The sequence below is a fragment of the Brevibacterium sp. H602 genome, assembly GCF_051172395.1.
GTDB lineage: Bacteria > Actinomycetota > Actinomycetes > Actinomycetales > Brevibacteriaceae > Brevibacterium.
This window is the reverse complement of the sequence record NZ_JBPIZD010000004.1, coordinates 1-115343: the sequence shown is the minus strand read 5'-3', so window position 1 is coordinate 115343 and position 115343 is coordinate 1. Positions and strand designations below refer to the sequence as shown.

Below are 115343 nucleotides of genomic sequence, written 5' to 3'. Positions count from 1 at the left end.
GGCCACGGCCGCGACCGCCCACGTCAGGACCGCCGAGCACCGCAGGCCGAACGAGCGGGTAAGAACCTGCCGCGGCGCATCGCCTGGGAAGTCCTCCTCGACGTGGCGACGAAAGACGCCTACGCGAACCTGCTGCTGCCGGCCAAACTCGCCCGCACACATATGGGCGCTCAGGACGCTGCCTTCACCACCGAACTCACATACGGAACCCTGCGTCGGCAGAAGTTCTACGACGCGGTCATCGAAATCGCCTCGTCCCGAGCCGTCGACAGAATCGATCCCGAACCCCTGGCCGCGATGCGCCTCGGCGCCCACCAGCTGCTGTCGATGCGGGTGCCCAACCATGCTGCACTGTCCGAAACAGTGGCCGTGGTCAAACGATCGGCGGCGAAGACCGCCGGATTCGTCAATGCCGTGCTCCGCCGCATCTCGGAAGCCGAACCCGTCGAGTGGCTCGACCGCGTCACCGCCGAGGCCGACGAGACCACCCGACTGGCAATCGAACACTCCCATCCCGAATGGGTCGTCCGTGCACTGAACCAGGCGCTCAAGGGACACGGCCGCGATGCCGCCGAGCTCGAAGCCCTCCTCGAAGCCGACAACGCTCCGGCAAAGGTCGGCGTGACCGCCCTGCCCGGACTCATCGACCGCACCGAACTGCCGGGGGAACCCACCCCGCTGTCGCCGATCGGCGTCACCCTGGAGACCGCAGTGCCTCGAGACGTGGCAGCCGTGGCCGACGGACGCGCCCGCGTCCAGGACGAAGGATCCGCGCTCGTCGCCCTCGCTTTGGCCGATGTCGACGCACCCGCCGGAACCTGGGCCGATCTGTGCGCCGGACCCGGAGGCAAGGCAGCCGTCCTCGGTGCCGCGGCCGCGGGCGAATCGACGACATTGGAGGCCTTCGACTCCAGCGAGCACCGTGTCGACCTCGTCCGCGACTCCACCAAGGCGCTGACCAATGTCACCGCCGCCGTCCGCGATGGCCGCGACGCTCGCGGACCCTACTCGAAGATCCTCGTCGACGTGCCCTGCTCCGGACTCGGCGCCCTGCGCCGCCGCCCCGAAGCCCGCTACCGCAGGTCACCCGAAGACATCACGGCACTGACCGGACTCCAGCGCGAACTGCTCTCTGCGGCCCTCGAGGCCTGCGCACCAGGGGGAGTGGTCGCCTACTCGACGTGCTCACCGCACTACGCCGAGACCGTGCTCATCGTCGACGAGGTTCTGCGCCTGCGAGCCAAGTCCGTGAGCGCTGACGTGGAGATCCTCGACACCCCGGCCGTGCTGTCGGCGATCACCGGCAGCGAGGCGGAGTCGTTCGCCTCGGTGACCCGTGAAGACGGGCGATACGCCCAGCTCTGGCCCCATGTCCACAACAGCGACGGAATGTTCCTGGCTCTCCTGCGAAAGGCGAAATGACCCATGTCGATCGACATCAACCCCTCCATCCTGTCCTCGGACTTCTCCGATCTGCGCGGTGAGCTTACGAAGATCAGCACCGCCGATATGGCCCATATCGACGTCATGGACAACCATTTCGTGCCGAACCTCACCTTCGGCCCGCCCGTCGTCGAACGCATCCAGGCGATCTCACCGATCCCGCTCGACGCCCACCTCATGATCGCCGATGCCGACCGCAATGCTCCCGTGTACGCGGAGATCGGCTGCGCCTCGGTGACCTTCCACGCCGAGGCGGCCGCCGCCCCCGTCCGTCTCGCTCGGGAACTGCGCCGCCTCGGGGCCAAGGCCAGCCTCGCGCTCAAACCGGCCACCCCGATCGAACCCTTCATCGACCTCCTCGGCGAATTCGATCAGATCCTCATCATGACCGTCGAACCCGGATTCGGCGGTCAGAAGTTCCTCGACGTGTGCCTGCCGAAGATCACGCGGACCCGCGAAGCGATCTCTGCCTCCGGACTCGAGATCAAGCTGCAGGTCGACGGGGGAGTCTCCGCGGCGACGATCGACCGTGTCGTCGATGCCGGCGCCGACGTCCTCGTCGCCGGCTCCGCCGTCTACGGTGCCGACGATGTCGCAGCCGCGATCAGCGAACTGCGCACGCTCGCCGCCGCACACACCCACTGACCGAACCGGGCCGGACCATACTCACGGCCCACACCTGAAGAGAGCCTGCGATGGACCTGTTCGACTGGTTGAACACCCCGGCATTCGAACTGCTGGGCAAGCCTGTGCCGTACTCCGACCTGTTCGGCAACATCTGTGCGCTGGCCACGGTCGTCCTGGCGCTGCGCCGGAACATCCTGTCCTGGCCGGTGCAGATCCTCGGCTCCATCCTGCTCTTCTCGGCCAGCCTCTCCGCCGGTCTCGGCGGCAATGCCTCTCGGCAGGTCGTCATCATCGTCGCCGCGGTCTGGGGATGGACGCAATGGAAGAAGTCCAAGGCCGCCGCCGGTGAAGTCCTCGTCCGCTGGGCGAGCTGGAAGGAACGGGCGATCCTGCTCGCGGCTCTCGTCATCGGCACCGGAGTCTTCGGCTGGGTCCTCGCCGCGGGCGGATGGTCCTGGAACCCCTACCCCGACGCCTATATCTTCATCGGTTCGATCGTGGCCATGTACGCCCAGGGCCGGGCCATCGTCGAATTCTGGTTCGTCTGGCTCGCCGTCGACCTCGTCGGCATCCCGCTGGCGATCTCCGGCGGACTCGTCTTCTCCGGTGCCGTGTACCTGTTCTTCCTCGTCATGGTCATCCTCGGACTCATCGACTGGTCGAAGCGGTCACGCCAGACGATCTCTGCGCCTCACCGTCCGGCCACCGACATCGGCCGCGACCCCGAGGACTGAGGTCAGCCGCCGGCAGCACCGGTGAGACCCGGGTCCGCCGCGTTTTAGAACATGAGACCCCGAATGCTGCGGCCGATGCGGATGCATTAGGCTGGAGAAGTGAAGACCTTTGAGACTCTCTACGCCGAACTCCAGCAGAAATCCCTCGATCGCCCCACCGGTTCGAAGACCGTGGCCGAACTCGACGCCGGAGTCCATGCGATCGGCAAGAAGGTCGTGGAAGAGGCCGCCGAAGTGTGGATGGCCGCCGAATACGAAACCAAGGAAGATCTCGCCGAGGAGATCTCGCAGCTGCTCTACCACGTGCAGGTGATGATGATCGCCAAGGGACTGACCCTCGACGACGTCAACACCCACCTGTAAGACCCTCCCACGAACCTGACCGACCCGACCCCATCGAACTCCAAAGGGACCCTATGCTGCGTGTAGCCGTGCCCAACAAGGGCGCACTGTCCGAAGCCGCCTCCGACATGCTCAGCGAGGCCGGATACTCCACTCGACGCGGAACCAAGACCCTGGTCCATCAGGACGAGGTCAACGGAGTCGAATTCTTCTACCTGCGTCCCCGCGACATCGCCATCTACGTCGGCTCGGGCATCCTCGACGCCGGAATCACCGGCCGTGATCTGCTGCTCGAGTCACAGGCCGAAGCCGATGAGGTGCTCGGACTCGGATTCGGCGCCTCGCGGTTCTTCTACGCCGGCACCGTCGGCTCCTTCACTTCGGCCGACCAGCTGGCCGGTGCCCGCATCGCCACGAGCTTCCCGAACCTCGTGGAAGCAGACCTGCAGCGACGCGGAATCGATGCGACGACTGTGCAGCTCGACGGAGCGATCGAGGTCTCCATCCAGCTCGGAGTCGCCGACGCCATCGCCGATGTCGTCGAGACCGGCTCCACGCTGCGCGCCGCGGGACTCGAAACCTTCGGCGAGCCGCTGCTCGAATCAGAAGGTGTGCTCATCCAGCGCGACGGAGCCGAATCCCGCATCGACGTGCTCAAACGACGCCTCGAATCGGTCATGGTCGCCCGCCAGTACGTTCTCGTCGACTACAACATCGAACAGCGCCTGGTTCCCGAGGCGATCTCGCTGACTCCGGGACTCGAATCCCCGACCGTGTCCCCGCTGCAGGAGACCGGGTGGGTCGCCGTGCGCGTCATGGTCGAAGCGAAGGAAGTCAACAACGTCATGGACCGTCTCTACGGAGTCGGGGCGCGTGCGATTCTGGTGACGAACATTGGCGCCTGCCGAATCTGATCTGGCCGTGTTCCGGCCCCGACAGGTGCGCGTCGTCAGCATCGTCGGTGCCGTTGCCGTGACCGCTGGGTTCGCGGTCCTGTCCGTGGCGCTGTTCGTCGTGGACTGGGAACCGTGGACAGTCCTCGACATGATATGGATGAACCTGCTGGGCATTCTCTTCGGAGCCGCCCTGCTGCGCATCTCCGATATCCAGGCCCGCCCGACCGAGGAGGGCCTGGTGGTCAAGAACATGGTGCGCACCCGTCGGCTCGACTGGGGACAGATCCTCGGTGTGACGTTCTCACCCGAGGGCGATGACCCGTGGCCCCTGTTGGACCTCACGGACGGCACCACCTGCGCGGTGATGGCGATCCAGCATGCAGACGGTCGCCGCGCCCATGCGGAGGTCGCACGATTGCGTATGCTCATCAAGAGACGCACCCACTTCAAGGAGGATTAGGAATGGCGAACGAGACACCCGAGGCTGGACCCCTGACCGGATATACCGTCGTCGATCTCTCTCGTGCCCTGGCCGGCCCTCATGCAGGAATGATGTTCGGCGATCTCGGTGCGCGGGTGATCAAGGTCGAGAACCCCGGCAAGGGCGATGACTCCCGGTCCTGGGGACCTCCCTTCGTCGGCCCCGAGGACAACCCTCAGGCCACCTACTTCTTCTCGTGCAACCGCAACAAGGAATCCATCGCCCTCGACCTCAAATCCGACACGGGCAAGGACACCCTGACCGGACTCATCGCACGCGCCGATGTGCTCATCGAGAACTTCCGCTCCGGAGTCCTCGACCGCCTCGGCTTCTCCACCGCCCGCTGCATGGAGATCAATCCGCGCCTGGTCATCCTCTCCATCACCGGATTCGGCCATGACGGTCCGGAAGCCTCCCGCGCCGGCTATGACCAGATCGCTCAGGGCGAAGCCGGGCTGATGTCGCTGACCGGTTCGGGACCCGATGATATGCAGCGCGTGGGAGTGCCGATCGCCGACCTGCTCGCCGGAATCTACGGCTCATACGGTGTGCTGGCGGCCCTGCTCGAACGCGAACGCACCGGCAAGGGCAAGGTCGTGCGCACCTCGCTCATCGCGGGAATGGTCGGCGTCCACGCTTTCCAGGGAACCCGTGCCACGGTCGCCGGTCAGGAACCGCAGCCCGGCGGCAACCACCACCCCTCGCTGTCGCCCTACGGCCTCTTCACCTGCCGCGACGGCGCCGTGCAGATCTCCGTGGGCAACGAGAACCTGTGGCAGAAGTTCTGCGCTGCCTTCGACATCGATCCCGCCACCGAGGGCATGGCCGTCAACTCCGAGCGGGTGGAGAACCGCCCGGCGGTCATCGAACTCATCGAAGACCGCTTCTCCGCCTACGATGCAGCCGATCTGCTGAACAGACTCACCGAGGCGGGAATCCCGTCCGGCACGGTGCGCACCCTGCCCGAGGTCTACGAGTGGGAGCAGGCGCTCAGCCAGGGACTCAAGGTCTCCGTCGACCACCCCGTGCTCGGCGACATCGACCTGCCCGGACCGCCGCTGCGCTTCTTCGACGCCGATTCCTCCGGCGAGGTCGAAACCACCCGCACCGCTCACGATGCCCCGCCGCTGCTCGACGAAGACGCGGAATCCATCGTGGCGTGGCTCGCCGACGGAAACTGAACGGAACCGCCATGACGCGTCTCAACGCACTCGAGCTCGTCGACATCGTCCTCGACGAGGGATCGTATCTGTCCTGGGACACCACCCCCGTCCAGCCCGCCGGCGGGATCTCTGATGCCTACGCCGCTGAACTCGACGCAGCGGCGCAGAAGTCCGGAGTCGACGAATCCATCATCACCGGCGAAGGCACCATCGCCGGCCGTCGCGTGGCCGTGATCGCCGGCGAATTCCGCTTCCTCGCCGGGTCGATCGGCGTGGCCGCGGCCGAACGTCTCGTCGACGCCATCGAACGTGCGACGCTCGAAGGTCTGCCCCTGCTGGCCGGTCCCGCCTCGGGCGGCACCCGCATGCAGGAGGGCACCATCGCCTTCCTGTCGATGGTGAAGATCACGAACGCCGTCATCGCCCATCGCAAGGCCGGACTGCCCTACCTCGTCTACCTGCGCCATCCCACCACCGGAGGAGTCTTCGCCTCCTGGGGATCGCTGGGGCACGTCACCGTGGCCGAACCCGGATCCCTCATCGGATTCCTCGGCCCCCGAGTCTTCGAGGCTATCTACGGAGAGAAGTTCCCGGAGAACGTGCAGACCGGGGAGAACCTGCACAAGATGGGCATCGTCGACGCCGTCATCGGACCCGAACGCATCGCCGGCACGGTCTCCCGCGTCCTCGACGTGCTCATGGGCGCCAAGGAAGTTCCCAGCCCGGTGCCGGACCCGGACACGGCCCCGGACAGCGTCGACCCGAACTCCGATGCCTGGGCCGCGATCACCAGCTCGCGTCGCCCCGAACGCCCCGGAGTCCGTGATCTGCTGCGCACCGCAGCGAACACCGTGCTGCCGCTCAACGGCACCGGCGAAGGGGAGAAGGACCCCGGACTGCTGCTGGCCCTGGCGAAGTTCGGTTCCGCACCGTGCATCGTCCTCGGCCAGGACCGATTCCGGCAGGACTCCCGCGCACCCATGGGCCCGGCGGCCCTGCGTGAGGCCAGACGCGGAATGCGATTGGCCGCGGAGCTGCACCTGCCGCTCGTGACCGTCATCGACACCCCCGGCGCTGCCCTGTCGAAGGAAGCCGAAGAAGGCGGCATCGCCGGCGAGATCGCCCGCAGCCTCGCCGACCTCGCCAACCTCGACGCTCCGTCCGTCTCGCTCATCCTCGGTGAGGGATCCGGGGGCGGAGCACTGGCCCTCATCCCGACCGATCGGGTGCTCAGCGCCGAACACGGCTGGCTTTCGCCCCTGCCGCCCGAAGGCGCTTCGGCGATTGTGCACCGCACGACGGAGAGAGCCGCCGAGATGGCTCAGAGCCAGGGCGTGCACGCTCCCATGCTGCAGGCCAACGGAGTCGTCGACCGGATCATCGCCGAGCATCCCGACGCCAGCGACGAACCGCTCGACTTCGTCGCCCGGGTCGGTGAGACACTCGAATACGAACTCATCTCGCTCATGCGCGAACCTTCGGCCAGGCGCCTGGCCCGCCGGATGGATCGCTACCGGGGCCTGGGAATCTAGGAGGACTGCGTGGTAGCTGTCAGAGTCATCCCCTGTCTGGACGTGGACGGCGGACGCGTCGTCAAGGGAGTGAAGTTCGCCGACCTCAGGGACGCCGGCGACCCCGTCGAGCTCGCCCGCCGCTACGGCGAGTCCGGTGCCGACGAACTCACTTTCCTCGACGTCACGGCCAGCAGCGGTGATCGGGAGACCGTCCACGACGTCGTCCGCGCCTGCGCGGAAGAGGTATTCATCCCACTCACCGTCGGCGGAGGGATCCGCAGCGTCGCCGACGTCGACCGGCTGCTGCGCGACGGAGCCGACAAGGTCTCGGTCAACACCTCGGCGGTGAAGAACCCGGAACTCATCAGCGAGATCTCCCGACACTTCGGCAACCAGGTCCTCGTCCTCTCTCTCGACGCCCGCCGCGCTCAGGGCGCGAGTACGGAATCCGGCTTCGAGGTCACCACTCGCGGCGGCCGCGAAGGCACGGGCCGCTGCGCCATCGACTGGATCCGGGAAGCCGCCGACCGCGGGGTCGGCGAGATCCTGCTCAACTCCATCGACGCCGATGGCACACGTGAGGGATTCGACCTCGAACTCATCCGTGCCGCCCGCGCCGCCGTCGATGTGCCGCTCATCGCCTCGGGCGGTGCCGGAGCGGTCGAACACTTCGTTCCGGCGGTGGAAGCCGGAGCCGATGCCCTGCTGGCCGCCAGCGTCTTCCACTTCGGCACACTGAGCATCGCCGAGGTCAAGGACGCCCTGCGCGGCCAGGGAATCGACGTCCGATGAGCAGCGACATCGACGCGACTCCGGAGAACTGGCGGGAGATCATCCGAACGAACGCCGACGGGCTCATCCCCGTCATCGTCCAAGAGGCCACGAGCGCAGAGGTGCTCATGCTCGCGTGGATGGACGTCGAAGCCGTCTCCCGCACACTGGAGACGAAGCGGGCCACCTACTGGTCCCGCTCCCGGCAGGAGTACTGGGTGAAGGGGGAGACCTCGGGCCACGTCCAGCACCTTCGCTCGCTCAGCCTCGACTGTGATGCCGACGCCCTGCTCATGCTCGTCGACCAGACCGGACCCGCCTGCCATACGAACACCCCGACCTGCTTCACCGGAAGGACCATCAGTGTCGACTGACCCAGCGGCGAACCCCACGAACCTGCCGATCCGACCCAGCCTCGACCAGTTCCGCGCCCTCGGCGCCGATCATCGGCTGGTGCCGGTCCACACCCAGGTGCTTGCGGACTCGGAGACACCGCTGAGCCTCTACCGCAAACTCACCGACGGCGGACCGGGCAGCTTCCTCTTCGAATCCGCCGTCGCCGGATCCTGGGCCAGGTACTCCTTCATCGGCTCGGCGCCCGTGGCCACCCTCATCTCGACCGAAGACGGATTCCACTGGACCGGCACCCCTCCGGTCGGCATCCCCACCGAGGGCGACGTCCTCGACGCGGTCACCGCCACCCTCGATCTCCTCGCCGTGGCCGAAGCGGAATCGGCGCTGCCGCCCATGGTCTCGAGCTTCGTCGGCTACTTCGGATGGGACATCGTCCGTCGCTTCGAGAGGCTCGGGCCGCCGCGGCCCAATGAACACCACCTGCCGACCGTGCAGCTGATGATCCCCGGCGATATCGCCGTCTTCGACCACTATTCGGGAATGGTCACCCTCGTGGCCAACGTGTTCAACGTCAACGGCGCCGATACCGGCATCGACGACGCCCATGCTTCAGGAGTCGCCCGCATCGCCGCGATGTGTGAGCGTCTGCAGCAGCCCAACCCGGCAGATGTCCTGCGCCCCCGGAAAGCCGACCCCGAGGTGGCCACCCGCACTCAGCCGCAGGTGTACCTCGACGGTGTGGAGACGGCGAAGCAGAAGATCGTCGACGGGGAGATCTTCCAGGTCGTCGTCGGCCAACGATTCGACACCCCGTGCGATGCCGATGCGCTGAGCGTGTACCGGATGCTGCGACATGCGAACCCGAGCCCCTTCATGTACCTGCTCAACCTCCATGACGACGGAGGGGAACCGGTGAGCATCATCGGCTCCTCACCCGAAGCGCTCGTGACCGTCCGGTCAGGAGAGGTGGTCACCCACCCGATCGCCGGTTCCCGCCCCCGCGGGACCACACCTGAAGCCGATGACTCCCTGGCCCGAGAACTCCTGGCCGATGAGAAGGAACGAGCCGAGCACCTCATGCTCGTCGACCTTGCCCGCAATGACCTGGCGAAGGTCTGCGCAGCCGGAACCATCGACGTCAGCGAGTTCATGGACATCGTCCGCTACAGCCACATCATGCACATCAGCTCGACCGTGCGCGGCGAACTCGAACCCGGAACCACGGCCATCGATGTGCTGCGGGCGACGTTCCCCGCCGGCACTCTGTCGGGCGCGCCCAAACCCCGGGCGCTGCAGATCATCGACGAGCTCGAACCCGTCGGACGCGGAATCTACGGGGGAGTGGTCGGCTATATGTCCTTCACCGGCGACCTCGACCTCGCCATCGCCATCCGCACCGGGGTGCTCCGGGACGGCACGATGAGCGTCTATGCCGGAGGCGGACTCGTCGCCGACTCCGTGCCCGAGACCGAGTACCAGGAATCCGAGAACAAGGCCGCAGCGGTGCTGCGTGCCGCCGCCGCGGCCGACGCATTGGATGCGGCAGAAGGAAGTCAGAGGTGAGGCCATGACGAAATCACGCGGAGTCCTCATCATCCTCGTCATCGCCGCTGCACTGTGGGCGCTGACGATCTCCGCCTGGCAGGCCGGCGCCGGAGGCGACACGCTCGGACCCAGCGGAGTGGCGAAGGTCACCGAGGATGCGAGCTCCCAGACCTCACCCGTGGCCACCGCGTGTGTGGCGATCATCGCGGTTTCGGGACTGCTCGCCGCGATGCTCGGACGGATCGGCCGCTTCGTCGTCCTGGGACTGGCCGGCATCGCCGGAATCGGCTACGGGATCACCGCACTGAGCGCCGCCTCGGCGCCGGGAGCCACCTCCTGGGCGATCATCGCCGCAGTGGCCGCAGGCATCGGCGTCATCGGCATCGTCTGGGTCGCCGTCGCCTCGAACGGGTGGACGAACTCCAACCGCTACGCCCGCACCGCCGAATCCGCCTCCGGGGAATTCGATTCTGCCGCGACCTGGGACGCACTGTCCCGCGGAGAAGACGTCGAAGACGCACCCGACGACGAAACGTCGTCCGACCCGGATGCCGACCCGGATTCGAAATGACCTTGTGACCGGGTCGGTGTCCGGTCAGCCGAAGAAGCGTGACACAATGGAGGAAAGATTCCACACGCGTGTCACGCACTCACACAAAGGAGCGCCATGTCGCAGTCCCTCGCCCGCAACGGAGCCGCAGATCTCGACAAATCCACGATCGACTATGCAGCGATCGCCGATCCCGGTCACGGCAACTCGGTGGCGGGATGGACCGGAGTCATCATCATGCTCATCGGCGTCACGGTCGGCTGTGTGGGCTTCACGATCCACAACCCCACGATCACCTACATCTCCATCGGCATCGTCGCCCTCGGCGTCGTCGTCGGCCTGATCCTGCGCGCCGTCGGACTGGGCAACAAGCCGAAGAAGAAATGACAGTCCTCCTCGACATCATCTCCGGCGTGCGGGAAGATCTGCAGGCACGCCGGAACGAGGTTCCGCTGAGCGAGATCACGGCGCGTGCCGCGGCGGCCGAACCGGTCCGCCCCTTCGACCTGTCCGCCGACTTCGGCGTCATCGCCGAGGTCAAGCGGAAGTCGCCCTCCCGTGGTGACCTCGCCGAAATCCCCGACCCCGGCACTCTCGCCGGTCTGTACGCCGCCGGGGGAGCCCGGGCCATCAGCGTGCTCACGGAATCCCGCCGCTTCAACGGCAGCCTCGCGGACCTCGACTCGGTGCGCGCTGCCGTGGACATCCCGGTCCTGCGCAAGGACTTCATGGTCGACGAATACCAGTTCCATGAGGCCCGTGCCCACGGTGCCGATATCGTTCTGCTCATCGTCGCGGCCCTCGATCCCGTGCAGCTGGCCGAATTCCACGCCCTGGCCACGGAACTGGGGATGACGGCGCTCGTCGAGACCCACAACCGCGAAGAGCTGGAGATCGCGACGGAGCTCGGTGCCGAACTCATCGGCGTCAACACCCGCAACCTCAAGGATCTCAGCGTCGACACCGACCGGTTCGCGCCCCTGGCTGAACTCGCTCCCGCCGGATGCACCCTCGTGGCCGAGTCCGGCGTCGCCGGAGCGGCCGAGGTGTCGAAGTACGCTGACGCCGGAGCCGACCTCGTGCTCGTCGGCGAAGCCCTCGTCACCGGCGGCCGTCCGCAGGCCGCAGTCGAGGAGTACACCGCACTCGGCCGGGAACGCCGCTCCCTGTCCGCATCCTGAACCCCGCCCGCGTCGGCCGCTGCACGTGACCGACGATGGGCTGACACTGCACCCATTCCGGCGTCCGGTGAGGCGGAGTCCCTCCGTCCCACAGGTCGGCGCCACGAGGAGATCGAGAAGGACCGCAATGACCGATTTGAGCGAGGAGACCGGACCGTACTTCGGCGAGTTCGGAGGCAGGTTCATCCCCGAGGCGCTGATCCCGGCACTCGACGAGATCGAAGAGACCTGGCGCAAATCCCAGGTGGATCCGGCCTTCACCGACGAACTCCTCACCTTGCAGCGCAGCTACATCGGTCGGCCCTCTCTGCTCACCGAGGCGACACGCTTCGCCGAGCACTGCGGCGGTGCGCGCGTGTTCCTCAAACGCGAAGATCTCAACCACACGGGCAGCCACAAGATCAACAACGCGCTGGCTCAGGCTCTGCTGGCCAAGCGGATGGGCAAGACCCGTCTCATCGCCGAGACCGGAGCCGGTCAGCACGGCGTCGCCACGGCGACCGCCGCAGCGCTGCTCGACATGTCCTGCGTGGTCTACATGGGCGAAGAGGACACTCAGCGTCAGGCCCTCAATGTCGCGCGCATGCGTCTGCTCGGAGCCACGGTCAACGCCGTGACCAACGGCACCCGCACCCTCAAGGACGCGATGAACGAGGCCATGCGCGATTGGGTGGCCAACGTCGACGACACCCACTATGTCATCGGCACGGTCGCCGGTCCTCACCCGTTCCCGGCGATGGTCCGCTCCTTCCAGAACGTCATCGGGGTCGAAGCCCGCGAACAGATCCAAGACATGGTCGGTCGCCTGCCCGACGCCGTCTGCGCCTGCGTCGGCGGCGGATCGAACGCGATGGGACTCTTCGCCGCATTTCTCGGCGATGCGGACGTGAAGATCTTCGGCTTCGAGGCCGGCGGCGAAGGCGTCGACTCCGGCCATCACGCCGCCCGGTTCTCCGGCGGACGCCCTGGTGTCCTCCACGGCTCCGCCACCTACATCCTCCAGGACGCCGACGGACAGACCCAGGCCTCCCACTCGGTCTCCGCCGGGCTCGACTACCCATCGGTCGGCCCCGAGCACTCCCACCTCCACGACACCGGACGTGTGACGTACGAACCCGTCGTCGACGAGGAGGCGATGGAGGCCATGCGACTGCTCTCCCGCACGGAGGGCATCATCCCCGCCATCGAATCCGCTCACGCTCTGGCCGGAGCCATGCGCGTCGGTCGTGAGCTCGGACCCGATGCGGTCCTGCTGGTCAATCTCTCCGGCCGCGGCGACAAGGATATGACGACCGCCGCGAAATGGTTCGACTACATCGACGAAGGAGCGGTGCAGGTATGACGCACTCAGGTCCACGCACAGGAACCACCCTCGACGCCGTCGCCGAGGCGGGCCGCAAGGCCGCACTCATCGCCTACCTGCCCGTCGGCTTCCCGACCGTGACGGGTTCGACCGAGGCGATGGTCGAACTCGTCCGCAACGGCGTCGACATCATCGAGGTCGGTCTGCCGTACTCCGACCCCGGAATGGACGGACCCGTCATCCAGCGCGCCGGTGAGGCTGCATTGGACAACGGTGTGCGCACCTCCGATGTCTTCACCGCAGTCGAGGCCATCGCCGAAGCCGGCGGCACCGCCGTCGTCATGAGCTACTGGAACCTCGTGCTCCAGTACGGCGTCGACAGCTTCGCCCGTGATCTCGCCTCGGCCGGAGGCGGCGGAATCGTCACCCCCGATCTCATCCCCGATGAGGCGGGCCCGTGGCTGGCAGCGTCTGAGAAGCACGACCTCGACCGCATCTTCCTCGCCGCCCCCTCGTCGACGCCCGAGCGACTCGCCCGCATCGTCGAGCACAGCTCCGGGTTCGTCTATGCCGCCTCGACCATGGGTGTCACCGGCGTCCGCTCCGAAGTCGACAACCATGCCCGCGATCTCGTCGCCCGGCTGAAGGAAGCCGGCGCCGAACGCGCCTGCGTCGGCCTCGGCGTGTCGAACCGGGAACAGGCAGCCGAGGTCGCCGAATACGCCGACGGCGTCATCGTCGGCTCCGCGCTCGTTCGGGCGCTGGACTCCGAGGGAGTGGCCGGAGTCGGTCGACTCGCCGCCGAGCTCGCAGAAGGGTGTGCATGAGCTTCAGCCCGGCATGGGTCGTCTTCACCGTCCTCGGCATCGGACTCGCGCTGTGGATGACAGGCATCCAATGGCGCGCCCGCGGCGGCCATAAGGGAGACCTGTGGGCCATCACGGTCGTCGGTCTGCCTGCAGCGATCATCGGCGGACGCCTCGGACATCTGCTCTCGGCGCCGGAGACCTACTTCGGCCCCGACGGCAGCCCTGTCCGGGCGCTGGCCGTCTGGGACGGCGGATTCAGCTTCTGGGGAGCCACCATCTTAGGCTTCCTCTCCGTCTGGGTGCTCACCCGCATCCAAGGCATCAGGTTCCGACCGCTGCTCGACTCGGTCGCACCGGGGCTCATCCTCGGCCACGTCGCCGGAGCCTTCAGCGACTGGTTCGACGGTCGCCTCGAACTGGTCACGGTGCTCACCGAATCGGCGTGGAACCTCATCGCCTGTGTTGTGCTCATCATCGTGTCCAAACGCCTCCGGCTCGGCTACGGACAGGTATTCGCCCTGTATCTGTGCCTGTTCGGCCTCGGCCGCATTCTGCTCGAGGCCCTGCGGATCGGCACCCCCGCCGCCGAGGACGCGCGCCTGCTCCTCGGACTGCCGTTCAACGTGTGGACGGCCATCCTCGCCCTGCTCATCGGCCTCGGCTGGCTCATCGTCTCCCGCCTGCGTCACCGCACCTACGAGACCGGCGTCTACATGCAAGGGTCCCGGACCCTGCTGCGCCGCCATCGCCGCGGAAAGCACACCTTCGAGATCAATGCACCCAATATCGCCGAGGCGGCCGAGACCTCCGGAGCTCCGCTGCCATCCGTGGCGCGGGTGGCCGACCCCGATGACCGCGCGATCGCGGACGTGCCCGTCGCCGCGGCTGATACCGAGGCTGACGATAGGGAGATCGAGCGCGAATCAGACATCGATCTCAGTGGCCGCCACAGCTTCGGTTTCTTCGGAGCCGTGACCTCGGCGATCTCGATCGTGCCCGATGTGCGCGGAAATTCGGCGCCTGCCAACCACGAAGTGAACCCGCGAACGTCCGACAAATGAGACGAATTGGTTCGCGGTTCGTTCCTTTGTCTGCTTTTTCTGAAATTGCACATGGTGTAAATTAGGACTCCGGCTGTGAGAGTGATCTCACAGCCGGGTTCGGAAACGCTGTTTTTCGGACTCGTCCACACCGCAAGGGACAGCGCCGTCTTTTCGGGAAGCACTCAACACCGAGAAGGCAGCATATGAACCACAGCGCTCAGTCGATCCCCAAGACCACGGCCCCACCTGGCCGTATCGGGCTCTACGATCCGGCGCTCGAACACGATAACTGCGGCCTCGCACTCATCGTCCGCTACCGCGGATCTGCCGACCACGAGGTCGTCGAACAGGCCCTGACCGCTCTGCGCAAGCTCGAGCACCGAGGCGGCATCGGCTCGGACGAGGGCACCGGCGACGGTGCGGGCATCACTCTCCAGGTGCCCCATGACTACTTCGCCGAGGTGCTCGCCGCCGACGGCATCGACCTGCCCGAGCCCGGCGCCTACGCCGTGGGCGTGGGATTCTTCGCCCAGGACTACGGCCGCGATCTCAAGGCTGCAACCCCGCCGCTGTCGGAGAACGTGTCCCCGGACTTAGGTGCCGGCGCCGCGGCCGGCGACGAAACCCAGGACGACCTCGTCGCCCGCATCGCCGCCGAGGAGGGCCTGCGCGTCCTCGCGGTGCGGGATGTGCCCCACGATGACAGTGTGCTCGGCGAAATCGCCCGATCGACCATGCCGCGGATGCGCCAGGTCTTCCTCGCTTGCGACGAGCGCTACCCGGCCCGTGACGACGCGGACCTCACCCGTCGCGCATACATCGTGCGCAAGCGACTCGACCACGCGGGCATCTACTTTCCCTCGCTGTCCCCGGCGACCATCACCTATAAGGGGATGCTCTCGACCGGTCAGCTCGCCTCGTTCTACACAGAACTCCACGACGAGCGGCTGACGTCGCGGATCGCACTGGTCCACTCGCGCTTCTCGACGAACACCTTCCCGTCGTGGCAGCTGGCCCAGCCATTCGGCACGATCGCTCACAACGGCGAGATCAACACCGTGCGCGGCAACCGCAACTGGATGCAGGCCAGGGAATCGAAGCTCGCTTCCGAACTCCTCGTCTCTCCCGTGCCCGAGACCTCGCGCAGCCTCGACCGGCTGTGCCCGATCGTGCCGCCCGGTGCCTCCGACTCGGCGTCGTTCAATGCCGTCGTCGAGCTCATGGTCGCCTCCGGAAGATCGCTGCCGCAGGCGATGCTGATGATGATCCCCGAGGCCTGGGAGAACAATCCGGGCATGGGTGAGGAGCGTCGGGCCTTCTACGAATATCATTCGCTGCTCATGGAGCCCTGGGACGGTCCCGCCTGTGTGGCCTTCACCGACGGCCGGCTCGCCGGCGCCGTCCTCGACCGCAACGGCCTGCGCCCGGCCCGGTACGTGATGACCGAGGACACGGTGGTGCTCGCCAGCGAGGTCGGAGTCGTCGATCTGCCCGAGTCCGAGGTCGTCGCACGCGGCCGTCTCACCCCGGGCCGCATGTTCCTCGTCGACACCGAGTCCGAGCGCATCATCTCCGACACGGAGATCAAGAACCAGCTCGCCACCGACCACCCCTATTCCGACTGGGTAGACAGCTGCTCGAAGCGATTGAAGGATCTGCCCACCCGCGTCCACGTCACTCACCCGCAGTCCTCAGTCAGGCGCCGTCAGCGCACTTTCGGCTACACCGAGGAGGAGCTGCGAATCCTCATCTCGCCGATGGCCGAGACCGGGGCCGAACCGCTGGGTGCGATGGGCACGGACACCGCGATCGCCGCGTTGAGTCAGCGACCTCGTCTGCTCTTCGACTACTTCCACCAGAACTTCGCTCAGGTGACGAATCCGCCGCTCGACTCGATCCGCGAGGACATCGTGACGAGCATGGCTGCCGGGATCGGCCGAGAGGGCAATCTGCTCGAGTTCTCGAAGCCCGACTCCGCGCACATCCTGCTCGACCAGCCGGTCATCGACAACGACGAGCTCACGGCGATCGCGCACGTCAAGGGCAGCCACCTCGGCGTGGAGAACGCACACCCCTCCGTGATCCTCTCCGGCCTCTACTCGGTCAACGGGGGAGATGACGCGATGGCCGATCGTCTCGAGGCGCTGTGCGCCGAGGCGAGCGCGGCGATCGAGGCCGGCGCCGTGTTCATCATCCTCTCCGACCGGGACTCGACGGCCGATCTCGCTCCGATCCCGTCGTTGCTGCTCACCTCGGCGCTGCACCACCACCTTGTGCGCGAACGCTCGCGGACGAGGGTGAGCATCATCGTCGAGGCCGGTGACGTCCGCGAGGTCCACCATGTCGCGACCCTCGTGTCCTTCGGTGCATCCGCGGTCAATCCGTACCTCGTCATGGAGTCCGCCGAGGCGCTCGTCCGTTCGGACCGGATCCGGGGCATCAGCGAAGAGGCCGCAGTTGCCAACGTGCTCACCGCGCTCAACAAGGGACTGCTCAAGATCATGTCCAAGATGGGCATCTCGACCGTGCAGTCCTACCACGGGGCCCAGACCTTCGAGGCTCTGGGTCTGTCCGAGGCATTCATCGACAAGTACTTCACATCGACTCCGCACCAGCTCGGCGGCAGGGGCATCAGGGAGATCACAGCGGAGACGAATGCCCGCCACGGGGACTCCTACCGCGATGATCACCCCCGCCCCTCGCACCGCAACCTCAACGTCGGCGGGGAGTACCAGTGGCGTCGCGAAGGGCCGGAGCATCTGTTCAACCCGGAGACGATCTTCAAGCTCCAGCACTCCACCGCCACTGGACGCTTCGACATCTTCGGCCAGTACACGGCACAGATCAACGAACAGTCGCGCGAACTCATGACGCTGCGCGGTCTCTTCGACCTCGTTCCACGCGAATCGGGCCCGATCGACATCTCCGAGGTCGAACCCGCCGAGGAGATCATGAAGCGGTTCTCGACCGGAGCGATGAGCTACGGTTCGTTGTCCCAAGAGGCCCATGAGACCCTGGCGATCGCGATGAACCGGATCGGCGGCAAGTCGAACACGGGCGAAGGCGGCGAGGACACCGAGCGGCTCATCGACCCCGAGCGCCGTTCGGCGATCAAGCAGATCGCCTCGGGACGCTTCGGCGTCACGAGCCACTACCTCACCGAAGCCGACGATCTGCAGATCAAGATGGCGCAGGGAGCCAAGCCCGGCGAGGGCGGGCAGCTGCCAGGGACGAAGGTCTACCCGTGGATAGCGAAGACTCGCCACGCGACTCCGGGCGTCGGGTTGATCTCGCCGCCGCCGCACCATGACATCTACTCGATCGAGGACTTGGCCCAGCTCATCCACGATCTCGGTCGCGCCAACGCCAAGGCCCGGGTCCACGTCAAACTCGTGTCCGCGATCGGCGTGGGCACGGTGGCTGCCGGAGTGGCGAAAGCCGGTGCCGACGTCGTCCTCATCTCCGGGCACGACGGCGGAACCGGAGCGAGTCCGCTCAATTCGCTCAAGCACGCGGGCACTCCCTGGGAGCTCGGCCTCGCCGAGGCCCAGCAGACCCTCGTGCTCAACGGTCTGCGCGAGAAGGTCAGCGTACAGGTCGACGGTCAGCTCAAGACCGGCCGGGATGTCATCATCGCAGCCCTGCTCGGCGCGGAGGAGTTCGGGTTCGCGACCACGGCCCTCGTCGTCTCCGGCTGCATCATGATGCGCGTGTGCCACAAGGACACATGCCCGGTGGGTGTGGCGACCCAGAACCCGAAGCTGCGCGAGCGCTTCCACGGTCAGGCCGATCACGTCGTCAACTTCTTCACCTTCATCGCCGAGGAGGTCCGCGCCTACCTGGCGGCGCTCGGCCTGCGCAGCCTCGATGAGGCCATAGGCGCGGTCGAGCGGCTGAGCATCGACGAGGAGCGGGCAGCCGCAACGGGGCTCGACCTCGATCTCGCATCGATCCTCAAGGTCCCCGTCGACCTCCACGGCAGCTCCGACGTCGCACGCAAATGCGGCGAACGCGTCGACCGCGGCTTCGCCGACGAGCTCGACCTCCAACTGCTCGAGCAGGCCCGAGACGCCATCTCGGAGGGCACGGAGACGACGATCACCTCGGCGATCGAGAACACCGACCGCTCGGCGGGCACCTTGCTCGGCCATCACGTCACTCTCGCCCACGGGCAGGCGGGCCTGCCGGAGCACACGATCCGGCTCGAGCTGCGCGGAACTGCAGGGCAGTCCCTCGGTGCCTACCTGCCGAAGGGTGTCAGCATCGAACTCCACGGTGATGCAAACGACTATGTCGGCAAGGGCCTGTCCGGAGGAATCGTCAGCGTTCGGCCGCATGCGGAGAACCCCACCCGACCCGAACACAACGTCATCGCCGGCAATGTGCTCGGCTACGGGGCGACGGCTGGCAAGCTGTTCGTCTCCGGACAGGTGGGGGAGCGGTTCCTCGTCCGCAACTCCGGCGCCGAGGCGGTCGTCGAGGGCATCGGCGACCACGGCCTCGAGTACATGACTGGAGGTGTGGCCGTCATTCTCGGCGGCACCGGCCGGAACTTCGCCGCAGGCATGTCCGGCGGCACCGCCTATGTGCTCGACTTCAATCCCGCCCGACTCAATCCGAAGGAGCGGGCGGCCGGCGTCTTCCGTTTCACCGGTGTCGGCGTGGACGATATGGAGATTCTCGAGCGGCTGCTGCGTGAGCATGTCGAATGGACTGCCTCACCGCTGGCCGGCGAGCTCCTCGACGGACTGCGCCGAGGGCAGGACGTCCTCTCCCGCTTCACGAAGATCATCCCCGTCGCCTACGCGACGGTCAAAGACATCCAGGACGAGTTCGCCGCGGCCGGCAAGGCCGTCGACTCGGACGAGGCCTGGCACACAATTCTGGAGGCCACCAATGGCTGATCCGCACGGATTCCTCACAGTCGAACACCGGGAGCTGCCGAAGCGGCGCCCCGTCCCGATCCGTCTCATGGACTACAAGGAGGTCTACGAGGCGGGTGATCCCGAGCAGCTGCGACGGCAGGCATCACGCTGCATGGACTGCGGCATCCCCTTCTGCCATCAGGGCTGTCCGCTGGGCAACCTCATCCCGGAATTCAACGACGCGATGTACCGCGGCGAGCTCCCCCGCGCCGTCGAACTGCTTCACGCGACGAACAACTTCCCGGAGTTCACCGGGCGTGCCTGTCCGGCCCCGTGCGAGAACGCCTGCGTTCTCGGCATCAACCAGCCGGCAGTGACTATCAAACAGGTTGAGGTCACCATCGTCGATCAGGGCTTCGACGCCGGTCTCATCCAGCCGATCATCCCCGAGCGGATCACAGGCCACACGGTCGCCGTGATCGGATCCGGTCCCACCGGGCTGGCCGCAGCCCAGCAGCTGACCCGAGCCGGGCATACGGTCGTCGTCTACGAACGCGCCGACCGCCTCGGGGGGCTCCTGCGCTACGGCATCCCGGACTTCAAGCTGGAGAAGCACCACATCGATCGTCGACTCGATCAGATGCGTGCGGAGGGCACCCGCTTCAAGACTTCGGTCGAAGTAGGACGCGATGTGACGCTCGAGTCCCTGCGTTCGAGCTTCGATGCCGTCATCGTGTGCACGGGTGCGACGGTTCCGCGCGACATGCCGATCCCCGGCCGCGATCTCGACGGGGTCGAATTCGCCATGGACTACCTCGTGCCCTCGAATCGGGATCAGGCGGGCGACCATCGCGGGCCCGAGGCCGACTCGTCGGCGTTCATCGACGCCGCGGGCAAACACGTCATCATCATCGGCGGCGGGGACACGGGCGCCGACTGCCTGGGCACGGCCCTGCGCCAGAAGGCGGCCTCTGTGACGACCCTGGCGATCGGCGCCCAGCCGCCCGCCGAACGCAGTGAGAGCGATCCGTGGCCGACCGTTCCTCGCATCTTCGAAGTCCAGTCCTCGCACGAGGAGGGCGGAACGCGGAAGTACCTCGCCTCGACCACGCGCTTCGTCGGCGACGACACCGGCCGCGTGAGCGGGATCGAGGTCGCCGAGACCCAGTTCGTCGACGGCCGCCGGATTCCGACACCGGGCACCGAACACGTCCTTGAGGCCGATCTCGTGCTGCTGGCACTGGGATTCTCCGGACCGGAGTCGGAATCGTTCGGTCTCGACGTCGCCGAGACCGGAGCCTTCACCCGTGATGACTCCTACGCTTCGGCGACCCCCGGAATCTTCGTCGCAGGCGATGCCGGACGCGGACAGTCGCTCATCGTGTGGGGCATCGCCGAGGGGCGCGCCGCGGCCGCCGAAGTCGACCGGTTCCTCACCGGGTCGACGAGGCTGCCGGCGCCCGTTCAGCCCACCGACACGGGGTTCAAATGCTAAGATAGTTCATGTCAGACACTGAGAACGGGTGGTGGGGGCGGTACAGCGAAGTGCCGCACCCGCACAGCCCGTGACCAGCGGAGAGCGGTGGCGACCGCCCGCTGAGACTTTAGGTAGGGTGGAGCGTATGAGGCGTGCAAAGATAGTCGCAACTTTAGGTCCGAACCAGAACTCCTATGAAGAGATCCGCGAGCTCGTCGATGAAGGCGTCGATGTCGCCCGATTCAATCTGAGCCACGGAAAACGAGAAGAGCACGAAGAGAAGTTCGCCTGGGTCCGCCAGGCCGCCCTCGACACCGGACGGCCCGTCGCCGTCCTGTTGGACCTGCAGGGTCCGAAGATCCGCGTCGGCACCTTCGCCAACGGGAAGGAAGAGCTCGTCGAAGGGGCCTCCTTCACCATCACCAGCCGTGACGTCCCCGGCACCGCAGAGCTCGTGTCCACGACCCTGCCTACCCTGGCCGAAGACGTCTCCGTGGGCGATCCGCTGCTCATCGACGACGGGCGCCTGCGCCTGCGCGCCACCGAGGTGACCGACACCGATGTGATCACCGAGGTCGAGATCGGCGGAACCATCTCCAACCACAAGGGCATCAACCTCCCCGGCGTCCCGGTCTCCGTCCCCGCCCTGTCGGAGAAGGACGTCGACGATCTCAAATGGGGGCTGCAACTCGGCTTCGACTGGGTGGCCCTGTCCTTCGTCCGCAGCCCCGAGGACATGAACGATGTGCGCGCGGTCATGGACGAGGTCGGCATCACGGCTCCTGTCATCGCCAAGCTCGAGAAGCCGCAGGCGGTCGACCAGCTCGATGAGATCATCGACGCCTTCGACGGAATCATGGTCGCCCGCGGCGACCTCGGCGTCGAGCTGCCGCTCGAGCAGGTGCCGATCGTGCAGAAGCGGGCCGTCGAGATCGCCCGCCAGCAGGCCAAGCCCGTCATCGTGGCCACGCAGATGCTCGAGACGATGATCGATGCTCCGCGACCTACCCGTGCCGAGGCCAGCGACTGCGCGAACGCTGTCCTCGACGGCGCCGATGCGCTCATGCTCTCCGGCGAGACCTCGGTGGGCGCTCACTGGGTCGAGGCGATCCGGACGATGAGCCGGATCATCGGCTCCACCGAAGAGCACGGTCTCGAACGGATTCCGGAACTGGGCACCGTCCCGCACACGAAGGGCGGAGCCGTCACTGCCGCGGCCGTGCAGATTGCTGAGCAGCTCGATATCGATCTCCTGTGCACCTTCTCACAGACCGGCGACTCCGTGCGGCGCATGTCGCGGCTGCGTCCGGCTTGGCCGATCCTCGGCTTCACCCCCGATCCGCAGGTCCGCCACCAGCTGGCGCTGACCTGGGGAGTCCGTCCGTACCTCGTGAAGACCGTGCGCCACACTGACCAGATGGCGCGCCAGGTCGATGCCGTTCTGCTGGCTGACGGCACGGCCCGCGAAGGCGATCAGAGCATCCTCGTGGCCGGGTCGCCTCCCGGGATCCCCGGTTCGACGAACGCTCTGCGCATCCACACCATCGGTGATGCCGCCAAGGGTGTGGCTGCCGCCTACCAGGACGCCTCGGACTCCGAGGAGGACCCGCTGGCCGGATACGGAGTCGTGGCCGAAGCGCCTATCACCCGTGAGGTGCCGATCGTGCGCGAGGGCCACTCACCCCGACACTGACCGCCATCAGGCTCAAACGCCGGCGGCGTCCGCCCCCCCCATGATCACGGGGGCGGACGCCGCCGGTGTCTCTGTGTTCGGAGCCGGATGCGGACCGATTCCGAACTGCGAGACAGATCACAGGAAAGCGGGGAATTTTGCAGATTGCTCAACAGTTGTGCTCTCTGTTGCCTAATCCTCCCTGCGGATCTGCCAGGGGAGGACCCGCTAGGAGAGGAATTCAATGAGACTGCCCGCGTGGAGCAAGTCCTTCGGAGTGCAGGTGACCATCGCACTCATCGCCGGTGTCATCCTCGGGCTCATCGCCCGCTCATGGGGACCGGTCAGCGACACCGCTGACAACTGGCTCGGCCAGACCCTCGACACCATCGGCTCGTCGTATGTCACGCTGCTCAAGGCCGCTGTCGTCCCACTGGTCATCACCGCGATCATCGCGAGCATCGGCAACCTGCGCAAGGTCACCAACGCCGCCAGACTGGCGATGTCGACCCTGCTGTGGTTCGCCCTCACCGCCCTCATCGCCGTCGTCCTCGGACTCATCATCGGCATCGTCATGCAGCCCGGCGCCCACGCCGATGCCGCTTCGCTCAACGCCGGTGCACCCGACTCCCAGGGCAGCTGGCTGGGCTTCCTCACCGGACTGATCCCGGTGAACTTCCTCGGTCTCGAGGTGGCCACCGCGCCCGATGACGCCGGAGTCATGACCTCCGAGGTCAACTTCAACATCCTCCAGCTCATCATCGTCTCCGGTGCCATCGGCATCGCCGCGGTCAAGGTCGGCAAGGCCGCAGAGCCGTTCCTCCAGTTCACCGAGGCGGCCCTGGCCGTGGTCCAGAAGGTCGTCTGGTGGATCGTGCGCATCGCCCCGATCGGCACGCTCGGCCTCATCGGCAACGCCGTGAACTCCTACGGCTGGTCGACGATGGGCTCGCTGCTGTGGTTCGTCGTTGCCGTCTACATCGGCCTCGCGATCGTGTTCTTCATCGTCTACCCCGCCCTGGCCCGCGCCAACGGACTCTCGGTGCGCCAGTACTTCTCCGGTGTCTGGCCGGCCACTCAGATGGGCTTCGTCTCCCGGTCCTCGATCGGCACCATGCCCGTGACGCAGAAGGTCGCCACCGACAACTTCGGAGTGCCCCACTCCTACGCCGCCTTCGCCGTGCCCTTCGGCGCGACGACGAAGATGGACGGCTGCGCCGCGATCTATCCGGCCATCGCCGCGGTGTTCGTCGCACAGTTCTTCGGAATCGATCTCTCACTCATCCAGTACCTGCTCATCATCTTCGTCGCCGTCATCGGCTCGGCCGCCACGGCCGGCACGACGGGTGCGACCGTGATGCTCACTCTGACCCTGTCGACCCTGGGCCTGCCCCTCGAGGGCGTCGGCCTGCTGCTGGCCATCGAGCCGATCGTGGACATGGGCCGCACCGCGCTCAACGTCTCCGGTCAGGCACTCGTCCCGGCCATCGTGGCCAAGCGGCATGAGATCCTGGATGTCGAACGCTACGATGCTTCGCGCATCAACGGCTACGTTCCGACCGAGGAGGATGCAGATGTCGACGAGGCCCGCACCGAGGATGCCCGCAGCCAGAGTTGATCTCCTCCCGGCCGAGGGGCTGGCCGAGCATGATGTCGGGCAAGTGACCTCACTTCTCGGCCGCCTCGTCGAGGCAGGTGCCGCGCTCGGCTGGGTCTCAGCTCCGCCTGTCGTGGAGATTGCGGATCTCGTCGGCAGCCTGGCCGCGGGCACTGACACCGGGGATTCCGCTGCGGCAATCGCTCGCACCGGAACCGAGGTCACCGGCTTCGCGTACTGGAATCGGTACACTCGCCCGACGTTCCGCCCACATGTCGACATCGAAAAGGTGGCTGTCGCCCCGGATGCTCAAGGGCAGGGGGTGGGCAGGAAGCTGATGGAGGCGCTCATTCGGGCGGCTCGTCTCCACGGGACTGAGGTCGTCACTCTCGATCTGCGCGGAGACAATGTGGCCGCCATCGGGCTCTACGAATCCCTCGGCTTCACCCGATACGGACGACTTCCGGACTTCGTGGCGGTGGGGGAGAAGCGGTACGACACGCTGCTGTACTCTCTCGACCTGCGCACGGGGCGCTGATACTCGGTCGCCAATCGGCTCCCGGGAAACACAGAAGGCACTGTCGACATCACGTTCGACAGTGCCTTCGTCCGTACCGGATGCGGGACTCGAACCCGCACGTCTTTCGACAATGCATTTTGAGTGCACCGCGTCTACCGATTCCGCCAATCCGGCTCGTCACGAGCAGTCCCTTGCGGACCGCCTGTGCAACGGGGACGATTCTACTGCGCGCGCGGACCGATTGCACAATCGCCACCCGCCGAGGATGCCCTCCGGTGGCCACCATCACCGCCCGTGGCCACCCTCACAGAATAAACTTCCGGGTCCGCTGGCCATGACGCTGAGCGCCTGGTCTAGACTGGTGCCGTGCTTTCAAACAGGGAAGAATCAACTTCAGATGAGTCCGTGCCGGTCCGCCGCGTAGTCGTGGCCGAAGACGAGGCCGTGATTCGTCTTGATATCGTAGAAATGCTCCGCGAGGTCGGCTACGACGTCGTCGGTGAGGCTGCGGACGGCGAATCCGCCATCCGCCTGGCTGAGGAGCTGCGCCCGGACCTCGTCGTCATGGACATCAAGATGCCCATCCTCGACGGAATCTCCGCCGCCGAGCGCATCGCCCGCGCCCGCATCGCCCCCGTGGTGCTGCTCACCGCCTTCTCGCAGAAGGAGCTCGTCGAGCGGGCCCGCGATGCCGGTGCCATGGCCTATGTCGTCAAGCCGTTCACCTCGGCCGACCTCATCCCGGCCCTGGAGATCGCGCTCTCTCGCCATGCCGAGATCAGCTCGCTCGAGTCCGAGATCTCCGATCTCACCGAACGCTTCGAGACCCGCAAACTCGTCGAGCGCGCCAAGAGCCTGCTGCAGACTTCTATGGGGCTCAGCGAGCCCGAAGCCTTCCGCTGGATCCAGAAGACGTCGATGGACCGCCGCCTGACGATGCGCGAGGTCGCGGAGACCGTGCTCAAACAGATCGGCACGAAGAAGTAATCACCTCCCGGACCGGTGAAGGTCCGGACCCGGAACCCGAGAGGGCCGGCGGATCCCGCGATGGATTCGTCGGCCCTCTGCTTTCGCCGCGGACTTTCGCCGAGGAGGCGCTGTGCCTCAGCCCTTCGGCTCGGTCTTCAGGATCATATTCGTGATCCGCACGATCGAGAGCAGGCGCCCCGCCTCGTCGGTCATCTTCACCTCATGGGAGACGATCGTGCGTCCCTGGTGGAGCACCTCGGCGCGGCCGGTCACCACGCCCTCACGCGCGGCGCGCAGGTGAGTGGCGTTGAGATCGACTCCGACGACGTTCCTGCCGCCGGAGAGCAGATACGAATGCATCGACGCCAGGGATTCGGCGAGAACGACATGGCCGCCTCCGTGGAAGAGACCCATCGGCTGCCGATTGCCGACGACTGGAGCGGTGGCCACGACATGATCGTGGGCGAGTTCGACGAACTCGATTCCCATCCTCTCGGCCAGCTCACCCCCTGACCCCTGCGTGCGCAGCTGCCCGAGCAGCGTGTCGATCTCCTCCGGGGTGGTGTGAGCGGTCAGGGACACGTCGGGACGCAGCATCGGTTCTCCTTCAAGTCAGCTTCGAACGCTAGGCTATGCCATGTGAGTCACTCAAACGAATCCCTCCTGCTCATCGACGGACACTCCCTGGCCTACCGGGCATTCCACGCCCTGCCGGTCGAGAACTTCTCCACCAGCACCGGCCAGACGACGAACGCCATCTACGGCTTCATCTCCATGCTCATCAACGTCCTCCGTGATGAAGAGCCCAGTCACGTGGCCGTGGCCTTCGACCTCGGACGCCAGACGTTCCGCCTCGAGGAGTACCCCGCGTACAAGGCCGGCCGAGCGAAGACTCCGCCCGAGTTCCACCCGCAGATCGACCTCATCAAGGACATCGTCACGGCGATGGGCATCCGGGTCGTGACGAAGGAGGGGTTCGAAGCCGATGACGCTCTGGCGACGATGGCGAAGATGGGCACGGACGCCGGCTCGTTCGTCGAGGTGATGAGCGGAGACAAGGATTCGTTCCAACTCGCCTCCGACCGGGTGACGATCCTCTACCCGAAACGCGGAGTCAGCGATCTCAGCCGGATGACGCCGGCCGCGGTCGAGGAGAAGTACGGGGTGAGCCCCGCGAACTACCGGGGTCTGGCCGCACTCGTCGGTGAGAAGGCCGACAATCTGCCCGGCGTGCCCGGAGTCGGCGACAAGACCGCCGCGAAATGGCTCACTGCCCACGGCGACCTGCCAGGCGTGCTGGACAACGCCGACAAGATCGGCGGCAAGGTCGGGGAGAAGCTGCGCGACCATATCACCGAGGTGGAGCGGAACTACCGACTCAACCGCCTCCTCGACGACGTCGACCTGGGATTGAAGTTCGACGACCTGATCTGGGGCGAAGGGGATCCGGCCGAGCTGTCGAGCCTGTTCGACCAACTCGAGTTCCAGGCCCTCGGCAAGCGTCTGGCCGCGATCTTCCCCGAAGCCGGAGCCGAATCCGAGCCGGCACCGGCACGCGAGACGAACATCGAAACCGTCGACATCGACGCTCTGCTGACGAAGATCGCCGACCACGATGTGCTGGCGCTCGATTCCGACGCCTCCTTCGAACTCGGCCACGGTCAGGCACGGACCCTGGCGGTCTCCGCCGAACCCGGCCAGGCCTGGGTCGTCGACCTCGCCGAGGCGGGGCAGAAAGCCGTCGGTGCGCTCGGTTCCGCCCTGGGTGGGCATTCGCTCATCCTCCACAGCTCGAAGCTGCAGATCAAAGCCTGGGCGTCGATGGGACTGTCCGTGACGGACGTCGCCGGGGACACGGCCCTGGCTGCCTACCTCCTCGTTCCCGATGCCCGGTCCTACGAACTCGGTCAGATCGCCGCCGACCGTGCCGGTATCGATCTCAGCGAACCCGAGTCCGATTCGGGACAGCTCGCCCTCGACCTCGACTCCGATGCGGCCGTGACCACGCACGGCCAACGCGCCGCGGCCCTGCTCGAGGTCCACGAGGTGCTCGCGAAAGCCGTCGACGACGCGAACATGACGCAGGTGTACCGCGAGATCGAGCTGCCGCTCGTGCCCGTGCTCGCGCGCATGGAAGCGACGGGAATCGCTGTCGACGAGGCCGGACTGTCGAACCTCATCGACGAATTCACCAAGCAGGCCGAAGCCAGCGCTCAGGGGGCCTACGACGCAATCGGCCACGAGGTGAACCTCGGATCTCCCAAGCAGCTGCAGACCGTGCTCTTCGACGAGCTCGATATGCCCAAGACCAAGCGGACGAAGACCGGCTATACGACGGATGCCGAAGCGCTGGCCGAACTGTTCGTCAAGACCGAACACCCCTTCCTCCAGCACCTGCTGGCCTACCGGGATTCGACGAAGCTCAAGCAGACGGTCGTCGGACTGCTCAAGACCGTCGCCGACGACGGCCGCATCCACACCACGTACCAGCAGACCGTGGCCGCCACCGGTCGGCTCTCGTCATTGGACCCGAACCTGCAGAACATTCCGGTGCGGACCGAATCGGGTCGCCGCATCCGGGAGATCTTCATCGCCGACCCCGAGGTGTCGGGCGGGACTCTGCTCACAGCCGACTACTCGCAGATCGAAATGCGCATCATGGCTCACCTGTCCGGAGACGCCGCGCTCATCCAGGCGTTCAAGGACGGCGAGGACCTCCACTCCTATGTCGGCTCGAAGGTCTTCGGCGTCGGCATCGACGACGTGGACTCGGAGATGCGTTCGAAGGTCAAGGCCATGTCCTACGGGCTGGTCTACGGGCTCTCCGCCTACGGGCTCTCTCGTCAGCTGGCGATCGGCGTCGACGAAGCCAAGGGGCTGATGGACCAGTACTTCGAACGCTTCGGAGCGGTCAAGGCCTACCTCGACGACATCGTCGAACAGGCCCGGGCGAAGGGGTTCACGGAGACCATCATGGGCCGCCGCCGCTATCTGCCGGCTCTCCACAGCGACCGCCGGCAGCTGCGCGACATGGCCGAACGCGCCGCACTCAACGCACCGATCCAGGGCTCGGCCGCCGACATCATGAAGATCGCCATGCTCAAGGTCGCCGAGCGGCTGAAAGACCTGCAGTCGCCGATGCTGCTGCAGGTCCATGACGAGATCATCGTCGACGTCCGTCCCGACGAGATCGATGAGGTGAGGACCATCGTCACCGAGGAGATGGGTTCGGCATTCGAACTCGATGTGCCCCTGGACGTCAACGTCGGCACCGGTCGCTCCTGGCACGCCGCCGCCCACTGACCGGCTGAGCGCTATAGCGTTCCTCGTTCAAGGGCCAGCGCAGAAATCGATGCTGCCCGTGCTCGATCAGGGCCGCGCCCACTTAACGCGGCGTGTACCTGTCAAAATGCGAGCTGGCGCTTGAACGAGGTTGCTGCGCGCGGCGCTGCTTGACCGAGCTTTCGCCTCAGTGCTCGGCTGGGCGGCGCCTCAGTCCTTGGTCAGCGTTGTGGAGAAGATCGCCGTACCGGGCATGAGAGCACCGCGCAGCGGCGACCAGCCGCCCCAAGCGGTCCGATTCTCTTCCGGCCATTCGGGTTCGGTCACCGAATCGATCGTGAAGCCGGCGTCGACGAGGAGGCTGACCCAGTCGCTCATCGTCCGGTGATGCTCGGCGTAGACCGGCTGACCGTCCGAGGACAGCTCGACGTACGGAGTGCGATCGAAATACGAATACTCGACGGTCAGCCCGGCCTCACCGGGGACGTCGGGGAACATCCACCGCATCGGGTGGGTCGTCGAGAAGACCCACTGCCCGCCGCTGCGCAGCACTCTGGCCACCTCGGCGAAGACGACTTCGGCGTCCTTGACGAAGGGCAGGGCCCCATAGGAGGAGAACGCGCGATCGAAGCTGTTCGACGCAAACGGCAGCTGCCGGGCATCGGCGAGGAGGAATGTCGGGGGAGTCGCCTCGGTGCTCAGGGGATGTTCCCGCTGCAGACGTGAGGCCTGTTCGAGCATTCCGGCGGAGACGTCGACGCCCGTGGTGATCGCCCCCTGTTCGGCCAGCCACCGGGAGCACTGACCGGCACCGCAGCCGACCTCGAGCACCTGCTTCCGGTCGACGTCGCCGAGGAGGCGGACATCGGATTCGTGAATTCCCTCCGGACACCAGATGAAATCCGAAGCGCCGAGGAACGTGCCGTGTTCGGCCAGGTACTCCTCGGCAGAGTTGTCCCAATAGCTGCGATTGGCCCGGACTGAAGCCTCTTCGTCGATGGGGAGATAGCCACCGCTGATGACCTCGGCTCCGTCAGTTCCTTCGCTCATGGTTCCTCCGTGGCCCCAGGTGGTGATAATTCGACTCTTCGGCGTGCATTCACGCCTGAAAAGGTGCTAGCATTGACAACCGTATGCGCCTGTGCATACAAGTCCAAATTCGCAATCGAGACCGGATTCGGTTCTTGCGGCAACTTACACGACCTGCCGCCAGGGTACCGGATCTGGACCAATATTCCATCGGAGTCCCTACCTATATGACCACCACCACGCCGGAATCGGTGCAGCCGAAGCAGGTCGCTGTCAACGACATCGGAACCGCTGAGGATTTCCTCGCCGCCGTCGATGAGACCATCAAGTACTTCAACGATGGCGACATCGTTGAGGGCGAAGTCGTCAAGGTCGACCGTGACGAAGTCCTCGTCGACATCGGATACAAGACGGAAGGCGTCATCCTCGCACGTGAGCTTTCCATCAAGCACGATGTCGATCCCGGCGAAGTCGTCGAGGTCGGGGACGACATCGAAGCCCTCGTCCTTCAGAAGGAAGACAAAGAGGGTCGTCTCATGCTGTCCAAGAAGCGTGCTCAGTACGAGCGCGCCTGGGGCGACATCGAGAAGATCAAGGAAGACGACGGCGTTGTCACCGGCACCGTCATCGAGGTTGTCAAGGGCGGCCTGATCGTCGACATCGGACTGCGCGGCTTCCTGCCCGCATCGCTGGTCGAGATGCGCCGCGTCCGCGACCTCGCTCCCTACATCGGCCAGCAGGTCGAAGCCAAGATCATCGAGCTCGACAAGAACCGCAACAACGTGGTCCTGTCGCGCCGCGCCTGGCTCGAGCAGACCCAGTCGGCCGTCCGCCACGACTTCCTGCAGACCCTGCAGAAGGGCCAGGTCCGTCCTGGTGTCGTGTCCTCCATCGTCAACTTCGGTGCGTTCGTCGACCTCGGTGGTGTCGACGGACTCGTCCACGTCTCCGAACTGTCCTGGAAGCACATCGATCACCCGGGTGAGGTCGTCACCGTGGGTGACGAGGTCACCGTCGAGGTCCTCGACGTCGACATGGACCGTGAGCGCGTTTCGCTGTCGCTCAAGGCCACCCAGGAAGATCCTTGGCAGCACTTCGCTCGCACGCACGTCATCGGTCAGATCGTGCCGGGCAAGGTCACCAAGCTCGTTCCCTTCGGTGCGTTCGTGCGCGTCGAAGACGGCATCGAAGGCCTCGTCCACATCTCCGAGCTGGCCGTGCGCCACGTGGATCTGCCGGAGCAGGTCGTCTCGGTCGACGAGACCATCTACGTCAAGGTCATCGACATCGACCTCGAACGCCGCCGCATCTCACTGTCGCTGAAGCAGGCGAACGAAGGCGTCGACCCCGAGGCCGAAGAGTTCCTCGACCCCGCTCTCTACGGCATGCCGCAGGAGTACGACGAGGACGGCAACTACAAGTACCCCGAGGGCTTCGACCCCGAGACCAACGAATGGGTCGAGGGCTACGAGGCTCAGCGCGAGACCTGGGAGCAGCAGTACGCCGCCGCTCAGGAACGCTGGGAAGAGCACAAGAAGCAGGTCGCCAAGGCCATCGCAGCGGACGCCGAGGCTTCCGCAGCCGATGCCGTCGGCTCTGCCGAAGCCGCTCCGGCCACCGGATCGTTCTCCTCCGAAGAGGCGAACGACGAGGGCACCCTGGCCAGCGACGAAGCTCTCGCAGCTCTGCGTGAGAAGCTTGCAGGCAGCTGATAACAGCTCCCACAAGGGCTCCTGGTCGGAAGGCCGGGAGCCCTTTGTGTATGCCCCCACAATCAGGGCGCGCCTGCGCCCTTGGCTGTGGTACACCCTCATCCTCTGCGTCGGCAGCCTGACCGTCTTCGGCTCCGTCGCCGCCGATCCCGGCGGCAGCGTCGTCGCCTCCAACGATGACACTTCCCTGTTCATCTGGTGGCTCGGACACGGTGCACAGGTGCTCGCCGACGCCCTCGGTTTCGGACCGGGGGAGACCGGGAGGCTGCTGTACACAGAATCGATGAACGCCCTCGGCGGGGGAGTCAACGGGGCGTGGAACACCTCCCTGGCCGGCTTCGCGATCCTGCTCGCTCCCGTGACGTGGGTGGCCGGCCCCATCGTGAGCTACAACCTGCTCATCCTCGCCTCCCCGGTGCTGGGCAGCCTGGCCACAGCGGTGCTCTTCCGCCGCTTCCTCGATCGCCTGCCCGCCTTCATCGCCGCTGCCGGAGTCGGCTTCTCCAGCTATGTCATCGCCCAACTCGGCGGCCACCCGAACCTCGCCTATATCGTCACTCCGCCGTTGACCGCCTGGGCGATCCTCGCCCTCCTCGACCTCGGCCGCGCGACACTGGCGGATCCCTGCCCCGCCCTGCTGCGCAGCCGTCGCCTGTGGCTGCTCGGCGGAGGCTTCGGGCTCCTCCTCGGCTTCCAGTTCTACGTCTCCACCGAAGTCCTGGCCGGAACCTTCCTCGCCGCACTCTGCTTCCTGGCCGGCCTCGCCGTCTTCGGACGCCGCCTCTACCGCGCCCGGTCATGGCTGGCCCTCGGACTTGGGTCCGCCGTCGCCGGCTGCATCGCCGTGCTGTGTGCGATCCCCCTGTTGGTGACCATGTCCGGCCCGAACTCCCCACAAGGCGCGATCCGCCCGCACGGAGTATGGAACACCGACCTGCTCGACCCGATCCTGCCCGCCGCCCCGGCCTGGCTGAGCTCCGGAGTGTCCCCTCTGCCCCGGATCATGGACATCGACCCCGCCGAACTCGGCGCCTACGTCGGCGCACCAGCACTGGCGGCGGCAGTCCTCATCGTCATCGGCCTCGCCCGCAGATCCGCGCACACGGTGCCGGTGCGCATCGCAGCGAGTACCGGCATCCTCGTCGGCCTGCTGGCACTCGGCTCTCCGATCCTCCTCGGCGGCCGAATCGCCCTCGAGACGGGGCCGTTCGCCCTCATCGAGGCCATCCCCGTGCTCAACAACATCCTGCCCATGCGGCTCGTCCTCCACTCGACGATCGCGCTCTTCGCCGTGCTCGGAATCGGCCTCCAGTGGGCGCTGGACCACCGGAAGCTGCGTCGCGCCCGCGCCCTCCTCACCCTGCTCGTCCTCGCCGCGGTGGCCGTCCTCCCCGCTCCGCAGACCGCCCATGAGGTGACCGTTCCCGATTTCTACGAGGACTCCATCGCCGAGGTGGTCCTCGCCGGATCCGTCGTCAAGACCTTCCCCCGCCCCCTGGCATGGGCTGAGCCCCACGCCGACGAAGCCATGGTCTGGCAGTCGGTCAGCGGATTCCGCTACCGCGAGACCGGCGGATACTTCATCGGTTCGAGCCCGGAATCGCCGGTGACCTATTCCGCCCCCGAGGATGCCCTCGACGAACTCCTGCACGGCTCCGTCTTCGACGGGGAACCCATGCCGGATGTGAACAGTCCGGAAGTCGCCTCGGCGATCGCCGAACTGAGGGAGACAGGGGTCGACTTCATCGTCCTCGCCCCCGAAGCTCCGCTGCTGCCGGGAGGCGACGGAGACTATGCGGAATTCCTCGATGCCGCCGTCGGAGATCCGATCTACGCCGACGAGGGAGTGCGGGTGTACCGACTGGATCAGTAGGATGATCCCATGCTGAGAATCGGTCTCACCGGCGGAATCGGCGCCGGAAAGTCAACGGTGTCCGCAATGCTCGTCGAACACGGGGCAGTGCTCGTCGACGCCGACAGGATCGCGCGCGAAGTCGTCGAACCCGGACAGCCGCTGCTCGAGAAGCTGGCCGAGGCCTTCGGACCGCAGGTGCTGCACTCCGACGGTTCGCTCAACCGACCGGCCCTGGCTTCGGCGGCCTTCGTCGATTCCGACCGCACGGCACGGCTCAACGGACTCATGCATCCGGCGATCCGCGACCGCACGGCCGAACACTTCGCGAGTCACGCCGATGCCGAGATCGTCGTCCACGACGTGCCGCTGCTCGTCGAGAACGACATGACACCGGCCTACCACCTCAACCTCCTCGTCGACGTGCCCGCCGAGGTGCGCCTGCAGCGGCTCATGGACTCCCGCGGCATGGATCGCGACGACGCGGCCGCACGGATCTCCCGCCAAGCCGATGACGACACCCGCCGCGCAGCCTGTGACGTCATCATCGACAACTCCGGTCCGGTCGAGGAGACGAAAGCCGCGGTCGGCCGGCTCATCGAGTCGCGGATCCGCCCCTTCGCAGCCAATCTCGCGTCCGGCCGGCGGGCCCCGCGAACTGTTCTGGACCTCGTCGACCCCGCGGACGCGGACTGGGCCGGTGACGCACAGCGAGTGGTCGCAAAGCTGAGGCACGGCACCAGCGACGAATTCACCGTCGAGCACATCGGCTCCACCTCGGTGCCGGGACTGCCCGCCAAGGACGTCATCGATCTGCAGCTCCTCGTCCCCGATCTCACCGCCGCCGGAGAGCTGGCACCTCGCCTGGCCGAACTCGGCTATCCGGGAACCGAGATGAGCGACCACCTCGGCGAACAGTCGGACGAAGGGAAATGGTTCCACGCGAACACGGATCCCGGCCGGGCCGTCAATCTGCATGTGCGCACCGCGGATTCGGTCGGGGTGCGCTTCGCCCGCGCGTTCCGGGACCTGCTCATTGCGGACGCGGGGGAGCGGAACCGTTACCTCGAGCTGAAGAGAGCCCGCTTGGCCGAAGCGAAGGCTGCGGGCAAAACGAGCGGGCAGATGATCCGAACATATGCGGAGTCGAAGGAACCGTACTTCCTGCAGATGCGCCGTCGACTGGTGCCAGACAGCTTCGACTGACGCGGCGTCGCACGTCGGCGGGCACTTCGCCGAGGCTGTCGTTCCGGCTCCGGCCTGCCCAATGTCAGGGGCGGGGGCTAGGGTTGGACTATGAGCTCAGAACGCCCCCTGCCAGCGATCGGCCACCGCCCCGACGTCACCCGCGAGGTGGCGCCCTTCGAAGTCGTCTCCGAGTACTCGCCCTCCGGTGATCAGCCGACGGCGATCCGAGAGATCTCCGACCGGCTCGACGCGGGAGAGCGGGACATCGTCCTCCTCGGTGCCACCGGCACAGGCAAGTCGGCGACGACGGCTTGGCTCATCGAGCAGGTGCAGAGACCGACCCTGATCATGGCGCCGAACAAGACTCTTGCCGCGCAGCTGGCGAACGAGTTCCGACAGCTGCTGCCCAACAATGCTGTCGAGTACTTCGTCTCCTACTACGACTACTACCAGCCGGAAGCCTATGTGCCGCAGACGGACACGTTCATCGAGAAGGACTCCTCGATCAACGACGAAGTCGAACGGCTGCGCCACTCGGCCACGAACTCGCTGCTGACCAGGCGTGATGTCGTCGTCGTCTCGACGGTGTCGTGCATCTACGGTCTCGGCACTCCGGAGGAGTATGTCGACCGGATGGTCACCCTCCACAAGGGCGACGAATGCGACCGGGACGAACTGCTCAAACGCTTCGTGTCCATGCAGTACGCCCGCAATGATATGGCCTTCACCCGCGGCACCTTCCGGGTCCGCGGAGACACCGTCGAGATCATCCCGCAGTACGAGGAACTCGCTCTGCGGATCGAATTCTTCGGCGATGAGATCGAATCGCTGCAGACCCTCCACCCGCTGACGGGTGAGATCGTCCGCGACGAGGACACCATCCACGTGTTCCCGGCCAGCCACTATGTCGCCGGTGAGAACCGGATGGCGACGGCCATCAGCGGGATCGAGGAGGAGCTGCAGAAGCGCCTGAGCGAGTTCGAGTCGCAGAACAAGCTGCTCGAAGCGCAGCGGCTGAAGATGCGCACGACCTATGACCTCGAGATGATGGAGTCGATGGGCTTCACGTCCGGGATCGAGAACTACTCCCGGCACATCGACGGTCGCGATCCCGGTTCGGCACCGAACTGTCTGCTCGACTACTTCCCCGAGGACTTCCTGCTCGTCATCGACGAATCCCATGTCACGGTGCCGCAGATCGGCGGCATGTACGAAGGCGATATGTCGCGCAAGCGCACCCTCGTCGAACATGGATTCCGCCTGCCCAGTGCCATGGACAACCGGCCGCTGAAGTTCGACGAGTTCCGGGAGCGGGTGGGACAGAGCGTGTACCTGTCCGCCACCCCCGGCAACTTCGAACTCGGCAATTCCAACGGCTACGTCCAGCAGATCATCCGTCCCACCGGCCTCGTCGACCCCGAGATCAAGGTCAAACCGACGAAGGGCCAGATCGACGATCTGCTCGATGAGATCAAGACGCGCGTCGACGCGAACGAGCGTGTGCTCGTGACGACGCTGACGAAGAAGATGGCCGAAGATCTCACCGACTATCTGCTCGAACACGACATCCGCGTCCAGTACCTCCACTCCGACGTCGACACTCTGCGCCGTGTGGAACTGCTCACAGAGCTGCGGGCCGGTGAGTTCGATGTGCTGGTCGGCATCAACCTGCTGCGTGAGGGCCTCGACCTTCCCGAAGTCTCCCTCGTGGCGATCCTCGACGCCGACAAGGAAGGCTTCCTCCGGTCATCGACCTCGCTCATCCAGACGATCGGTCGTGCCGCACGTAACCTCAACGGCCAGGTGCACATGTACGCCGATACGATCACGGATTCGATGCGCACCGCCATCGACGAGACCGACCGCAGGCGGGCCATTCAGATCGCCTACAACGAAGAGCACGGAATCGACCCGGCACCGCTGGTCAAGCGGATCGCAGACATCACCGAGCGTCTGCAGCGCGAAGACGAGGACACGCGCGAGCTGCTCACCGAATTCGACTACGGCAAGGGCAAGCGCGGTTACAACTCGACGCTGACCGACGAACAGAGGGAAGCCGCCGGCAAGCCCGGTTCGCTGCGTCCGCCGGCGGCCGACCTCACCGAGCTCATCGAATCGCTGACCTCGCAGATGCATTCGGCGGCCGCGGAGCTGCAGTTCGAGCTCGCCGCGCGACTGCGTGATGAGCTCTCCGATCTCAAGCAGGAGCTGCGTCAGATGAAGGAGGCCGGGCACGCCTGAGCCGCACCGGTGACGCGCGCGTGTTTATACTGGTGTGCTGGCGAAAGGGAGTATCCCGTCCATCCGCGGTCGTCACCACGACCCCTCACGGGGTCCGGCCGCGGAGCGCACGCAGCTTCACCGCGTGGGAGAGACTTTCGACCTGGATACATCCTGTTCACCACGAAAGGCATCCATGGATATTCTGTCCTCCACGCTCGCGGCCGGCGGCAACGCCGCTGCAGCGAGCGAATCTCCGATTCCCGTCTGGTTCATGATCACCTCGGGAATCATCGTCGTTGCGATCCTCGTCTTCGACCTCCTGCTGGTCGTCAAACGACCACACACCCCGTCGATGCGCGAAGCGAGCATCTGGGTCGCCTTCTATGTGGCCCTGGCTCTGATCTTTGCCGGCGCACTCTTCGCCATCGGCGATGCGCAGCACGGCAGCGAATTCCTCACCGGTTGGCTGCTCGAGTACTCATTGAGCATCGATAACCTGTTCGTCTTCATCATCATCATGGGCAGCTTCTCGGTACCGCGGAAGTACCAGCAGGAAGTGCTCATGGTCGGTATCATCATCGCCATCATTTTCCGCGGCATCTTTATTCTCGCGGGTGCGGCGATCATCAGCGCCTTCGTCGAAGTCTTCTTCATCTTCGGCATCTTCCTCCTCATCGTCGCCTACCGTCAGGCCTTCAGCTCCGAAGACGAGGGCGACGGCGAGAACGGCCTCATCCGGTTCCTGCGGAAGCGGATCAACGTCGTCGACGAATACCACGGCAACAAGCTGCGGGTGACCCTCGACGACAACAAGAAGTACTGGACCCCGATGTTCATCGTGTTCATCGCCATCGGCTCGACCGATGTGATGTTCGCACTCGACTCGATCCCCGCGATCTTCGGCGTCACGCAGAATGCGTTCCTCGTGTTCACCGCGAACGTGTTCGCCCTCATGGGGCTGCGTCAGCTGTACTTCCTACTCGGAGGGCTCGTCGACAAGCTCGTGTACCTCCACTACGGAATCGCTGCGATCCTCGGGTTCATCGGCATCAAGCTCATCATCCACGCTCTGCACTCGAGCGATTGGGAGTTCCTGGCGTGGGGACATTCGATCCCCGAGGTGCCGACGTGGCTGTCCCTGACCGTCATCGTCCTCGCCATGGCGGTCGCCACGATCGCCTCGCTGATGAAGATGAAGAAGGACGGAATCTCCTTCAAGGATGTCAGCGCCGACCAGTCGGACGAGTCCGAAGAGGCCTGAGCCGATCGGATTCGGTCGTGCCGACACCGCCTCGGTGTCGGCACAGAACGAGTGGGGTCCGTCTCGATCTCTCGAGACGGACCCCGCTCGTGTCTGCTCCGTCCGGGCAGACCCGAACCGGAAGGAGGCCGCTCAGCCCTGGGCGAAGGGCCCGAACACGGGAGTCCACTCGCGGATGTCCGTCGACTCGATGACACCGAGCGAGGCATAGGGATCGGCGGACAGGTGCCCTTCGACCTCTGCACGGTCGGCGGCGCGGAGGATCAGCAGACCTCCCGGCTGCGGATCGTTGTCCAGGGGACCGGAGGCGAGGATCGTTCCGGCCTCATTCATCTCCGCCTGCCATTGACGGTGCGCGGGGCGGTGCTCCATCCGCGTATCGGTATCGGGACCGTAGTGATAGGTGACGGCGAAGACCGGCATATGTGACTCCTCGGTGTCGAGCAATAGGATGGAACCAGTCTAATCGGAAAGGTCTGTGCATCAGCGTGGCCAGATTGCAGGAGATCCCAGCGGAATTCGCGGACGACGACACGATCTATGAGTCCTTCGGCGAATACTGCCAAGCGATCGGAGTGGAGCCGTATCCGGCTCAGGACGAGGCGTTCCTCACGATCCTCGCCGGCGACAATACGATCATGGCGACCCCGACCGGTTCGGGGAAGTCACTCGTCGCTCTCTTCGCGCTCTACCAGTCCTTCACCCGGGGGATCCGGTCCTACTACACGGCCCCGCTCAAGGCCCTTGTGAGCGAGAAGTTCTTCTCCCTCATCAACGCCTTCGGTGCCGAGAACGTCGGCATGATCACCGGCGACTCCACGGTCAACCCCGACGCTCCCGTCATCTGCGCCACGGCAGAGATCCTGGCCAACCAGGCTCTGCGTGAGGGCGGAATGCTCGACGCCGGAATGGTCGTCATGGACGAGTTCCACTATGTCGCCGATCCCTCCCGGGGCTGGGCCTGGCAGGTGCCCCTCCTCGAGATGCCGCAGACCCAGTTCGTTCTCATGTCCGCCACTTTGGGCGACACGACCGACATCCGGTCGACCATGACGGAGACGACCGGACGCGGATCCTCCGTGGTGACCTCCGCGACCAGGCCCGTCCCACTCGACTACGAATACTCGACGGAGACGCTCTCTGACACTCTGCGCGGACTCGTCCGCAACGACAAAGCCCCGGTCTACGTCGTCTCCTACTCCCAGAACGGAGCCATCGACCTCGCCACCAACCTGCTTTCGGTCGACCTCGCCTCCAAGGAGCAGAAAGCCGCGATCGCCGCAGCCATCAAGGGCTTCACCTTCGGCAAGGGATTCGGGCAGAGCCTGCGCAAACTGCTGCTGCACGGCGTCGGCGTCCATCACGCCGGAATGCTGCCGAAGTACCGCCGACTCATCGAACAGCTTGCGCTCAAGGGCCTGCTCCTCGTCATCTCCGGCACGGACACCCTCGGCGTGGGCATCAACGTGCCCATCCGCTCCGTGCTCCTGACCGGACTGACGAAGTTCGACGGACGGAAGATGCGCAGACTCAGCGTCCGCGAATTCCAACAGCTCGCCGGACGTGCCGGCCGCGCCGGATTCGACACCCGCGGCTATGTGATCGCCCAAGCCCCCGACCACGTCATCGACAACCTCAAGGCCGAAGCCAAGGCTGCGAACGATGACAAGAAGAAAAAGAAGAAGGTCAAGAAGAAAGCCGCCCCGGTGGGCTTCGTCGGTTGGTCCGAAGAGACCTTCACCAAACTCATCGAAGGCGAGTCCGAGACCCTGCGGCCCCGGATGAAGATCGACCATTCGACGATCCTCAACCTCGTCGCCCGCCCCGGCTCCGATGTGTCGACCATCAGCGACTTCATCGACAAGACGCATGAGACAAGGGACCGCCGGCTCGACCTCAAACTCACCGCGATCAGCATCGGACGCTCCCTCATCGATGCCGGACTCATCGAGGTCCGCGGCAGCGAACTCATCGCCACCCAGGACCTCGGACCCCAGTTCGCGCTCAACCAGCCTCTGGCTCCCTTCGTGCTCGCCGCACTGGAGCTTCTCGATGAGAACGACGACACCTACGCCCTCGACGTCGTGTCCATCGTCGAGGCGACCACCTCGGTGCCGTTCCAGATCCTGAAGGGCCAACTCGACCGGATCAAGGGAGAGACCCTGGCCGAGCTCAAGGCCGAAGGCGTCGAATACGCCGAACGCATGGCGATCCTCGACGAGATCGAAAGCCCCGCACCCCTGGCTGAGATGCTCGATCCGGCCTTCGATCATTTCGTCGAAACTCATCCCTGGCTGCACCGAGGCGGCTTCGAACCCAAATCCGTCGTCCGCGACATGATCGAGCAGGCGATGGGCTTCACCCAGTTCGTCGGCTACTACAGCCTCGCCCGGGCCGAAGGCAGCCTGTTGCGCTACCTCACCGACGTCTACCGTGCACTGCTCCACAACGTCCCCGCAGAGAACCGGACCGAGGAACTCGAGACCATCATCGAATGGCTCGGGGAGACCATCGCCCGGACGGATTCGTCGCTGCTCGACGAATGGCGGACCCTGCAGGGACTCGACCCCACCGAACACGACGATGATCTGCCGGCACTCGATCGCCGGTTCTCCGAGAACACGAAGGTCTTCACCGCAGAGATTCGCAACGCCCTGTTCCACCGCGTGCTGCTGGCCGAACGCGCGAACTACACCGAGCTCGGCCGCCTCGACGCCGAATCGGGATTCGACTCACGGGCCTGGGAAGACGCGATCGAGGACTTCTATGACGAATACGGGGAGCTCATCGTCGACCAGAAGGCCCGCGGTCGGGAATATATCGACATCACACCCGGTTCAGACACATGGAGCGTCCGACAGATCCTCGCTGATCCCGACGACAACAGGGACTGGGCCATCGACGCCGAGGTGGACGTGGCCGCCAGCGACGAATCCGGCGATATCGTGCTCCGCATCCTCTCCGTCGGAGAGATCGGCAGATGAGCCGGAAACCGCTGCGAATACAGCAATGTCAGTGCCGAGTAATACAGTGGTCAGGTGATGAAAACCAATAACGGTGAGCAAGTGACAGGCGTCTCCCATCTCGACACCCTGTGGGTCAAGGGAGCGCGAGCACACAATCTCAAGAACGTCGAGATCGCGCTGCCGCGTGACTCGATGGTCGTGTTCACCGGCTTGTCCGGTTCCGGCAAATCCTCGCTGGCCTTCGACACGATCTTCGCCGAGGGGCAGCGACGCTATGTCGAATCCCTGTCCTCCTATGCCCGGATGTTCCTCGGGCAGATGGACAAACCCGACGTCGACTTCATCGAAGGGCTGTCTCCGGCGGTGTCGATCGACCAGAAGTCGACATCGCGCAACCCGCGTTCGACCGTCGGCACGATCACCGAGGTCTATGACTTCCTCCGCCTGCTGTGGGCGCGGATCGGCATCCCGCACTGCCCCGTCTGCGGTGAGGTCATCACGAAGCAGACCCCGCAGCAGATCGTCGACCAGCTGCTCGAACTCGAGGAGCGGACGAAGTTCCTCGTCCTCGCTCCCGTCGTCCGGTCCCGCAAGGGCGAATTCGTCGACCTCTTCACCGACCTGCAGTCCAAGGGCTTCTCCAGGGCCATCGTCGACGGCGAGCAGATCAGCCTGAGCGAACCGCCGACCTTGGAGAAGCAGTACAAGCACACGATCTCCGTGGTCGTCGACCGTCTCGTCGCCAAATCGGGAATGCGCCCGCGGCTGACCGACTCCGTCGAGACCGCCCTGGGGCTCGCCGACGGACGCATCGACATCGACCTCGTCGACGAAGGCACGACCCGCACATTCTCCGAGCACATGTCGTGCCCGAACGAGCATCCGCTGACGATCGACGAGATCGAACCCCGCTCGTTCTCCTTCAACTCGCCCTTCGGAGCCTGCCCCACCTGCGACGGCATCGGCACGCGTCTGCAGGTTGACGAAGATCTCGTCGTCCCCGACGAAGACCTCAGCCTCGGTTCCGGAGCCATCGCCCCCTGGTCGGGAGGCAAGCAGGTCTCGAAGTACTTCAACCGTCTGCTCAAGGGGCTCGGCGACGAGCTCGGCTTCGATATGAAGACGCCGTGGAAGAAGCTGCCGAAGTCCGCGAAGACCGCGATTCTCACGGGCAAGGACTACAAAGTCCACGTCAAGTACAAGAACCGCTTCGGTCGTGAACGCACATACTCGACGGGCTTCGAAGGCGTCTACCAGTACATTCAGCGCAAACACGAAGAAACAGAATCCGAGTGGTCGCGGGAACGCTACGAGTCCTATATGCGTGAGATCCCGTGTGCCAGCTGTGACGGTACGCGCCTCAAACCGGAGATCCTCGCCGTCAAGGTCGGCGACAGGTCCATCGCCGAAGTCTCCGAACTCGCCCTCGACGAAGCTGCCTCCTTCCTCGGCTCCCTCGAGCTGAGCTCCCGCGATGCCGCCGTGGCGGCACAGGTGATGAAGGAGATCAACGCCCGACTCGGATTCCTCCTCGACGTCGGCCTCGACTACCTCAGCCTCAACCGGGCCGCCGGTACGCTCTCCGGCGGCGAGGCCCAGCGCATCCGCCTGGCCACGCAGATCGGCTCCGGCCTCGTCGGCGTCCTCTACGTCCTCGACGAGCCCTCCATCGGACTGCATCAGCGCGACAACCGCCGACTCATCGAAACGCTCAACAAGCTCAAGGATCTCGGGAACACACTCATCGTCGTCGAACACGACGAGGACACCATCGAATCCGCCGACTGGATCGTCGATATCGGGCCCGGCGCCGGCGAACACGGGGGAGAGGTCGTCTACTCCGGACCCGTCACCGGCCTCAAGGACGCCGAGGGATCGATCACCGGCGACTACCTCTCCGGCCGGCGGGCGATCCAGATCCCGCCGACGCGCCGCCCCGTCGACACGGACCGGATGGTCACCGTCGAGAAGGCCGTGGAGAACAACCTGCGCGACGTCACCGTGTCCTTCCCCCTCGGTGTGCTCACCGCCGTCACCGGCGTGTCCGGTTCGGGCAAATCGACGCTCGTCAACGAGATCCTCTACACACAGATGGCCAACGTCCTCAACGGCGCCTCCCGGGTGCCGGGACGGCACAAGCGCGTGACCGGCCTGGACAATCTCGACAAGGTCGTCCACGTCGACCAGTCGCCGATCGGTCGCACCCCGCGGTCGAATCCCGCGACCTACACCGGCGTCTTCGACCATGTGCGCCGACTGTTCGCCGAAACCGAATCGGCGAAGGTCCGCGGTTATCTGCCCGGTCGGTTCTCCTTCAACGTCAAGGGCGGACGCTGCGAGAACTGCAGCGGCGACGGCACGATCAAGATCGAGATGAACTTCCTGCCCGATGTCTACGTCCCCTGTGAGGTCTGCCAGGGCGCCCGGTACAACCGGGAGACCCTGGAGGTCACGTTCAAGGGCAAGAACATCGCCGAGGTCCTCGACATGCCCATCGAGGAGGCCAACGACTTCTTCGCCGCGATTCCCGCGATCTCGCGACACCTCAAGACCCTCGTCGAGGTGGGGCTCGGCTATGTCCGACTCGGCCAACCAGCCACGACGCTCTCCGGCGGTGAGGCACAGCGTGTCAAGCTCGCCGCCGAACTGCAGAAGCGCTCCCGCGGCCGCACCGTCTACGTGCTCGACGAACCGACGACCGGTCTGCACTTCGAGGACATCTCGAAGCTGCTCATGGTCCTCCAGGGACTCGTCGACAAAGGCAATACGGTCATCGTCATCGAGCACAACCTCGATGTCATCGGCAATGCCGATCACATCATCGATCTCGGACCCGAGGGCGGTCGCGGCGGCGGGCAGATCATCGCCCAGGGCACTCCCGAAGAGGTCGCCGAGGTGGCCGAATCGCACACCGGACGGTTCCTCAAGCCGATGCTCAAGTCCTGATCCGAATGCCTGATCCATCCACCTACCGTCCGGCCACGGGGTCGATCCCCACATCGGCCGGGGTCTACAAGTTCCGCGACCCCGACCGGCGGGTGATCTATGTCGGAAAGGCGAAGAACCTCCGCAACCGACTCAACTCGTACTTCGCCAACCCCGCCCAGCTGCACCCGCGCACCTCGACGATGGTCCACACCGCGAACTCGGTGGAATGGACCGTCGTCGACACCGAGGTCGAAGCTCTGCAGCTCGAATGGACGTGGATCAACGAGTTCAACCCGCGGTTCAACGTCATGTTCCGCGACGACAAGTCCTACCCCTACCTCGCGATCACGATGAATGACGAAGTGCCTCGGGCCTTCATCACTCGCGGAAAACGACGCAAGGGAGTGAAGTACTTCGGTCCCTTCGCGCAGGTGTGGGCGATCAAGGACACCCTCGACCTGCTGCTCAAGGCCTTCCCGATGCGCACCTGCACAGCTGGGGTCTACCGGCGAGCCGAACGCAGCGGCAGGCCCTGCCTGCTCGGCTATATCGACAAATGCGCAGCTCCCTGCGTCGGCCAGATCAGCAAGGACGATCACAAAGACCTGGCCCGCAGCATCTCCGACTTCATGTCCGGAAACACCGGTCGGTTCATCAGCTACCGGCAGAAGGAGATGGCCGATGCCGCGGCCGAACTCGACTACGAACGCGCGGCCGGTCTGCGCGACGAGATCTCCGCCCTGCAGAAGGTCCTCGACAAATCCGCAGTCGTCCTGTCGGTGAGCGCCGACTGCGATATCTTCGCCCTCGTCACCGAGGAGCTCGAAGCCTCCGTCCAGGTATTCCACGTGCGCCAGGGTCGTATCCGCGGCCAACGCGGCTGGATCATCGAACGCTCCGACGATCACACTCCCGCAGAACTGACCACCGATTACCTGCGACAGGCCTACTCCGGACTCGATGCCGATGCCATCCCGAAGGAGATCCTCGTCGACACCCTGCCGGCGGATCTGGAGTCCCTGGAAGCCTGGCTGAGCGAGCAGCGCGGTTCGCGCGTGACCGTGCGGGTGCCCGAACGCGGCGAGAAGAAGGCGGCCCTGGAGACCGTGGGGAAGAACGCGAAGGAAGCGCTCATCCAGCACAAACTCAAACGCTCCTCCGACCTGACGACCCGCAGCCAGGCTCTCAAGGAGATCCAGGAGCACCTCGACCTGCCGGAAGCACCGCTGCGCATCGAATGCATCGACATCTCCCATACCCAGGGATCGAACGTCGTCGCCTCACTCGTCGTGTTCGAAGACGGAATGGCGAAGAAGCGCGACTACCGACACTTCGCCATCCACGGTGAAGCCGCGGCCGACGACACGGCTTCGATGTACGACGTCGTCTCCCGTCGCTTCAGCCGCTACCTCGAACAGATGACCTCCGAAGAGCCCGACGAGCGCTTCGGCTACCGACCCAGCCTGCTCGTCGTCGACGGTGCCGGACCGCAGGTTGCCGCAGCAACGCGGGCACTGACCGACCTCGGCATCGTCGACATCTCCGTCGTCGGTCTGGCCAAACGGCTCGAAGAGATCTGGGTACCCGACGATCCGTTCCCGGTCATCCTCCCACGCAACTCCGAAGGGCTCTTCCTCATGCAGCGCCTGCGTGATGAGGCCCACCGCTTCGCCATCACCTATCACCGGTCGAAACGTGCGAAGGCGATGACGAGTTCGGTGCTCGACGACATTCCGGGCCTCGGAGAGTCGAAGCGCACCGCTCTGCTGCGCCATTTCGGATCCGTGAAGAAGGTCCGTGCTGCCACCGCCGAAGAAATCTGCGAGGTCAAGGGAATCGGTCCCTCCCTCGCCGCGAAGATCGTCACGGCTCTGGCCGACTGAGCTCTGCGATTCTGCCCTAGAGTAGTGCCGAGAGGTACAGTGCCCACCGACCTATCGGGCACGAGCAGAGGAGGACGAGTGAGCGTGCAGGCCGAATCGAACGGAGCCGACCACCCCATCGAGGTTGTGCTCGTCACCGGCATGTCCGGAGCGGGCCGCACCACCGTGGCCAATGTGCTCGAAGACATGGACTGGTACGTCGTCGACAACCTGCCGCCGCAGATGATGCGTCCGCTCGTCGAACTCGTCGCCCGTGCCGACGGCGCCCTGCCGAAGATCGCCATCGTCATCGACGCCAAAGGGCGGACCAAATACACCGAACTGCAGGAGACGATCAGCGACTTCGTCGATCAGGGTCTGTCCCTGCGCATCGTCTTCCTCGACGCCTCCGACGAAGTCCTCGTCCGACGCTTCGAATCGACCAGGCGACCCCACCCACTGCAGGGGGAGGGGACCCTGCTCGAGGGCATCGAAGCCGAACGCGTCGAACTCGAGTCGCTGAGACACCGTGCCGACATCATCGTCGACACATCCGACCTCAACGTGCACCAGCTCTCCGCGGAGGTGCGCAAACGCTTCAGCGACGACGACACCCCGCCGCTGCGGCTGACGGTGATGAGCTTCGGCTTCAAATACGGCCTGCCCAAGGACGCCGACCACGTCGCCGACGTCCGCTTCCTGCCGAATCCGTACTGGATTCCCCACCTGCGCGGACACAACGGACTCGACTCCGATGTCGCAGCCTACGTCCTCGAGCAGAACGGCGCCGAGGAATTCATCGAACGCTATGCCGCCACTCTGTCCACGGTCGCCGAGGGCTATCTGCACGAGGGCCGCGGCTACGCGATGATCGGCATCGGCTGCACGGGCGGCAAACACCGTTCCGTGGCGATCAGCGAACGCGTCGGACGACTGCTGTCGGCCCAGACCGGGATCCCGGTGGCCGTGCGTCATCGCGATCTGGGAAGAGAATGACATGGAGACCGAAGACCTGCCCGTCATCTCCACGGGCGCACAGAAGGACGGTCCGAACATCGTCTCCTTCGGCGGCGGCCACGGACTCTACGCGGCGCTGAGGGCGTTCCGCCTGCTCACCGAAGACCTCACCGCGGTCGTCACAGTCGCCGACGACGGCGGCTCATCGGGACGACTGCGCGATGAGCTCGGCGGACTGCCTCCCGGCGATCTGCGAATGGCGCTGGCCGCACTCTGCGATGACGGCACGTGGGGCCAGACCTGGCGTGATGTCATCCAGCACCGCTTCGAATCGACAGGTGAGCTGCACGGTCACGCGGTGGGCAATCTGCTCATCGCAGCACTGTGGCAGATCCACGGCGACCATGTGGCCGGTCTGGACTGGATGGCCCGCCTGCTGCGCGCTCACGGTCGCGTGCTCCCGATGTCCTCGGTGCCGCTGACGATCGAAGCCGATGTGAAGTTCCCCGGCTCCTTCCAGGTCGTGCGCGGTCAGTCCGTGCTCGCCTCCACGATCGGCCACGTCGAGACCGTGCGCCTCGACCCGGCAGCCCCGCCGGCTCGCTACGAGACGATCGAAGCCGTGGAGGAGGCCGATGTCCTCAACCTCGGCCCCGGCTCCTGGTACACCTCGGTGATGCCGCACCTGCTCGTGCCGTCGCTGGCCGAGGCGATCGTGGCCTCGAAAGCGGTGAAATCCCTCACGCTCAACCTCAGCTCCACCGACGGTGAGACGAAGGACCTGAGCCTCGGCGAACACCTCGTCTCCCTCCACCGTCATGCCCGCTCACTGACCTTGGACTATGTCCTCGTCGACGAGGCGGCCACCGAACTCGAACCCGACCTGCCGCAGCGGGCCGAGGACATGTTCGGAGCGCAACTCTGGGAACGTCCCCTGCGCTCACGGAGGCAGGGACAGCATGACAGCCTCAAGCTGGCGGCATGCTACCGTGACATGTTGTTGGACGCCGGGATCGGCGTCGCCGAGCAGTGGTAGAACTTCAGGTGCAGGAGGACGAGCTATGGCACTGACCGCTCAGGTCAAGGACGAGTTGGCGCGAGTGAAGATCACTCGCACCTCCGCCCGCAAGGCCGAGGTGTCCTCGATCTTCCGCTTCTCCTCCGCCCTCCACCTCGTCAACGGCTCGATCGTTCTCGAAGCCGAACTCGACACCGCCCAGGCCGCCAAACGGCTGCGCGCGGAGATCAAGGATCTCTACGGTCAGCATGCCGACATCGTCGTCATCAACGCCGCCGGAATCCGCCGCTCCAACCGCTACCTGCTGCGCGTCACCCGTGACGGGGGAGCCCTGGCCCGCCAGACCGGACTCGTCGACAACCGCGGCCGTCCCGTGCGCGGACTGCCCTCGGCCATCGTCAACGGCTCCGTCGCCGATGCCGAAGCCGCCTGGCGCGGAGCCTTCCTCGCTCACGGCTCACTGACCGAGCCGGGGCGCTCCTCGGCGCTGGAAGTCACCTGCCCCGGCCCCGAGGCGGCTCTTGCCCTCGTCGGCGCAGCCCGCCGGCTCGGACTGAGCGCGAAAGCCCGCGAAGTCCGCGGAGTCGACCGCGTCGTCATCCGCGACGGAGACGATATCGCCGCGTTGCTCACCCGCATGGGCTCCCACAGCGCCGTGCTGGTCTGGGAGGAACGGCGGATGCGGCGGGAGGTCCGTGCGACCGCGAACCGCCTGGCGAACTTCGACGATGCGAACCTGCGCCGCTCGGCCCGCGCCGCCGTGGCCGCCGGCGCCCGGGTCGAACGCGCCCTGGAGATCCTCGGCGACGAAGTCCCCGAACACCTCCGCTACGCTGGTCAGCTTCGAGTGACCCATAAACAGGCGTCCCTCGAGGAGCTCGGTCAGCTCGCCGACCCGCCGATGACGAAGGATGCGGTGGCCGGCCGGATCCGCAGGCTGCTGTCCACAGCGGACAAGCATGCGGAAGAACTGGGAATTCCCGACACCGAAGCCAGCCTGACCCCCGAAATGCTCGAGGATCGCTAAGATCGAGGCATGAGACGAATCGCCATCAACGGCTTCGGCCGAATCGGCCGTGCCCTGTTCCGTCTGTCCCTCGAACCCGATGCTGATTTCGAGGTCGTGGCCATCAACGATCTCACCGATACGACGACCCTGGCTCATCTGCTCTCCCACGACTCCGTGTGGCCGCGCTTCGACCATGACGTCGACGCCGCCGACGAGGCGATCATCGTCGACGGACGAGAGATCGCGGTGACCAGCCAAGCCGACCCGTCCGTCATCGACTGGAGTTCGCACAAGGTCGAACTCGTCGTCGAATCCACCGGACGCTTCACCCGGCAGGATCAGGCCGAGGCCCACCTCGGCGGCACGGTGCAGACCGTCGTGCTCTCCGCCCCCGGAAAGGACGTCGACGCGACCCTCGTCATGGGGGTGAACGAGGATACGTTCGACCCGTCCGCGCACTCCGTCGTCTCGAATGCCTCGTGCACGACGAACTGCATGGCCACCGTCGTCAAGGCGCTCGACGATGCCCTCGGCGTCGAATCCGGGCTGCTCAACACCGTTCACGCCTACACCGGCGACCAGATGCTCGTCGACGGACCCCACCGGGATCTGCGTCGCGCTCGCGCCGCCGCCGTCAACATCGTGCCGACCACGACCGGAGCCGCACGCACCGTCGGTCGTGTCATGCCCCACCTCGAGGGCAAGCTCGACGGACTGGCCGTTCGCGTGCCGGTGCCCGCCGGATCGATCATCGACTTCACCTTCACCACCTCCAAGAGCGCCGACCGCGACGAGGTCAAGGCGATCCTCGCCTCCGCCGCGGACGGATCGCCCTACCTCGACTACTCCACCGACGAACTCGTCTCCAGCGACATCGTCGGCACCACCGCCTCGGCGATCGTCGATTCCAAGCTCACGATGGTGCTGGGCGACCAGATCAAGGTCGTGGCCTGGTACGACAACGAGTGGGGATACACGAACCGACTCAAAGACATGGTCAGCTACATTCTCAGCGAAAGGGACTCATGAGGACATTCGACGATGCGGGCATCTTCGCCGGACACACGGTGCTCGTCCGCAGCGATCTCAACGTGCCGATGGACGACGGCACCATCACCGACCGCGGTCGCATCCTGGCCTCGGCCGGAACCATCAGGTCCCTCGCCGAGGCGGGAGCCAAGGTCATCGTGATGTCGCATCTGGGCCGGCCGAAGGGAGAACCGGACCCGCAGTTCTCGCTGGCCCCGATCGTCCCCGAACTCGCCGAAGCCATCGGCCGTCCGGTCGCCTTCGCCGCCGACACCGTCGGTGACGATGCGCAGACGAAGGCTGCAGCCCTGACCGACGGCGACGTGCTGCTGCTGGAGAACCTGCGCTTCAACCCCGGCGAGACGGCGAAGGACGATGCCGAGCGCCAGGAGTTCGCCACCCAGCTGGCAGCACTGGCCGATGACTTCGTCTCCGACGGATTCGGCGTCGTCCACCGCAAGCAGGCCTCGGTCTACGACATCGCAGGCCTCCTTCCGCACTATGCCGGCTCACTCGTGCGTGCCGAAGTAGAAGTCAGCGACAGGCTGCTGAACAACCCCGAATCGCCATTCACCGTCGTTCTCGGCGGTTCCAAGGTCTCGGACAAACTCGGCGTCATCGACAACCTCATCGACCGTGCCGACAATCTGCTCATCGGCGGCGGAATGGTCTTCACTTTCCTTGCCGCACTCGGCCACGACATCGGCTCGAGCCTCGTCGAGAAAGACCGCATCGACGACGTCAAGGGCTACCTCGAACGCTCCCGATCCGGTGGCGCACGCATCGTCCTGCCCACGGACATCGTCATGGCCGCCTCCTTCGCCGCCGACGCAGAGCACTGGGTCCGGCCCGTCGCCGAACTCGAAGACACCCCGGCCGGAGGCAACGGACTCGGCCTCGACATCGGACCCGAATCGGCTCGTGCCTATGCCGAGATCATCGCGGACTCGACCACCGTGTTCTGGAACGGGCCGATGGGAGTCTTCGAGTTCCCCGCCTTCGCCGCCGGCACCAAAGCCGTAGCCCAAGCCCTGACCGGTGACGCCGGCGGTCAGGGGCGTAGACTGACCGTGGTCGGCGGCGGAGATTCCGCTGCCGCCGTGAGCAGCCTCGGCTTCGCCGATGACGCCTTCGGACACATCTCCACCGGCGGCGGTGCCAGCCTCGAATATCTCGAAGGCAAGACGCTGCCCGGACTCGACGCACTCGGATGAGGAAGACAGACACCATGAGCGACCGCACCCTGCTGCTGGCAGGCAACTGGAAGATGAACCACGATCATCTGGAGGCGATCTCCGCTGTCCAGAAGCTCGCCTGGGCACTCGAGGACGCCAAACTCGACGACAGCCGCTGCGAAGTCGTCGTCATTCCGCCGTTCACCGACATCCGTTCGGTGCAGACACTCGTCCAGGGCGACAAGCTGTGGTTGAAGTACGGTGCCCAGGACGTCTCCCAGCACACTCCCGGAGCGCATACCGGAGAGATCGCCGCATCGTTCCTCTCCCGGCTCGGCTGCAGCTACGTGGTCATCGGCCACAGCGAACGCCGTGCCGACAATCATGAGACCAACGAGGTCGTGGCCGCGAAGATCAAGGCCGCGCTGTCGGCTGAACTCACTCCGATCCTCTGCGTGGGGGAGTCGCTGGAGCAGCGACAGGAGAAGAGCCACGTCGAGTTCACCCTCGGACAGCTCGAGGAGTCGCTGGCCGGATTCGACGCCGCCGACCTCTCCGGCCTCGTCATCGCCTACGAACCCGTGTGGGCGATCGGCACCGGCGAGACAGCCACGGCCGCCGATGCCGCCGAGATGGCATCGGCCATCCGCGCACGCATCGGTGAGAAGTACGGCGACGCTCTTGCCCAGACCACCCGCATTCTCTACGGCGGGTCGGTCAAGGCCGACAACGTCGCCGAGATCGTCGCCTCCGCGGACGTCGACGGCGCACTGGTCGGAGGTGCGAGCCTCAGCGGCCCGGACTTCGCCGCTTTGTGCAAGGCCGCGGTCGCGAAGTAGACTGACAGACGCATCATTCGACGAAACACTCGACGAAACATAGGTTGAATCCGACGTGGAAATCCTCAACATCATTCTCATCGCGCTGCTCGTGCTCACGAGCATCTTCCTCACCCTGCTGATCCTCATGCACAAGGGCAAGGGCGGTGGCATGTCCGACATGTTCGGCGGCGGAATGTCCTCGTCGCTGGGATCCTCGGGCGTCGCCGAGCGCAACCTCAACCGGTTCACGACGCTCATGGCGATCATCTGGGCGGCCTGCATCATCCTGCTGGGCGTCCTCACCCGGTTCAACTCCTGAGTCATCGCGACCCGCTGATGCCGAGACCGTGAGACACCGTCCGCCCCGGGTGGACGAATGAGAAGGACCCCGACCGATCCGGTCGGGGTCCTTCTCACTCGTGCTCTGTCCGTCGTGCCGGCGGATCGGTGCCGTTTCCGGCAGATCAGTCGTGGCCGAAGTGGTGGCGCGGGCTGATCGACCCGATTGCCTCCCGCAGCTGTTCGAGCCCACGAGCACGATCAAGCAGGTGCAGGCGCAGCACGGGCCGGCCCTTCTCGCTCAGCACCGCCGCATCTCCGGCGGCCTGGGCACGCTGCAGCTGAGCGAAGCCGAAGTTGCGTCCCGGCACCAGCAGGTCCGTGCGCTCTTCACCGGTGATCTGGAGGAACACTCCGTTCGGATGACCGCCCTTGTGGTACTGACCGGTCGAATGCAGGTAGCGGGGGCCGAAGCCGAAGGTCGTCTGCACTCCGGCATGTGTGGACACGAGCGGACGCAGGTCCTCAGCTTCGGCATCGGCGATCCGATCGAGGTAGGCCTGGATACCGACATATCCGTACTCGTCGACCTGCGAGAACAGCTCCTCCAGGGCCCCGACGAGATCCGTGGCCTCATCGATGACCTCGAGAACGTCGATGTCTCTCTCACGGAACCGCGCCTGCCCCGTCGAACCGGAGTCCGGTCCGTCGAGCAGGTGCCTGGCCTGTGCCTTTGCTGCCTCCACATCGGGCTGGTCGAAGGGGTTGACCCCGATACTGTATCCGGCGATGGCCGTGGCGTATTCCCAGAACAGGAACAGTTCGCCCAATCCACCCGTGATCGTCGCTTCGAATCCGGACGGTGCACCCAGCTCAGAGTCATCGGCTGCCGGCCCGAGCAGGCACAGGAGGGCGTCGGCACGTGCATCGGAGAACCCGATGTCGGCGGGGGAGTCGACGACGACGGGAAGGATGCCCTGACCGTCCTTGCCGAGGGACTCGGCGATCAGCTGCTCGACCCATGCACCGAGTCCGCTGAGCTTCTCAGCGGTCTCGGCGAGGACGAGCTTCTCCGTCGTCCGGGCGTGGGCGATGCTCAGCCACGCACCGAACCGCAGCGCAGGATTGTCCAGACCGTCGGCAGACAGGTCGGAGGCGGCCGCGGCGGCCTCTGCGACGATTCCGCGCACATCGGCGCCCGCCAGACCCGCGGGGACGAGTCCGAAGGCCGAGAGCGCGCTGAAGCGTCCGCCGACCGTGGGGTCGACGAGGAAGGTCGCAAGGAAGCCCTGATCGGCGGCCAACGCCTCGAGTTCGGTTCCCGGATCGGTGATCGCGATCGTCCGGGACGCCGGATCGACGCCGATCGACTCGAAGGCCGCGGCGAAGCTGCGGCGGATCGAATCCGTCTCCACCGTGGTTCCAGACTTCGACGCGATGATGAAGACCGTGTGTTCGAGGTCGGTGCCGATCGCCTCGGCGACCTGATGGGGATCCGTCGAATCGATGATCTCGAGTCGGACACCAGCCGTCTGAGCCATCACCTCGGGAGCGAGCGATGACCCGCCCATTCCGGCCAAGCTGATCGTGCGCAGACCCTGCTCCTGCAGGCGCGCCCGCAGGGATTCGATCTCATCGAGCAGATCTGCGGCATTCTGCGGCAGGTCCACCCAGCCCATCCGGTCCGCGGCATCGGCGGCCCCGTCGAACAGTTCCGCATCCTTGGCGCTCAGCCGGGAAGCCAGGCCCGCGTCGATGAGACGCGCGGCCTCTGCCTCGAACTCCTCATCGACGGGAACAGAGAGTGACAGTTTCATGAGCGGTCCAGAGCCGTACGGATCGTTTCCTGGAGTTCGGTCCAACTGACGTCGAACTTCTCCAGCCCCTGCTCTTCGAGCACGGTCATGACTTCGGCGTAGTCGATGCCCAGTCGTGCCAGAGCATCGAAGACCTCGTCGGCGGCACGGTATTGCTCGGACGTGATCTGGCCGGTGACCTCACCGTGATCGGCGAACGCCTCCAGGGTGGGCTCGGGCATCGTGTTCACGGTGTTCGGCGCGACGAGCCCGGTCACGTACATCGTGTCGGCGTAGTCGGGGTTCTTCACTCCGGTCGAAGCCCACAGCAGACGCTGCGGACGTGCCCCGGCGAGTTCGAGGACTCGGAAGCGTTCGGAAGTGAACAGCTGCGAATGGATCTCGTGGGCGAGCACGCAGTTCGCGATGCCCGCCTTGCCCTTGAGCTCTACGGCCTTCGGGTCGTCGATGGAGTCGAGACGGGAATCGATCTCCGAGTCTACTCGGGAGACGAACACCGAGGCCACCGACCGAATCGTCGAGAGGTCATGGCCGGCGGCGCGGGCCTTCTCCAGCCCCTGGAGGAAGGCCTCGACGACGTGGCGGTAGCGGGTCAGGGAGAACACGAGCGTGACGTTGACGCTGATCCCGGCTGCGATCGTTTCGGAGATCGAGCGGAGTCCCTCCTCGGTGGCCGGGATCTTGATCATCGCATTCGGTTCGCCGACGCGGTCCCACAGGGCCTTCGCCGAGGCGACGGTCCCTTGCGCATCATGAGCCAGCGGGGGAGCGACCTCGATCGACACGCGACCGTCCTCGCCGTCCGTGGACTCGAAGACCGGACGGAACAGGCGGGCCGCCTCGGCGACATCCGCGGTGGTCAGCGCCTCGATGGCCTCATCCACATCGGCGCCGGAGGCACCGAGCTCGGCGACCGCAGCGTCGTAGTCGTCGGCAGCCGAGATCGCGTTCGCGAAGATCGTCGGATTCGTCGTCACACCCGTGACGGAGGATTCCGCGATGAGGCGGGCGAGATCCCCGGATTCGAGTCGGGTGCGGGAGAGGTCGTCGAGCCAGATCGAGACTCCGGCCGCGCTGAGCTGCTGGAGACGTTCACTCATGCTTCCGCCTTTGCTGCGTTGATGGATTCCTGGGCTGCGTCGACGACGGCCGAGGCCGTGATGCCGAACTTCTCGTACAGGGTCTGGTAGTCCGCGGATGCACCGAAGTGTTCGATGGACACGGCACGACCGGCATCGCCGAGGTACTTGTGCCAGCTCATCGCCGAGGCGGCTTCGATGCTCACCCGTGCCTTGAGCGAACGCGGCAGCACGGTGGCCCGGTAGTCCTCCGGCTGAGCGTCGAACCATTCCTGGCACGGCATGGAGATGACGCGAGCGGCTGTGCCCGATGCCTGCAGAGCCTCGGCGGCCTCGAGGGCGATGGCGACCTCGGAACCGCTGGCGATGATGGCCACCTCGGGTTCGTCACCGGTATCGGTGAGCACATAGCCGCCACGTGCGGCCTCGGAGGCGGGGGCGTACTTCTCACGGTCGAGGACCGGCACGGCCTGTCGGGTCAGCACGAGTCCGCTGGGGCCGTCGGTGCGTTCGAGGATCTTCCGCCACGCGACCGCGGTCTCGTTCGCATCGGCCGGTCGGACGAGGTCGAGGCCGGGGATCGCCCGCAGCGCGGAGAGGTGCTCGATCGGCTGGTGGGTCGGTCCGTCCTCGCCGAGGCCGATCGAATCGTGGGTCCACACGAACAGGTTCGGCAGTTGCTGGAGGGCAGCCAGGCGCACTGCCGGACGCTGGTAGTCGCTGAAGACGAGGAACGTGCCGTTGTACGGGCGGGTTCCGCCGTGCAGGGCGATGCCGTTGCCGATGAGACCGGCGGAGAACTCGCGGACGCCGAAGTGGATATTGCGTCCGTACTCGTGGCCGGAGAACGCACCCGTGGACCGGTGAGCGGGCAGGAAGCTCGGCTCACCCTTGATCAGAGTGTTGTTCGAACCCGCGAGGTCGGCGGAACCGCCCCAGAGTTCGGGCATGGTCTCGGCGATCGCATTGAGAACCTGACCGGACGCCGCGCGAGTCGCGATGCCCTTCTCGCTGGCTTCGAAGACCGGGAAGGCCGCATCGAGGCCGGCGGGCAGTTCGCGCTTGGACAGACGTTCGAAGAGAGCGGCGTTGTCCGGGTTCGCGGTGCGCCATTCCGCGAAGGACTTGTCCCATTCGAGGTGGGCGGCACGACCGCGGTCCAGGGCCTGACGAGTGTGGGCGAGAACCTCGTCATCGACGGCGAAGGTCGACTCCGGGTCGAAGCCGAGGACCTCCTTGGTCGCACGGATCTCGTCCTCGCCGAGGGCCGCACCGTGGGACCCGCCGGTGTTCTGCGCGTTCGGGGCGGGCCAGGCGATGATCGTGGACAGACGGATGAACGAGGGGCGGGAATCCGCGCGAGCGGCCTCGACGGCGGCGTGGAAGGCTTCGATGTCCTCGTGGTAGTCACCGCCGGCGGTGAAGTCGACGTGCTGGACGTGCCAACCGTAGGCGGCGTACCGGGCGGCCGTGTCCTCGCCGAAGGCGATCGCGGTGTCGTCTTCGATGGAGATCTTGTTGTCGTCCCAGATCACCAGCAGGTTCGACAGCTCCTGTGTCCCGGCCAGCGATGACGCCTCACCCGACACTCCTTCTTCGAGGTCACCGTCGGAGGCGAGCACGACGATGTTGTGGTCGAACGGTGAGGTGCCGGGAGCCGCCTCGGGGTCGAAGAGTCCGCGTTCACGGCGAGCGGCCATGGCCATGCCCACGGCCGAGGCCAGTCCGGAGCCCAGGGGACCGGTGGTGATCTCGACGCCGGCGGTGTGGCCGACCTCCGGGTGACCCGGGGTCAGCGAACCCCATGTGCGCAGCGCCTTGAGATCGTCGAGCTCGAGCCCGAACCCTGCCAGGTAGAGCTGGACGTACTGGGTGAGCGAACTGTGACCGCAGGAGAGGACGAAACGATCACGGCCGACCCAAGTCGGGTCGGCCGGGTCGTGAGTGAGTCCGTGCTGATACAGGTAATGGGCGATGGGGGCCAGGCTCATTGCGGTGCCCGGGTGCCCGTTCCCTGTCTTCTGCACCGCATCCGCGGCGAGGAGGCGGGCAGTGTCGACTGCGCGATTGTCGAGTTCAGTCCAGGACAGAGTTGTCATGTCGTCGAGCGATCCTTCGTTCGTCTGAAGAGCGTGCATTCAAACTCTACCCGTCGGATGCCTGAAGCGCCGCCCCTGTTCACCTGCCGTGCCGACGAGGAGCAAGACATTTAGGCTACCGACGGGTAAAGTGTGGTCTCGCGCACAGCTGTGATTCGACATTCAACAACTGCAGCGCGCCGAAGAGACTGACCAGAGGCCGGTGCTGATAGGAGAGGTGACAGGGTGGGCAAAGGTGCTGAACCCGTGATCGATGCCGCTGTCGCAGACAGTGGAGACCAGCGATCCGTTCGGCTGGCGGGCAGACGCCCGGACCTCGCCGAGGTGGCCGAACAGACAAGAGGTCTCCGTCGGCGGATCTCCCGGATCGGCACCGCGTGCCCGGTGCTCTTCGCCGTGATGACCGTCGCCGTGTCGTCGGCGATCGCCCAGCCGTTGCGCGGCAGCGTCGACATCGGGGAGCTCGGTCTGTGGACGCTGGGCACGCTCCTCCTGCTCACACCCTTCGCGGCAGCGCTGACCGTGATGCTCAATGCACGGCGCGGCGGTCTGGTGTGGACGACGGCCCTCGTCTATTCCGTCATCGCCGGAATCATCGGACTGTGCGTCGATGTGAATCTCCTCGGCACGGATCCGCAGTCGGCCTCGCTGAGCTTCATCTCAGTGCTCATCGTCCAGGTCGTCGTGCTTGCTCCGGTGTGTGCGGCGGTGGCGTTCCTCGTCCGCATCGTCAGTGACTCGACTCGCCTGCGCGCGACTGGCAAAAACTTCGACAACAGGTAGAATCTAGGGCGTGAGCAAACTTCGTCAGAACCGGGAAGAGCAGAGTGAACGACCTCTGCAGAGGGCCATCGACGAGCAGAGTCTCGCTACCCGACCGCGTTCGATCATCAGCGCCTATATCGCGCTGACCAAGCCGCGGGTCATCGAGCTCCTCCTCGTCACGACCGCGCCCGTGATGTTCCTGGCCGCTCAGGGAATGCCGAACATCTGGCTGGTCATCAACACCCTCATCGGCGGAGCCGCCGCTGCGGCCTCGGCCTCGGTCTTCAACTGCTATGTCGACCGTGACATCGACGCGAAGATGGAGCGGACGAAGGACCGTCCCCTCGTCACCGGTGAGATCAGCCCCCGTTCTGCACTGATCTTCGCCTTCGTGCTCGGCATCGGTTCGATCTTCTGGCTCGGCGGATTCACGAACTGGGTCACGGCGGGACTCACCGCCTCGGCGATCCTGCTCTACGCAGTCTTCTACACCCTTGTCCTCAAGCGCCGCACTTCACAGAACATCGTCTGGGGCGGCGCCGCAGGCTGCATGCCCGTGCTCATCGGCTGGTCGGCCGTGACCGGGGGGATCGCGTGGGAGCCCGTGCTGCTCTTCCTCGTCGTCTTCTTCTGGACCCCGCCGCACTACTGGCCGCTGGCGATCAAGTACAAGGCCGACTACGACGCCGCCGACGTGCCCATGCTGCCGTCGAAGGTTCCGCCGACATCCGTCGGCCGTCAGATGATCCTCTACACCTGGGCGATGATCGCCTGCTCACTCGCGCTCATTCCCGTCGCTCCGATGGGCCCGGTCTACACGATCGTGGCCGTGGGCGCCGGAGTCTGGTTCCTGTGGTCCTGCTACTCGCTGGTCTCCCGTGCCAAGCAGGGCAAGGACGGCACCTCGCTCAAGGCGATGAAGGTCTTCCACGGTTCGATCACGTACCTGTCGCTGCTCTTCCTGGCAGTGGCCATCGACCCGTTCGTGCCCACCCTGATCCCCGGGATCTGGTGACTCGCCGAAGAACCCGCTGATCCATTCGGCCCAGTTTGGGCTGGATAGCACACGTTTGAAACAGTGCTATCCAACTCAAACTGTGCCGTTGTGCGTCTGTGCCCTGCGCTTCGGGCCGGAACTCAGATCCTCAGCCGGCGTTGACGAGGTCGTCGATGACGATCTTCTTCATCTGCATGAGCGCCTGAGTCTGTGCCGGACCGGTCATCAGCTCGCCGAGGTTCGCCGGAACGATCTGCCAGCTGACTCCGAACCGGTCTTTGAGCCAGCCGCACTGTTCGTGCTCGGGGGAGGCCGAGAGGTGTGACCAGTAATGGTCGATCTCGGCTTGGTCCGCGCATTCGACGGTCAGCGAGATCGCCTCGTTGAATGTGAACACCGGTCCGCCGTCGAGGCAGATGAACTCTGTGCCGTCGAGGACGAACCGGCCGGTCAGGACCTTCCCGCTCATCCCCTTGAAGTGTTCGTCGAGGGATTCGTCGGGATAGCGTTCGATGGACAGGACGCGCGAATTGGGGAAGACAGAGCAGTAGAACTCCATGGCCTCCTCGGCGCAGTCAGGAAACCACAGACATGGAACGATCGGTATTGACATCGGTGCTCCTCGGGTACGCGCTGTCGAGGACGGCAACGCTTGCCGCAATCGTAGCCGAGAGGCCGATCATGTGTAAGGCCACGAGCAGTTCGGGAACACCGAGGAAGTACTGGACGTAGCCGATGATTCCCTGGGCGACCTCGACGACGAGGAGCACGGTCAGCGGGGCGACCATCGCCGTCTGCGCCTTCTTCCGGGCGACGACGAGCGCGGAGATCGTGGCGATGACGAGCAGCCACACCGGCGCGGCATGCAGACGGGTGACCCAGATGTTGTCGAGGTTGTTGCGGGTCGAGATCGTCGAGCCCGAATGGGGCCCGGCCCCCGTGGTCAGCACGCCGAAGACGACGATGATCGCGGTGAGGCCGAGGATGATCCAGCCCAAGGTCGGCAGCGGAGCCGGGGCCTTGGTCCCCAGCCGCACTCCCGTGTCATAGGTGCGGCGGACGAAGTAGGCGGCGACCCCGACCGCGACGGCTGAGGGCACGAAGTGTCCGGCGACGACCCAGGGGTTGAGCTTCGTCCACACGGTGATTCCGCCGACGACGGCCTGGACGGGCACGATGGCCAGCAGCCCGATGTTGAGCCAGAAGAGATCCGGGCGCTGTTTCCGGCTCTTCCACAGCAGAAGGGCAATGCACACGCCGAGGATCGCCAGCGCCACAGCCAGCAGGCGGTTGCCGAACTCGATGGCGCCGTGGATGCCCATCTCGCTGGTGGCCACGAGCGAATCCGGGGTGCACTTCGGCCAGTCCGAACAGCCGAGCCCCGAGCCGGTGAGCCGGACGATTCCGCCGGTCAGGATGATTCCTGCCTGGGCGATGAGCATGGCCCAAGCGGCGATGCGGATCTTCTTCGTGACCACTTCACTCCTCATTCGAAACGGAACCACCTGCGTGCCGCAAGCGTTCCCACAAGCCCCCATATCAGGAGCACGATGATTGCCTTGATGTCTGTGCCGCCGTGTCCGATGGCGGATCGCATGGCGTCGCCGAGCGCACCGGAGGGCAGGTAGCCCACAACCGTTCCCCATTCTCCCGGATGCGCGATGACGAGGCCACCGACGCCTGCCATGAGCACCCAGAGGAGGTTCGTCACCGCCAGAGTCGCCTCGGCGCGCACCGTGCCGGCCATGAGCAGACCGAGCGAGAGCAGCGCTGCGGTGCCGAACAGTGTGGCCAGGATGAGTCCGAGGACGTCGACGGTGCCCCGGAAGCCGAGAATCGCCGCCGCGGCGAAGACGAGCGCGTACTGGAGGGCAACGACGACGATGACGGCGCCGAGTTTGCCGAGGATGAGTCCGTTCGTCCCCAGCGGAGTCGTCGCCAGCTGCCGCAGCACTCCGTAGCGGCGATCGAAGGCGGTTGCGATCGCCTGCCCGGTGAAGGCGCTGGAGGCCAGGCTCAGGCTCAGCGCCCCGGGGACGGCGATCGACAGCGAATCGGCACCGGTATCGATGACCCCGAGTCCGGTGAGCAGGGGAGTCTTGGCGAGGAAGACGAGCAGACCCAGCGGGAAGATGATCGAGAGCAGCAGCTGTTCGCCGTTGCGCAGAACGGACAGGGTCTCGAACTTCGCCTGCGAGACGATGCGGGTCGATGTCATCGCAACGGCCTCCCGGTCAGTTCGAAGAATACATCGGACAGGGACTGCCTCTGCATGCCGATGTCCGTGATCTGCAGGCCCGCCTCGGCGACGGCAGTGCACGCAGCCGCGATCTGGCTCGCAGTCGGTGCTCCGTCGAGGGAGATCAGTGAGCCCTGCGCCGAGGCGGGACCGAGCTCGGTGAGTCGATCGACGAGAGCGGCGGGGACGGCGGAGTCGAGGCGTATCGTCAGCGACCGTGACCCGGCGGAGGCGCTGCGCAGCTCCTCGGGTGCTCCCTGCGCGATGATCCGTCCGCGATCGATGACGACGACCTCGTCGGAGAGCTCCTCGGCCTCGGCGAGGTCGTGGGTGGTGAGGACGACGGCGACTCCGCGGTCGGCGAGATCGCGGATGAAGCTGTGCACGACTTCGCGAGCCTGCGGATCGAGACCGGCGCAGGGCTCGTCGAGGAAGACGAGGCGCGGCCGTCCGATGAGGGCCGCTGCCAACGCCACTCGCTGCTTCTGTCCTCCGGAGAGCCTGCGCATCGTGCGTCCGGCGAAGTCGTGGAGGCCGAGGGGATCGGCGAGTTCGTCGACCGGTACGGGATTCTCATAGAGGGTGGAGAGGTGCCGCAGCACCTGCAGGGGCTTCGAGCTCATCGGCAGGCCGCCGTCCTGGAGCATGACCCCGGCCAGCTGCGACGTCGTCGCGTGTTCGGTGACGGGGTCGTGTCCGAAGATCTCCACCGTGCCCGAGTCGGGACGGCGGGTGCCCACGGCCAGAGAGATGGTCGTGGATTTTCCAGCGCCGTTGGGTCCGAGCACGCCGAGGACGGATCCGGACTCGGCCGTGAGGTCGATTCCGTCGACGACACGGTGGGTGCCGTAGGAGTACTGGAGACCGCGAATGGTCAGGGCCGGAGATGACACCAGGCTATTCTACGACGCGTCGAAACCGGTGTCGAAACCGCAGGTGTCCGCGCGCGATGCGGGCGGGGGTTAGGCTCACCTAGTTTTACGAAACAAATTACGCAACAATATTGTTGTGTTAGTCAAGGAGGTGGATTATGGCTGCAAACGACACGGAAGATCGCCGAACCCGGCAGAAGGTATTCCAGTCGGTGCTCGACGAAGGGCCGATCACTGCTTCGTCTTTGGCCAAAGCCCTCGAGCTGACTCCCGCGGCGATCCGTCGTCACCTGGACGCGCTGGAGAGTGAGGGTCTCCTCGAGGTCCGTGAACTCGCCGGCAAACAGGCGGGCAGGGGCCGACCGGCCCGGCACTATGTGGTCACGACGGCCGGACACGATTCGGTCAGTCATTCCTACGACGAGTTGGCCGTGAACATCCTGCGCTTCATGGAGGACAAGCACGGCCGATCGGCAGTGGACGGATTCACAGAAGACCTCGTGAGCCGACTGCGAGAGCGACTCGGACCGGAACTCGAGAAGCGCGGCGGCACCACAGTGGCGTCTCGCTCACGTGCACTCGCCGCCGCACTCACACGGGAAGGGTACGCCGCCTCGGCGACCCCGGTTGCGGCCGGAACCCCGTTGGAGGCGATGCAGCTGTGCCAGGGACACTGCCCGATCCAGGCCGTGGCGGCGGAGTACCCGGAGATCTGCGAAGCAGAGCTCGCGATGTTCTCCGACTACCTCGGCGTCGACGTGCGGCGGCTGTCGTCGCTGGCGCAGGGCGACCATGTGTGCACCACCCACATTCCGACTTCGGAACTGACCAGACCACTCATCCACAGCAATGATCGACCTCAAGGAGGTTCACGATGACTGACACAGGAAATCGGATCATCGATGCGAATCCCGAGCTCAAAGACCTCGGGCAGTACGCATACGGTTGGCACGACGAGAACGACGCCGGCGCGACCGCGACCCGCGGCCTCAGCGAGGAAGTCGTCCGCAACATCTCGAAGCTCAAGGACGAACCGGAGTGGATGCTCAAGCGTCGGCTCAAGGCTCTGCGTCTGTTCGACAAGAAGCCGATGCCGAACTGGGGCGCCGATCTCACCGGAATCGACTTCGCCGACATCAAGTACTTCGTCCGCTCCACCGAGGGACAGGCGACGTCCTGGGAGGACCTGCCCGAGGACATCCGCAACACCTATGACAAGCTCGGCATCCCCGAGGCCGAGAAGCAGCGCCTCGTCGCCGGTGTCGCCGCTCAGTACGAGTCCGAGGTCGTCTACCACCAGATCAACGAGGAGCTCGAGGCTCAGGGTGTCATCTTCATGGACACCGACACCGGCCTGCGCGAGCACCCGGAGATCTTCGAAGAGTACTTCGGGTCGATCATTCCGTCCGGCGACAACAAGTTCGCCGCTCTGAACACCGCTGTCTGGTCCGGCGGTTCCTTCGTCTACGTCCCCAAGGGCGTCCACGTCGAGATCCCGCTGCAGGCCTACTTCCGCATCAACACGGAGAACATGGGCCAGTTCGAGCGCACGCTCATCATCGCCGACGAGGGTTCCTCGGTCCACTACGTCGAGGGCTGCACCGCTCCGATCTACAAGACGGACTCCCTGCACTCGGCCGTCGTCGAGATCATCGCGAAGAAGGATGCGAAGGTCCGCTACACGACGATCCAGAACTGGTCGAACAACGTGTACAACCTCGTCACCAAGCGCGCCATCGCCGAAGAGGGCGCCTCCATGGAATGGGTCGACGGCAACATCGGCTCGAAGGTGACCATGAAGTACCCGGCCATCTGGCTCACCGGTGAGCACGCCCGCGGCGAGACGCTGTCCGTGGCCTTCGCCGGCGAGGGACAGCACCAGGACACCGGTGCGAAGATGGTCCACGCCGCTCCGCACACCCATTCGTCGATCGTGTCGAAGTCCGTGGCCCGCGGCGGCGGACGTGCCGGCTACCGCGGACTCGTCCACGTCCACCCGGGTGCCGAGGGCTCGTCGAACAACGTCCTCTGCGACGCCCTGCTCGTCGACAACGTCTCCCGTTCGGACACGTACCCCTACATCGACATCCGCGAAGACGACGTCACACTCGGCCATGAGGCCACCGTGTCGAAGGTCAGCGAGGATCAGCTCTTCTACCTCATGTCCCGCGGCATGGAGGAGACCGAGGCGATGGCGATGATCGTGCGCGGCTTCGTCGAGCCCATCGCGCGAGAACTCCCGATGGAGTACGCCCTCGAACTCAACCGCCTCATCGAACTGCAGATGGAAGGCGCGGTCGGCTGAGAACCGACCCAGCGCCCACTGCACTCAAAGGAGTAAATCTGTGACTGATACCACCAATCCGCTTGGCCTCTCCGAGCATTCGCACGGTTCCGAGGTCCAGGTGCCCGATTCGAAGCGCGATGCGCGCACGCGCAGCTTCGATGTCGCCGACTTCCCCGTGCCCACCGGCCGGGAGGAGGAATGGCGCTTCTCGCCCGTCCGCAAGTTCAGCGAGTTCTTCGAGGACACCGCCACCGAGGCGAAGCTGAAGTTCGAGTCGGATCTGCCCGCGGGACTGTCCGTCGAGGAGATCTCGCTCGAGTCGGCTCAGGAACTGGGCATCCTCGAGCCCGAGGACCGGGCCGCGGCCGTCGCCGCCAACCGCGCCTCTGCGGTGACGCACTACTCGATCCCCGCGGACACCGAACTCGAGCGGGCCGCGATCATCCACGCCGACGGCACCGGTGAGGCACTCGGCCACGGCCATGTCGTCGTCACCGTCGGCGCGAACTCGAAGGCGACCATCGTCGTCGAACACGAGGGACTGGCCCGGTACTCCGAGCTCGTCTCCCTCGTCATCGGCGATGGTGCGGACGTGACCTTCGTTTCGCTGCAGCTGTGGGAAGACGGCTCCCAGCACCTCGGTCAGCACGATGCGATCGTGGGCAAGGACGCGAAGTTCAAGCACATCCACATCACCCTCGGCGGTGACGTCGTGCGCCTGAACACGAACGTGCGCTACTCGGCAGCCGGGGGAGAGGCCGAACTGCTCGGACTCTACTTCGCCGACGCCGGTCAGCACCTCGAGCACCGCACCTACATCGACCACAACACGCCGAAGGCTCAGTCGAACGTCCACTACAAGGGCGCTCTGCAGGGCAAGGACGCGCGCAGCGTGTGGATCGGCGATGTGCTCATCCGTCCCGAAGCCCTCGACATCGACACCTACGAGCTCAACCGGAACCTCATCCTCACCGATGGCGCCCGCGCCGACTCGGTGCCGAACCTCGAGATCGAGACCGGCGACATCGCCGGTGCCGGCCACGCCTCCTCGGTGGGTCGCTTCGATGAGGAGCACCTGTTCTACCTCATGAGCCGCGGCATCCCCGAGGACGTCGCTCGTCAGCTCGTGGTCCGCGGATTCTTCAACGAAGTGATCCAGAAGATCCAGGTGCCCGAGATCGAAGGCGTGCTCAACGAACGCATCGAGGACGAACTGTCCCGGAGTGTTCTGTGACCATGATCGACGTGGCGGCCACCGACGAGGTGGCCCCCGGCGGCACCATGCGCATCGAGGTCGGCGAGTTCGAGATCTGCATCGCTCGCGACTCCGACGGCACGATCCACGCCATCGACGACCTGTGCACCCATGGTGAGGTGTCGCTGGCCGAAGGAGACGTCGAGGACTGCACCATCGAATGCTGGCTGCACGGCTCGCAGTTCGACCTGACCACGGGCAAGCCGGTGAATCCGCCGGCGTTCGAACCCGTCGCGGTCTATGACTGCAAAGAGATCGCCGGCCGCATCCTCGTCGACCCGAACACCACCCTGAACTGACTCAAGACCGAAGAAGAAGGATCATTATGTCCACTCTCAAGATCGAAGACCTGCACGTCGGTGTCAACACCGAAAACGGTCTCAAACCCATCCTCAACGGCATCAACCTCGTCATCAACTCCAACGAGACCCACGCCATCATGGGCCCCAACGGCTCCGGCAAGTCGACCCTGGCCTACGCCCTGGCCGGTCACCCCAAGTACGAAGTGACCTCCGGTTCGGTCACCCTCGACGGAGAGGACGTCCTCGAGATGTCCGTCGACGAGCGTGCCAAGGCCGGACTGTTCCTGGCCATGCAGTACCCCGTCGAGGTTCCCGGCGTGACCGTGACGAACTTCCTCCGTTCGGCCAAGACCGCCATCGACGGTGAAGCTCCGAAGCTGCGCAACTGGACCAAGGACCTCAAGCAGGCTATGGAGAACCTCCGCGTGGATCCCGCCTTCGCCTCGCGCAACGTCAACGAAGGCTTCTCCGGCGGCGAGAAGAAGCGTCACGAGATCCTGCAGCTCGAGATGCTCAAGCCGAAGTTCGCTGTGCTCGACGAGACCGACTCCGGCCTCGACGTCGACGCGCTGCGCATCGTGTCCGAAGGCGTCAACCGCGTCAAGGACGCCACCGACGTCGGCATCATGCTCATCACCCACTACACGCGCATCCTCAACTACATCAAGCCCGACCACGTCCACGTGATCATCAAGGGCAAGGTGGCCGAGGAAGGCGGACCGGAACTGGCTGAACGCCTCGAGAACGAAGGCTACGACCGCTTCTTCACCGCCGGCGTCTGATGTTCTCACGTCTGAGGGGCGACTTCCCGATCCTCGATGTGAGGGTCGGGGAGTCGCCGCTGTCGTATCTCGACTCGGGAGCGACATCGCAGAAGCCGCAGTGCGTCATCGACACCTTCGTCGAGTACTTCCAGCAGCGCAACGCCGCCGTCCACCGAGGCGCACACTCCCTGGCCGTCGAGGCCACCGACGCCTTCGAGAACGGTCGGATCGCCGCTGCCGGACTCGTCGGCGGGGCACCGGAACAGGTGTGCTGGACGAAGAACGCCACCGAGGCGCTCAACATCGTGGCCCTCGGCATGGATCGGGCCAGCCATGGCTTCGGGGGAGACGACGCAGAGCGTTTCGCCCTCGTCCCCGGTGACTCGATCGTCGTCACCGAGATGGAGCACCACGCGAATCTCGTGCCGTGGCAGCAGCTGGCCGCCGCCACGGGAGCACAGCTGCGCTGGCTGCCGGTCACCGACTCCGGTGAACTCGACCTGACCGATCTCGACACGATCGTCGACGAATCGACGAAGGTGCTCGCGTTCACGCACGTCTCCAACGTCCTCGGCACGATCAACCCGGTCGACCGCCTCGTGGAACGGGCCCGCGCCGTCGGAGCCTACGTCGTGCTCGACGCCTGCCAGTCCGTTCCGCATATGCCCGTGGACTTCGTCGACCTCGATGTCGACTTCGCGGCCTTCTCGGCTCACAAGGCGCTCGGCCCCACCGGTCTGGGTGCGCTGTGGGGCAAGTCCGAACTGCTCGACGCTCTGCCGCCGGTGCTCACCGGCGGATCCATGATCACCACGGTGACCATGGCCGAGACCGAGTTCATGCCCGCTCCGCAGCGCTTCGAGGCCGGCACTCAGCCGGTCGCCGAGGTGGCGGCGTTCGCGACAGCGATCGGATACCTCACCGAGGTGGGGCTGGACAATATTCTCGAGCACGAGAAGGAACTCGCCCGAGTCCTCCTCGACGGGATCAGCCAGATCCCCGGAATCCGCATCCTCGGCGAGGCCGAGGACCGGATCGGAACTGTGGCCTTCGACGTCGACGGCGTGCACGCCCACGATGTCGGACAGTATCTCGACTCGCAGGGCATCGCCGTGCGGGTGGGCCACCACTGCGCTCAGCCGCTGCACCGCCGTTTCGGAGTCACCGCCTCGACGCGGGCGAGCACATACCTGTACAACAACGTCGAAGACTGCACCCGCTTCCTTTCTGCTCTGGCGGAAGTGCGGCCCTTCTTCGGAGTCGCGTGAGGAGGGGAGCGAAGCGATGAGCACACAGATGCAGCAGCTCTACCAGCAGGTCATCCTCGACCAGTCGCGGGCACGCATCGGCAACACCGAACTGCTCCGTGACGCAGCATCGTCACCGCACGGATATTCGCATCAGGTGAACCCGACGTGCGGCGATGAGATCGAGCTCGAGACCGAACTGCGTGAGGACGGCACGATCGCGGTGCGGTGGACCGGCGACGGCTGTTCGATCTCGATGGCTTCGGCCTCGGTGCTGTCGGAGCTGGCCGCCGAATCCTCCGCCCCGCAGATGCTCGAGATCGAAGGCGCGTTCCACGAACTCATGCATTCCCGTGGGACAATGGAGGCGGATGAGTCGATTCTCGGGGACGCCGCGGCGTTCACCGGAGTGTCGAAGTTTCCGGCCAGGATCAAATGCGCTCTCCTGGCATGGATGGCGTTCAAGGACGCACTCAACCAAGCACAAGCAGCTCGTGAGGAGAAACACAATGCCTGAAGTCATTGACGCACCGCAGAATGCCAGCGTCGACGAAGTGCGCGAAGCGATGATGGACGTCGTCGATCCCGAGCTCGGTGTCAACATCGTCGATCTCGGCCTCGTGTACGGACTCTCGGTCGAAGACGACGGCACTGCCGTGATCGAGATGACCCTGACCTCGGCGGCCTGCCCGCTGACCGATGTCATCGAGGACCAGACCGCACAGTCGCTCGAGGGAATCGTGCCGGCCTACCGGATCAACTGGGTCTGGATGCCGCCATGGGGTCCGGAGAAGATCACCGAGGACGGCCGCGAACAGATGCGCGCCCTCGGATTCAATATCTGATCCGACACCGACGACGTTCGGTTGTCCGCGTCCCTCGGGAACGCAGACGAACACCATCGCCGAGGCGGGGCGACCTGAGAAGGTCAGCCCCGCCTCGGCGATTGTCGTCCGATCCGGCCTTCGTCGCTGGGCAGGGTCGCGGAGATCACCGCCCCGCGGACCGAGAACCAGGCAGCGGCGTGAAAGAATGGAATCCGACTTTCCAAGGAGAACCATTGACGATCATCGCTGCCGCAGACGGATCAGCGCTCGGCAATCCCGGACCGGCCGGGTGGGCCTGGTACATTGACGACACCTCCTGGCACGCCGGTGGGTGGAAGAACGCGACGAACAACCGCGGTGAGCTCATGGCCGTCCTCGACCTGCTCCGGTCGACCGCGGACAGCGACGACGAGCTGAAGATATACTGTGATTCGCAGTACGTCATCAACGCCCTGACCAAATGGATGCCGGGGTGGAAACGCAAAGGGTGGAAGAAAGCCGATGGAAAAGAAGTCCTCAACAAGGACCTCTTAGCGTCTCTCGATGAGGCACTGAACGGGCGGACGGTCGAGTTCGAGTGGGTCAAGGGACACAACCACCACGAACTCAATGAGGCCGCCGACGTTCGCGCCCGCGCGGCAGCCACCGCCTTCCAGAAGGGCACGCCCGTGCCGGAAGGCCCCGGATACGTCCCCGCGGGGACGTCGACCACGACAGCCGACGATGATCAGGCAGACAACCCGACGGAACCTGTTGCTCAGGACGACGTTTCCGTCGAGCCCGTGACCACAGCGGCCGGGCCGGACTCCACTGTCGTGTCCTGCCGTGTGCCGTCCTCAGTCGCCCGGGCCCAGGCCCGCGGCATCCACCCCCAAGAATTTCTGGCCGAGCTCATCGGCCGCAGTTTGGAGACAGAATGATTCAGGCCTCCGGCCTCGAAGTCGCCGTCGGCGCCCGCACCCTCATGTCCGAGGTGTCCTTCCGCGTCGACAAGGGCGACCGGGTCGGTCTCGTCGGTCGCAACGGCGCCGGCAAGACGACTCTGACCAAGGTGATCATGGGCGGACACCCGGCTCAATCCGGATCCGTGTCGATCTCCGGCACCGTCGGCTATCTGCCGCAGGATCCGCGCAGCGGCGACCTCACTGCCACCGGAATGGAACGCATCCTCTCGGTGCGCGACCTCGACGTCCTCGTCAAGCGTCTGCGCAAGGCCGAACGGCAGATGGCCTCACCGGACGAGAAGGTGGCGACGAAGGCCATCGACCGCTACCCGCGCATCGAAGCGGAGTTCATCGCCGCCGGCGGCTATGCCGCCGAATCCGAAGCCTTCGCCATCGCCGCGAACCTCGGCCTCGACGAAGCACTGATCAGCCAGGAGATCGGGACGCTCTCCGGCGGTCAGCGCCGCCGTGTGGAGCTCGCCCGGATCCTGTTCTCGGCTCCGGATACGATGATCCTCGACGAGCCGACGAACCACCTCGACGCCGAATCCGTGCTGTGGCTGCGCGACCACCTCAAGGCCTACTCCGGTGGTCTGATCATCATCAGCCACGACCTCGATCTCATCGACGAAGTGGTCAACAAGGTCTTCTTCCTCGACGCCACCCGTCAGACCATCGACATCTATTCGATGGGCTACCGGCTCTATCTCAAACAGCGTGAGGACGACGAGCGGCGTCGCCGCCGCGAACGTGCCAACGCCGAGAAGAAGGCCGCTGCGCTCAACGCCCAGGCGAACAAGATGATGGCGAAGGCGACGAAGACCGTCGCCGCCCAGCAGATGGCCAAGCGCGCCGACCGGCTGCTCGCCGGGCTCGAGGACGAACGCGCCACGGAGAAGGTCGCGAATCTGCGCTTCCCGGCTCCGGCCGACTGCGGACGTGTGCCGCTGACAGCCGAAGGGCTTTCTCGCAGCTTCGGTTCGACGGAGGTGTTCACCGGTGTCGATCTCGCAATCGACAAGGGCACACGAGTCGTCGTACTCGGCTACAACGGTGCCGGCAAGACGACGCTGCTGCGTCTGCTCGCCGGACTCGACGAACCCGACTCCGGAGAAGTCGTGCCCGGACACGGCCTCAAGCTCGGCTACTATGCGCAGGAGCATGAGACCCTCGACCTCGAGCGCACAGTGCTGGAGAACATGTCGCGGAACTCCCCGCACCTCGATGACACCGCGGTGCGCAACGTGCTCGGTTCGTTCCTCTTCAGCGGCGACGATGTACACAAACCCGCCGGGGTCCTCTCCGGAGGCGAGAAGACACGTCTGGCACTGGCGACCCTCGTGGTCTCGAGCGCGAATGTGCTGCTGCTCGACGAGCCGACGAACAACCTCGATCCGGCCTCCCGCGAGGAGATCCTCTCGGCGATCCGCCGTTACGAAGGCGCGATCGTGCTCGTCACCCACGATGAGGGTGCGGTGTCCGCGCTCGATCCCGACCGTGTGCTCCTGCTGCCCGACGGCGACGAGGATCTGTGGAACGACACGTACCTCGACCTCGTCACGCTCGCCTGAGCCGGCTCATCGCACTCGGTTGAGCCGGTCGGCCTGACTCGGCTGATCGGCTCACTGAGAGCGGAAGCGCTCCTCGAACAGGGCATCCTCATCGGCTTCGGCCTGCCCGCGCACGGTGGGCGATGCCCAGCGGTTGCGGCCATAGCGGCTGCCGGGCTGACTGATCTTCGCACCCGCGTCGAGGGCGGCCTTGTCGATGACGACCATTTCGTTCTCGGCAGAGCCGTGGTCGACCGCCTCGGCGGCGGCTTTGCGTTCCCGACGGGCCGAGATGACCACGGCGATGATGATCATGATCCCGAACGCGAACCACTGGAGCATATAGGACAGGTGGTTGCCCGGATCGAGCTCGGGCATCGGCATCGGGGTCAGCCCTTCTTCCGGGGAGCCGCCCGTCTCGGCCGGTGAGGCCTCGACGTAGACATGCGAATAGGCATCGTCCATACCGGGAATCCGTGCGGGATCGATGGCCTTGATGAGTCCCTTCGGGTTCTCATCCTCGGACCCGTCCTGAGCGGGACGCAGATGAGCGACCACGGTCTGCTCACCCTGGGGAGCCGGCGGCACGGAATCCTGTTCGGCGGTGAAGCCGCGGACGACGGCAATCGTCGAACCGCCGCTGATCTCGAACGGAGTCACCACATAGAAGCCGGGCTTGTCTTCGACCGTGCGGTTGCGTGCGAGGACGGTGTCCTCGTCGGAGAACTCTCCGCTCAGCTCCACCTGTGTCCACTCATCGGCGGTCTCCAGCGTCGAATTCGGTGTCGAGAGCACCGAGGCGATGTCGACGGGGTCGGCGGAGTAGTTCGCGGTGATCGTCGCGATCTCCTGCTCCCGCTGGTCGCGGCGGTCCTTCTGCCACAGGGCGAGGAACACGCAGGCGATGATGACGATGATCGCCATGGCGATGTATTTGAGCCAGCGTGCGGAGAAGAGGAAGGAATAGCGGCTCAACCTGCGTCCTCCGGAATCTCGTCGACGGAGACGTCGCTGATGAAGAAGTCGCGCAGAGTCAGGAAGTCACGCAGATAGTCGAGGTGCTCATCACAGGCCAACCACGTCTTCTTCCGTTCGGGAGTGTGGACGCGGGGATTGTTCCACAGCAGGGCGCGGGTCGCGAACGCCCGGCATTCCTTCGCGGAACACTGCAGCTGCTCGCTCAAGCCTGGTCCTTCCTGTCTTGGTCGTTGTCGTCGACGGTCTCACCTTGGACGGTTTCGCCCGGGACCGTGTCGCCCCGGATCGTTTCGCCCCGGATCGTTTCGCTCTGGTGATCCTCGCCTGGATCGGTCGCGTCAGGGGCGCCGCCTCGGGGATCTGCATTGTCGTCCGTCTCGTCATCGATCGTCTCTCCGCCGAGGGTGTCGCCGGAGATCGTCTCACCGCGCGCCGGCGGCAGCTCTGTCAGCGGGGCCTGTTCGAGCAGGGCGGAACGATCGTCTCGGGTGCGTTCGCGGCCCGCATTGGCGAAGATCACCGCAGGGTAGGGGAGGACGATCGCACCTGCCACGCAGATCCACATGAGGATGTGCATGTCGGCGACGAAAGCGAAATAGGCGGCCACGAAGCAGACCGTCCTGATGCCCATGGTGATCGAATACTTGATGATCCGAGACCGCATATCGTCATCAAGGGCGGTGTCTGCCGTTGTGATCTGCTGAGCGTGCCTGACCATATCCTTCTTCGATCGATGACTGCCAAACATGATACTCGTCCTTTGTGAGAGTCGTATCCATCGGCCAAAGGACAGGATAGGTTTGTCCACGATAGATTTGAAGAACACAGTCGATCAACAGGAGACCAACGTGTCAGAACCACGCACAGTCCTCGTCACCGGCGGCAACCGCGGAATCGGTCGCACCATCGCCGAGGAATTCCTCGCCCAGGGGGACAAGGTGGCAGTCACCTCCCGCAACGGTCAGGCCCCGGAGGGAGCGCTGGCCGTGGCCGCCGATGTCACCGACAGCGAATCGATCGATCGGGCGTTCACCGAGATCGAGGAGAAGCTCGGTCCCGTCGAGGTCGTCGTGGCCAATGCCGGAATCACCGCCGACAACCTGCTCATGCGGATGAACGATGACGAATTCGAATCCGTCATCAACACGAACCTCACCGGTGCCTTCCGCACCGTCAAGCGCGGAATCACCGGGATGATCCGCGCGAAGAAGGGCCGCATCGTCCTCATCTCCTCGGTGTCGGGTCTCTACGGGGTGCCCGGTCAGGCGAACTACTCCGCGTCGAAGGCCGGTCTCGTCGGCTTCGCCCGTTCCATCACCCGTGAGGTCGGCTCCCGCGGAATCACCGCCAATGTCGTCGCCCCCGGCTTCATCCGCACGGATATGACCGATGAACTCAGCGAGAAGCAGCAGAAGGAATACCTGTCGACGATCCCGGCGAAACGATTCGCCGAACCCGGTGAGGTCGCCAAGGTCGTCCGCTGGATGGCGTCCGACGAAGCCGCGTACATCTCCGGTGCCGTCATCCCCGTCGACGGCGGATTGGGCATGGGCCACTGACCCAGACGGCGCCGGGCCGGCCACCACCGGATCCTGGGCCGCAGACGATGCGGCCCGGCCGGGCCACAGCCCGTAGACTTCGATACAGAGACACCGCCCGAAGCGGCGTCATGCACACGCAACCACCTTCCTTTCGAAAGGACCACCATGGGAATTCTTGACGGAAAGCGCATTCTCGTCACCGGCGTGCTCACCGAGGCGTCGATCGCCTTCGCCGCTGCTCGCATCGCACAGGAGCAGGGAGCCGAGGTCATCCTCTCGAGCTTCGGCCGCCAGATGAAGATCACTCAGGTAATCGCCGAACGCCTGCCCGAGACCCCGCAGGTCATCGAACTCGACGCCACGAACGAAGAGGATCTCGCAGCCCTGCCAGAGCGCCTCGGCGGCAACATCGACGGAATCGTCCACGCCATCGCCTTCGCACCGAAGGATGCCCTCGGCGGAGTCTTCCTCGACACCCCGTGGGACTCCGTATCTGCGGCTATCCACGTCTCCGCTTACTCGCTCAAGGCCATCGCCGTGGCCGCGAAGCCCGTGCTCAACAAGGGCGCGGGAATCGTCGGACTGACCTTCGACGCGACCATCTCCTGGCCGGTCTACGACTGGATGGGTGTGGCCAAGGCCGCCTTCGAATCGACCGCCCGGTATCTCGCCAAGTACGTCGGCGAAGACGGAGTGCGCGTCAACCTCGTCTCGGCCGGACCGCTGAAGACCACCGCCGCAACCTCCATCCCCGGCTTCGGCACGCTCGAAGACATGTGGGGCGACCGCGCACCCCTGGGCTGGGACCAGAAGGACACCACTCCTGCCGGCAAGGCCATCGTCGCCCTGCTCTCCGACTGGTTCCCCGCCACCACCGGTGAGATGATCCACGTCGACGGCGGATTCCACTCGACCGGCGCCTGAGACAGCTCATGCCTGTGCTCATCCTCGCCCGCCACGCCAAGGCGGAAGCGCACGGTCCGACCGACTTCGAACGGTCACTGGATGCGAAGGGTCTGGCTCAAGCGGTCGAGGCCGGTGCCGAGATCGCCGAGCGCTGGTCACCCGATGTGGCCATCGCCTCGGCGGCCAGGCGCACCGTGCAGACCGGACAGGCTGTCGTCGAAGCCGTCAACCGTGCTCACGGAGGAACCCTCGACGAACCGGGTGACCTGACCCTGCGCGAGGATCCCTCGCTGTACTCCGGGTCCGTCGACGACTGGCTGGATGCGATCAACTCGATCCCCGCGGATGCGCAGTGCGCGTATATCGTGGGCCACCAGCCGACCGTCGCCGAGGTGGTCGGCCACCTCAATCCGGAAGGCGGGGTTCCCGACACGTTCCGTCCCTCGTCGATCGCGGTCTTCGACCTCGAGAGCTGGGACGTGGAGCCGGGACACTACCCGGCCCCGCAGATCCGGGTCTTCCACGGAGTCTGAACGCTCCGTCCGACCGACGCGATCTAAGACGCTTGTGGCGCTGACGAGACATTCGTCAGCGCCACAGGCGTCTTCGGTCAGTCAGCGGTCAATGGCACAGGTGCCACACCGTCCGAGGGATCGCTCACACGTTCGCACGGGCAGCGACGAGGTCGATGACGGCTCGCAGGTCGCGTGTCTCCACGGATGCGTCCGCCGCGGCCACAAGGGCCGGCTTCGCACAGAAGGCGACTCCGAGACCGGCGGCTTCGATCATGCCGATGTCATTGGCGCCGTCACCGATCGCCACCGAGGCGGCACGATCGTATCCGCCGGCAGCGAGCAGATCCTCGAAGATCTCGGCCTTGGCGCTCGGGTCGATGACACGGCCGTTCGTCCGTCCGGTCAACAGCCCGTCAGCGATGTCGAGACCGTTGGCGAAGACGTCGGTGATACCCAGCTGTGCGGCGACGGGAGCGATGATGGCTGTGAAGCCGCCGGAGACCAGCGCCACCTGGCCGCCGGAGGAGTGCACGGCCGAGACCAGGTCGGCGGCCCCCTCGGTGAGGGTGATCTGCTCTCGCACCTCATCGAGCACGGTCTCCGGCAGCCCGCTCAGCAGGGCGACCCGTTCGGCCAGGGACTCGGCGAAGTCGAGCTCACCGGCCATGGCACGTTCGGTGATGTCGGCGACCTTGTCTCCGACTCCGGCATGGGCGGCGATGAGGTCGATGACCTCTTCGTTGATGAACGTCGAATCGACGTCCATGACGAGCAGTTGGACGGGGGTCTGGGAGGCGGTGGCCTGAGGCGTCTCATTCACCCCTTCATCGTAGCCACCGCCATGATGTAGTCCGCGGCGGCGGGGTGCAGCTGAGACAGCAGCGCACCGAACTCGGGTGGGGCGACCGTCGCAGGGGCGAGCACCGTGCGCATCCGGTGGTGGATGTCGAGGGCGGCGTAGATCGCGCGAGAATCCGCCTCGGTGGGGATGAGCCGGGAGATCGGATGCATCGTCGACAGCTCCTCCTGCCAGTCACGCCACGGCCCCTGCCTCCAGTCCTCGGGGACGTCGATGGTCTCGACGAGGCGCAGGCCCTCCATCACCAGCAGGCGCAGACGCCGCAGCGCCTCGGGGGCGGACCCGACCGTGACGGGGCGGAAGACGGTGGGCGCACAGGCGATGATCTCCACGTTCGCCTCGGCGCCGATGAGGGCGATCGCCGCCTGCTCATCGCCGCGATGAAGGACGACGGGCGCGGTGTGGCGTCCGACCTTCGTCCGGGCGGTGCGATCGACCGGGGGAGTCGTATGCGGCAGGGACGGGTGGTGCAGAGCCAAGCGGGCATGAGTGATTCCGGCGGCGTCCGCCTCGGCGGCGAAGACCAGCAGACCGGTGGGAACGACCGAGTCGAAGACCTCATCGGAGACGATGAGAGGAACATCACGATCATCGTCGAGGAAGGCAGAGGTCACCTCGTCAGGGGGCAGGGTCGAGCGCAGACGGTGGTTGAGGGCCAGGGTCAGCAGCAGTGAGTCGGTCGTGAGGTCCATGTCGAACCAGGATAGACGGCTCGTCTGCGATAGAGTCTGAAGATATGAGTGAAGTCCTGAATCTGGATTCTGTGTCCGTGCGCCGGGGGACGAATTTCCTCCTCGACGATTTCTCGCTGACCGTCGCCGAAGGCGAGCATTGGGCAGTGCTCGGACCCAATGGTGCGGGCAAGACGACCCTGCTCGAAATCGCGGCCGGTCGCATGCATCCGACGACGGGAACGGTCAACATCCTCGAGGAGCAGCTCGGCCGCGTCGATGTGTTCGAACTGCGTCCGCGCATCGGGTATGCCTCGACGATTCTGGCCAACCGCATTCCGAGTTCCGAAGCGGTCCTCGACACCGTGCTCACCGCCGCCTACGGCGTCACCGGACGCTGGGTGGAGGAGTACGAGCAGGACGATATCGAGCGTGCCCACGATCTGCTGGCCGCGTTCCACATCACTCACTTGGCCGATCGCACCTTCGGCACGCTGTCCGAGGGCGAGCGCAAGCGTGTGCAGATCGCGCGTGCGCTCATGACCGACCCCGAGCTGCTGCTGCTCGACGAGCCGGCGTCCGGACTCGACTTCGGTGGGCGTGAGGAGCTGCTCGGCGCACTCTCGGAGATCCTCTCGTCGAAGTGGGCGCCGGCCACGATCATGGTCACCCATCATGTCGAGGAGATCCCGGAGGGCATCACGCATGTGCTGCTGCTGTCCGAGGGCACCGATCTGGCCTCCGGTCCGATCGAGGAGACCCTGACGGCGGAGAACCTCGCGGCGACCTTCGGCATCGACGTCAAGCTCACTCGGGACGGTCAGCGCTACCACGCACGTTCCGCCCTCTGAGCATGGAGTTCCTGGCGCACCTGAGCCTCGAACCGTGGCAGATCGGCCTCGTCATCGTCGCCGGAATCGCGGCAGGAGGCATCAACGCCGTCGTCGGCTCCGGAACGCTCATCACTTTCCCTGCGCTCGTCGCCTTCGGAGTGCCGCCGGTGGTGTCGACGATGAGCAACGCCGTCGGTCTCATCCCCGGCAATATCGCCTCCTCGTTCGGATACCGCGAAGAGCTGCGAGGGCAGTGGAAACGGATTCTCGGATTCGTTCCCGCCTCTCTGCTCGGGTCGCTGACCGGGGCGTATCTGCTGCTGCACCTGCCCGAGGACGCATTCGAGACGATCGTGCCGGTCCTCCTCGTCGTGGCCTTGATCATGGTGGTCGGCCAGCCGTACCTCTCCCGCTACCTGAAGAACCGGTCCCTGCGCCGGGCGGAGGCCGCCGGCGTCGAGCATCGGGCCGCCGAGGCGGGGGACCGCCTGTCCACGGGCCGGTACATCGCCGTGCTCATCGTCGTCTTCCTCACCGCGATCTACGGCGGCTACTTCGCCGCTGCCCAGGGAATCATCCTCATCGCCCTGCTCGGTCTGCTGCTGCCCGATGATCTGCAGCGACTCAACGGGCTGAAGAACGTCCTCGTCCTCGTCGTCAATACGGTCTCGGCGAGCACGTACATCATCGTCGGTCACGACCGGATCAACTGGATCGCCGTTGTCTGCATCGCCATCGGCTCACTCATCGGCGGGTACTTCGGTGCCCGTATCGGGCGGAAGTTCTCGCCCGTGCTGCTGCGCGCCGTCATCGTGGCCCTCGGACTCGTCGCGATCTGGAGGATCCTCACGCTGTGAACGGAATTCCGCTGTGAAGGGAAGCGCGCTGTGAACACTCCCGCCAAGGCACCCTTGACCCGGCAGCAGGTCATCGATCGGTCCGCTGAGCTCGGGATCGCCGTCGAGCGTCTGCGCTTCTTCGACGAGGCGGACCTGACTGCTGGGAGCCAGGTCGATGATTCCAGCGATGCCCTGCACGGGCGTCTCGAGGGCATGCGCGACTACACGCAGCTGACCGATGTCGCCCTGCGCAGCGTCCGCGAACCCGCCGAAGGGCTGTTCATCGCCGAATCCTCGAAGATCATCCGCCGCGCTCATGCCGTCGGCCTCTCACCTCGGTCGTTCCTCACCAGCCCGAAATGGCTGTTCGACCTGGCCGACATCATCTCCGAGAGCGATGTGCCGATCTTCATCGGCACGGATGCCGCAGTGGAGTCCCTGACCGGATTCCACCTCCACCGAGGAGCGCTGGCGGCCATGGGCCGACCCGCTCCGGCTCCGGTCGCCTCCTTGATCGCCAATGCCAGGCGACTCGTCGTCATCGAAGACATCGTCGACCATACGAACGTCGGCGCCATCTTCCGCTCTGCCGCCGCATTCGGCGCCGATGCCGTACTCGTGACCCCGCGCTGTGCCGATCCGCTCTATCGCCGCTCGATCCGCGTGTCGATGGGCACGGTATTCCAGGTGCCGTGGACTCGCATCGAATCCTGGCCAGACGGGATCGCAGAGCTCCAGGAAGCCGGGTTCCATGTCGCGGCACTGGCACTCGATGATGAATCGGTGAGCCTGCGCCAGTTCGCCGCCACCGCACCGGAACGTACGGCCGTGGTCTTCGGCACCGAAGGCGACGGACTGAAGAGATCGACGATCTCCGCCTGCGACTCGACCGTGATGATCCCCATGAGCGGGGGAGTGGACTCCCTCAACGTCGCGGCCGCCTCGGCGGTGACCTGCTTCGCCCTGCAGGAAGATTGAGCTGTTCCAGTGCCCTATTCCCCGCAAGCTACAGAGAGGACCCCAGTGGACCGCAGCACCCTAGCCCTTGCTCTTGAAGCCGGACGGATCACCGGGGAGGTCGCCACACCGAGAGAGAACAACCTCTCGCACATCTACCGGTTCCTCGACCAGGAACGCCAATTCGACTTCGGAGTCGAGCTCACCCGTGACTGGGACTACGACGCGGTGTTCGCGCTCATGGTCGAGCGCTGTGGCCTGCGGCCCGATCCCGATTTCGTCGAAGGCGTGGACACGATTTCCACCGATCGGTGCATCGACGCTCTGGAGAGCCTCGCCGAGGTCATCGGCGAGGTCGCGCGCGCCGGAGGCCAGATCCTCTTCGCCACCGGCCACCCAGCCGGACTCCTGCCCGTGCATATGGCAATTGCCGCCGCGGCGAAAGACGCCGGCGCCGTCATCGACACCCGTGATCATTTCATCCCGGTTCCGGAGATCGGCGGGGACGTCAGACAGATCAACAACGTGTGGACCTGGCACCTGCACGGCGGCAGTCCACACACGCACCTGGCCGAACCCATGCATGCGCTGCTCGATGATATCGCCGCCCGCGGCGGACCAGCCCCCGACCTCGTCGTCGCCGACCACGGGTGGGCCGGAGCCGCCTCGAGCAGAGGACTGCGAACGATCGGCTATGCCGACTGCAACGACCCGGCCCTATTCGTTGCCGAGGCGCAAGGGCAGATCGAAGCGACCATCCCACTCGACGACGACGTCGTGCCCAACCTCTACGCTCCGCTCATCGACTACGTCATCGAACGAGCGGGACTGAGCTAACGGACGCAATAGGACTGACGGGCGGCACCCAACCGACGCATGGTGCCGGCCCGAGCGCCACGGTCAGCCGATCTCGTTCGCGAGGTCCTCGATCACCTCGGCGCCGGGCAGGGACGCGAGAGTGGAACCGGAGAGAAGCAGCTTTGAACCGCGGATACCGGAACCGATGATGAGTTCGTCGGCCTCGGCGACGCGGGAGTCGATGAGCACCCGATAATTCTCCGGCAGGCCGATCGGACCGATGCCGCCGTACTCCATCCCAGATTCGTTCACAGCGCGTTCGAGCGGCAGGAACGAGGCCTTGCGGACATCGAGGAGCTTCTTGACCCGCTTGTTGACGTCGGCGCGGGTGTTCGCCAGCACCATGCAGGCGGCGATCCGCTCCTCACCACCCCGCGACCCGGCGACGAGAACGCAGTTCGCCGAAGTGGCCGGAGGCAGATCCGTCGCATCGAGGAGAGCAGCGGTATCGGCGATCTGCGGATCGATGTCGAAGACGTCGACATCGCCGGAGACCGTGGACAATGCGGCGGCCGTCGATTCGGCCATGAGTTCGGGGGCGGTGGCGGCGGGTCGGAGGGTGAACTGAGTGGAGAGGCGTTCCTTCGTGGTCATGGCCACAGTTTAGGAGATCCGTGTCGAATCGCTTTGTCCGGGCCCATCAGTTAGAATCGATTGTCGCTCTGTGTCCGGTTCCTACGGTTCGGAGCGTGTCCAGCAGACGAATTCGGGCACTGGCAGATGAGTTCAACTCATATCAGGCGCCTGAAAGAATTCAGCAGAGGTAAGAAAATGAAGAAGGACATCCACCCGGAATACGCGCCGATCGTGTTCAACGACCTGGCTTCCGGCACCAAGTTCCTCACCCGCTCCACCGCTAAGAGCGAGAAGACCATCGAGTGGGAAGACGGCAACACCTACCCCGTGATCGACGTCGAGATCTCGTCCGCTTCGCACCCGTTCTACACGGGTAAGCAGCGCATCCTCGACTCCGCCGGCCGCGTGGAGAAGTTCAAGGACCGCTACAAGGGCTTCGGCAAGCGCTGATCTCGGGCGTTTCCAACAGCTTCATACAGATCGCCCCGCACACCGGAATGGTGTGCGGGGCGATCTGCTGTCTGCAGGTCGACTGACTCTGCTGCGACGTCCCGACCGTGACTGGCTGCGTCCCCGCGGGGACGCAGCCGAAGCACCGATGATCAGTCGACGGTGACTGAGACCTCGAGCGAGGGGCTCACCCGTGCCGCCGGATGGTAGAGCGAGGCGACGCCGGTGGCATTGTCGAGGCAGTTCGCGATTCCGTGAGCGACCTTCTCCTTGGCGGAGACGACGGCGTCCTTGATGTCGAGACCGGTGGCGATTCCTGCCGCGATCGAGGAGGCGAAGGAGCATCCTGCACCATTGACGAGCTTGTTGTTGACCTTGCGCGAGCGCAGAGTCGTCACGGTCTCACCGTCGAAGAGGATGTCGATGGCATCGTCCCCGGCGAGGCGGGCTCCGCCCTTGACGACGACGTTCTTCGCCCCCTGCCCGTGGATGATCTTCGCGGCCTCGATCATGCCCTCGACGGAGTCGATGGGGTCGACCCCGGCCAGTGTCGCGGCCTCTTCGAGGTTCGGGGTGACGACGGTGGCCAGAGGCACGAGGTTCTCGACGAAGAGATCCTTGAGATCGACCATAGTGCCTGCGCCCTTGCACACGAGCACAGGATCGAAGACGTACGGCAGATCATTGGTCTTCAGCTCTTCGGCGAGGACCAGTGCCGAGTCGACGGAGCCGAGCATTCCAGACTTGATGGCGGTGAACTCGTGCACGGCCAGCGTCGATTCGAGCTGACGGGTGACGACCTCGGGCTCGATGAACTCGAGGACGTGGGCGAACCCGTCATCGGGATCGAAAGTGACGATGCAGGTGACGACGGCAGTGCCGAAGGCCCCGTATTCGTCGAACATCTTCAGATCGGCTTCGAGTCCGGCTCCTCCGGAGACATCGGATCCGGCGACAGTGAGCACCTTGGCGGTCATAGTGGTCCTTTCAGGTAAAGCGTTCGCGAAGAAGTCTACGCGGGTTCATGCCCCTGCGTAGCCGTGCTGACGCCAGGCTTCGTAGATGGCGATGGATGCCGAGTTCGCCAAGTTGAGCGAACGGCGTGCCGGCAGCATCGGAATCCGCACCGTCATATCCACATGCTCGTCGTTGACGACTTCGTCGGACAGTCCCGTCGACTCGCGCCCGAAGAGGAGGACATCACCGTCTTGGTAGTCCACCTCGGCGAAGGAATTGTCCGTATGCGTGCTGAACGCGATCACCCGACGTTCACCGAGGTGGCCCCAGAGTTCGTCGATCGAACGATGGACGGTGACATGGGCGAGGTCGTGATAGTCGAGACCGGCTCGGCGCAGCTTCGCGTCGGAGAGGTCGAAGCCGAGGGGCTCGACGAGATGCAGATGAGCTCCGGTGACCGCGGCGAGCCGGATGGCGTTTCCGGTGTTGCCGGGGATCTCGGGAGTGTGGAAGACGATGTCGATGTTCATATCACCTTCATCTTCTCACCTCAGAGGCCGGCCTTACGAACGAGGAGGTACCCCTGCCTGGTCGCCTCCGGGAAGCGACCGGTTCGGTCGGGTTCGCGTTCGAGGCGGGTGGCAGGAATGAAGCCGTGCGGTTCGAGCGCGGTGAGCACGTCAGCGATCGAGCGGCGGTGGAAGTCGAGATCGACGTCGAAGCCGGCGAGATCGGAGAAGTGATCGACCCGGTCCCCGAGCTGGAACGCCAGCTGGAACCAGCCGCCCGGGCGAAGAACACGGGCTGCCTCGGCGAAGGCGAGGACAAGCTCGTCGTCCGGGACATGGATCGTCGAGTACCAGGCAACGAGACCGGAGAAGGACTCATCGGCATAGGGCAGGGCGGTCATCGACCCGACGTCGAACTGATGCGTCGGATAGAGGCCCTGAGCGAGTTCGAGCATGGCCGGGGAGAGGTCGAGTCCGCGCGGTTGAAGTCCGAGGGCGGCGAGGAATGTCGTGATGCGACCGGGTCCGCAGCCCATGTCGAGGACCTCCGCTGACCCGGTGCCGAGGACGAGCTCGGAGAAGGCCCCGAGGACGGCACGGTCATGCGGTTTGGCGGTGAGTTCATCGGCGACCCAGTCCGTGTAGGTCCGGGCGATCGCATCATAGGAATCACGCGTGGTCGCTTCGCGGGTGCGGGCTTCGTCAGTCATGACGTCACCCTACCCGTCGGCGCTGATACGGCAGGTAAGGGCAAGTTCGGCCATCGGCCAGACACATATGGCTGAGTCCGGCCATCTGCAGAAACGAAACTCAATCGAATCTCGGCCATGATCGATTGCTGCAGACTGTCTTCGCTCAAATTCTCGTGTCAGTGCCGAATCCTAGAGTGGAGGCACGGTTGGTGGTCATGGGGATCGCCGGACCGGAGGGCCGACCCGGCCGCGGGAGGGGGGCACCATGAGAGACGATGAGCCGATTGCAGCGGAGGCGGCCGACCTCGAAGGGCTGAGCGTCGATCCGAAGGACTATGGAGGAGCTGACGCCGATGTGGACCCCAGCACCCTCACCTGTGAGCAGATCGTGACGGATATCCGGCGCAACATCTCATGCATCTCCTTCTGCCATGCCCGCGTCATCACCCTCATAGACGAGGTCGAGAGGCGAGGATTGTGGGCCGAGTGGGTCGGGGTGAAGACCCTGACCGAGTGGGTGATGCATGTGGCGTCGGTGAGCATGCACACGGCTCGCGAGTATGTGCGCGTGATGAGGGCGCTGCGGGAGATGCCGAAGGTGAAGAAGAGTCTGGCGGGCGGTGATGTCAGCTTCTCAAAGGTGAGGGAAGTGACCCGGCTGGGTGAGCGGATCGGTGACGATGAGGCACTGCGTCTGGCCACCCTTGCCACCGGCAGCCAGATCAGCCGGATCTCGCAGAACTACCAGCAGCTGGCCGACAAGATCGACAACGGCCCGTTCCCGCTGTACCTGGCTCAGGACAGTGTGAGCATGCGTCAGGTGGCACCCGGTCGGACCCGGATCACGATCGAACTCGAGGAGGACGATGCCGCAGAGATCGCCGCGATGCTCGATGCCGCCCGCCAGGTTCTCGAACGTCCCGTCCATGACGGCGGTTCCGATGAGGAGGGTGCTGCGGGCGAGGGCAGCAAAGCGGACGAGGCTCCTTATGAGCCGGTCTCCCAGGTCATGTGCCTGATGGAGATCATCCACGCCTTCCCTCGTGCCGAGCCCACGGGTTCGATCGACGCTGATCGCGCCCGCCTGCTCGTCCATGCCTCAGCAGAGGTGATCACCCGCAGCGGCGCCACGATGGAAGCCTCACCCGCGTTCAAGCCCCCTCTGCTCAGCATCCCCGCAAGGCCGGCGACCGGCGCCTGCATCCCCGCGGGGATGAAAGGCGAAACGAACCGTCCGGCGGAAGAGGGGATTGAGCCGGCCCGTCCGGCAGGAGTCGAGGGAAACGTCCCCGCGGGGACGTCGAGCGGACGCGCGGATACGACCTGTCGGATCGAAGGGTTCGGCGGAATCACTGCGGCGACGGCAGAGCGCCTGAGCTGTGAGGCGCTGATCAGCGGGGCGATCAAGGATGCCGGAGGCGACGTCCTCATGCTCGGGCGCTCGAAGCGTCTGGTGAGCAGACGACAGCGATTGGCGCTGAGTGTGCGTGATGTCTGCTGCCAATTCCCCGGCTGCCGCGCCCGCAGGCGATGCGATGCGCACCATATCCGTCCCTGGTCACAGGGTGGGAGGACCGATTTGGACAATCTCATCCTGCTCTGTCGTCGGCATCACACCGTGGTGCACAAATATCAGCTGCGCATCGAACGCACCGGAGCGGACTTCGCTGGAGCGATGCGCGGTCCCGCCGCCTTTGCCTTCTACCTGCCCGACGGCTCCCAGCTGCTTCCTCTGGAAAGCCGGGTGAGGGGGCGGATGATGTTCAATACGGCGGTTCGTGTTGCCGAGGTCAAGCAGATCACGAAAGCGGCCGATCCCGGCACGGTCGGCGGTGGTTACGGCTTTGACCTCGGCCTCTGTGTCGCATGGATGTTCGAAGCCGAATGGCGACACGCCCGGGAAGGCAAAGCTGTTGTCTGAATCTTGCCAATTTAGAACACCAGTTCGATAATGGATGTCATGTCAGCAGCACCGGTCATCGAACAGCTCAGTCGGGAGACGGGGATCTCCACGGCTGCGGCGCTGTTCGACAAGATCCCACCACATCCGGTGGATCCTGTGCTCTCTCCGCTGTTCCGTCGCGGCGGTCTGCCGCGTGGGGAACTCGTCACCGTCACCGGTGAGCTGTCGCTGAGCTGCGGTCTGGCGACGATCGCTGCGGCGACCCGGGAGCAGAAGTGGTGTGCCGGCATCGGGCTCGGCGAACCGTCCGTGTCCTCGATCGCCGACCTCGGTGTCGATCTCGACCATTTCGTCAACCTCGCGACCCCCGGCGAGGACTGGCTGCGGGTGGCGTCGATCCTCATCGAATCCTTCGACATCATCCTCGTCGACCCCGGCTTCGCCCCGAGCGCTTCGGAACGGGCCCGACTCCTGGCGAAGATCCGGGAGCGACGAATGAGCCTCATCAGCCTCCGACCTCTTTCCGGCAGCACGGAACAGATCGAGATCACCGACACCCGCTGGTCGGGTGCCGAACACGGTCGCGGACGTCTGCAGTCCTGCCTCGTCCGTGCCCGTTCACAGACGGGAACCCACCGGTTCCTGCTGCCCGGGCCGTCCGGGACTCCCGCCAGCGTCCCCGCGGGGACGCTGGAAGCGGTGGCAGACAGTGGAGCGTCCATCGCCTCGACAACGGGCCTGGGCGCAGATCCGGCCACGGACACGACCGACGATCCTCGGTGGTCGACGATCACACAGCTGCGGCAGGTGATCAGCCATGTCGGATGAGTCCGGCCGCACCCTCGTGCTCACCGTTCCCGACTGGCCGGCGGTGGCCGCAGCGGTCGAGCACGACATCGCACCGGGCCGCCCTGTCGCGGTCCTCCACGCCGGCAAGGTCATCGCCGCCGATGCTCCGGCCCGTGCCGCCGGAATCGCCGCCGGGAACAACAAACGCGCCGTGGGATACCGCTGTCCGGAAGCTCACATCGCAGTCTGGGACGAAGAGGCCGACAACCGTCATTTCAGTGCCGGAGTCGGTGCCCTCGACAACCTCGTCGCACGGTTCACCCTGCTCAGCCCGGGAACATTGGCAATCCCTCTCGACTCGCTCAGACACGGCTACGCCGACGAAGCCGATGCGGTCGAGACACTGGTCTCAGCACTCGTCGATGACACCGGATGGGAGTTCTTCCCCGGGATCGCCGACACCGTCTTCGCCGCGGTCCTCGCCGCTGGGCAGGCGCGCCGCGTCGAACCCGGACAGACCGTGGACTTCCTCTCCGCCCAGCCGATCACCACCCTGGAATACGCCGGCGCCGAGGCGACCGCGCTGATCGAGGTCTTCCTGCAGCTGGGGCTGCGCACCCTCGGTGACCTCGCCCGCCTTGCGACCACAGACGTCAACGCACGCTTCGGCGCCTTCGGTCGGCATCTGCACGACCTGGCCTCCGGGCGGGCAGGAGCCCCGCTCGCCGATCATGTCCGCGGCGAACAGCTCGACGTCGAACTCGATCTCGATGCCCCGACGACCCGCAGCGACACCCTCGGCTTCCTCGCCCGCCAGCTCGGTGCCGACCTGCTGGCCAAGGTGCGCAGACAGGGGCTGGTCTGCACCCAGATCACGATCGAACTCGATGCCGCGGGCGGCCAGTCCTCGTCCCGGACCTGGCGGATCGAGGACATGCAGGAGAATGCGATCGCCGACCGCCTGCGGTGGCAGGCCGAAGGCTGGCTGGCGGGAGCGGGCCGGGGTTCGCCTCCGGGACAGAATCCCCGCACGGCACAGGCTGACCCGCAGGAACTCGACATCGTCGACGAGCCGGCGCCCGACGCCGAGGACTTCTCCGACGACGGCATCATCGCGCTGCGCCTCATCGCGGCCGAACTGACCACCCCGATCGGTGCCACACGCAGCCTGTTCGACGAGAACACCGGGCAGATCACCCATACGCTCGAGCGTCTGCAGGGACTGTTCGGCCCAGATGCCGTCCTGGTTCCGGGCATCCAAGGCGGGTGGGATCCTGCCGAGACGAACCTGTGGACCCCGTGGCAGCAGGCGGCCGTTCCCGAACGCAGCCCTGCCGCTCCCTGGCCCGGTGCTCTGCACGCACCCCGTCCGACGACCGTCGAACACTCCGCCGTCGACGTGCTCGCCGCGGACGGCTCACCGGTGGAGGCACGCCCCTCGGGTCTGGGCGCGGCCCCGGCGACGATCAGATTCCCCACCGGGCAGACCGAGGCCATCACCGACTACTCCGGTTCCTGGCCCATCGAATCCGGGTGGTGGGACCCGAACCGAGCCGTCTACCGCACCCGGCTGCAGGTGGTCACCGATGCCGGCCGTGCCCTTCTGCTGAGCAAAGAGCGCGGTCAGTGGTACCTCACCGGCCGTTACCGCTGACCGGCAACCTGCTGACCAACGACCCCATCTGAGAGGAGGAGGTCCCGATGGGATTCTCGAACCCACGCACACCGTGGTCGAAGCTGGCGCGCCGCCTCGAAGGCAAGGACATCCCGTCCTCCCCGGCGGACAAACAGCCTGCTGGCGAGAGCCCGGCAGGAAAACAGCCTGTCGACAAACACGCCGACGGCTCCGACGCCCCAGCGTTCTCCCGCCCCGACCGCTACCAAGTCTCGGTCGGCCCCGGCGGTTCGGACGGACGCAGCCGCTATCAGGAGCCGACAGGCGCCGGCAGCGCTCAGGAGCCGAACCGCGGACCGGGACTGCTGCGGAAGCAGGTCGACTGGGCGGAGCTGCATGTGCACTCCCAGTTCAGCTTCCTCGACGGAGCCTCCGACCCCGAAGAGCTCGTCGCCGCCGGTGCCGCCGCCGGGCTGAGCTCCCTGGCGCTGACCGACCACAACGGACTCTACGGCGCCGTCCGCTTCGCCCATGCCGCCGCCGAGGTGGGGCTGGACACCGTGTTCGGCTCCGAGCTGTCCGTGGGATTGCAGGAGAAGATCCCCGGCCAGACCGACCCCGATGCCACCCACCTGCTCGTCCTCGCCCGCAGCGTCGAGGGCTACCACCAGCTCTCTCAGATCATCACCGAGGCGAACCTGCGCGGTGAGAAGAACCGTCCGCTCTTCGACCTCGAAGAACTCGCAGCTGAAGACGGAGACTGGATGATCCTCACCGGCTGTCGCAAAGGACCGCTGCGACGAGCGTTGGGCGACGATGACGGCGGACTCAGCGCTCTGCGCGAACTCACCGCACTCTTCGGACCCGACCGGGTCGCCGTCGAACTCAGCCGGGACGGAACCCCGGATGACGACGAGAGGCTGCGCCACCTCGGCGATCTGGCCCAGCGGACGGGTCTGCCGATCATCGCCAGCAACGCCGTCCACTTCGCCACCCGGGCCGAGTGGAAGTCGGCTCAGGTGCGTGCCTCGGTGCGGTCGCGGAAGTCCCTGGACGAACTGGCCGGATGGCTGCCGGCGACGGCGAGCGCACGCATCCACACCGGTGAGGAGATGCTCGCACGCTTCCCTCGGCAAGCTGTGGACAACGCGGTGCGGATCGGTCGGGACGCCTCCTTCGTCCTCTCCTCGGCCCGCCCCGACCTGCCGAAGGCGCCGATGCCCGATGAGACCGAGGGGGAGACCTATCTGCGCGGCCTCATCGCCGAACGCGGTCGCACCCGCTACGGAACGAGAGCCGAGAACCCCCGAGCCTGGGAACAGCTGGACCGGGAGATGGACATGATCGCGCAGCTGGGGTTCTGCGGATACTTCCTCATCGTCTTCGACATCACCGAATTCTGCCGCCATATGGGCATCTTCTGCCAGGGGAGGGGATCGGCGGCGAACTCCGCGGTCTGCTACGTCCTGGGCATCACCGCCGTCGACGCCGTCAAACACGGACTGCTCTTCGACCGGTTCCTGTCCCCGGACCGCAAGGGGTACCCGGACATCGACATCGACATCGAATCCGGCCGCCGCGAAGAGGTCATCCAATACGTCTACGACCATTTCGGCCGTGACCGGGCCGCCCAAGTCGCCAATGTCATCACCTACCGTGCGAAATCGGCGATCCGGGACGCCGCCTTCAGCCTCGGCTATGCCCCCGGCCAGCAGGATGTGTTCTCGAAGTCGAGCAACCGGTGGTCGAGCCTGCCCGATGCCGAGGACTCACCGGTGCCCGCCCCGGTGCTCAAGGTCGCCGAGGATCTCCTCGGCTCACCGCGCCATCTGGGCATCCACTCCGGTGGGATGATCCTGGCCGACCGTGCCATCGGCGAAGTCGTGCCGATCGAGAAGGCGACGATGGGCCACCGCACCGTCGTCCAATGGGACAAGGACGACTGTGCGGCCATGGACCTGGTCAAGTTCGATCTGCTCGGCCTGGGTATGCTCACCGCCCTGCATGAGATGGTCGGGCTCGTCCACCGTCACACCGGGGTCCTCATCGACCGGGCGGAGATCGATGACGATGATGAAGCCGTCTACGAGATGCTCTGCCGCGCCGACGCGGTCGGGGTCTTCCAGGTCGAATCCCGTGCCCAGCTGGCCACTCTGCCCCGGCTGCGTCCGGAGACGTTCTACGACCTGGCCGTCCAGGTCGCCCTCATCCGACCGGGGCCGATCCAAGGCGGCTCCGTCCACCCCTATATCCGCAGACGGCAGGGCCTGGACAAGGTCGAATACCTCCACCCGCTGCTCGAGAAGTCCTTGGCCAAGACCTGCGGGGTCCCTCTGTTCCAAGAGCAGCTCATGCAGATGGCCATCGACGTCGGCGGGTTCACCGGGGCCGATGCCGACCGGCTGCGGCAGGCCATGGGCTCGCGCCGCTCGGAGAAGCGGATGGCCGAACTCGCCGAGAAGTTCCGCACCGGAGCGTTTGAGCGCGGAGTCGACGCGGAGACCGCCGAGGCGATCTTTGCCACCATCGCCGCCTTCGCGAACTACGGGTTCCCCGAATCGCACGCCATCAGCTTCGCGAACCTCGTCTATCAGTCCGCCTGGTTCAAATACCACCACCATGCGGCCTTCACCGCCGGACTGCTGCGCAGCCAGCCGATGGGCTTCTACTCCCCGCAGTCGCTCATCGCCGACGCCCGCCGGCACGGAGTGCCGATCCTGCCCGTCGATATCCGCCGGTCCCAAGCGGCCACGGACCTCGAACGGGTCTACCCCGGAAAACCGGGGCACACCCTCACCGAGGCGGCGCCCGGGAACGGGGGCGCAGCCTCGGCGGGGGAGCTGGGGATCCGTTTGGGACTGGACACGGTCGCCCATGTCGGCTCCTTCGCCGAGGTGATCGTGGGCGAACGCGACAACGCACCCTTCACCTCGGTGGCGGATCTGGCCGAACGTACCGGGATCGGCAAGCAGGCCCTGGAATCGCTGGCCACGGCCGGAGCCCTGTCCGGATTCGACCTCGACAGAAGGCAGGCGCTGTGGCTGGCCGGGGGAGTCGCCGGTGCCCATCCCGGGCTGCTGCCGGGAACGGCGAGCGTGGACTCGGCCCCGAGACTGCCGACCATGGACGCCTTCGACGTGACCTTGGCCGAACTCTTCTCCACCGGGATCACCGTCGACGGCTACCCCACGGAGATGATGCGCGAGACGCTGAGCGCCCGCGGATACTCATCGACGGCGGATGCCGCGAGTGCGGCGGACGGAACCCGGATGACGGTGGCCGCGATCGTCACCCACCGGCAGCGCCCGGCCACCGCCTCGGGGATCACCTTCATCAACCTCGAAGACGAATTCGGGATGCTCAATGTGGTGGCCACGGCCGGGCTGATGAAGCGCTTCCGCACGGTCGCTACCTCCCGCAACGCACTCGTCGTCACCGGCCTCATCCAACGCGGGGGAGACGTGGTCAGCCTTTATGCGCACAAACTCATCCCCCTGGAAGTGCAGCTGCCGACGAAGGCGCGGAACTTCCGGTGATCGTCGTTGCCGTGCACATATGACAGCGGCACGACACGGTGTGACGAAACATGACACATGATGACGCCAACATGACACACAGGCGGGTGCCAGCCGGCGAAAACGATGACAGTAGACACATCACATCGACCTCGACCGACAACACCGCCACCGCACTCACCCAGGAGAGTCACCATGACCCAGGCATTCGAAACCCGCCAGATCCATGCCGGACAGGTACCCGACCCGGTCACCGGTTCGCGCGCCCTGCCGATCCACCAGACCACCTCGTTCGTGTTCAACGACGCGAACCACGCCGCAGCGCGCTTTGCGCTGACCGATGTCGGCCCCGTCTACAGCCGCCTGACGAACCCGACGAACGAGGTCGTCGAGAACCGCATCGCCGATCTCGAAGGCGGCGTCCACGCTGTGCTCACCGCCTCTGGCCAGTCTGCGGCCTTCCTCGCGATCACGAACGTCGCCGGAGCCGGCGATCACATCGTCGCCAGCTCCAGCCTCTACGGCGGAACCGTCAACCTCCTCGACGTCACCCTGCGCAAGCTCGGCATCGACACCACCTTCGTCGACGTCGACGACCACGAGGCATGGAAGAACGCGATCCAGGACAACACCAAGATCCTCTTCGGCGAGGTCGTGTCGAACCCGCGCTCGGACATCCTCGACATCGAAGCGATCGCCGGAATCGCCCATGAAGCCGGTGTGCCGCTCTTCGTCGACAACACCCTGGCCAGCCCCTACCTCGTGCGTCCGATCGAACACGGCGCCGACGTCGTCCTCCATTCCGCCACGAAGTACCTCGGCGGCCACGGCAACTCCGTTGCCGGAGTCCTCGTCGACAGCGGCAACTTCGACTACGGCGCACAGCCGGAGAAGTTCCCCGGCTTCAACGAACCCGACGCTTCCTACAACGGACTCGTCTTCGCCCGCGACCTCGGCGCCGACGGACCCTTCGGAGCAAACGTGTCCTTCGGACTCAAGGCTCGCGTGCAGGGTCTGCGCGACCTCGGACCCTCGCTCAGCCCGACGAACGCATTCCTGCTGGCCCAGGGCATCGAGACCCTGAGCCTGCGCATCGAACGCCACGTGGAGAATGCGAACAAGGTCGCTTCCTACCTTGAGGCACACAGCCAGGTCGACCGCGTCGCCTACGCCGGACTCGAGTCGAGCCCCTGGAACCATCTGGCCAAGAAGTACCTGCCCAACGGTGTGGGTTCGGTGCTCGCCTTCGACATCGCCGGCGGATACGACGCGGCTGTGGCCTTCGTTGACGCCCTCGAACTGCACTCCCTGGTGGCGAACATCGGTGACGTTCGTTCGCTCGTCATCCACCCGGCTTCGACCACGCACGCTCAGCTCGACGAGGAAGCTCAGAAGGCCGCCGGAGTCAACCCTGCCCTGGTGCGTCTGTCCGTGGGAATCGAAGGCATCGACGACATCATCGGCGACCTCGACAAGGGCTTCGCAGCGGCAGCGGCGAAGGCGTCGGCCGCGGCCTGAGATGACCACCCAGAGCACCTCCGTCGAAAGGATCCTGGGCTTCGGCACGGACTCGGGGCACACCTTCGGCACGGTCGAGATCGCCTATGAGACCTTCGGCACCCTCAACGCCGACCGGTCCAATGCGATCCTCATCGAACACGCTCTGACCGGCGACACCCGCGTCACCGAATGGTGGGCGGGTGTCGTCGGGCCCGGGGAGGCCGTCGACACCGACAAGTACTTCGTGGTGTGTGCGAACTCCCTCGGGGGCTGCTCGGGCACGACCGGGCCGCAGTCGACCTACGATGACGGCCTGGCCTACGGCTCCCGGTTCCCTCGGGTCTCGATCCGCGACATGGCACGTCTGGAGCACAATCTCACCCAGATCCTCGGCATCGACTCCTGGGTCGCCGTCATCGGCGGATCCATGGGAGGTGCGCGAGCGCTCGAGTTCGCTCTGCTGGATTCCAGGAAGGTCCGCAAATGTGCGGTCATCGCCGCGCCGGCTTTCTGCGAAGCCGACCAGATCGCCTGGGCGATGATGCAGGAACGTGCGATCGAACTCGACGCCGACTACTATTCCGGTGACTATTCGGCCGTCGGCAGCTTTCCCAGCCACGGCCTCGGCCTGGCCCGGCAGATCGCGCATCTGACATATCGCAATGATGCCGATCTCAACGAACGCTTCTCCCGTCGGCTGCGTTCGGAGGACTACTACGAGGTGACCTCGTACCTCGACCACCAGGCCAAGAAGCTCACCGCACGGTTCGACCCGCACAGCTACATCGTGCTCACCCGCGCCCTGCGCGATCACGACGTGCGCCGAGGCCGGTCCTCCGACCTTACGACCGCACTGGCCGATGCCTGCACCGACAACCTCGTGGTCTCCGTATCCTCGGATCGGCTGTTCCCGCCGGAACAGGTGGGCACCCTCGCCGAGGCGCTGCCGGGGAGAGTCCGGCACCACATCATCGACTCCCCGGTCGGTCACGACGGGTTCCTCACCGAGACGGAGAAGATCTCGGCGGTGCTCGCCGACTTCCTCGCCGACTGAATCCGTCGGGACCCTCCGGCAGCGATCACAGTCGCCTGCCGACGACCCGAATCGTCCCAAGCACCAGAAGACCCCCGCAGACCGTTCGCTGCGGGGGTCTTCTGGTGTGCCCGAATCACGGGCCTGCGGTCACCTTGCGGCGGCCTTCGCCTTCTTCTTCGCGGCCTTGCGCAGCTGCTTCTCGTCGACCGGGAAGTCCTGACGAGCCCGCGCCCGACGGTAGTAGTCGGCGGCCTCGGCCTGACGCTCGGCTTCGACACCTGAGGCGATGGTGGCCCGACGGTGGACATCCGAGTAGCCGAATGCCTCGACGAGGTCGAGGGCATTGGCCGCGAGCTTCGTGCACAGACGGTTCAGCGTCTCGTTGATCTGGCGTGCACGCGACATCGGCAGGCGACCGTACATGAGGTGCCATGCCATATGCTTCTCGATCAGTCCGAGACCGTAGGTGTCACGCAGACGACGGAAGGCCTTGGCCTGATCGGCGTCGGTCTGCTCCTTCATCTTCTCGTCCAGCGCCTTCCACTTCTCGAGCTCGACATAGGCGCGTGCCATCTCGATGAGCTCATGCTGGTGGACGTTGAACAGATCGGCCGCCTGCGCGGCCGGCATCTTCGTCGCAGGCCGCAGCGCCTGAGCGACTCCGGCGACCATGACCTCCAGACGCGTTTCGAGCAGGGTTCGCTGCAGGCGTCCCGACCTGATCCGCTTGTCGCCGAGGTTCGGGGTCAGCGCATCCGAGATCGCCCGTCCGGCATTGGCCAGACCGGTGCGGTAGAGCGTATGTTCGGCGGCCTGGGTGCCGATGAAGCGGGCGGCTCCGCCGACGTCGAGGTTCGCGAATTCCTTGGCATAGTCGCCGAGGAGGCGCTTGGCCACGAGCTGCAGCAGCACCGTATTGTCGCCTTCGAAGGTGACGTAGACGTCGAGGTCGGCGCGCAGCCCCACGAGGCGGTTCTCCGCCATGAATCCGGCACCGCCGCAGGCTTCACGGCATTCCTGGATGACGTCGAGCGCCATCCAGGTCGAGTCGGCCTTGAACGCAGCCGCCCGGGTCTCGAGCAGAGCCCGGTTCTCCTCGGAGTCATCGGCTCCGGCGAAGACCTCTTCGAAGGAGGTCAGCAGCTTCTCGTGCGCGAACGCCGAGGCGTAGACGGCGGCGAGGGCCGGCATGAGGCGACGCTGATGCTGGCCGTAGTCGAGCAGAGTCGTCTCGGCGTATTCATCGCCGGCCGTGAACTGCTTGCGCTCGAGTCCATAGCGCACGGCGATGTCGAGGGCGATCTTCGATGCGACCACGGAGGCGCCGTCGAGCGAGACCCGGCCCTGGACCAGGGTGCCGAGCATCGTGAAGAAGCGGCGTCCCGGCGATTCGATGGGGGAGGAGTACGTGCCGTCGGCGGTGACGTCTCCATAGCGATTGAGCAGGTTGGTGCGGGGGATCCGCACGGAGTCGAAGGCGAGGCGACCATTGTCGACTCCCTTGAGCCCGCCCTTGTAGCCGTCGTCTTCGATCGAGACTCCCGGCATCGGCTCACCGGCCTCGTCGCGGACGGGCACGAAGAAGGCATGCACCCCGTGCTTGACACCCTTGGTGATGAGCTGAGCGAAGACGACGGCGGCCCGGGCATCGCGGGCGGCGTTGCCGATGTACTCCTTCGTTGCGGCCCGGAAGGGGGTCTCGATGACGAACTCTTCGGTCGCCTCATCGTATGTGGCGGTGGTCGCCACGTTCGCCACATCGGAGCCGTGCCCGATCTCCGTCATCGCGAACGAACCCAGCAGCCGGCCGGACTGAGCGTCGAGCAGCCATTTCTGATGCTGCTCCTTATTCCCGAGGTGGAGGATCGCGCCGCCGAAGAGTCCGAACTGGACGCCGGCCTTGATCTGGAGGCTGGGGTTTGCGGTCACGGTCTCTTCGAACCCGGCGACGTTCGTGGCGTGTTCGTTCTTTCCGCCCATCTCCGGTGACAGCCCTGTCATCGGCAGTCCGGTCTCGCCCATCATCATGACCCCATCGAGGGTCTTCGCCCGTGCGGTGTCGAGATCATCGGCCGGATCGTCATGGGTCGACGACGCTTCGGCCAGGGTCCGCCCGAGTCGGCGAGCTTCTGCCCAATGTCCGTCGAGGACGTCGTTGATGGCTTTCGGGTCAAGAGACAGCTTCATTGTTCTACTCCTCGTTGTTCGGGCAGGGTTGCCCAGAGCCAATGGGTGATGGTGGTGGCGAATTCCTCGGGCCGGTCCGGTCGGGACAGCCACGTCTCGGTGGCGGCGCGGACGAAACCGATCGCTCCGGCCGACCACAGCCGAGCCTGCTCCCCGCTCAGGTCGAGGCGTTCGGCCAGCTGCCCGGCAACGGAATTGAAGAAACCGCCGGTCTCCTCGGGCGCGAACCGGTTGACCGCGGTGTCGCAGAAGCGATACACGTTCGGGGAGTTCGCTGCGAGGGTGACGAAGGCTCGGATCATCGCGGCCAGGGAGTCCTCCGCCGCGGGTGAGCTCTTGCCCTTCGCCGAGGCGGCCGCGGCCTCGTCGAGAGACCGGACGATGACGCCCATCGCCCATTCGCCCATGGCCGCCTGGAGTCCCGCCCGGTCGGTGAAGTATCGGTAGAGCACCGACTTCGACGTCCCGGTGGCGTCCGAGATCTGCTCCATCGACATATCGTCGCCGTATTCGTCGACGACGAGCCGCACGGAGCGCAGAAGTTCGCGACGACGCTCGTCGCGATGCTTCTGCCACCTCGTCGAGCGACCGTCTGTGATCGATTTCATGTAACCGACAGTATCAGGTACTGTCGGTATCGGCTAAATCAACCACTCGGAGGTGCACATGTCCGCTCCCAACAACCGCGCCGTCATCCTCGGCGGCAACCGAATTCCCTTCGCCCGCTCGAACAAGCAGTATGCGAAGGCCACGAACCTCGATATGCTCACCTCGGCCATCGACGGGCTCGTCGCCCGCTTCGGACTGGCCGGAGAGAACATCGGCGAGGTCGCCGGAGGTGCAGTCCTCAAGCACTCGAAGGACTTCAACCTCACCCGGGAAGCCGTGCTCGGCTCCGCCCTGGCACCGACGACCCCCGCCTTCGATCTCGGACAGGCCTGCGCCACCGGCCTGGAAGCCGTGGTCAGCCTCAACAACAAGATCAATGCCGGGCAGATCGAATCCGGAATCGCCTCGGGCGTCGATTCGACATCCGACGCGCCAATCGTCGTCAACGATTCGATGCGCGAGATCCTGCTCGAACTCACCCGTGCGAAGACGATGGTGCAGAAAGCGAAGATCGCTTCCCAGATCCGCCCCGCCTACCTCGCACCACAGGCTCCGAGCACGGGCGAACCGCGCACGGGCTTGAGCATGGGCGAGCACCAGGCGATCACCACCGCCGCCTGGGGCATCAGCCGACAGGCTCAGGACGAACTGGCCGTGGCCTCGCATAAGAACCTCGCTGCGGCATGGGAATCGGGCTTCTTCGATGACCTCACCACCCCGTACCTCGGGGTCAGCCGCGATACGAACATGCGTGCCGACTCGACCGTGGAATCCCTGGCGAAGCTCAACCCCGTCTTCGGCAGGAAGCTCGCTGCCGAGGCGACCATGACCGCCGGCAACTCGACTCCGCTGACCGACGGCGCCTCCTCGGTGCTGCTGGGCAGTGAGGACTGGGCCGCCGAACACGGGTTCACCCCGCTGGCTCGCCTCGTCGATGCCGAAGCCGCCGCCGTCGATTTCGTCGACGGCGACGAAGGCCTGCTCATGGCTCCTGCCTACGCGGTTCCGCGGCTGCTGGCACGCAACGGCCTGACCTTCGATGACTTCGATGTCTTCGAGATCCACGAAGCCTTCGCCTCCACCGTGCTCTCGCACCTGGCCGCCTGGGAATCCGAAGAGTTCTGCAAGGACAAGGTCGGACTCGATGCGGCACTGGGCACCATCGACCGTGACAAGCTCAACCCCTTGGGTTCGAGCCTGGCCGCCGGACACCCCTTCGCCGCCACCGGCGGACGCATCATCGCCAGCACCGCCAAGCACCTGAAGACCACCGGCAAGAAGCGTTCCCTGGTCTCGATCTGCGCTGCAGGCGGACAGGGACTCACCGCGATTGTGGAGGCAGCATGAAAGACACCTATCTCTCCCTCGTCAACGGACCGCTGAAGCAGGTCGCCAAGACCCTCGGTCTGCCGCAGCCGGTCGAACTCAACCGCTTCGGCTCCACCCCGGCGTCGTATGAGAACAAGCCGGTCCTCGTCCTCGGCACCGGACCCGGAGCCCAGGGCTTGGCCGATCAGCTGCTGGAGAACGGACTCGAGGTCCGTCGCAACGCTCAGACGGGTGAGAAGCTGCGGGCCGTCATCGCCGTCCTCGACGATGCACAGTCCCCGGCCGACCTGTCACCCGTCGTCCTCGAGATCGGCGCCGCTCTGCGTTCACTGGACGCCTGCGGTCGCGTGATCACCATCTCGACGGCACCGGATGCGCAGAACCAGACACCGGAGCAGGCCGCCACAGCCCAGGGCATCACCGGCTTCACCCGGTCGGTCGCCCACGAGATGCGCGCCGGTGCGACGGCCAACGGAATCCTCCTCGACGGCGTCGACCTCACCGCCCCTTCGGTGTCTGCGGCCCTGTGGTTCCTGCTCTCGGGCAAATCCGCCTATGTCTCCGGCCAGTTCCTCACGGTGTCCTCGGACGCCGGGCAGCGACTGAGCCTGGACGAATTCATGTCCACCGGTGACGCCGGCCCGCTGGCCGGACGCACCGCCGTGGTCACCGGTGCCGCACGCGGAATCGGAGCTGCGATCGCCGAGAATCTCGCCCGTGACGGCGCCTACGTCATCGGCGTGGACATGCCGCAGGCCGGTCAGGCGCTGGCCCAGGTGATGAACCGGATCGGCGGCAAGTCGCTGCAGCTCGACATCACCGCGGCAGACGCCCCGGACAAGATCACCGAGGCGCTCGGAGCGCCCGTGGACATCCTTGTCCACAACGCCGGCATCACCCGCGACAAGATGCTGGCGAACATGGACGCGGCCAAATGGGATTCGGTCATCGCGGTCAACATCGCCGCGCAGACGATGATCAATGCGCGCCTGGCGGAGAAGGGACTCTTCGCCGACGGCGCCCAGGTCGTCTCCCTGGCCTCGACGTCGGGAATCGCCGGAAACCGCGGTCAGACGAACTACGCAACCTCGAAAGCCGGAGTCATCGGGCTCACGGCCGCCTCGGCGGAGGACTTCGCAGCCCGCGGGGGAGCGATCAACGCTGTCGCACCCGGCTTCATCGAAACGGATATGACCGCGAAGATGCCGACTCTCACACGACAGGTCGCGCGCCGCCTCTCGAGCCTGCAGCAGGGCGGCCAGCCGGTCGACGTCGCCGAAGCCATCGGCTTCCTCGCTTCCAGCGGTGCCCGCGGCATCAACGGGCAGACCCTGCGCGTATGCGGTCAGAACATGGTGGGTGCATGATGGCGGATTCGATGCTTCCCATCTATGCCCGTGCCCTGCTCAAGACCCTGCCGGTGGGCCCGCGCACCGGTCCGGAGCTGCCGGAACATGCCATCGATCGCAGCATTCCGCTCGAACCGGTCGCCTACGCAGGATTCGCCCACGTCGTCGGCCACGGTCTGGACGATATCGTCCACCCCGGCTACCTGCACATCCTCGGCTTCCCGCTGAGCATGCAGCTGCTGGCCGACCCCGAAGTGCCGCTGCCGATGATGGGGATGGTCCACATCCACAATCGCGTCGATATGCATTCGCAGGCCCGCCTCGGCGAGGTCGTGGACTTCCACCTCGAGCTCGCCGGTCCCTTCGAGCACACGAAGGGCACCACGATCGAGGTTCGGCTCGAGGCGAAGGTCGACGGTCGTCCCGTGATGGACGAGGTCTCGACGTACCTGGCCAAGGGGCGGAAGCTCTCCGGAGCCAAGCCGAAGGCACAGGTGCCCCACCTCGAGTTCACGGCGCCGCAGCCCAGTGCACTGTGGCGTCTGGATCCGATCATCGGTCAGCGCTATGCGAAGGTCTCCGGTGACTACAACCCGATCCACCTCAACGGTCTGGCCGCGAAGGGATTCGGATTCCCGCGGCAGATCGCCCACGGGATGTACAGCGCCTCCCGAGCGTTCTCGGCGATGGATCCCCGGCTCGAGTCCTACCGCTGGGATGTGTCCTTCGCGAAGCCGATCCTGCTGCCCGGAACGGTCGGCTATGCACTGACCGAGGGCCGTCGTCACGAGGCTGCGCAGTCGGCCGTCTTCGACCTGAAGAACGGCAAACCGCACGTCCTCTCGCGGGTGGCACACCTCGAATGATGGCCCGAAAAGTGCAGTGCGTCACAAAAGCCGATTTCGATTTGTCGACGCCGTTTCGCGCATGTAGAGTTATCTCTGTTGCCAGCGCGAGTGGCGGAATTGGTAGACGCGCTAGCTTGAGGTGCTAGTGCCCAACTTATCGGGCGTGGGGGTTCAAGTCCCCCTTCGCGCACAACGAGGAGATGGCCTCCGGATTTCGATCCGGAGGCCATTTTCGTCTTCGCGCACCAGCCTCGCGCGCAGGTGGGATACGGTGGGGACTGTCAGGCCGATCACAGCACTGCCGCGTGATCGAACCACCATCGAGGGTCTCCGTGTTTGATTTCAGCGCCGCAGAGGACGAAGTCACCGAACTGTGCCGTCAGCTCATCCGCATCGACACCCAGAACTGGGGCGGGAACAGAGCCAACCCGGAGCTGCCGGCCGCCGAACTCATCGCGTCCTGGCTCGCCGAGGTGGACCTGAAGTCCGAAATCGTCGAATCCTCCCCGGGCCGGGCCAACCTCGTCGCCCGTGTGAAGGGCTCCGACCCGGAAGCTCCGGCACTCGTCGTCCACGGCCACACCGACGTCGTTCCGGCAGCCGCGGAGGACTGGAGCGTCGACCCCTTCGAAGGAGTCGTCAAGGACGGTCTGCTGTGGGGCCGCGGAGCGGTGGACATGAAGGACATGGACGCGATGATCGTCGCGTCCGTGCGCGCCATGCTCCGCCAGGGACTCACTCCGCGTCGGGACCTCATCATCGCGTTCTTCGCCGACGAGGAGGCCGGCGGAAACTACGGTGCCCGGCATATGGTGCGCAACCGTCCCGAGCTGTTCTCCGGAGCCACCGAGGCGATCTCTGAGGTCGGCGGCTACTCCGTCGACGTCCGCGGCCAGCGTGTCTACCTCGTCCAGACGGCAGAGAAGGGGCTGGCCTGGCTCAACCTCGTCGCCCACGGCACCGCCGGGCACGGATCTCAGCGCAACGACGACAACCCCGTCACACGGCTCGCCGCGGCGATCACCCGGATCGGCAACCACCCGTGGCCGCAGGAGATCCCCCTGGCTACACGGAAGCTCCTCGAAGGCGTCTCGGAGCTCACGGGAATCGAGTTCACGGCAGAGACGATCCCGCAGCTGCTCGCAGAACTCGGATCGGTCGAGAAGTTCGTGGCACCGACCCTGCAGAACACCTCCAACCCGTCATTCCTCGAAGCCGGATACAAACACAACGTCATTCCCGGCACCGCAACCGCCTACGTCGACTGCCGCACCCTGCCGGGACAGCACGAGGACGTCATGCTCAAGATCAAGGAACTCGCGGGGGAGGGGATCGACATCACCGCCGAGGATGAAGGCGAGGCGCTCGAGTCACCGTTCGACACACCCTTGGTCGCGCAGATGCAGAAGAGCCTCCTCGCCGACGACCCGAGCGCGAACGTCCTGCCCTACACGCTGTCGGGAGGCACGGACAACAAGTCGATGGCCGAGCTCGGCATCACCGGCTACGGCTTCGCGCCGCTCCAGCTCACCGGCGACCTCGACTTCCCGGCGATGTTCCACGGCGTCGACGAGAGGGTGCCGATCTCGGCGCTCAAGTTCGGGACGAGGGTCCTCGGCGATTTCCTGATGAAGGCCTGAATCCTGATGCAGGCCTGACCGCTGCGGAAGGCCCGCCCGGCACCGGCAGAATCGTCACGACGATACCGACGAGCACTCCGACGGCGCTGAGCACCGTGGTCACCGTGACATCGGAGCCGGGAATCGGCAGCAGCACATCGAGAGCCAACGCCCCGACGAGGTTGCCGAAGAGCGCGAACAGACTGAGCAGCAGCACGCCCAGCCTGGCTACGGTGACCGTCGTCAGGGCGATGAAGACCACCCCGAAGGCCCCGCCGAGGAGGATCCACCACTGATCCGGCGCGGTCGGGAATCCCCGCCAGGGATGTCCGGTCACGAGCAGGACGGATGTGCCGATGACCAGTGCTGCGAAGCCGACGGTGAAGTTCACCGTCGTCGCGACCACCGCCGATTCGGTGGCAGCCCGGATATGGCCGTTGAACGCCTGCTGCACACTCGTCAGTGCCCCGGAGACGAACGGCAGCAGGGGAGTCCACAGTGGAAGCCCCGACTGCAGGCGATCACCGGCGGCGAAGACCAGGGAAGCGAGGACGATGAGAACGCCGAGGTTGCGCAGGACGCCCAAACGCTGACGGCCGCCCGGCGGCAGCTCGGTGGCATCGACGATGAGTCCGCCGGTGACCTGGCCGGAGACGAAGGCCATTGTGAACATGGCTACGCCGATCCGCGGAATGGTCGTGGCCTGTGCGATGACGACGAGACAGCCGCTCAAACCCCCGAGCAGCATCCACCAGGGCAGCGAACGGTCCCGCAGCAGGGCGATGAGACGTCGGCCGGCAGAACGGGATCGGGCCGAGACGGCCAAGGCGATACCGACGCAGAGGAGCCCGACGAAGAACGAGACGAGCGCGGCGAAGACGGCGTGTCCGAGCACCTGACCGAGCAGACCGTTCGCTCGTCCCTGCAGAGACATCGCAGCCCCAGCAGCGATCGTGACGAGACCGGCTGTGAGAACAGGAACGAGGGCAGGCGATCTCACACCATCAGGTGGTCATAGCCAGGGGCATGATCTTCCGGCGCAGCCACACGGTGCGGACTCCGCCGACGGAGATCCGGGTGCGGGCGAGCTCCCATTGGCCGTATTCCGCCTGGTCGTTGAGTTCCTGCAGGCTGACCGACCGCGGCACATCACGAGAGAACGAGACCTTGCGGAACTCGTATGTCATACGTGGACGCTGACGTTTCATAGCCTCACCCTAGACGATCTGGGCTAATCTTGAGGGTATGCCCGTCATCGTTCTGCTGCGGCACGGCCTCTCCAGCGCCAACGTCTCCGGAATCCTGGCCGGACGCGCCCCCGGCGTGTCCCTCACCGACGAGGGCATCCGGGCGCTGAGGGCTAATCTCGAACTTCTGCCGCACCGGCACTTCACCCACCTGCTGCATTCGCCCCTGCAGCGCTGCGCACAGACCGCATCGATCGCGGCCGAAGCGGCGGACTTCGATCGCATCGACGTCGACGAGGCCGTCATCGAGCTCGACTACGGCGAATGGACGGGCCGACCTCTCAAGGAACTTGGCCAGGAACCCCTGTGGGCGACCGTAGTGACGTCGGCGTCGCAGGCCCGGTTCCCCGGAGGGGAATCCATCACTGAGGCGGCCGACCGTTGCACGGCCCGAGTCCGTGACCTCGTGGCCCAGCTGCGTGAGGACGAACGTGCCGATGTCGAATCCCGAACCGAGGCAGAACCCACGGCCGATGCCGGGAAGTCGGGCCCGCCTCGGTGGGCGATGATCATCTCCCACGGAGACATCATCAAGGCGATCATCGCCGACGCTCTGGGCATGCCGCTGGATGATTTCCAACGGCTGAGCGTCGCTCCCGGATCGTTCACGGTCATCGACTATTCAGGGTCGGTACCCGTGCTCGCGGCGATGTCGGTGACCGCCGCCGGACTCGCCCAATCGGCCGCCGTCGGAGGCGGCGGAATGCGCTGATCCCGGCACTCGTAAGCGAATGCCGGGATCAAGTGATGCTGGAGTGTCGGAGGTCAGCCCGACTCGATAGGCGCGGGCTCAGGCTGCTGCGAGGACTCCGGTGCCGAGCAGGATGTAGAGGACGATGCCCAGGGCCACGCGGTACCAGACGAAGACGGCGAAGGACTTCGTCTCCACGTACTTGAGGAACCAGTGGATGACGACGAGGCCGAGAGCGAACGAAATCACTGTGGCGAGGATCGTCGGTCCCCAGCCGAGGACCATGGCTTCACTGCGACCGAGCGTCTGCGCCACACCGTAGAGGCCGGAACCGACGACGGCGGGAATGGCGAGCAGGAACGAGTAGCGAGCCGCCGCAGGACGATCGAAGCCCATGAAACGGCCGGCCATGATCGTGCCGCCCGAGCGTGACACGCCGGGAATGACGGCGAGCGCCTGTGCGAAGCCGAACAGAATGCCCTGACCCCAGTTCATGTCCTCGAGGGTGCGTTCGCGCTTCCCGGCCCAGTCGGCGATGCCGATGATGAGACCGAAGACGATGAGCATCGTCGCGGTGATCCACAGGCTGCGCAGAGCACCCTCGATGTAGTCCTGGAAGAGCAGGCCGATGATGACGATGGGAATCGAACCGACGATGATGAGCCAACCCAGGCGCACCTCGGGGTCCTTGCGATCGTGCTTGCCGACGAGCGCCTTGCACCATTTCGAGATGATCGTGACGATATCGCGCCAGAAGTAGACGACGACGGCCGCCTCGGTGCCGATCTGGATGATGGCGGTGAAGAACGCGCCCGGATCCGAACCGGGCAGCATGAGTTCGCCGACGATGCGCACATGCGCTGAAGAGGAGATCGGGAGGAACTCGGTGAGTGCCTGCACGATTCCGAGCACGGCAGCGACCAGCCAGTCGTACATACGACTCCTTGAGAATATGAGGTGGGAACGAAACCACGGTAGTCGCAGCATCGGGTAACCTCAAGAAGCATGAAGCACCAACGCCTCGGCACTACCGGTCTCGACGTCAGCGATGTGGGTCTCGGAACCTTCGAGTGGGGGCATCGGGTCGATGACCAGGTCGCCCAGCGCCTCGTCGATGAGTACAAAGATGCAGGTGGCAACCTCATCGAGCTGCCCAGCTCGGCCACGATGTCCGCGGAGGTGCTCGGGCGGCTGAGACTTCCCGAAGAGATTCTGCTGCTGGCCAGAGTGGGCGTGTCCATCAGTGAACCCGGCCACATCGAGGCCGGGCTCGGGCGCTCCAGAATCCTCAGCCAGGTCGATTCCCTGCTGCGCACAGTCGGTCGCGACCACCTCGACGTGCTCGTCCTCGACGTCTTCGATGCCGCGGTCGACCGTGCCGAAACAGCCTCGGCGGTTGAGACACTGCTCACCCTCGGGAAGATCCGCTACGTGGGCGTGTCCCACCACACCGGTTGGCAGCTGGCGGAGATGCGCGGTGCCGGAATTCCGGTTGCCTGTGCCGTCGCCGAATACTCGCTGCTCAATCGCGAGGCGGAGGCAGAGCTTGTCCCGGCCGCCGACTATGCGGGAGTCTCCCTCATCGCCGGAGCTGGATTGGGTCGAGGTGTGCTCACCGACAAGTACCGGAACGCGACTCCGCAGGATTCGCGCCTGGCGGGGGAGTTGAGCGAATACGCCGGTGCCTACCTCCACGAGCGGTCGAACCGGGTGCTCGCCGGCGTCCGGCGCGCCGCGACCGCACTGGGAGTCTCACCCCTGGACATCGCCCTGGCCTTCAACCGCCAGCACGGAATCGCGAGCACCTTGGTCTCGCCTCGCACCCCGGCGCAGCTGGCCGAGGTCGCCGCCAGCGAGGTCGACTTGGCCGATGAGATCGCCGAGGTGCTCGACCAGATCTCCTGGGGTCCGTCGGACTAAAGCTGCAGGTCCGACCCTCTGCGAATCTCTCAGTCGTCCTCGTCGTCATCGTCGAGGAGGAACTCGTCATCGTCCTTGGCATCCTCGACATCATCGAAGAGTTCGAATGGGGTGACTTCGTCGAACGCGGTGTAGATCGCGTCTTCGTAGATTTCGAAGGCATCGGCCAAAGCCATATAAGCGGCTTCGACTCGGGGGTCTTGGTCACCGTTGCGGTGCGCGGATGCAGCGTAGTGCTCTCTCACTGCTTCGAGGAATGCGTCCAGGGCCTCACGAGGATCAGTGCTCATGACTCAAATGTATCCCAGGCCGGACCGACATGTAAGTCTTTGAACTAGGCTGAAGACATGGCAGCTCTGTACGACCACCCCACACCCGATCGTTTCGTCGTCGGCACAATCGGACTTCCCGGCGAGAGGACGTTCCTCCTCCAGGCGAAGTCCGGCAACGCGCTGACGACCGTGGTCGTCGAGAAGGAGCAGGTCGAGATCCTCTCCGACCGGATCACCGAGCTGCTCGACATGGTGATGATCAAGGATCCGGCGGCGCGGGTGCCGCAGACGGCGCTCGACGATCTCATCGATAACGCCGGTCTCAACGTCCCCATCGAACCGGAGTTCCGCGTCGGCACGATGAGTCTGGGCTGGGACACCGTCAAGCACGAACTCGTCATCGAATGCTTCGAACTCACCGAGGCGGACGCCCAGGCCGGAACCTCCGCCGACCCCGATGACGACGAGGTCGAACGCGAAGTCCTGCGCATCGTCCTCGACGCAGCCGCCGCCCGAGAATTCGCCCGCCGCGGAGAACAGGTCGTCAGCGCCGGACGCGGAGACTGCCCGTTCTGCTCCCTCCCGCTCGAACCCAACGGCCACCTGTGCCCCCGTGCCAACGGGATCCCGCGCGCCTGATCAGTGATGGACCACGGGATTCTCCTCGACGCGCTGGCTGCGGGGGAGTGGACGGAGATGGGTTCGATCCCACGCGCCAGCAACGACACCCGACTGCTCGTGCTCGAACACGAGGGCCGGGCGATCAAGGCCGTCTACAAGCCCATCTCGGGCGAACGGCCCCTCAGCGATTTTCCCCCGGAGACGCTGGGTCTGCGCGAGGTGGCGGCGTATCGACTCTCTGCCGCGCTCGACCTGGGGGTCGTTCCGCCGACGGTGCTGCGCGATGATCTGCCCGCCGGCCGCGGATCCCTGCAGGCCTATGTCGAAGCCTCCGACGATGACGAAGCCGTGACCCTGTCGACGGTCAACGCGATCCCCGTCGATCACACTCCGATCTTCGCTCTGCGCACCGAGGACGGACGTGACCTCGTACTCTCCCATTCCGTCGACGAGGGCCTGCGTTCCATCGCCTTCTTCGACCTCCTGGCGAACAACGCCGACCGCAAAGCCGGTCATGTCATCACCGGCAGCTGCCTGCCGAGCACTGCCGCAGCCGACATCGGCGTCTTCGGCATCGACAACGGACTGACCTTCCACAGTGAGGAGAAGCTGCGCACCGTTCTGTGGGGTTTCTCTCGCACCTCGTTCTGTGCCGAAGAGATCGATGCGCTTCAGGAAGTCACCGCTATGGACGAAACCCTGCGGACGCAGCTGAGCGATTGCCTGTCGGCAGACGAGATCGAGGCTCTGAAAGACCGGGCCGACCGGCTTCTCGCCGGCGAGTTCTTCCCCGAAGCACCGGACGATCGCACCGTCATTCCCTGGCCGCCGATCTGAAACCGGCATCACTTCGCCTCGGAAGTGCCGAACGCCTGCCTCTCGGTTAGGCTGGGTGCCGTGAAGTCATGGCCCGAACCTCAACTGCCCCGTCTGACCAGCACCGGCAAGGTGCCTACGGTTTTCGATACGAGCACACGCAGCCCGCGCAGGCTGCGCGGATCCAAGCAGACCGCTCGACTCTACGTCTGCGGCATCACCCCCTACGATGCGACGCACCTCGGGCACGCCTCCACTTATGTGGCATTCGACCTGCTCAACCGGATCTGGCGCGATGCGGGGCTCGAGGTCGAGTACGCACAGAACACCACTGACGTCGACGATCCGCTGCTGGAGAGGGCCGATGCCACGGGAGTCGACTGGCGCGAACTCGCCTCGTCGCAGATCGATCTGTTCCGAGAGGATATGGAAGCCCTGCGGGTGATCCCGCCGGCGAACTTCATCGGCGTCGTCGAATCCGTCGACGATATCGCCGCCGGCGTCCGCGATCTCGTGGACAAGGGGGCCGCCTACACTCTCGACAGCGGTGACGTCTACTACCGTGTGTCGACGCAGATCACCCCGCCGTTCGGCACGGTCAGCCATGACGACGCCGAGACCATGGCAGCGCTCTCGGCCGAACGCGGCGGTGACCCCGAGACTCCGGGCAAGAAGAACCCCATCGATCCGCTGCTGTGGCGGGCCGAACGCGAAGGCGAACCGTCCTGGGACGGAGGCACACTGGGCCGGGGACGACCGGGCTGGCACGTCGAATGCACTGTCATCGCCGATCGGTATCTCGGCTTCCCCGTCGACGTGCAGGGAGGCGGCAGCGACCTCATCTTCCCGCACCATGAGATGAGCGCCGCCCATGCTGCTGCCTGGCGGGACACACCGATGGCGAAGACCTATATGCACACCGGAATGGTGGGTCTCGACGGCGAGAAGATGAGCAAGTCCAAGGGCAACCTCGTCCTCGTCTCGAAGCTGCGCGAGCGCGGAGTCGATCCCATGGCCATCCGCACCGTGATCCTGTCCAACCACTACCGCAGCGACTGGAGCTTCACCGAGGAGCAGCTGTCCATCGCCGAAGCACGGCTGCAGGCATGGAAGCATGCGGCCAAATGCGAATCAGAATGTCGCCAGGGTCTGCGCGAGCACATCATCGGCCTGCTGCGCGAAGCACTCACCGATGACCTCGACAGCCCGCGGGCCCTCGGGATCCTCGACGAATGGGCCGAACACTATGCCGACTCCGAACCCTCGGAGACAGCGGCCATCACCGGCGACCGAGTCGCCGACGCCGTCGATGCCCTCCTGGGCATCCGCCTGCTCGACTGATATCGCTCGACCGACAACTCTCGGCTTTCACCGCCTGACCGCCGGGAGTCGCCGATTCACTTATCGCGGCCGCGTTTGCGCAGATAGCGTTCGAACTCGGCCGCGATGGCATCTCCGCTGGCTTCGGGAAGCTCCGTCGAATCGTTCTGCTTCTCCAGTGCTTGGACGAGTTCTGCCAGCCGCGGGTTGAAGGAGACGAGTTCATCAGCGCCGAGCTCCCATGCCCGGCTCTCCTCTTCGAGCACGTGGATATCGATTTCGATGCCAGCATAGCGTTCTACCGCCTTCGCCAACGCGAGTTCGGCTTTCGGCGACGGCGACTCGGCCAGATAGTCCGGCACTCCCACCCACAGGTTGATGGCGCGGACCCCGCGCCACCGGCAGGCGACGCCGAGGAGACCGAGAATGCCGATGGGGCCCTCATAGCCGTTGGCGTCGATGCCGAGCTCGGACGCAAGCTCTGCGTCCTCCGTATTGGCCACCACCGGCAGCGGACGCGTATGCGGAACCTCGGCATGGAGACCGCCCAGGAGGATGACGGTATCGTCGTCGCCGACGTGAGCGAGGACGAGAGAGAGGAACTCCCGCCATTTCAATCCCGGTTCGTGACCGTGGATGACCGTGATCGGCTGCTCGCCGAGGAGACCTCGATGGACCGCGACACCCGGCCAGGCGATCGACGCCGTCCCGTCCTCGTCGCGGATGATCTCGGGTTCGGAGAAGCGGAATTCGTAGAACCCATCGGTGTCGAGGATCTCGGAGTCGTCTAAGTGCCAGACCTCGATGAGATCCTTGACCAGCGAGCTCGCCGCTTCGGAAGCATCGGCATCCTGACCTTCGAAGGCGATGAAGACGAGTGCCCCGGACCCTGATGGAAGAATACTCATGGTTCCAGACTACGCTGGGCGTATGACGAACCATGCATCAGCCGACCCTGCCGCCGTCCTGTGGGACATGGACGGAACCCTCGTCGACACCGAGCCGTATTGGATCCGCGCAGAGACCGAGCTCATGAACGCCCACGGGCTGTCCTGGTCGGAAGAGCAGGGGCTCGAATTCGTCGGCAACGAGCTGATCGTCTCCGCCCGAATGATGCGTGAGGCCGGCCTCGACCTGCCCGCCGAGGAGATCGTCGAGACCCTGATGGGCAACGTCATCGGACAGATCCGAGAGTCCGTGCCGTTCCGGCCCGGTGCGCTGGAGCTGCTGGCCGAGCTGAAGACCGAAGGCATCCCGAGCGTCATGGTCACGATGTCGTACCGGCCGCTGGCCGAGGCGGTCATCGCCAACTGTCCGCCCGACAGCTTCGCCGGTCTCGTCTCCGGCGATGAGGTGACCGCCGGCAAACCGGATCCCGAGCCCTACCTGCGGGGGGCTGCGCTGCTCGACCTCGACCCGGCCGATTGTGCGGCACTGGAGGATTCGAAGCCGGGTCTGGCCAGCGCCGAGGCGGCCGGCACCCTGGCGATCGGTATCCCGCATTTCATCGACCTCGAACCCCGTCCGGGTCGGATCCTGTGGGAGAGCCTCGAAGGCCGCAGTGTCGCCGACCTGCGACGTCTTCGTGCGCAGCGGAGCGCCTGAGCTCTACGCTCCCACGATCTTCGTGATCTCCGGGGTCGGGGGAGCGGTGTTGCCCCACGCCGGGCACAGCGGCTTGAACGTGCACCAGTTGCACAGCGGTGACTTCTTCGGCCGCCACCGGTCCGACTCGGCCGAGGAGATGATGTCCTTCCAGATGGCATCGATCTCGAATTGGGTCTGTTCGACTTCCGCCATCGTCGGATGAGACTTCAGCACGCTGCGCGAACCCAGGTACATCAGCTGCAGAGTGTGGACGAGCTCGCCTGAGAGTCGGTAGACGACGAGAGCGTAGAAGCCCATCTGGAACTTGGCTTCTCGTCCGTACTGGGGTTTCGGCTGCTTTCCCGTCTTGTAGTCGACGAGGCGCCGCTCTCCACCTGGGGCGACGTCGACCCGGTCGATGAACCCGCGCAGCTCGAGACCGTTGTCCAGCGTCGTGCGGACGAATTTCTCCGTCTCCTCCGGTTCGAGATGCTCGGGATATTCGAGCACGAAGTAGGAATCGATGAGCCGACGCGCCGATGTGAAGAACGTCTCCTTCTCCGATTCGCCCTCGAAGATCTCGAGCACATCTGGGTCCTTCTCGACGAGCTCATCCCACGCTGGCATGAGCATCGTCTGCGCGAGTTCGGCCGTGCGTTCGGCCGCCGGCGCGGTGAACAGCTTCTCGAGCACCGCATGGACCACCGTGCCTCGGAACGCCGCCTGGGAAGGCGGTTCCGGCAGCTTGTCGATGCTGCGGAAACGGAACTTCAGAGGACACTGGATGAAGTCGTTGGCCCGCGAGGGCGACAGACTGGTGAGCTCGACCATAACTCCACTGTAACGACCTGCACGGACACGACGTGGCGACCAGCGGTGAGTGCGTCGTCGCTGTTAGGCTGAGTAACCGACCCTCAGTGGTCCGCTGACCACGACATCGACCGGAGGAACCCCTTCAATGGCCGCGAAAAACCACCACCCCGGTGCGTCATCGGGTCTGCGCTTGGGCACCGTCCTCGGCGCTCCGGTGATTCTGGCGTGGTCGTGGTTCCTCGCCGCCATCGTGATCACCATCCTCTTCACCCCGTGGCTCAACCAGGTCCGCCCGGATCTGGGCATCGGGGCCTGGTTCGTGGCCTTCGCCTATGCGGTCCTTCTCTTTGCCTCCGTGTTCCTCCACGAACTCGCGCACGGAGTCGCCGGCCAGTTCTACGGGCAGAAGGTCGCCGCGATCGAGCTGAACATCTGGGGTGGGTTCACCCGCTTCGAGCCGCAGATGGACAACCCTCGCGACAAAGCGGCGATGACGAGCTTCGTCATCTCCATCGTCGGCCCCATCGTCAACATCGTGCTCGCCCTGCTGGGATGGTGGTGTCTCAGCGCCGCAAGCCCCACCTCGGTGCCGTGGCTGCTGCTCATCGCCGTCACCTTCGCCAACGTCGCCCTCGGTGCGATCAACCTGTTGCCGGGCATTCCGCTCGACGGCGGCTGGGCGCTGCAGGCGATCATGTGGCGCATCACCGGATCCCAGTTCCTGGGCACGATCGTGGCCAGCTGGGTCGGCCGGATCATCGCCGTCGGCTTCATCGGCTGGTCGGTCATCACCCCGTTGTTGGCCGGCGAACGACCCGATCCGCTGACCGTGGCCTGGATGTCGCTCATCGCGATTATGCTGTGGTTCTCCGCCGGAGACGCCGCCACCCACGCCAAACGGGCCCGGAAGATGGAGACCTACGACCTCTCCCAGGTCATCCAGCCCGCGATCGCCGCCACCTGGGACGCCGACCTGGCCGACACCCTCGACTATGCGAACACGCTCGGGAACGCGAAGGAACGCACCCTCATCGTCGTCCTCGATCAGAAGGGACTGCCGTACGGTCTCGTCGACCGGCACGCCGCAGCCGGTCGTCTCGCCGAAACCCTCGAAGCCGTTCCCGCCGGCGAGGTCGCCCGCCCCCTGGCCGGGTGGATCGGAGTGCCGAAGGACATCACGGCCCCGCACCTGCTCGAATCGCTCACCCACCGTCCCAAAGCACAGTTCAGCCTGGTGATGGACGGCAACACCCTGGTCGGAGTCATCGACCTGCAGGAATTCTTCGACGAACTCCTCGCCGCCTGAGCCGGTTGTGTGAGGCAATCCTCACCAGCGTAGAGTGGACTCATCATGACTCAGCCACTGCATTCCCGGCCCCCGCGCGTTCTGAGCCGCGGAGAGAAGGTCCAACTCACCGACCCCAAGGGGCGGATGCACACCTTCGTGCTCGCCCCGGGTGAGCACTTCCACACGAACAAGGGCCTCATCAGCCACGACGACATCATCGGGCGCACAGAAGGAATCATCGTCGCGAACACCGGGGGAGTCGACTTCCAGGTCTTCCGCCCACGCTATGAGGACTTTGTGCTCTCCATGCCCCGCGGCGCCGCAGTCGTCTACCCGAAGGATTCGGGACTCATCGTCACCCTCGGCGATATCTTCCCCGGGGCCACCGTCGTCGAAGCCGGCGTCGGATCCGGAGCTCTGTCGATGGCCCTGCTGCGGGCCGTGGGCGCGACGGGATCCGTGCACTCGTTCGAACTGCGTGAGGAATTCGCTACGATCGCAGCCGGAAACATCGCCGACTTCTTCGACGGCGAACCGGAGAACTGGTCCGTCACCGTCGGCGACCTCGCCGATACGCTGCCGCAGACCTTCGGGCCCGGCAGCGTCGACCGTGTCGTCCTCGACATGCTCACCCCCTGGAACACGCTCGAGGCAGTCAGCGAAGCGCTGACACCCGGGGGAATCGTCATCGCGTATGTCGCCACGGTTCCGCAGCTCTCCCGCTTCGTCGAAGCCCTGCGCGCTTCCGGCAAGTTCGCCGAACCCGAGCCCATGGAGGCCATGGTCCGCGGCTGGCACGCCGACGGACTCGCCGTCCGGCCCGACCACCGGATGATCGCCCACACCGGGTTCCTCATCATGGCCCGCCGAATGGCCGACGGCATCAGTCCGCTGGAGAAGAAGAAACGGCCTCAGGGAGCCACCGCGGCCGCCGAGGATGTCGCGGCGTGGACGGAGCCCGAAGTCACCGAGGCGGCGATCGGCACCCGGACCGCGCACGGCAAGAAGCTGCGCCGGGTGATGCGAGACGCCGGCAGGCGCCTGCGCACCGAACCCGAAGGCTCCGAGAATGCGCGACCCACAGATGTCACAGACAGCCCGACCAGCAACAGCACTGGGCCGAAGGAGGATCGATGACAGAGACCACGACCGAAGTGAAGAAGCTGCGCGAGGACACCGCGTCCCTGCGCCAGCAGCTCTACACGGCGGGCAAACGCAATGAAGCACTGTCGAAGACTCTGCGCACGGCCCGTGATGAGCTCAACCGGATCAAGGAAGAGGCTCGGCGCCTGACCGAACCGCCGAACAACTGGGGAACACTCGTCGCGCTGGGCGAGAACGCAGTGACCGCCGATGTCATCGTCGGCGGACGACGCATGCGCGTGGCCGTCGCCCCCGAAATCGAACCCGAGACCCTGCGAGCCGGAGCCGATGTGCTCCTGTCCGAGGGCCTCGTCATCATCGGCACCGGCGAGTTCCCACCCGTGGGATCGGTCGTCAACGTCCGTGAGTTCGTCGACTCCCAGCGCATCCTCGTCGGAGCTCCCGGCGATGACGAGCAGGTCTTCACCCTCGCCGCCGACCTCGTCGACGCAGGACTGCGCGTCGGCGACGCCGTCGTCGTCGACACCCGGACCCACTACGCGCTGCAGGTCGTCGAGAAGCCCGAGGTCTCCTCGCTGCTGCTCGAAGAGGTCCCCGACATCACCTACCAGGACATCGGCGGACTGGCTGACCAGATCGAACAGATCAAAGATGCCGTCGAACTGCCCTTCGAACATCCCGAACTCTATACCGAGCACGGTCTCAAACCGCCCAAGGGCATCCTGCTCTACGGCCCTCCCGGCTGCGGAAAGACGCTCATCGCGAAGGCCGTGGCGAACTCCCTGGCCGATCGCACCGGAAAGGTGCGCACGAGCAAGACCTACTTCCTCAACATCAAAGGTCCGGAGCTGCTCGACAAGTACGTCGGCGAAACCGAACGTCAGCTGCGCCTGATCTTCGCCCGGGCCCGCGAGAAGGCTTCGGCAGGCTTCCCCGTCGTGGTGTTCTTCGACGAGATGGAATCACTGTTCCGGACCCGCGGCACCGGCAAATCGTCGGACGTGGAGACGACGATCGTGCCGCAGCTGCTCACCGAGATCGACGGTGTCGAACAGCTCGACAACGTCATCGTCATCGGCGCCTCGAACCGTGAAGACCTCATCGACCCCGCGATCCTGCGCCCCGGCCGACTCGATGTGAAGATCCGCATCGAACGCCCCGACGCCGAAGCGGCCCGAGACATCTTCGAGAAGTACCTCACCGCGGAGCTGCCCCTGCACTCGAGCGTGCTCGCCGGCCACGACACCCCCGCCGAGGCGGTCTCGGCACTCATCGACAGCTGTGTCGAGCGGATGTTCGCAGAGACTCCGGAGAACGAATTCGTCGAGGTCAGCTACGCCGACGGGTCGAAGGAAGTCCTCCACTTCTCCGCCTTCGCCTCCGGCGCGATGATCCACAACATCGTCGACCGCGCGAAGAAGGCGGCGATCAAGTCGCTGCTCGACACCGGCGAGCGCGGTCTGCGCCCCGGTCACTTCGAGGATGCGATCGCCGAAGAGTTCAGCGAACACGAAGACCTGCCGAACACGACGAACCCCGACGAATGGGCACGGATCTCCGGGCGCAAGGGCGAACGGGTCACTCATCTGCGGATGATGCACCTCGACACGACCAGGGGAGCCCCGACCGTGCCGTACGAGACCGACATCGCCGAGGTGCGGCCCAACTCCGACCTCGTCTGAGCCGGGTCCGGTAAGAACGACGAGCCCGACGTTTCCTTCAGCTGACGGAAA

105 protein-coding genes and 2 tRNA genes (1 of these 107 running past the window's edge) are annotated in these 115343 nt (G+C 65.5%); 79 read left to right on the top strand and 28 right to left on the bottom strand.

Going from position 1 to position 115343, the window contains the following annotated elements; translation table 11 throughout:
* The 22 genes from ACSBQT_RS04705 to ACSBQT_RS04600 form a co-directional block, all read left to right on the top strand.
* A protein-coding gene (locus ACSBQT_RS04705) for an RsmB/NOP family class I SAM-dependent RNA methyltransferase (protein ID WP_410711416.1) crosses the window boundary here: on the top strand, positions 1-1422 show its 3' portion. Its footprint begins 102 nt before the window's first position; the window shows 1422 of its 1524 coding nt (coding positions 103-1524); the start codon falls outside the window, past its left edge; its stop codon occupies positions 1420-1422.
* Positions 1423-1425: 3 nt separating this feature from the next.
* The gene (gene rpe, locus ACSBQT_RS04700) at positions 1426-2088 is read left to right on the top strand and encodes a ribulose-phosphate 3-epimerase (RefSeq protein ID WP_410711415.1); all 663 of its coding nucleotides are present in this window, start codon (positions 1426-1428) and stop codon (positions 2086-2088) included.
* A 50-nt stretch (positions 2089-2138) separates the two neighbouring features.
* Positions 2139-2804 carry a nicotinamide mononucleotide transporter family protein gene (locus ACSBQT_RS04695; protein ID WP_410711414.1) on the top strand — a complete coding sequence of 222 codons (666 nt, stop codon included), beginning with the start codon at positions 2139-2141 and terminating at the stop codon, positions 2802-2804.
* Positions 2805-2903: 99 nt separating this feature from the next.
* Entirely contained in the window at positions 2904-3167 is a 264-nt protein-coding gene (locus ACSBQT_RS04690; protein ID WP_410711413.1) for a phosphoribosyl-ATP diphosphatase, read from the top strand.
* A 53-nt stretch (positions 3168-3220) separates the two neighbouring features.
* Positions 3221-4060 carry an ATP phosphoribosyltransferase gene (gene hisG / locus ACSBQT_RS04685; protein ID WP_410711412.1) on the top strand — a complete coding sequence of 280 codons (840 nt, stop codon included), beginning with the start codon at positions 3221-3223 and terminating at the stop codon, positions 4058-4060.
* A gap of 7 nt (positions 4061-4067) precedes the next feature.
* Positions 4068-4502, top strand: a complete 435-nt coding sequence (locus ACSBQT_RS04680) for a PH domain-containing protein (protein WP_244195112.1) — start codon at positions 4068-4070, stop codon at positions 4500-4502.
* A 2-nt stretch (positions 4503-4504) separates the two neighbouring features.
* On the top strand, positions 4505-5704 hold the full coding sequence (locus ACSBQT_RS04675; RefSeq protein ID WP_410711411.1) for a CaiB/BaiF CoA transferase family protein: 1200 nt from the start codon (positions 4505-4507) through the stop codon (positions 5702-5704).
* A gap of 11 nt (positions 5705-5715) precedes the next feature.
* Positions 5716-7218, top strand: coding sequence for a carboxyl transferase domain-containing protein (locus ACSBQT_RS04670; RefSeq protein ID WP_410711410.1), 1503 nt, complete (start codon positions 5716-5718; stop codon positions 7216-7218).
* A 9-nt stretch (positions 7219-7227) separates the two neighbouring features.
* On the top strand, positions 7228-7992 hold the full coding sequence (hisF, locus tag ACSBQT_RS04665; protein ID WP_173152521.1) for an imidazole glycerol phosphate synthase subunit HisF: 765 nt from the start codon (positions 7228-7230) through the stop codon (positions 7990-7992).
* Positions 7989-8345 (top strand): phosphoribosyl-AMP cyclohydrolase, encoded by a 357-nt coding sequence (gene hisI / locus ACSBQT_RS04660; protein WP_173152519.1) that lies wholly within the window; start codon positions 7989-7991, stop codon positions 8343-8345. Before hisF ends, hisI begins: the two co-directional genes overlap by 4 nt.
* On the top strand, positions 8248-9888 hold the full coding sequence (gene trpE, locus ACSBQT_RS04655; RefSeq protein WP_410711409.1) for an anthranilate synthase component I: 1641 nt from the start codon (positions 8248-8250) through the stop codon (positions 9886-9888). Before hisI ends, trpE begins: the two co-directional genes overlap by 98 nt.
* 4 nt (positions 9889-9892) lie before the next feature.
* Positions 9893-10441, top strand: coding sequence for a Trp biosynthesis-associated membrane protein (locus tag ACSBQT_RS04650; protein ID WP_410711408.1), 549 nt, complete (start codon positions 9893-9895; stop codon positions 10439-10441).
* A 96-nt stretch (positions 10442-10537) separates the two neighbouring features.
* Entirely contained in the window at positions 10538-10807 is a 270-nt protein-coding gene (locus ACSBQT_RS04645) for an HGxxPAAW family protein (protein WP_173152511.1), read from the top strand.
* A complete protein-coding gene (trpC, locus tag ACSBQT_RS04640; RefSeq protein ID WP_410711407.1) occupies positions 10804-11601 on the top strand; it encodes an indole-3-glycerol phosphate synthase TrpC in 798 nt (265 codons plus the stop codon). Before ACSBQT_RS04645 ends, trpC begins: the two co-directional genes overlap by 4 nt.
* Before the next feature lie 127 nt (positions 11602-11728).
* Positions 11729-12943: a tryptophan synthase subunit beta gene (gene trpB, locus ACSBQT_RS04635; protein ID WP_264798710.1), complete on the top strand. Its 1215-nt coding sequence runs from the start codon at positions 11729-11731 to the stop codon at positions 12941-12943.
* Positions 12940-13731 carry a tryptophan synthase subunit alpha gene (trpA, locus tag ACSBQT_RS04630; protein ID WP_410711406.1) on the top strand — a complete coding sequence of 264 codons (792 nt, stop codon included), beginning with the start codon at positions 12940-12942 and terminating at the stop codon, positions 13729-13731. Before trpB ends, trpA begins: the two co-directional genes overlap by 4 nt.
* Complete coding sequence (locus tag ACSBQT_RS04625) at positions 13728-14774, top strand: prolipoprotein diacylglyceryl transferase (protein WP_435001014.1); 1047 nt, start codon at positions 13728-13730, stop codon at positions 14772-14774. The genes trpA and ACSBQT_RS04625 overlap by 4 nt, the downstream gene beginning before the upstream one ends.
* Positions 14775-14959: 185 nt before the next feature.
* Positions 14960-19660: a glutamate synthase large subunit gene (gene gltB, locus ACSBQT_RS04620; RefSeq protein WP_410711404.1), complete on the top strand. Its 4701-nt coding sequence runs from the start codon at positions 14960-14962 to the stop codon at positions 19658-19660.
* Positions 19653-21116, top strand: coding sequence for a glutamate synthase subunit beta (locus ACSBQT_RS04615; RefSeq protein WP_410711403.1), 1464 nt, complete (start codon positions 19653-19655; stop codon positions 21114-21116). The genes gltB and ACSBQT_RS04615 overlap by 8 nt, the downstream gene beginning before the upstream one ends.
* Positions 21117-21243: 127 nt before the next feature.
* A complete protein-coding gene (pyk, locus tag ACSBQT_RS04610) occupies positions 21244-22791 on the top strand; it encodes a pyruvate kinase (protein ID WP_435001013.1) in 1548 nt (515 codons plus the stop codon).
* Positions 22792-23014: 223 nt separating this feature from the next.
* Complete coding sequence (locus tag ACSBQT_RS04605) at positions 23015-24388, top strand: dicarboxylate/amino acid:cation symporter (protein WP_435001012.1); 1374 nt, start codon at positions 23015-23017, stop codon at positions 24386-24388.
* Positions 24345-24905 carry a GNAT family N-acetyltransferase gene (locus tag ACSBQT_RS04600; RefSeq protein ID WP_410711400.1) on the top strand — a complete coding sequence of 187 codons (561 nt, stop codon included), beginning with the start codon at positions 24345-24347 and terminating at the stop codon, positions 24903-24905. Before ACSBQT_RS04605 ends, ACSBQT_RS04600 begins: the two co-directional genes overlap by 44 nt.
* A gap of 74 nt (positions 24906-24979) precedes the next feature.
* Here ACSBQT_RS04600 and ACSBQT_RS04595 read toward each other — a convergent pair.
* Positions 24980-25061, bottom strand: a tRNA-Leu gene (locus ACSBQT_RS04595).
* 192 nt (positions 25062-25253) lie between these two features.
* Between ACSBQT_RS04595 and ACSBQT_RS04590 the strand changes: the two genes are divergently transcribed.
* Entirely contained in the window at positions 25254-25874 is a 621-nt protein-coding gene (locus tag ACSBQT_RS04590; protein ID WP_435001011.1) for an ANTAR domain-containing response regulator, read from the top strand.
* A 117-nt stretch (positions 25875-25991) separates the two neighbouring features.
* Here the strand turns inward: ACSBQT_RS04590 and ACSBQT_RS04585 are convergent, their stop codons facing one another.
* Entirely contained in the window at positions 25992-26453 is a 462-nt protein-coding gene (locus ACSBQT_RS04585; RefSeq protein ID WP_410711399.1) for a PaaI family thioesterase, read from the bottom strand.
* 42 nt (positions 26454-26495) lie between these two features.
* Here ACSBQT_RS04585 and polA point away from each other — a divergent pair, with 42 nt between their 5' ends.
* Positions 26496-29159 (top strand): DNA polymerase I, encoded by a 2664-nt coding sequence (gene polA, locus ACSBQT_RS04580; RefSeq protein ID WP_435001010.1) that lies wholly within the window; start codon positions 26496-26498, stop codon positions 29157-29159.
* A gap of 189 nt (positions 29160-29348) precedes the next feature.
* Here the strand turns inward: polA and ACSBQT_RS04575 are convergent, their stop codons facing one another.
* Positions 29349-30188: a class I SAM-dependent methyltransferase gene (locus ACSBQT_RS04575; RefSeq protein ID WP_410711397.1), complete on the bottom strand. Its 840-nt coding sequence runs from the start codon at positions 30186-30188 to the stop codon at positions 29349-29351.
* A 206-nt stretch (positions 30189-30394) separates the two neighbouring features.
* On the opposite strand from ACSBQT_RS04575, the gene rpsA reads away from it, so the two are divergent.
* The 5 genes from rpsA (at position 30395) to ACSBQT_RS04550 (ending at position 38403) form a co-directional block, all read left to right on the top strand.
* A complete protein-coding gene (rpsA, locus tag ACSBQT_RS04570; RefSeq protein ID WP_167196481.1) occupies positions 30395-31879 on the top strand; it encodes a 30S ribosomal protein S1 in 1485 nt (494 codons plus the stop codon).
* Positions 31880-31925: 46 nt separating this feature from the next.
* Positions 31926-33752, top strand: coding sequence for a hypothetical protein (locus tag ACSBQT_RS04565; protein ID WP_435001009.1), 1827 nt, complete (start codon positions 31926-31928; stop codon positions 33750-33752).
* A gap of 9 nt (positions 33753-33761) precedes the next feature.
* Positions 33762-34937, top strand: coding sequence for a dephospho-CoA kinase (gene coaE, locus ACSBQT_RS04560; protein ID WP_435001008.1), 1176 nt, complete (start codon positions 33762-33764; stop codon positions 34935-34937).
* A 90-nt stretch (positions 34938-35027) separates the two neighbouring features.
* Positions 35028-37160 carry an excinuclease ABC subunit UvrB gene (gene uvrB / locus ACSBQT_RS04555; RefSeq protein ID WP_410711394.1) on the top strand — a complete coding sequence of 711 codons (2133 nt, stop codon included), beginning with the start codon at positions 35028-35030 and terminating at the stop codon, positions 37158-37160.
* Positions 37161-37335: 175 nt separating this feature from the next.
* Complete coding sequence (locus ACSBQT_RS04550; RefSeq protein ID WP_410711393.1) at positions 37336-38403, top strand: TerC/Alx family metal homeostasis membrane protein; 1068 nt, start codon at positions 37336-37338, stop codon at positions 38401-38403.
* 132 nt (positions 38404-38535) lie between these two features.
* On the opposite strand, the gene ACSBQT_RS04545 is transcribed toward ACSBQT_RS04550, so the two are convergent.
* Positions 38536-38826, bottom strand: coding sequence for a YciI family protein (locus ACSBQT_RS04545; protein ID WP_410711392.1), 291 nt, complete (start codon positions 38824-38826; stop codon positions 38536-38538).
* A 65-nt stretch (positions 38827-38891) separates the two neighbouring features.
* Between ACSBQT_RS04545 and ACSBQT_RS04540 the strand changes: the two genes are divergently transcribed.
* The 10 genes from ACSBQT_RS04540 (at position 38892) to secG (ending at position 52487) form a co-directional block, all read left to right on the top strand.
* Entirely contained in the window at positions 38892-41387 is a 2496-nt protein-coding gene (locus ACSBQT_RS04540) for a DEAD/DEAH box helicase (RefSeq protein ID WP_410711391.1), read from the top strand.
* Positions 41388-41444: 57 nt separating this feature from the next.
* Positions 41445-44315: an excinuclease ABC subunit UvrA gene (gene uvrA, locus ACSBQT_RS04535; protein WP_435001027.1), complete on the top strand. Its 2871-nt coding sequence runs from the start codon at positions 41445-41447 to the stop codon at positions 44313-44315.
* Between the two features lie 5 nt (positions 44316-44320).
* Entirely contained in the window at positions 44321-46180 is a 1860-nt protein-coding gene (gene uvrC, locus ACSBQT_RS04530) for an excinuclease ABC subunit UvrC (protein WP_435001007.1), read from the top strand.
* Positions 46181-46264: 84 nt separating this feature from the next.
* On the top strand, positions 46265-47155 hold the full coding sequence (rapZ, locus tag ACSBQT_RS04525) for an RNase adapter RapZ (RefSeq protein WP_410711606.1): 891 nt from the start codon (positions 46265-46267) through the stop codon (positions 47153-47155).
* Between the two features lies 1 nt (position 47156).
* Positions 47157-48152, top strand: coding sequence for a gluconeogenesis factor YvcK family protein (locus ACSBQT_RS04520; RefSeq protein WP_410711389.1), 996 nt, complete (start codon positions 47157-47159; stop codon positions 48150-48152).
* 25 nt (positions 48153-48177) lie between these two features.
* A complete protein-coding gene (gene whiA, locus ACSBQT_RS04515; protein ID WP_435001006.1) occupies positions 48178-49161 on the top strand; it encodes a DNA-binding protein WhiA in 984 nt (327 codons plus the stop codon).
* Positions 49162-49170: 9 nt separating this feature from the next.
* On the top strand, positions 49171-50172 hold the full coding sequence (gene gap / locus ACSBQT_RS04510; protein WP_435001005.1) for a type I glyceraldehyde-3-phosphate dehydrogenase: 1002 nt from the start codon (positions 49171-49173) through the stop codon (positions 50170-50172).
* Positions 50169-51386: a phosphoglycerate kinase gene (locus ACSBQT_RS04505; RefSeq protein ID WP_435001004.1), complete on the top strand. Its 1218-nt coding sequence runs from the start codon at positions 50169-50171 to the stop codon at positions 51384-51386. Before gap ends, ACSBQT_RS04505 begins: the two co-directional genes overlap by 4 nt.
* Positions 51387-51400: 14 nt before the next feature.
* Positions 51401-52186, top strand: coding sequence for a triose-phosphate isomerase (gene tpiA, locus ACSBQT_RS04500; RefSeq protein WP_410711386.1), 786 nt, complete (start codon positions 51401-51403; stop codon positions 52184-52186).
* Between the two features lie 55 nt (positions 52187-52241).
* Positions 52242-52487 (top strand): preprotein translocase subunit SecG, encoded by a 246-nt coding sequence (gene secG / locus ACSBQT_RS04495; protein WP_101544300.1) that lies wholly within the window; start codon positions 52242-52244, stop codon positions 52485-52487.
* Positions 52488-52632: 145 nt separating this feature from the next.
* Here the strand turns inward: secG and ACSBQT_RS04490 are convergent, their stop codons facing one another.
* From ACSBQT_RS04490 to tkt, 3 genes are read right to left on the bottom strand one after another with little or no spacing between them, the layout of a single operon-like run.
* Positions 52633-54264, bottom strand: coding sequence for a glucose-6-phosphate isomerase (locus ACSBQT_RS04490; RefSeq protein ID WP_435001003.1), 1632 nt, complete (start codon positions 54262-54264; stop codon positions 52633-52635).
* The gene (gene tal, locus ACSBQT_RS04485; protein WP_435001001.1) at positions 54261-55364 is read right to left on the bottom strand and encodes a transaldolase; all 1104 of its coding nucleotides are present in this window, start codon (positions 55362-55364) and stop codon (positions 54261-54263) included. Before tal ends, ACSBQT_RS04490 begins: the two co-directional genes overlap by 4 nt.
* Positions 55361-57442 carry a transketolase gene (tkt, locus tag ACSBQT_RS04480; protein ID WP_435001000.1) on the bottom strand — a complete coding sequence of 694 codons (2082 nt, stop codon included), beginning with the start codon at positions 57440-57442 and terminating at the stop codon, positions 55361-55363. The genes tal and tkt overlap by 4 nt, the downstream gene beginning before the upstream one ends.
* Before the next feature lie 246 nt (positions 57443-57688).
* On the opposite strand from tkt, the gene ACSBQT_RS04475 reads away from it, so the two are divergent.
* Together ACSBQT_RS04475 and ACSBQT_RS04470 are read left to right on the top strand one after the other, a co-directional pair.
* Complete coding sequence (locus ACSBQT_RS04475; RefSeq protein WP_410711383.1) at positions 57689-58225, top strand: hypothetical protein; 537 nt, start codon at positions 57689-57691, stop codon at positions 58223-58225.
* Positions 58226-58235: 10 nt separating this feature from the next.
* Positions 58236-59222 (top strand): heme o synthase, encoded by a 987-nt coding sequence (locus ACSBQT_RS04470; protein ID WP_410711382.1) that lies wholly within the window; start codon positions 58236-58238, stop codon positions 59220-59222.
* A gap of 130 nt (positions 59223-59352) precedes the next feature.
* On the opposite strand, the gene ACSBQT_RS04465 is transcribed toward ACSBQT_RS04470, so the two are convergent.
* From ACSBQT_RS04465 to ACSBQT_RS04450, 4 genes are read right to left on the bottom strand one after another with little or no spacing between them, the layout of a single operon-like run.
* A complete protein-coding gene (locus ACSBQT_RS04465) occupies positions 59353-59763 on the bottom strand; it encodes a VOC family protein (RefSeq protein ID WP_435000998.1) in 411 nt (136 codons plus the stop codon).
* A gap of 16 nt (positions 59764-59779) precedes the next feature.
* Positions 59780-60682, bottom strand: a complete 903-nt coding sequence (locus tag ACSBQT_RS04460; protein WP_435000997.1) for a COX15/CtaA family protein — start codon at positions 60680-60682, stop codon at positions 59780-59782.
* Between the two features lie 8 nt (positions 60683-60690).
* Positions 60691-61422, bottom strand: a complete 732-nt coding sequence (locus ACSBQT_RS04455; protein ID WP_435000996.1) for an ABC transporter permease — start codon at positions 61420-61422, stop codon at positions 60691-60693.
* Positions 61419-62336: an ABC transporter ATP-binding protein gene (locus tag ACSBQT_RS04450; protein ID WP_410711378.1), complete on the bottom strand. Its 918-nt coding sequence runs from the start codon at positions 62334-62336 to the stop codon at positions 61419-61421. Before ACSBQT_RS04450 ends, ACSBQT_RS04455 begins: the two co-directional genes overlap by 4 nt.
* Positions 62337-62473: 137 nt before the next feature.
* Here ACSBQT_RS04450 and ACSBQT_RS04445 point away from each other — a divergent pair, with 137 nt between their 5' ends.
* The 10 genes from ACSBQT_RS04445 to ACSBQT_RS04400 all read left to right on the top strand — a co-directional run bounded on the left by ACSBQT_RS04445 (position 62474) and on the right by ACSBQT_RS04400 (position 71512).
* Positions 62474-63193, top strand: a complete 720-nt coding sequence (locus ACSBQT_RS04445; protein ID WP_410711377.1) for a helix-turn-helix transcriptional regulator — start codon at positions 62474-62476, stop codon at positions 63191-63193.
* Positions 63190-64620 carry a Fe-S cluster assembly protein SufB gene (sufB, locus tag ACSBQT_RS04440; RefSeq protein WP_039207512.1) on the top strand — a complete coding sequence of 477 codons (1431 nt, stop codon included), beginning with the start codon at positions 63190-63192 and terminating at the stop codon, positions 64618-64620. The genes ACSBQT_RS04445 and sufB overlap by 4 nt, the downstream gene beginning before the upstream one ends.
* Positions 64621-64660: 40 nt before the next feature.
* Positions 64661-65836 (top strand): Fe-S cluster assembly protein SufD, encoded by a 1176-nt coding sequence (gene sufD, locus ACSBQT_RS04435; protein ID WP_435000995.1) that lies wholly within the window; start codon positions 64661-64663, stop codon positions 65834-65836.
* Positions 65833-66156: a non-heme iron oxygenase ferredoxin subunit gene (locus tag ACSBQT_RS04430; RefSeq protein WP_407645271.1), complete on the top strand. Its 324-nt coding sequence runs from the start codon at positions 65833-65835 to the stop codon at positions 66154-66156. Before sufD ends, ACSBQT_RS04430 begins: the two co-directional genes overlap by 4 nt.
* A 26-nt stretch (positions 66157-66182) precedes the next feature.
* A complete protein-coding gene (gene sufC, locus ACSBQT_RS04425; RefSeq protein WP_410711375.1) occupies positions 66183-66941 on the top strand; it encodes a Fe-S cluster assembly ATPase SufC in 759 nt (252 codons plus the stop codon).
* Positions 66941-68191, top strand: a complete 1251-nt coding sequence (locus ACSBQT_RS04420) for a SufS family cysteine desulfurase (RefSeq protein WP_410711374.1) — start codon at positions 66941-66943, stop codon at positions 68189-68191. The genes sufC and ACSBQT_RS04420 overlap by 1 nt, the downstream gene beginning before the upstream one ends.
* A 16-nt stretch (positions 68192-68207) precedes the next feature.
* Positions 68208-68687, top strand: coding sequence for a Fe-S cluster assembly sulfur transfer protein SufU (gene sufU / locus ACSBQT_RS04415; protein WP_410711373.1), 480 nt, complete (start codon positions 68208-68210; stop codon positions 68685-68687).
* Positions 68680-69015 carry a metal-sulfur cluster assembly factor gene (locus ACSBQT_RS04410; protein WP_025778421.1) on the top strand — a complete coding sequence of 112 codons (336 nt, stop codon included), beginning with the start codon at positions 68680-68682 and terminating at the stop codon, positions 69013-69015. The genes sufU and ACSBQT_RS04410 overlap by 8 nt, the downstream gene beginning before the upstream one ends.
* A 215-nt stretch (positions 69016-69230) precedes the next feature.
* Positions 69231-69917 carry a ribonuclease H family protein gene (locus ACSBQT_RS04405; protein WP_435000994.1) on the top strand — a complete coding sequence of 229 codons (687 nt, stop codon included), beginning with the start codon at positions 69231-69233 and terminating at the stop codon, positions 69915-69917.
* On the top strand, positions 69914-71512 hold the full coding sequence (locus ACSBQT_RS04400; RefSeq protein WP_092013696.1) for an ABC-F family ATP-binding cassette domain-containing protein: 1599 nt from the start codon (positions 69914-69916) through the stop codon (positions 71510-71512). The genes ACSBQT_RS04405 and ACSBQT_RS04400 overlap by 4 nt, the downstream gene beginning before the upstream one ends.
* Positions 71513-71563: 51 nt before the next feature.
* On the opposite strand, the gene ACSBQT_RS04395 is transcribed toward ACSBQT_RS04400, so the two are convergent.
* Genes ACSBQT_RS04395 through ACSBQT_RS04385 form a run of 3 tightly spaced genes read right to left on the bottom strand, consistent with a single transcriptional unit; the run spans position 71564 to position 73217 of the window.
* The gene (locus ACSBQT_RS04395; protein WP_410709942.1) at positions 71564-72466 is read right to left on the bottom strand and encodes an SURF1 family cytochrome oxidase biogenesis protein; all 903 of its coding nucleotides are present in this window, start codon (positions 72464-72466) and stop codon (positions 71564-71566) included.
* Complete coding sequence (locus tag ACSBQT_RS04390; RefSeq protein ID WP_173152345.1) at positions 72463-72675, bottom strand: hypothetical protein; 213 nt, start codon at positions 72673-72675, stop codon at positions 72463-72465. Before ACSBQT_RS04390 ends, ACSBQT_RS04395 begins: the two co-directional genes overlap by 4 nt.
* Positions 72672-73217, bottom strand: coding sequence for a DUF3099 domain-containing protein (locus ACSBQT_RS04385; protein ID WP_435000993.1), 546 nt, complete (start codon positions 73215-73217; stop codon positions 72672-72674). Before ACSBQT_RS04385 ends, ACSBQT_RS04390 begins: the two co-directional genes overlap by 4 nt.
* 100 nt (positions 73218-73317) lie before the next feature.
* Here ACSBQT_RS04385 and ACSBQT_RS04380 point away from each other — a divergent pair, with 100 nt between their 5' ends.
* The 3 genes from ACSBQT_RS04380 to ACSBQT_RS04370 all read left to right on the top strand — a co-directional run bounded on the left by ACSBQT_RS04380 (position 73318) and on the right by ACSBQT_RS04370 (position 75449).
* Positions 73318-74028, top strand: coding sequence for a beta-ketoacyl-ACP reductase (locus ACSBQT_RS04380; RefSeq protein WP_410709944.1), 711 nt, complete (start codon positions 73318-73320; stop codon positions 74026-74028).
* 147 nt (positions 74029-74175) lie between these two features.
* Positions 74176-74934 carry an enoyl-ACP reductase FabI gene (fabI, locus tag ACSBQT_RS04375; RefSeq protein ID WP_101544266.1) on the top strand — a complete coding sequence of 253 codons (759 nt, stop codon included), beginning with the start codon at positions 74176-74178 and terminating at the stop codon, positions 74932-74934.
* A gap of 8 nt (positions 74935-74942) precedes the next feature.
* Positions 74943-75449: a SixA phosphatase family protein gene (locus ACSBQT_RS04370; RefSeq protein WP_172169584.1), complete on the top strand. Its 507-nt coding sequence runs from the start codon at positions 74943-74945 to the stop codon at positions 75447-75449.
* A gap of 124 nt (positions 75450-75573) precedes the next feature.
* Here the strand turns inward: ACSBQT_RS04370 and serB are convergent, their stop codons facing one another.
* The gene (serB, locus tag ACSBQT_RS04365) at positions 75574-76251 is read right to left on the bottom strand and encodes a phosphoserine phosphatase SerB (RefSeq protein WP_435000991.1); all 678 of its coding nucleotides are present in this window, start codon (positions 76249-76251) and stop codon (positions 75574-75576) included.
* Positions 76248-76982, bottom strand: a complete 735-nt coding sequence (locus ACSBQT_RS04360) for a hypothetical protein (protein WP_435000990.1) — start codon at positions 76980-76982, stop codon at positions 76248-76250. Before ACSBQT_RS04360 ends, serB begins: the two co-directional genes overlap by 4 nt.
* A gap of 44 nt (positions 76983-77026) precedes the next feature.
* Between ACSBQT_RS04360 and ACSBQT_RS04355 the strand changes: the two genes are divergently transcribed.
* The 4 genes from ACSBQT_RS04355 to ACSBQT_RS04340 are packed head-to-tail and all read left to right on the top strand — an operon-like array spanning position 77027 to position 80427.
* Complete coding sequence (locus ACSBQT_RS04355) at positions 77027-77812, top strand: ABC transporter ATP-binding protein (RefSeq protein WP_435000989.1); 786 nt, start codon at positions 77027-77029, stop codon at positions 77810-77812.
* Positions 77813-77814: 2 nt separating this feature from the next.
* Complete coding sequence (locus ACSBQT_RS04350; RefSeq protein WP_435000988.1) at positions 77815-78651, top strand: sulfite exporter TauE/SafE family protein; 837 nt, start codon at positions 77815-77817, stop codon at positions 78649-78651.
* Positions 78652-78681: 30 nt separating this feature from the next.
* Positions 78682-79611: a TrmH family RNA methyltransferase gene (locus ACSBQT_RS04345; protein WP_435000987.1), complete on the top strand. Its 930-nt coding sequence runs from the start codon at positions 78682-78684 to the stop codon at positions 79609-79611.
* A 45-nt stretch (positions 79612-79656) separates the two neighbouring features.
* On the top strand, positions 79657-80427 hold the full coding sequence (locus ACSBQT_RS04340) for a phosphatase (protein ID WP_410709950.1): 771 nt from the start codon (positions 79657-79659) through the stop codon (positions 80425-80427).
* A 63-nt stretch (positions 80428-80490) separates the two neighbouring features.
* Here ACSBQT_RS04340 and ACSBQT_RS04335 read toward each other — a convergent pair whose 3' ends face one another.
* Complete coding sequence (locus ACSBQT_RS04335; protein WP_410709951.1) at positions 80491-81042, bottom strand: YbaK/EbsC family protein; 552 nt, start codon at positions 81040-81042, stop codon at positions 80491-80493.
* Positions 81043-81219: 177 nt separating this feature from the next.
* On the opposite strand from ACSBQT_RS04335, the gene ACSBQT_RS04330 reads away from it, so the two are divergent.
* On the top strand, positions 81220-81474 hold the full coding sequence (locus ACSBQT_RS04330) for a type B 50S ribosomal protein L31 (RefSeq protein ID WP_101544255.1): 255 nt from the start codon (positions 81220-81222) through the stop codon (positions 81472-81474).
* 152 nt (positions 81475-81626) lie between these two features.
* Here the strand turns inward: ACSBQT_RS04330 and ACSBQT_RS04325 are convergent, their stop codons facing one another.
* From ACSBQT_RS04325 to ACSBQT_RS04315, 3 genes are read right to left on the bottom strand one after another with little or no spacing between them, the layout of a single operon-like run.
* Positions 81627-82451, bottom strand: coding sequence for a PfkB family carbohydrate kinase (locus tag ACSBQT_RS04325; protein ID WP_435000985.1), 825 nt, complete (start codon positions 82449-82451; stop codon positions 81627-81629).
* Positions 82452-82496: 45 nt separating this feature from the next.
* Entirely contained in the window at positions 82497-82961 is a 465-nt protein-coding gene (locus ACSBQT_RS04320) for a tRNA (cytidine(34)-2'-O)-methyltransferase (RefSeq protein WP_435000984.1), read from the bottom strand.
* 20 nt (positions 82962-82981) lie between these two features.
* Entirely contained in the window at positions 82982-83650 is a 669-nt protein-coding gene (locus ACSBQT_RS04315) for a methyltransferase domain-containing protein (RefSeq protein WP_435000983.1), read from the bottom strand.
* A 247-nt stretch (positions 83651-83897) separates the two neighbouring features.
* Here ACSBQT_RS04315 and ACSBQT_RS04310 point away from each other — a divergent pair, with 247 nt between their 5' ends.
* The 6 genes from ACSBQT_RS04310 to metX all read left to right on the top strand — a co-directional run bounded on the left by ACSBQT_RS04310 (position 83898) and on the right by metX (position 94008).
* Entirely contained in the window at positions 83898-85553 is a 1656-nt protein-coding gene (locus ACSBQT_RS04310) for an HNH endonuclease (protein WP_435000981.1), read from the top strand.
* A 39-nt stretch (positions 85554-85592) separates the two neighbouring features.
* Positions 85593-86363 (top strand): porin, encoded by a 771-nt coding sequence (locus ACSBQT_RS04305; protein ID WP_410709956.1) that lies wholly within the window; start codon positions 85593-85595, stop codon positions 86361-86363.
* Positions 86353-87978 carry a DNA polymerase Y family protein gene (locus tag ACSBQT_RS04300; protein WP_435000980.1) on the top strand — a complete coding sequence of 542 codons (1626 nt, stop codon included), beginning with the start codon at positions 86353-86355 and terminating at the stop codon, positions 87976-87978. Before ACSBQT_RS04305 ends, ACSBQT_RS04300 begins: the two co-directional genes overlap by 11 nt.
* Before the next feature lie 47 nt (positions 87979-88025).
* Positions 88026-91475, top strand: coding sequence for an error-prone DNA polymerase (locus tag ACSBQT_RS04295; RefSeq protein WP_435000979.1), 3450 nt, complete (start codon positions 88026-88028; stop codon positions 91473-91475).
* 174 nt (positions 91476-91649) lie between these two features.
* Complete coding sequence (locus ACSBQT_RS04290; RefSeq protein WP_435000978.1) at positions 91650-92972, top strand: O-acetylhomoserine aminocarboxypropyltransferase/cysteine synthase family protein; 1323 nt, start codon at positions 91650-91652, stop codon at positions 92970-92972.
* Between the two features lies 1 nt (position 92973).
* On the top strand, positions 92974-94008 hold the full coding sequence (gene metX, locus ACSBQT_RS04285; RefSeq protein ID WP_435000977.1) for a homoserine O-acetyltransferase MetX: 1035 nt from the start codon (positions 92974-92976) through the stop codon (positions 94006-94008).
* Between the two features lie 129 nt (positions 94009-94137).
* Here metX and ACSBQT_RS04280 read toward each other — a convergent pair whose 3' ends face one another.
* Positions 94138-96177, bottom strand: coding sequence for an acyl-CoA dehydrogenase family protein (locus tag ACSBQT_RS04280; protein WP_410709961.1), 2040 nt, complete (start codon positions 96175-96177; stop codon positions 94138-94140).
* On the bottom strand, positions 96174-96785 hold the full coding sequence (locus ACSBQT_RS04275) for a TetR/AcrR family transcriptional regulator (RefSeq protein ID WP_410709962.1): 612 nt from the start codon (positions 96783-96785) through the stop codon (positions 96174-96176). Before ACSBQT_RS04275 ends, ACSBQT_RS04280 begins: the two co-directional genes overlap by 4 nt.
* Before the next feature lie 58 nt (positions 96786-96843).
* Here ACSBQT_RS04275 and ACSBQT_RS04270 point away from each other — a divergent pair, with 58 nt between their 5' ends.
* The 5 genes from ACSBQT_RS04270 to ACSBQT_RS04250 all read left to right on the top strand — a co-directional run bounded on the left by ACSBQT_RS04270 (position 96844) and on the right by ACSBQT_RS04250 (position 101952).
* A complete protein-coding gene (locus ACSBQT_RS04270) occupies positions 96844-98133 on the top strand; it encodes an acetyl-CoA C-acetyltransferase (RefSeq protein ID WP_410709963.1) in 1290 nt (429 codons plus the stop codon).
* Positions 98130-99482 (top strand): 3-oxoacyl-ACP reductase, encoded by a 1353-nt coding sequence (locus ACSBQT_RS04265; RefSeq protein WP_435000976.1) that lies wholly within the window; start codon positions 98130-98132, stop codon positions 99480-99482. Before ACSBQT_RS04270 ends, ACSBQT_RS04265 begins: the two co-directional genes overlap by 4 nt.
* Complete coding sequence (locus ACSBQT_RS04260) at positions 99479-100330, top strand: MaoC family dehydratase (protein ID WP_410709965.1); 852 nt, start codon at positions 99479-99481, stop codon at positions 100328-100330. The genes ACSBQT_RS04265 and ACSBQT_RS04260 overlap by 4 nt, the downstream gene beginning before the upstream one ends.
* 84 nt (positions 100331-100414) lie before the next feature.
* A tRNA-Leu gene (locus tag ACSBQT_RS04255) sits at positions 100415-100502 on the top strand.
* Positions 100503-100644: 142 nt separating this feature from the next.
* The gene (locus ACSBQT_RS04250) at positions 100645-101952 is read left to right on the top strand and encodes a M20/M25/M40 family metallo-hydrolase (protein ID WP_435000975.1); all 1308 of its coding nucleotides are present in this window, start codon (positions 100645-100647) and stop codon (positions 101950-101952) included.
* Here ACSBQT_RS04250 and ACSBQT_RS04245 read toward each other — a convergent pair.
* Both ACSBQT_RS04245 and ACSBQT_RS04240 read right to left on the bottom strand, forming a co-directional pair.
* Positions 101906-102931 carry a DMT family transporter gene (locus ACSBQT_RS04245; RefSeq protein ID WP_435000974.1) on the bottom strand — a complete coding sequence of 342 codons (1026 nt, stop codon included), beginning with the start codon at positions 102929-102931 and terminating at the stop codon, positions 101906-101908. The two genes, ACSBQT_RS04250 and ACSBQT_RS04245, sit on opposite strands and share 47 nt — an antisense overlap.
* Before the next feature lie 4 nt (positions 102932-102935).
* On the bottom strand, positions 102936-103118 hold the full coding sequence (locus tag ACSBQT_RS04240; RefSeq protein WP_435000973.1) for a DUF5703 family protein: 183 nt from the start codon (positions 103116-103118) through the stop codon (positions 102936-102938).
* A 58-nt stretch (positions 103119-103176) separates the two neighbouring features.
* Here ACSBQT_RS04240 and ACSBQT_RS04235 point away from each other — a divergent pair, with 58 nt between their 5' ends.
* Positions 103177-103890 carry a histidine phosphatase family protein gene (locus ACSBQT_RS04235; protein ID WP_435000971.1) on the top strand — a complete coding sequence of 238 codons (714 nt, stop codon included), beginning with the start codon at positions 103177-103179 and terminating at the stop codon, positions 103888-103890.
* Between the two features lie 78 nt (positions 103891-103968).
* Here the strand turns inward: ACSBQT_RS04235 and ACSBQT_RS04230 are convergent, their stop codons facing one another.
* A complete protein-coding gene (locus ACSBQT_RS04230; protein WP_410709970.1) occupies positions 103969-104805 on the bottom strand; it encodes an undecaprenyl-diphosphate phosphatase in 837 nt (278 codons plus the stop codon).
* Positions 104806-104874: 69 nt separating this feature from the next.
* On the opposite strand from ACSBQT_RS04230, the gene ACSBQT_RS04225 reads away from it, so the two are divergent.
* Positions 104875-105789, top strand: a complete 915-nt coding sequence (locus ACSBQT_RS04225; protein WP_435000969.1) for an aldo/keto reductase — start codon at positions 104875-104877, stop codon at positions 105787-105789.
* Between the two features lie 29 nt (positions 105790-105818).
* Here ACSBQT_RS04225 and ACSBQT_RS04220 read toward each other — a convergent pair whose 3' ends face one another.
* A complete protein-coding gene (locus tag ACSBQT_RS04220; protein ID WP_025778383.1) occupies positions 105819-106079 on the bottom strand; it encodes a hypothetical protein in 261 nt (86 codons plus the stop codon).
* A 57-nt stretch (positions 106080-106136) separates the two neighbouring features.
* On the opposite strand from ACSBQT_RS04220, the gene ACSBQT_RS04215 reads away from it, so the two are divergent.
* From ACSBQT_RS04215 to mshC, 3 genes are read left to right on the top strand one after another with little or no spacing between them, the layout of a single operon-like run.
* Positions 106137-106700, top strand: a complete 564-nt coding sequence (locus ACSBQT_RS04215) for a DUF3090 family protein (RefSeq protein ID WP_435000967.1) — start codon at positions 106137-106139, stop codon at positions 106698-106700.
* 6 nt (positions 106701-106706) lie between these two features.
* The gene (locus ACSBQT_RS04210; protein ID WP_435000966.1) at positions 106707-107519 is read left to right on the top strand and encodes an SCO1664 family protein; all 813 of its coding nucleotides are present in this window, start codon (positions 106707-106709) and stop codon (positions 107517-107519) included.
* A gap of 60 nt (positions 107520-107579) precedes the next feature.
* On the top strand, positions 107580-108839 hold the full coding sequence (gene mshC, locus ACSBQT_RS04205; protein WP_410709974.1) for a cysteine--1-D-myo-inosityl 2-amino-2-deoxy-alpha-D-glucopyranoside ligase: 1260 nt from the start codon (positions 107580-107582) through the stop codon (positions 108837-108839).
* Positions 108840-108895: 56 nt separating this feature from the next.
* Here mshC and ACSBQT_RS04200 read toward each other — a convergent pair whose 3' ends face one another.
* Positions 108896-109726 (bottom strand): proteasome assembly chaperone family protein, encoded by an 831-nt coding sequence (locus ACSBQT_RS04200; RefSeq protein ID WP_139908044.1) that lies wholly within the window; start codon positions 109724-109726, stop codon positions 108896-108898.
* Positions 109727-109748: 22 nt separating this feature from the next.
* On the opposite strand from ACSBQT_RS04200, the gene ACSBQT_RS04195 reads away from it, so the two are divergent.
* Positions 109749-110423 carry an HAD family hydrolase gene (locus ACSBQT_RS04195; RefSeq protein WP_435000964.1) on the top strand — a complete coding sequence of 225 codons (675 nt, stop codon included), beginning with the start codon at positions 109749-109751 and terminating at the stop codon, positions 110421-110423.
* A gap of 3 nt (positions 110424-110426) precedes the next feature.
* On the opposite strand, the gene ACSBQT_RS04190 is transcribed toward ACSBQT_RS04195, so the two are convergent.
* Complete coding sequence (locus ACSBQT_RS04190) at positions 110427-111236, bottom strand: RecB family exonuclease (RefSeq protein WP_435000963.1); 810 nt, start codon at positions 111234-111236, stop codon at positions 110427-110429.
* A gap of 127 nt (positions 111237-111363) precedes the next feature.
* Here ACSBQT_RS04190 and ACSBQT_RS04185 point away from each other — a divergent pair, with 127 nt between their 5' ends.
* The 3 genes from ACSBQT_RS04185 to arc are packed head-to-tail and all read left to right on the top strand — an operon-like array spanning position 111364 to position 115292.
* Positions 111364-112524, top strand: a complete 1161-nt coding sequence (locus tag ACSBQT_RS04185; RefSeq protein WP_173152266.1) for a site-2 protease family protein — start codon at positions 111364-111366, stop codon at positions 112522-112524.
* 45 nt (positions 112525-112569) lie between these two features.
* A complete protein-coding gene (locus ACSBQT_RS04180) occupies positions 112570-113643 on the top strand; it encodes a tRNA (adenine-N1)-methyltransferase (protein WP_410709977.1) in 1074 nt (357 codons plus the stop codon).
* Positions 113640-115292: a proteasome ATPase gene (gene arc / locus ACSBQT_RS04175; RefSeq protein ID WP_435000961.1), complete on the top strand. Its 1653-nt coding sequence runs from the start codon at positions 113640-113642 to the stop codon at positions 115290-115292. Before ACSBQT_RS04180 ends, arc begins: the two co-directional genes overlap by 4 nt.
* The last annotated feature ends 51 nt before the right edge of the window (positions 115293-115343 follow it).

Bases quoted from the DNA above. Each gene is read 5' to 3' on its own strand.
- tkt (WP_435001000.1), bottom strand. From the start codon at position 57,442: ATGACAACTCTGTCCTGGACTGAACTCGACAATCGCGCAGTCGACACT.
- trpA (WP_410711406.1), top strand. From the start codon at position 12,940: ATGACGCACTCAGGTCCACGCACAGGAACCACCCTCGACGCCGTCGCC.
- ACSBQT_RS04385 (WP_435000993.1), bottom strand. From the start codon at position 73,217: ATGTTTGGCAGTCATCGATCGAAGAAGGATATGGTCAGGCACGCTCAG.
- ACSBQT_RS04625 (WP_435001014.1), top strand. From the start codon at position 13,728: ATGAGCTTCAGCCCGGCATGGGTCGTCTTCACCGTCCTCGGCATCGGA.
- ACSBQT_RS04545 (WP_410711392.1), bottom strand. From the start codon at position 38,826: ATGCCGGTCTTCGCCGTCACCTATCACTACGGTCCCGATACCGATACG.
- ACSBQT_RS04185 (WP_173152266.1), top strand. From the start codon at position 111,364: ATGGCCGCGAAAAACCACCACCCCGGTGCGTCATCGGGTCTGCGCTTG.
- rpsA (WP_167196481.1), top strand. From the start codon at position 30,395: ATGACCACCACCACGCCGGAATCGGTGCAGCCGAAGCAGGTCGCTGTC.
- ACSBQT_RS04370 (WP_172169584.1), top strand. From the start codon at position 74,943: ATGCCTGTGCTCATCCTCGCCCGCCACGCCAAGGCGGAAGCGCACGGT.
- ACSBQT_RS04295 (WP_435000979.1), top strand. From the start codon at position 88,026: ATGGGATTCTCGAACCCACGCACACCGTGGTCGAAGCTGGCGCGCCGC.
- ACSBQT_RS04320 (WP_435000984.1), bottom strand. From the start codon at position 82,961: ATGAACATCGACATCGTCTTCCACACTCCCGAGATCCCCGGCAACACC.
- gap (WP_435001005.1), top strand. From the start codon at position 49,171: ATGAGACGAATCGCCATCAACGGCTTCGGCCGAATCGGCCGTGCCCTG.
- sufB (WP_039207512.1), top strand. From the start codon at position 63,190: ATGACTGACACAGGAAATCGGATCATCGATGCGAATCCCGAGCTCAAA.
- ACSBQT_RS04240 (WP_435000973.1), bottom strand. From the start codon at position 103,118: ATGACATACGAGTTCCGCAAGGTCTCGTTCTCTCGTGATGTGCCGCGG.
- rpe (WP_410711415.1), top strand. From the start codon at position 1,426: ATGTCGATCGACATCAACCCCTCCATCCTGTCCTCGGACTTCTCCGAT.
- trpC (WP_410711407.1), top strand. From the start codon at position 10,804: ATGACAGTCCTCCTCGACATCATCTCCGGCGTGCGGGAAGATCTGCAG.
- ACSBQT_RS04465 (WP_435000998.1), bottom strand. From the start codon at position 59,763: ATGGAGTTCTACTGCTCTGTCTTCCCCAATTCGCGCGTCCTGTCCATC.
- hisI (WP_173152519.1), top strand. From the start codon at position 7,989: ATGAGCAGCGACATCGACGCGACTCCGGAGAACTGGCGGGAGATCATC.
- metX (WP_435000977.1), top strand. From the start codon at position 92,974: ATGACCACCCAGAGCACCTCCGTCGAAAGGATCCTGGGCTTCGGCACG.
- ACSBQT_RS04220 (WP_025778383.1), bottom strand. From the start codon at position 106,079: ATGAGCACTGATCCTCGTGAGGCCCTGGACGCATTCCTCGAAGCAGTG.
- ACSBQT_RS04615 (WP_410711403.1), top strand. From the start codon at position 19,653: ATGGCTGATCCGCACGGATTCCTCACAGTCGAACACCGGGAGCTGCCG.
- ACSBQT_RS04310 (WP_435000981.1), top strand. From the start codon at position 83,898: ATGAGAGACGATGAGCCGATTGCAGCGGAGGCGGCCGACCTCGAAGGG.
- ACSBQT_RS04210 (WP_435000966.1), top strand. From the start codon at position 106,707: ATGGACCACGGGATTCTCCTCGACGCGCTGGCTGCGGGGGAGTGGACG.
- ACSBQT_RS04350 (WP_435000988.1), top strand. From the start codon at position 77,815: ATGGAGTTCCTGGCGCACCTGAGCCTCGAACCGTGGCAGATCGGCCTC.
- ACSBQT_RS04645 (WP_173152511.1), top strand. From the start codon at position 10,538: ATGTCGCAGTCCCTCGCCCGCAACGGAGCCGCAGATCTCGACAAATCC.
- ACSBQT_RS04520 (WP_410711389.1), top strand. From the start codon at position 47,157: ATGGAGACCGAAGACCTGCCCGTCATCTCCACGGGCGCACAGAAGGAC.
- gltB (WP_410711404.1), top strand. From the start codon at position 14,960: ATGAACCACAGCGCTCAGTCGATCCCCAAGACCACGGCCCCACCTGGC.
- uvrA (WP_435001027.1), top strand. From the start codon at position 41,445: ATGAAAACCAATAACGGTGAGCAAGTGACAGGCGTCTCCCATCTCGAC.
- ACSBQT_RS04650 (WP_410711408.1), top strand. From the start codon at position 9,893: ATGACGAAATCACGCGGAGTCCTCATCATCCTCGTCATCGCCGCTGCA.
- ACSBQT_RS04600 (WP_410711400.1), top strand. From the start codon at position 24,345: ATGTCGACGAGGCCCGCACCGAGGATGCCCGCAGCCAGAGTTGATCTC.
- ACSBQT_RS04410 (WP_025778421.1), top strand. From the start codon at position 68,680: ATGCCTGAAGTCATTGACGCACCGCAGAATGCCAGCGTCGACGAAGTG.
- sufU (WP_410711373.1), top strand. From the start codon at position 68,208: ATGAGCACACAGATGCAGCAGCTCTACCAGCAGGTCATCCTCGACCAG.
- ACSBQT_RS04455 (WP_435000996.1), bottom strand. From the start codon at position 61,422: ATGACATCGACCCGCATCGTCTCGCAGGCGAAGTTCGAGACCCTGTCC.
- uvrC (WP_435001007.1), top strand. From the start codon at position 44,321: ATGCCTGATCCATCCACCTACCGTCCGGCCACGGGGTCGATCCCCACA.
- ACSBQT_RS04280 (WP_410709961.1), bottom strand. From the start codon at position 96,177: ATGAAGCTGTCTCTTGACCCGAAAGCCATCAACGACGTCCTCGACGGA.
- tpiA (WP_410711386.1), top strand. From the start codon at position 51,401: ATGAGCGACCGCACCCTGCTGCTGGCAGGCAACTGGAAGATGAACCAC.
- ACSBQT_RS04360 (WP_435000990.1), bottom strand. From the start codon at position 76,982: ATGGACCTCACGACCGACTCACTGCTGCTGACCCTGGCCCTCAACCAC.
- ACSBQT_RS04300 (WP_435000980.1), top strand. From the start codon at position 86,353: ATGTCGGATGAGTCCGGCCGCACCCTCGTGCTCACCGTTCCCGACTGG.
- uvrB (WP_410711394.1), top strand. From the start codon at position 35,028: ATGAGCTCAGAACGCCCCCTGCCAGCGATCGGCCACCGCCCCGACGTC.
- ACSBQT_RS04335 (WP_410709951.1), bottom strand. From the start codon at position 81,042: ATGACCACGAAGGAACGCCTCTCCACTCAGTTCACCCTCCGACCCGCC.
- whiA (WP_435001006.1), top strand. From the start codon at position 48,178: ATGGCACTGACCGCTCAGGTCAAGGACGAGTTGGCGCGAGTGAAGATC.
- ACSBQT_RS04180 (WP_410709977.1), top strand. From the start codon at position 112,570: ATGACTCAGCCACTGCATTCCCGGCCCCCGCGCGTTCTGAGCCGCGGA.
- ACSBQT_RS04505 (WP_435001004.1), top strand. From the start codon at position 50,169: ATGAGGACATTCGACGATGCGGGCATCTTCGCCGGACACACGGTGCTC.
- ACSBQT_RS04400 (WP_092013696.1), top strand. From the start codon at position 69,914: ATGATTCAGGCCTCCGGCCTCGAAGTCGCCGTCGGCGCCCGCACCCTC.
- ACSBQT_RS04695 (WP_410711414.1), top strand. From the start codon at position 2,139: ATGGACCTGTTCGACTGGTTGAACACCCCGGCATTCGAACTGCTGGGC.
- ACSBQT_RS04605 (WP_435001012.1), top strand. From the start codon at position 23,015: ATGAGACTGCCCGCGTGGAGCAAGTCCTTCGGAGTGCAGGTGACCATC.
- ACSBQT_RS04290 (WP_435000978.1), top strand. From the start codon at position 91,650: ATGACCCAGGCATTCGAAACCCGCCAGATCCATGCCGGACAGGTACCC.
- ACSBQT_RS04585 (WP_410711399.1), bottom strand. From the start codon at position 26,453: ATGCTGCGTCCCGACGTGTCCCTGACCGCTCACACCACCCCGGAGGAG.
- ACSBQT_RS04260 (WP_410709965.1), top strand. From the start codon at position 99,479: ATGATGGCGGATTCGATGCTTCCCATCTATGCCCGTGCCCTGCTCAAG.
- ACSBQT_RS04215 (WP_435000967.1), top strand. From the start codon at position 106,137: ATGGCAGCTCTGTACGACCACCCCACACCCGATCGTTTCGTCGTCGGC.
- ACSBQT_RS04235 (WP_435000971.1), top strand. From the start codon at position 103,177: ATGCCCGTCATCGTTCTGCTGCGGCACGGCCTCTCCAGCGCCAACGTC.
- ACSBQT_RS04190 (WP_435000963.1), bottom strand. From the start codon at position 111,236: ATGGTCGAGCTCACCAGTCTGTCGCCCTCGCGGGCCAACGACTTCATC.
- trpB (WP_264798710.1), top strand. From the start codon at position 11,729: ATGACCGATTTGAGCGAGGAGACCGGACCGTACTTCGGCGAGTTCGGA.
- pyk (WP_435001013.1), top strand. From the start codon at position 21,244: ATGAGGCGTGCAAAGATAGTCGCAACTTTAGGTCCGAACCAGAACTCC.
- ACSBQT_RS04225 (WP_435000969.1), top strand. From the start codon at position 104,875: ATGAAGCACCAACGCCTCGGCACTACCGGTCTCGACGTCAGCGATGTG.
- hisG (WP_410711412.1), top strand. From the start codon at position 3,221: ATGCTGCGTGTAGCCGTGCCCAACAAGGGCGCACTGTCCGAAGCCGCC.
- ACSBQT_RS04315 (WP_435000983.1), bottom strand. From the start codon at position 83,650: ATGACTGACGAAGCCCGCACCCGCGAAGCGACCACGCGTGATTCCTAT.
- ACSBQT_RS04325 (WP_435000985.1), bottom strand. From the start codon at position 82,451: ATGACCGCCAAGGTGCTCACTGTCGCCGGATCCGATGTCTCCGGAGGA.
- arc (WP_435000961.1), top strand. From the start codon at position 113,640: ATGACAGAGACCACGACCGAAGTGAAGAAGCTGCGCGAGGACACCGCG.
- ACSBQT_RS04195 (WP_435000964.1), top strand. From the start codon at position 109,749: ATGACGAACCATGCATCAGCCGACCCTGCCGCCGTCCTGTGGGACATG.
- ACSBQT_RS04275 (WP_410709962.1), bottom strand. From the start codon at position 96,785: ATGAAATCGATCACAGACGGTCGCTCGACGAGGTGGCAGAAGCATCGC.
- ACSBQT_RS04265 (WP_435000976.1), top strand. From the start codon at position 98,130: ATGAAAGACACCTATCTCTCCCTCGTCAACGGACCGCTGAAGCAGGTC.
- sufC (WP_410711375.1), top strand. From the start codon at position 66,183: ATGTCCACTCTCAAGATCGAAGACCTGCACGTCGGTGTCAACACCGAA.
- trpE (WP_410711409.1), top strand. From the start codon at position 8,248: ATGCCGACGCCCTGCTCATGCTCGTCGACCAGACCGGACCCGCCTGCC.
- ACSBQT_RS04675 (WP_410711411.1), top strand. From the start codon at position 4,505: ATGGCGAACGAGACACCCGAGGCTGGACCCCTGACCGGATATACCGTC.
- tal (WP_435001001.1), bottom strand. From the start codon at position 55,364: ATGAGTGAACGTCTCCAGCAGCTCAGCGCGGCCGGAGTCTCGATCTGG.
- ACSBQT_RS04230 (WP_410709970.1), bottom strand. From the start codon at position 104,805: ATGTACGACTGGCTGGTCGCTGCCGTGCTCGGAATCGTGCAGGCACTC.
- ACSBQT_RS04305 (WP_410709956.1), top strand. From the start codon at position 85,593: ATGTCAGCAGCACCGGTCATCGAACAGCTCAGTCGGGAGACGGGGATC.
- ACSBQT_RS04270 (WP_410709963.1), top strand. From the start codon at position 96,844: ATGTCCGCTCCCAACAACCGCGCCGTCATCCTCGGCGGCAACCGAATT.
- ACSBQT_RS04330 (WP_101544255.1), top strand. From the start codon at position 81,220: ATGAAGAAGGACATCCACCCGGAATACGCGCCGATCGTGTTCAACGAC.
- ACSBQT_RS04200 (WP_139908044.1), bottom strand. From the start codon at position 109,726: ATGAGTATTCTTCCATCAGGGTCCGGGGCACTCGTCTTCATCGCCTTC.
- ACSBQT_RS04355 (WP_435000989.1), top strand. From the start codon at position 77,027: ATGAGTGAAGTCCTGAATCTGGATTCTGTGTCCGTGCGCCGGGGGACG.
- ACSBQT_RS04490 (WP_435001003.1), bottom strand. From the start codon at position 54,264: ATGAAACTGTCACTCTCTGTTCCCGTCGATGAGGAGTTCGAGGCAGAG.
- fabI (WP_101544266.1), top strand. From the start codon at position 74,176: ATGGGAATTCTTGACGGAAAGCGCATTCTCGTCACCGGCGTGCTCACC.
- ACSBQT_RS04420 (WP_410711374.1), top strand. From the start codon at position 66,941: ATGTTCTCACGTCTGAGGGGCGACTTCCCGATCCTCGATGTGAGGGTC.
- ACSBQT_RS04550 (WP_410711393.1), top strand. From the start codon at position 37,336: ATGGATATTCTGTCCTCCACGCTCGCGGCCGGCGGCAACGCCGCTGCA.
- coaE (WP_435001008.1), top strand. From the start codon at position 33,762: ATGCTGAGAATCGGTCTCACCGGCGGAATCGGCGCCGGAAAGTCAACG.
- ACSBQT_RS04670 (WP_410711410.1), top strand. From the start codon at position 5,716: ATGACGCGTCTCAACGCACTCGAGCTCGTCGACATCGTCCTCGACGAG.
- ACSBQT_RS04575 (WP_410711397.1), bottom strand. From the start codon at position 30,188: ATGAGCGAAGGAACTGACGGAGCCGAGGTCATCAGCGGTGGCTATCTC.
- ACSBQT_RS04445 (WP_410711377.1), top strand. From the start codon at position 62,474: ATGGCTGCAAACGACACGGAAGATCGCCGAACCCGGCAGAAGGTATTC.